We start from the raw sequence: 115,343 nt of genomic DNA, 5'->3' as shown, positions 1-115,343 counted from the left end.
ATATGCGCTGACAGCGGTGAAGAGATACGGTCCTCTTAAGGGGGGATGGATGGCTTTCAAGCGTATTCTGCGCTGCCATCCTTTTCACCCTGGTGGTATTGATGAAGTGCCTTAAATTTGTTTCTCTGGTTACCATGTCATTTCAAATACATAGTTGCAAGGAGGAATTATTCTTGCTACAACGGCGTCTAAAAACCGCTTTGCTTATTCTTGGAATCACGCTTTTAATGGCAGGGTGCAGTGCTGCGAATCCAAATCACCCGTTGCCAATTGATCCTCATGGTGGGATCTGGGATCGATTTTTCGTTTTCCCGTTATCCTGGCTGCTTCAGCGTTCTGCAGAATTTTTCGGAGGCAGTTATGGAATTGCGATTCTTATTGTAACTGTCCTGGTTCGTCTGGTGATTTTGCCACTTACTATTAAACAGACGAAAAATCAGAAACGGATGCAGGAAATTCAACCCGAGATCGTCAAAATAAGAGAAAAGTATAAGAACGATCCGCAAAAAGCGCAGCAAGAAATCATGAAGGTCTATCAAATGCATAATGCGAACCCGATTACGGGTTGCTTACCTGTTTTTATCCAGATGCCAGTCTTGCTTGCTTTCTATCATTCCATTATTCGCACAGCGCAAATTCGTTCACACGATTTTTTATGGCTGCAGCTCGGAGCGAAGGATCCGTACTATATTTTGCCAATTCTCGCCGGGTTAACTACTTTTCTGCAGCAGCTTATTATGATGCGGTACAGCCCAACCATGTCGGAAAATCCGCAAATGAAGATGATGACGTACATTATGCCTGTGATGATTTTTGTCATTGCGATATCCCTTCCGTCTGCACTTTCCTTGTACTGGGTATATGGAAACATTTTCACGACCATCCAAAACTACTTCCTTTATCGAGATAAGGGTAACGCTCCTAAAGGAGGTCTTGCAAAGTGAACAAGGTAATTGCAACAGGGAAAACCGTTGATGAAGCAGTGAATCAAGCCTTGAAGCAATTGCAGACAACCAGAGATTCTGTCACATTCCGTGTGCTGGAAGAACCAAGCAAAGGGTTTCTCGGGCTTATCGGTGTCCGGTACGCAAAAGTGGAAGTAACACATCAGGAAGAAAAGCAGGCTGCATTGATTACATCGGGGAACGCGGGAAAAGAACATGAAATCCACCCTGATAGTCCACATGAAACACAAAACAAAGCAACGGCTGAAATTCGCGAAGAAACCGAATCCATACCAGCCGTTCCTGAACCGGAAATGAAAAAAGGCAAGGAATCGGAAAAAGAAGCGATTTCTCAAGCGAAGCAATTTCTTGAAGAAGTTCTTTTCACGATGGGACTCGCTGCACAAGTTGAAGAATTATCTAAAAGTGGTGCGGTAACCTTTGTTATAAAAGGCGAGGGGCTTGGACTGATTATCGGGCGCCGCGGGCAAACCCTTGACTCTTTGCAGTATTTGGTTAACATCGTGGCAAACCGGTATGCCGATAAACGGCTCCGAATTATACTGGATGCCGAGAATTATCGCCAGAAACGCAAAGAAGCGCTGGAACAGCTTGCTTCAAGAATGGCAGACCAGGTCATCAAGACGAAAAAACCTGTCCGGCTCGAACCGATGAATTCGACCGAAAGAAAGATCATCCACAGCTTCCTGCAGGAACGGCCGGAGATTCAAACATTTAGCGAAGGAACCGACCCCAACCGCCGAATTGTTATTAGCACCAGGAAAAATTAATAGAAAGATCCTCCCTCTCTATCACTAGAGAGGTTTTTTCTTTATCAATTGTTGCATAAGTATGGTAATCTATACTTTTAGGGAAAGCTTTTAAATATATGTTTTTAATGTGTGGTGAATTTTAATTATGGATACAGATACGATCGCAGCCATAGCTACCCCGCTCGGTGAGGGTGGAATAGCCATTATTCGCGTGAGTGGACCGAGTGCGGTTGAGACTGTGGATAACATTTATAAAGGCGCTTCCCGGTTATCCACTGTGGATAGTCATACGATTCATTATGGTCACCTTGTGGATGAGCACGATGAAGTCGTTGAGGAGGTCATGGTCACCGTTATGCGGGCCCCCAGAACGTTTACGAGGGAGGACGTAGTGGAGATTAATTGCCACGGCGGGATTGTATCGGTAAATCGCGTGCTTCATTTAGTATTAGAGCAGCAGGTACGATTAGCCGAGCCAGGTGAATTCACAAAGCGTGCCTTTTTAAACGGGCGGATTGATTTGTCCCAAGCCGAAGCGGTGATCGATTTAATCCGGGCTAAAACAGACCGGGCGATGAAAGTAGCAGTGGGGCAGGTGCAGGGAAAACTGTCACAGTTGATTAAAAAACTCCGGCATCAGCTGGTTGAGCTTCTCGCCCATATTGAAGTGACGATCGATTATCCGGAACATGATGTAGATGAAGTGACACGCAGCCTTCTTTCCGATAAAAGCAGGTGGGTTCAGGATGAGATTACAAAGCTTTTGCGAACGGCCAGCCAGGGTAAAATTCTGCGGGAAGGCATCGCGACCGTTATTGTGGGGAGGCCGAATGTAGGAAAATCCTCTCTGCTAAATAGTTTGCTGCAGGAAGCAAAAGCTATTGTAACAGATGTCCCGGGAACAACCCGCGATATTATTGAAGAGTTCGTTAACATAAAAGGAATTCCGCTTCGTTTAATCGATACGGCCGGAATTCGGGAGACAGAAGATATCGTTGAGCGAATCGGAGTTGAGAAATCCCGCGAAATGCTGGGTAAAGCGGATCTGATTTTGCTCGTATTAAATTATGGGGAACCACTTACGGCGGAAGATAGAGAATTGCTAGACGTTGTGAAAACATTGAATACGATCGTCATTATAAATAAAGCTGACTTGCCTCATAAGTTAGATATAGATGAGGTAAAACGTTTAATCCCGGAAACTCGTGTCGTAACGATATCGGTTAAGATGGAAGAAGGAGTAGATAAGCTGGAAGACGCCATTGCCAGGATGTTTTTCTCAGGGTCAATTCAGAGTGAAGATTTGACGTATGTGAGCAATGCCCGTCATATTCAATTGTTACATGAAGCTTCTCAAACGATTGGGGAAGCGATTGATGCCGTCGAAAGTGGAATGCCTGTCGATATGGTTGCTTTTGATATTAGGCGAACTTGGGAACTTCTTGGGGAAGTTGTCGGTGATACCGTACGCGAAGATTTAATCGATCAGATTTTTTCACAATTCTGCTTAGGGAAATAGTGATGCGCATGGAAGGCGCAAGAGGAGGAATTACAAGTGGGATACCAAGCAGGTGAATTCGACGTCATTGTAGTAGGTGCAGGGCATGCCGGAGTGGAGGCTGCACTTGCTTCTGCCCGCATGGGTTGTTCAACGCTCTGTCTCACCATTAGTCTGGACGCCGTTGCTTTTATGCCCTGTAATCCGTCGATAGGCGGACCAGCCAAGGGACATGTTGTACGGGAAATTGATGCGCTTGGTGGAGAGATGGGGCGCAACATTGATAAAACGTATATTCAAATGCGAATGTTAAATACGGGAAAAGGACCGGCTGTCCATGCGCTGCGCGCACAAGCCGATAAGTTTGATTATCAGCATACGATGAAGCAAACAATGGAAAAAACGGAAAATCTTCTGCTTCGCCAGGGAATGGTGGAGCGATTGATTATAGAAGACGGAGAATGCCGCGGGGTCATTACAAAAACGGGTGCGGAATACAAATCAAAGGCAGTTATTCTTACGACCGGAACGTATTTGCGTGGAAAAATTATTATCGGGGATTTGCAGTATGAAAGCGGTCCGAATAATATGCAGCCATCGGTCGATTTGGCTTACCATTTAAAAGAGCTTGGCTTTGAAATCGTTCGTTTTAAAACGGGAACGCCGCCGCGTGTTTATAGCGATTCCATCGATTACAGCAAAACAGAAATTCAGCCCGGTGATGATGAACCGCGCGCTTTTTCTTATGAAACAACGGAGTTTTTCACGAATGAGCAGCTGCCGTGCTGGCTGACGTACACAAGCGAGCAGACCCAGGAGATTATCAATGGGAACCTCCATCGTGCACCGATGTTTTCCGGCGCGATTGAAGGTACAGGACCTCGTTATTGTCCGTCCATTGAAGATAAAATTGTTCGTTTCAGCGATAAACCGCGCCATCAGATTTTTCTTGAGCCGGAGGGTCGCAATACCGAAGAGGTTTATGTACAGGGACTTTCCACAAGCATGCCGGAAGAGGTGCAACTTGATATTCTGCGTTCAATCGGTGGACTCGAAAACGTACGAATGATGCGCCCCGGCTACGCGATTGAATACGATGCCCTTATTCCGAGCCAGCTGTGGCCGACTCTCGAAACGAAAAAAATTCCCGGACTTTTTTCAGCAGGTCAAATTAATGGAACATCCGGATACGAAGAAGCGGCAGGCCAGGGGATTATGGCAGGCATTAATGCGGCTCGTAAAGTGCAGGGAAAAGAACCGATTGTTCTTGATCGGTCACAGGCTTACATCGGTGTGATGATTGACGACCTTGTCACAAAGGGAACAAATGAGCCGTATCGCCTCCTCACATCGCGGGCGGAGTACCGCCTGCTTCTCCGGCATGATAACGCCGATATGAGGCTTACTGAAATCGGTCACGAAATTGGCCTGATTAGTGATGATCGTTACGGGCGTTTTCTTGAGAAAAAGCGTTTAATTGAAGCCGAGAAGGAACGGCTCCGTACGATTAAAATGGGACCGACTCCTGAAGTTCAGGAGATGCTTCGGGAAGTGGGGTCGAAAGAACTGGACAACGCGTTTGATGCGTATTCGCTTCTCAGACGTCCGGAAGTAACTTACAAGCACATTGCCAGGCTTATCCCGCCTGAATCACCTGTTCCGGAAGATGTTGCCGAACAGGTTGAAATCCAGATTAAATATGAAGGGTATATCCGCAAGCAACTGCAGGATGTGGAACGCCTGAAAAAAATGGAGAAGAAGCGGATTCCGGAAGACCTTGATTATATGGACATTCATGGGTTAGCGATGGAAGCCAGACAGAAGCTGGATAAAATCAAACCTTTATCCATTGGTCAGGCCTCCCGTGTCTCAGGAGTAACGCCGGCGGATATTTCCGTACTGCTTATATACCTGGAATCATTTCGCAAAGTGGCGAACTAGGGGAGAAACAAATGGATGCGTTAAAGCTGCAACAGCTTGCTGCAGAACATGCGGTACACCTTACCGAAGAACAGCTTCGGCAATTTGAACGCTACTATGAGTTGCTGGTAGAGTGGAACGAAAAAATGAATCTTACGGGCATAACTGAACGGGAACCGGTGTATGAGAAACATTTTTTTGATTCGATTACGCCTGCTTTCTATTACGATTTTTCACAGGTAGAAAACCTGATCGATGTGGGCTCCGGGGCAGGATTCCCCGGAATTCCCCTCAAAATTTGTTTTCCTGCTCTGAAACTAACTATTCTCGATTCGTTAAATAAACGCCTTGTTTTTTTGCAGGAAGTTGTTCGCGAACTCGGGTTAACAAATGTTTCTTTCCTACATAGCCGGGCGGAGGATGCAGGCCGGGATAAGAAGTACAGAGAAACGTTTCAGATGGTCACCGCTAGAGCAGTCGCTCGTCTTGCCGTACTTTCCGAGTTATGCTTACCGTTTGTGAAACCGTCGGGTGTGTTTCTTGCGATGAAAAGTGCCAGCACGGGAGAGGAACTCGATGAGGCCAAGAAAGCTATTAAAACACTGGGTGGAAAAACGGAAAAAGTTGAAACCTTCCATCTGCCGGAGGAAGAATCGGAGAGAAATTTAATATTTATCCGTAAACTTAAACAAACTCCATCCGCCTATCCACGCAAAGCGGGTACGCCAAACAAAAATCCAATCATATAGTTGATTGATTTTGAAGCAGCTGTTTTGGGCTGCTTTTTCTTTATGCTTGCCCTGAAACGCATGTGTATGCCAAACGTAAACCTGAGTGAGTAGTGGGCAATTGACTGAGCAATTTTATTTTTTTGCAGGAGTCTTTCCTTGCGGGGAAGTGAGACCGGCCGTGTTTTGAAAAAAGGGAGACCTTTTGAAGATGCATCTCGTCGTTGTTTCACGTGAAACAGGGAAGGAAAAAGCTATTCCTTTGGCGAATATATAATTTTGGAATGTTAGGAAGCAGGTGGTGTCATTTTCATGAAGGACCAGTTTTCTCGCTTATTTGGCCTATCTGATCAAGTCGGGCAAGAAGAAATTAAACAGCTTTTAGTTAAACAGATTGTGCCAAATCCTTACCAGCCCCGTCTCGTTTTTGATGATGATCGAATTGATGAACTGTGTGAAACAATAAAAATTCATGGGATTATCCAGCCAATCGTTGTTCGGGAACGAAACAATCAATTCGAAATTATTGCGGGGGAACGGCGTTGGCGTGCGGTTTGCAAATTAGGCATGGAAAAAATACCTGCCATTGTCAAAGAATTTAGCGATGAGCAGGCGGCGTCCATTGCCCTCATTGAGAATTTGCAGCGCGAAGGATTAACACCTATTGAAGAGGCGTTTGCTTACCAAAAATTGATTGATTTGCACGGGTTGACCCAGGAAAGCCTGGCCCTGCAATTGGGCAAAGGCCAGTCAACGATTGCTAATAAACTTAGGCTTCTTCATCTCCCGGGTGAGGTACAGGATGCTTTATTAGCGCGCAAGATTTCAGAACGGCATGCCCGGTCGATGCTTTCTTTGAAAGATGAAAAAATACAGCTTCAGGTACTGCAGGAGATTATAAAAAGACAATGGAATGTGAAGCAAACCGAGCAAAGGATTAAAAAGCTGCTGGAAAATGAACAGGTCAAACAAAAGCAAAAACGTCGTTCCTTTTCCAAAGATATGCGGCTAGCCATTAATACAGTGCGCCAATCTGTAGACATGGTTATGCAAAGTGGTTTATCCATTCAAACGGAAGAAGAGGATCAAGATGATTTTTACCAGATAGTGATCAAAATCCCTAAAAGTAAATAAATCATTGATTTACCCGGTTTAGTTAAATGAAATGAGGTGAAATGGTGGGCAAGATTATTGCAGTTGCGAACCAGAAAGGCGGCGTTGGTAAAACAACAACTTCCGTAAACTTAAGTGCGTGTCTCGCTGAGGAAGGGAAAAAGGTTCTGCTTGTTGATATCGATGCTCAAGGTAACACGACAAGCGGTATTGGCGTAGATAAATCAAGCGTTAGATACTGTATTTATGATGTTCTTATTAACGATATTCATCCCCTTGATGCCATTCTTCCGACCGATACAGAAAATCTGTTTATCCTGCCAGCAACCATCCAACTAGCCGGTGCTGAAATTGAACTAGTTCCTGCCTACTCAAGAGAGAAGAGGCTAAAAAAAGCGCTTGAACTTGTCAAAGATAAATACGACTATATTATTGTGGATTGTCCCCCATCTCTCGGTATTTTAACGATCAACGCTTTGACTGCGGCTGATTCTGTACTGATTCCGATTCAGTGCGAATATTACGCATTAGAAGGCCTAAGCCAGCTTTTAAATACAATTCGTCTTGTACAAAAGCAGTTGAATCGTCAATTATATATTGAAGGTGTTCTCCTTACCATGTTAGATGCTCGAACAAATCTGGGATTGCAAGTCATTGATGAAGTGAAAAAATATTTTCAGGAAAAGGTGTATCGGACAATAATCCCACGTAATGTGCGTTTAAGTGAAGCGCCAAGTCATGGAAAATCCATTCTTACTTACGATCGCCGATCAAAAGGAGCAGAAGTGTACACCGATCTAGCGAGAGAGGTGATTAGTATTGAATAAGCGATTAGGTCGAGGGCTTGATGCTTTGTTTTCTATAAATGTGGATGAACAGGATCAAATCATCGAAATAAGTATAAAAGAAATTCGCCCTAATCCGTATCAGCCCAGAAAAGTGTTTGAGGAACAGGCATTGAATGAGTTAACGGAGTCTATTAAAGAACATGGTATTATTCAGCCGCTTGTTGCCCGAAAAAGTGTAAAAGGGTATGAACTGGTAGCCGGGGAACGACGTCTCCGAGCGGCCCAACTGGCTGATTTAGACAAAGTACCCATCGTTATTAAAAATTTTACAGACCAGCAGGTTATGGAGATTGCACTTATTGAGAATTTGCAGCGGGAAAATTTAAACACGATGGAGATTGCCCAGGCTTATCAAAAGCTAATGAACGCCTTTTCTTTAACGCAGGAAGAATTGGCTAAAAAAGTTGGAAAGAGCCGCCCTCATGTAGCTAACTTCCTCCGGCTGCTTCAATTACCCGATGAAATTCAAAAGCAGGTGTCAAAGGGAACTCTCTCCATGGGTCACGCTCGTGCCTTGCTTGCTGTAGAAGATGACACGCGTAAAGTTGAGTTAGCGAAAGAAGTGGAGAAAAAAATTCTGAGTGTTCGTCAACTTGAGGAAATCATAAAAAAACTGGATCAAAGGAAAGATGTTTCACGTGAAACAAAACCCGTAAAAAAGACTTCTTATATAGCAGATTTCGAAGAGCGGATGAGAATGAAATTTGGCACTTCGGTAAATATTAAGCCCGTGAAAAACAAAGAAAAAGGCAAAATTGAAATTGTTTATTTTTCACAGGAGGATTTGGAGCGGATTATCGATATTATTGAGAGTAAATAGTCACGCAAAAAGGCAACCTGACTTGCATAGGTTGCCTTGCTTGACTTTTAAAGATGTACAGTGTGCAGCCGAGTTTTCCTTGCTGCTTACTAATAAAAAGGAGGTCGTCCGGACATGAATATTACGTATTTGGATAATGCAGCTTCAAGTTGGCCAAAGCCTCCTGAAGTAGCGAAAGCAATGATGGAATGTGTGCAGCAATATGGAGCCAATCCAGGACGAGGCGGTCATCAGCTTGCGATGAAAGCTAGTAAGGTCATCTATCAGACACGGGTAAAACTTGCCCAGCTATTTTCTATTAAAAATCCCAATGACATCTTTTTTATGATGAATGCTACCATGGCACTTAATCAGGCGATAAAAGGGTATGTAAAACCTGGAATGCATGTCATCACCACCTCGCTGGAACATAATTCAGTTCGTCGTCCACTTGAGTTTTTAAGAAAAACTATGGGGATTGACGTTTCCTATATTAAGCCCGAAAATTATGAGTTCTCTCTGGCGGATATACGGGAAGCCATTCGGGAGAATACGGGGTTAATTGTAGTCAGCCATGCATCAAATTTACTTGGCACTATTGCGCCAATAGAAGAAATAGGTCGGCTTGCGCGCGAGAATCATATTCCATTTCTCGTTGATGCTTCACAATCTGCCGGTATTCTTCCGATTGATGTAGAAACGATGCATATTGATATGCTGGCTTTCCCCGGACACAAGGGATTATATGGGCCGCAGGGGACAGGCGGATTGTATGTTCACCCCTCGATTGACTTGGAACCGTATTTCCATGGTGGGACAGGAAGTCATTCAGAGAATATCGACCAACCGAAAACACGTCCGGATCGGTTTGAGAGCGGGACAGTTAATACCCCGGGTATTGCCGGGCTTCGGGCAGGAGTAGAGTTTGTATTACGAACTGGTGTGAATGTTATCCGCAAAAAAGAATGGGAACTGGCGAAAGAAGCAATGGTTCAGCTTAAAGATGTGAAAGGAGTGCATGTTTTCGGACCGGATGAAAATTGCGAACGGCTTGCCGTGATCCCATTTATTATGGATGGAGTAGACGCTTCCGAACTTGCGTATATTCTTGATCAGCAATATAATATCGCTGTCCGCGCCGGATTTCATTGCTCGCCGCTTGCCCATGAAACGGCTGGGACTCTCGAGACAGGTTCTGTTCGCGTAAGCTTTGGTTATTTTAACGAAAAAGAGGATATTGATACGCTCGTATCTGCTTTAAAAGAGATTAGAGAAGCCTTTGTATAAATACAGGAAAGCCTATGTTTTCTGTCTGCAAAGGGCAACTAAGACTGCAGTCTTTGTTTTTTTATTTGGGCGGCAGTTGAGTTTTCTGAAATGAGGAGAAATAGAGACAATGGTATTGTTGGGTACAATTGTGAATGCAGCAGCAGTTATTATAGGAGGCCTTCTTGGTTCCCTGTTATCCGGAATTAAAGATAGTGTGAGAACAACAGTTATGCAGGGAATTGGGCTTGCCGTACTAATCTTAGGGATTAAAATGGGATTGCAATCCCAAAATTTTTTATTGGTGATTTTCAGTTTAGTGGTAGGAAGTATTCTCGGTGAATGGTGGGGGATTGATGATAAACTTCATAAGGTCGGAATATGGCTGGAAAACAAGGTTGGCGGCAATAAAAAGGGAAATATTGCAACTGCTTTTGTTACAGCCACCCTTGTTTATTGTATCGGTGCCATGGCTATCCTTGGCGCCATTGACAGCGGATTGAGAAACGACCATCAGATTTTATTTACCAAATCATTACTGGACGGTTTTTCTGCTATCATATTTGCTTCTGCGCTTGGGGTTGGCGTTCTTTTCTCTGCTGTGCCTGTTTTCATATATGAAGGGGCGATGGCCATTGGAGCCCACTATATTAACCAGATGATAAGCCGGGAAATGCTGATGCAAATTGTTACCGAAGTATCGGCTACCGGCGGGATTATGATTATTGCTATTGCCGTTAACCTCATGGATTTGAAAAAAATTCGCACGGCAAATATGCTGCCGGCGCTCTTGATTGTCGCGCTTGGGGTCCCTTTTCTTAAAAACTGGGGGGCTATTAAAGAATGGATGATGAGTTTATTCTAAAGAAAAATAAAAATGCATACGATCACTTCTTCTCCATGATGGAAAGGTGAATCATATGCTTTTTATTTATTCAGATAAATTACGATATACTGGATTAAGGTGGGTTGAGGAGGATACATAATGGTAAGAAGGCTCCTTTAATTGGGAGAATGCCTTGTTAAGTGAATGAGAAATGATATCCGCCATCCTCATCACAATGCTTAAACGAGTATTCTGGAGAACAAAGTATTCCATAAATCCTCCGATATTCACAATCCCGGTAATATGAAATGTTCCTACTTCAGGCAATTTCTTTTTTACACCCGCTCCCGGTTTAATCGGGCCGTGGGAGACGGTGATTTTTCCAACGCTGCTGAGCTGTCCGAGGCAGGCATCAATCGCAATAATAAGAGGGTTCTCATATCTATCTTGAATGATTGTTAATGTGTCTTCCAGGTTTACCGCATGAACGGGAGCATCTAATGTACCGTATATGATTGCGTTTCGTGGGTATAAGTTTTCCAGTTTTGAACCGACAAGCGGACCCAGAGAGTCACCGGTTGAACGATCGGTACCAATGCAGAACACGATAAGATCCGAATAGCCACGATACGATCGCAGACGGTGATGGATATTTCTACTTAATAATTCGATGGCTTCGTCCTCTGAATGGTCGATACGAAAGGGATCTGGTGGAAACATGTGTACCATTCCATCGTTATTCATACGTGCCTCCCACATAAACATAATGGTAATAGTATACGCCAAATAAAAGACAGATATACTTTTACGTTAAGTTATTCAACAAAGGGTAAGGAGGGGACTTAAGTAAGCACATTTGGAAAAACATAGGTTTATATACTTATTTACCACACGTAAACAAAAAACATGCAAAAAAAGTTAAATTGCAGTCAGCAGCTAAATTTTAATTGCTTTCTTACATGTTTAGGTGCGGAGAGGTGGAGAAAGGATGGAAAATGAATAATAAAATACTCATTGCATTTGATTCTACACAGCAGGCCTTGCGTGCCGAGATGCTGCTCGAATATGCGGATATAGAGATTGATACCAGGCCTACACCGAAAGAAATTACAGCCGGATGCGCGCTGTCCATTGATATTCCACATAAGGATTTTCAAACTGTCAGTAAAATTATCTCACATGAAAAAGTAGAAATTAAGGGGTATTATTATAAAAGAATAGATAAATATGAACTTTATACTCCCCCTATGGTTGAGGGCAATGGAGGAGAATAAGGAGGAGAAACAATTATTTGAATATGTTAGATGGATATTATGCGGAGTTTATTCACTATGTAACGAACGTAGAAAAATGGATTTTTCTTGGGAAAACGGTGTTAAAAATCATTATTATCTTGCTTGCTGCCAGAATTGTGGTTAGCATTGCGACTGTGGCAATCAACCGCATTTTTCAGCAGCGTGAGGGAGGCAAGTTTCAGCGTATTCAATTAGACGGGCGTCGAAGCGGAACGATGCGCACACTTGTCACCAATCTAATTAAATATACCGTTTATTTTATTGCTTTCTATAACGTTTTTACGTTCCTTGGGTTTGACCCGGGTCCTTTGTTGGCGAGTGCCGGCGTACTCGGTCTGGCTATCGGCTTTGGAGCGCAAAATCTTATAAGGGATATTATTACAGGCTTTTTTATTATTTTTGAGGACCAGTTTGCAGTGGGAGATGTGGTCACGATTAAGGGGGTAACCGGAACCGTTCAGGAGATTGGCCTCCGTATTACAAGAATCAAAACATGGACAGGCGAGGTGCATATTCTTCCTAACGGAAGCATTTCGGAAGTAACAAATCTTTCCGTCGAGAATTCGATGGCTGTAGTGGATGTTAGTGTGTCATATGATGCGGATATTAATTTTGTGCTTCGTACGCTCGAAGAGATGACATTAGTGTGGGAGCGGGAAATGGAGGATATCGTGAGAACGCCTACCGTTTTGGGTGTGGAAAGATTCGGTTCCTCCGACATTGTCATCCGTATTATTGCGGAATGTAAACCTCTGACACACCAATCCGTTATGCGCAAAATTCGAGCGGACATAAAAAAAGCGTTTGATGAAAAAGGGATAGAAATCCCGTATCCGCGGATGGTGATGATTCCGCAAAATGACGGAACCGGCCCTGGAGAATCAGTAGCGGCAAAGCAAAGAGATCAATAATAATAGAAAGAAGGGTGGATACCGGCTTGGAAGCAAAGCAGTTCGGATTGGGTGATATTGTACAAATGAAAAAACCGCATCCGTGCGGAACAAACCAGTGGAAAATTATCCGGATGGGAATGGATATTCGCATCAAATGCGTCGGCTGTGACCATAGCGTGCTCATTCCACGGCAGAAGTTTGAGAAACGGTTAAAGAAAGTGCTCGTTTTTGCGCAACGGCAGGAAGAATAATATGAAAAGTAAATCGTACAGCCGAAAAGCGAAGGACGTAAATGAGTCCTTCGCTTTTTGATTTTTGCTCGGCCAGGCAATGGCACTCACTCTGGGGATTTTTCAAAAGCCATAAGGAGAATCGATTTATTAAGTTCCTGGGATAATTGAGATTCAAGCCGTTGAAGCTTATTGACTTCTTCCTCTGAAAGGTTGGCAGGGGGGTATTGGTTCAAATATTTACTTTCCACTACGTTCACCTCCTGACCGTAGTATTCCCGAAGGTATAAGGGACATCCATTATGAAGAAAAGTTTTGTTATCTTCATTTAAAATTTACATCAAATTAAAGTTTTTAACGGATTTGAATGTTATGTATAAAGAGAGGGCAAAAGTAATGGATGAAACCTAAGGAGAGAAAACAAACTTATGAGTTTTTTTAAAGTCAATCATTCGATTGTACGAAAGATTTCAGCGGGATTAATTATCCCCTGTGCCATTTTTTCCATCTTATTCAGCGGGATTATTTATCAAACATCTATGTATTTGGTCAATAACCAGGTGATTCCCGGCCTTGAGAATTTATTGAAGGCACGCATGGAAGGCTTAGATCGAATCGTAGGGCCGATTATGGTAAAAGGTGCGATGGAGAACGAAGCCCAGTATGAGCAATTAGTATCAATCCTTACTAATTATCAGAAAAGAACGGGCGTAGAAAATGTCTATGTGATTGCCAGAGACAATAATAAACCATTCATTGTAGCCCTTAGCAATTCGAAAGAGCATATGACAGGGTACTCGCTTACTCCGGAAATGGCAGCAACGTTTAATGATTCTGCTCATATTAGCGGGATTTACCAGAATAGGCTGGGCATACATAAATCTATTTTTTCGCCGGTATCGGGTTGTGAGGCGATCATCGGGATCGATATTGACGCGAGTTTTGTTATGAATTTAAAGCGAATGATTTTATTGGGAAGTGTCTTGCTTATTTTGCTGACCATTTCAATTGGATGGTTTGTCGCCCATATGATTGCCAAAAAAATTACCGGTCCGCTAATATTGCTGGCGCGGCACGCAAATCAACTGGCAGCAGGCGATTTAACGAATGAAATTACAACCAATAATAAAGATGAGATTGGAATTCTCGCCGAGAGTTTTGAAGCGATGCGGCAAAAGCTGGGACGAGTGGTTCACCAACTGGTTCAGAGTTCCTCCTTGGTTGGAGAAACAAGCCATACGATATTGGACGCGTCTCAATATGTATTGGACGGATCCAGACAAATTGCCATAGCCACAAAGCAAGTGGCTGGAAGCCAGGAACATCAATTCGGTTATGTTAAAGAAGTATCTACAATGTTTACAGGAACTTCCGAAGCGATTACGCATGTAAATGAAAAAATTAATGACATGGCGGCAGGGTCACTGCAGGCGAAGAATTTGTCCCAACAGGGAAACGATCAGGTGAAAATCATTTCGCAGCAGATGGAGGAAATCATTAGGCGCGGAAAAGAGACGTCTGCAGAATTAAATCACCTTGGAATGCGCTCACAAGAAATAGCAACTGTTGTTAATATCATTAAAAAGATTGCTTCCCAGATTAATTTGCTGGCGCTTAACGCTTCGATTGAAGCTTCACGGGCGGGTGAAGCGGGCCGGGGGTTTGCGGTGGTAGCCCAGGAAATTCGCAATCTTGCTGAACAGACGAACCAATCTGTGAGCACCATTATTGAGAGTGTCGATGCCATTCGCAAAGCGTCTGACGCTGTGACGGATAAAAATAAAAAAAGTTTCTCTGAAATTTTAAAAGGTGCCGAATTAATTAAACAGAATGGAGAAATTTTTGAAGCGATTTATCTTGGAGTTTCCGGTCTGGCGGACGGAACATCCGACGTGGCTAAAGAAGCGGAGGGCATTACAGAGAGGACGAACCAGGCATTGGCGGCCATTCAGCAGATTGCTGCGATTTCACAGCAGGAGGTAGCAGCTATTCAGGAGATTTCCGCATCAGCCAGCCAGCAGGATGCGTCAGTTAACCGATTGAAAAGGTTGAGTATGGATTTAACCGGCTTATACAAGGAATTAGAGGCTACTTTTGCTATATTTAAGGTGGAAAACAATTAGGCGCGTACGTAAACACCGATTCGTTCGGTGTTTTTTCCTGTAAATGATTGTGTACCCTATCTTTAGACATGCTATAATGGTGAAAGTATTTTTGGATTAAGGAGTGTTTACATAGATGGCTAATTCCTGTGGCATTGTCGGACTTCCAAACGTAGGGAAGTCTACTCTTTTTAACGCAATTACCCAGGCAGGTGCGGAATCTGCCAATTATCCTTTTTGTACGATTGATCCTAACGTCGGTGTCGTTGAAGTTCCCGATTCGCGGTTGGATAAATTAACTGAACTGGTAGAACCGAAGAAAACGGTTCCTACAGCTTTTCAATTTGTAGACATCGCCGGCTTAGTCCGCGGTGCGAGTAAAGGTGAAGGGCTGGGCAACCAGTTTCTGTCTCATATTCGTGAAGTAGACGCGATTGCCCATGTGGTTCGCTGTTTCGAGGATGAAAATATTACACATGTAGAGGGTAGAATTGACCCGATTAATGATATTACGACGATTAACCTTGAACTTATCCTTGCAGATCTTGAATCCGTTGAACGCCGTGTAGAGCGGTTAGGGAGAAAAGTAAAATCCGGTGATAAGGAAGCAAAAGCTGAATATGATGTTCTGCTGCGTCTGAAAGAAGCTCTCGAAAATGAAAAGCCGGCCCGCAGTTTGGATTTGTCAGAAGATGAACAAAAACTCGTCAAGCATTTTCATCTGCTTACCATGAAGCCCGTCTTGTATGTGGCCAATGTAAGTGAAGATGGAATCCAGGAAGCGGAACAGGGCAAGAATCCGTATGTGGAAAAAGTCCGTGAATTTGCTTCGGCCGAAGGCTCCGGAGTGGTTGTCATCTCAGCTAAAGTTGAATCGGAAATTGCCGAGATGGAGGAAGAGGACAAAGAAATGTTTTTAGAAGAACTTGGACTTGACGAATCCGGCCTCGATAAATTAATTCGGGAAGCATATGCTCTTCTTGGCCTTATTACGTACTTTACGGCAGGAGTTCAGGAAGTTCGAGCCTGGACAATCCGCCGCGGTACGAAAGCTCCTCAGGCTGCCGCGGTGATTCACAACGATTTTGAACGCGGTTTTATCCGTGCGGAAGTTGTGGCTTACGATGACTTAGTTGAAGCCGGTTCAATGGCGCAGGCAAAAGAGAACGGCAAGTTTAGGCTGGAAGGAAAAGACTACGTCGTTGTAGACGGGGATGTTATGCATTTTCGTTTTAATGTGTAAACAGTAGACATCAATACCAATATATGGTAATATATGGGTGTACGAAGAATGGCTAAGTTCACGGGTGGCGTAATGGATAAAGCGTTACATAAGACTTGCGTAGAGCAACAGACTTTGATACAATGTTGAAATGCGAGTTTTGAACGTTTTTACATGAGAGGCTCGCCCCTTGCCCCATGTGGGGCCGTTTAGTCCAGAAGGAGGTGAAAGGTATGCGCAAGTATGAAGTGATGTACATCTTACGCCCAGACCTTCAAGAGGAGGCTACTAAAGCCACTGTTGAACGTTTTTCGGCTGTTATTACAGATAATGGCGGAGAAATGGAAAAGGTTACTGAGCAGGGTAAGAAACGTCTGGCATACGAAATTAATGATCATCGCGAAGGTTTTTATGTGTTAATGAACTTCCAATCCCAGCCAGAAGCTGTAAAAGAAATGGAACGTCTGATGAAAATCAGCGATGATGTTATTCGTTACTTAGTTGTTCGTGAAGACGAGAAATAAGTTTTGACGGGAGGGGTTATCTTGATTAATCGCGCCATATTGTTAGGCCGTTTAACAAAAGAACCGGAGCTTCGCTATACGTCCAGCGGGATTGCCGTAGCGACATTTACACTAGCAGTGGATCGCAGAACGTCCAATCAGCAGGGCGAGCGTGAAACAGACTTTATTCCTATTGTGGCATGGCGTCAATTGGCTGAACTGTGCGCCCAGTATGTGCGCCCATCCGGCACTGTTTCGATTGCCTAAGTAGGCTAGAGAAGTTGATGTCTCTATCGGTAGCCACCTTATCTGGATGGGAAACCTGAAAGGGAGTGTAGCATGGTGGAAAAGGCATAAGTCGATGCGAACCGTACGCAGAGCAACTGAATGCCAAACCGAAACGAACTGTATGGTTAAAGCTGGATTGCTTGAACTCTAATCCGAGGCGGGCAAGCGCACCCGGCATCCCACGACGGTTAAAGGGATGCAAGAGTCAATGCGTATGTGTGGGTACTGTCCATACGCTCATCAATAGTGACTCTGCTGTGTTCTATAGAACAAAAAGGATGAATGGAGAACCTAACCAGTTCAAAAACTATCGAACAGTGACTAAATGGGGATTACCTACGGTAAGACGCTCACTTGCAAAGGGAAGCTATACTGTCTAGGACAGTTGAATACTTACTATGGTAACAGAGTCTCCGTAGTAGTCCGAGTGCGGGAAAGCCGCATACATGGCGAAGGGAGACAGGTTGTTCGTATCTAAACATGAAAGGTTATGGTGTGAGACCATGAGAGAACCTAGAACTGTATTGGATACACTTCGAAAGACAGCGATTAACAATCAGTCGTACAAATTTGACAAGCTATATAGAAATCTGTACAATACAGAATTCTACTTAATGGCTTACGGAAACATTTACCCCAAACAAGGTAACATGACCAAAGGTTCGGATGGACAGACAATTGACAGCTTCGGTCTCGAAAAGATTGAAAAAGTCATTGAACTAATGAGAAAAGAGGAATATCAACCTGCTCCTGCCAGAAGGGAATATATCCCTAAAAAGCAAGGCGGAAAGAGACCTCTTGGTATTCCATCCACGTATGACAAAATCGTTCAAGAAATCGTTCGACTTATTTTAGAACACATCTATGAGGATACGTTCTCTGTACACTCACATGGCTTTAGGCCAAATCGTAGCTGTCACACAGCTATTGAAGAAGTCTATCAGAGAGCCAGAGGAACCAAATGGTGGGTTGAAGGAGATATCAAAGGGTTCTTTGACAACATAGACCATCATGTTCTTATAGATATTCTAAGAAGAAGAATAAAGGATGAAAAATTCTTACGATTAATCTGGAAATTTCTCCGCGCTGGTTTCCTAGAGGATTGGAAATACAACACAACGTATAGTGGTACACCACAAGGTGGTATCATCAGTCCACTTCTAGCGAACATCTATCTTAATGAATTTGACAAATATATGGAAAAATATATTCGTAAATTCAATAAAGGCAAAAAGCACAAGGATAATAAGGAATACAAATCCCTCTCATATCAAATTAGTCGCCGTAGGAAGAAACTACTCAACAGTGATCTTACAGGCGATGAAATGGTTAAAATTCAAAGTGAAATCAAATCCTTTGAAGAACAGAGAAGGACAATGGACGCCTCAGATCCTATGGATGAAAACTTCAAAAGATTGTCATACACACGGTACGCTGATGACTTCCTTATCGGTGTTATAGGCTCAAAAGCTGAAGCTGAAAAAGTGAAATCCGACATTAGAACTTTCCTAGCGAAAAGCTTAAAGCTGGAATTAAGCGAAGAAAAGACGCTTATCACACATGCGAGTAAGCCAGCCAGATTCTTAGGGTTTGACCTAGTCGTCAGAAACGGCAAGGAACATAACATCAGAAGAGTCAACCGAGAAGGCGGAAGTCACGTAACGTCAGGTTCAGGTATGGTCAAAGTTTCTCTACCACATGATGCTATCCGCAGTTTTATGCTGAAAAACGGATACATCATCATAGACAAGGATGGGAACTGGACGCCTAAGGAACGGGGTAAATTCAAAAATAATGACGACTTAGAAATTGTGAGCATCTACAACTCTGAAATCAGAGGATTCTATAACTATTACGCAATCACAACAAACGTTTCCAATCTGAATCACGCATACGCGTTAATCAGACAGAGCTTTCTTAAAACCTTAGCTATGAAATATAAAACCAAATCTTCCAAAATCAGCAAAAAATTCTCGCTGAATGGAGAACTAGGTGTATTTTTCAAAAATGCAGAAGGTTATACAAAGCTTAGAAAGTTCTACAATGACGGTTTTCCGATGAAAAAGGGTTTCTCACATGAACCGTCTGTAGACATTCACGTGAACACATTACTTTATTCGGCTAGAACTAGCCTCGAAGACCGAATAAAAGCAAACAAATGCGAGTGGTGTGGTACAACGGACGGGAAAATTGAGGTGCACCATGTTAGGAAACTTAAAGACCTCAAAAAGAAAACCAAATGGGAACAGTTTATGATTGCAAGAAATCGCAAAACAATGGTTATGTGCGTAGAATGTCACATTGCCTTACACCAAGGCAAATTAGATTAGTTAATCAAGTATAACGAAGTGGAATGACTGGCGAGCCGTATATACCGAAAGGTATACGTACGGTTCTGAGAGAGGTTCTTGGAAACCTGTCACAGAAATGTGATAAGGCGCTGGGTTCCTACTCTATTTAAAAAAGGGTCAGCAGGCAGCGGTTGAGGGCCGTATTCAAGTGAGAAACTACGAGAATAAAGAAGGTCGCAAAGTATATGTCACCGAGATTGTTGCAGATAATGTTCAATTCTTGGGCGGTGGCGGACAAGGACACGCTTCAGGATTGTCATCCGGCGGCGGGTTTGAGTCCGACTTTGGCGGCCCGCGCAGCAATAGCAAACGAGATTCCTTTGATGATAACCCCTTCGCTAATGATCAAAAACCCATTGACATTTCGGATGATGATTTACCGTTCTGATTGTACGCTTATAGTCTAATAAAGGAGGGAATTAATGATGGCACAACGCCGTGGTCGTGGTAAACGTCGTAAAGTTTGTTACTTTACTTCAAATAACATCACTCACATCGATTATAAAGATATTGAATTACTGAAGAAATTTGTGAGCGAGCGTGGAAAGATTCTTCCCCGTCGTGTAACAGGTACTTCTGCAAAATATCAACGCATGCTGACAGTAGCTATCAAGCGTGCACGCCAAATCGCTTTGTTACCGTATGTAACAGAGTAATTAACTCACATAAAAAAGAGCAGTGGGATATAAGCCTGCTGCTCTTTTTGGTGCACCCGGCATGGGCATTATCTATAGGGTTCAAGTCTCGAATGGTGAAGGCAGTAGTAACCATTAGCTTATGACAAGGGTATCGACCGTGAGGTCGAATCTGAAGGAAGCTGGCGGCAAACCTCCGGTCTGAGGAACACGAACCTCATATAAGGCTAGCATTCGTTGGATGAGTCTGCGAAACAAGACAAAGTCCATACTGCCGAAGGGGAATGAGAGTAAATGAGGCAAATAGATGGAGGGGAAGATAATGTTCTTACTCGGGGAGATCTGTCTGGTACGCCGCAAGGCGGTCCATTAAGTCCACTTCTGTCTAATATTGTGCTGGATGAACTAGATAAGGAATTGGAAAAGCGAGGACATAAATTTGTCCGCTATGCAGACGATTGTAATATCTACGTTCGTACCCGCAAAGCAGGAGAACGGGTAAAAGCATCGGTTACCATCTTTATTGAAGAAACGTTGAAACTAAAAGTGAATCAAGAAAAGAGTGCGATAGACCGTCCGTGGAAACGAAAGTTTCTTGGCTTTAGCTTTTCCTTTCATCTCAAACCGAAAGTCCGTATCGCAACGCAATCCATACAGCGAATCAAACAGAAAATCCGCCAGATTACATCTCGGAAGAGACCGGTTTTTCTCGGTGACAGAATCGAGGAACTGAACGAGTATTTGATGGGATGGCTGGGATACTTTGCGCTGGCAGATACGCCAAGTATTTTCAAACGACTAGATGAATGGGTTCGCAGGCGACTGAGAATGTGCTTATGGAAACAATGAAAACTTCCCCGCACAAAAGTAAAAAGGCTCATCGCTTTAGGAGTGCCTAAAGGAAAAGCCTACGAATGGGGAAGCTCCCGCAAGGGATACTGGCGTATTTCGAAAAGTCCTGTACTGCACAGAACGTTGGACAATCGATTCTTCGAATCGTATCAACTTAAGAGTCTGGCAAAACGATATGACTCCTTACGGAGTACGTAATGAATCGCCGTATACCAAACGGTACGTACGGTGGTGTGAGAAGTCGGGGGTTCATCGCCCCCTCCTACTCGATTATGCGCCCGATACAGGCAGCATAGTAACAAGATTCGGTTGTCTTGCCTGCCTTAAGATTGAGTTTGGGATGCAGCTTTTTTTGCTTGATGCTTGGCTTTCCATTGAGCTTTAAGCTGATCTACAGTGATCCCTTGTTTCTTGGCGATTTCTTCTAATTTGGCTTCGCCTTTTGCTTTAAGCTGCGCCTTTAATTGATCTACAGTGATTCCCTGGGCTTTTGCTTGTTGTTCCAGCTTTGCCTCACGTGCAGCTTTATTCTTTGCTCGCAATTGCGTTTTTAATTGATCTACTGTAATACCCTGGGCTTTTGCCTCTTGTTCCAGTTTAGCTTCAAATTTTGCTTTAAGCTGTGCTTTTAACTGTTGTACGGTAATGCCTTGTGCTTTTGCTTGCTGAGCAAGCTTAGCCTCGTATTGAGCGTTATGAGCATGGGCGGACGGGGCAGCACTGGTTGCAGGTGTCGCAGCAAATACGGAACCAACGGAAGCCAGGGCAAACATCGCACCTAAAGATACGCCAACTACTTTCTTTTTCATGTTCATTAGAAAGTCCTCCTTTATATTATGGTTTAGCGTATAAGAAAGTAGAACTTTCTTATACGCATATGTGCAGCTAAGTCTATCGCCTGCGCCTTTAGCTTGGCGTTAGCCTGCTGACCAACTTTTCTTTGACGGGATAAGCATACCTTTTTATTGTGTCAGGCATATGTCATATTTTAAAAAAATGAAAAACTAATTTTTATTTATCGTTTTTCATATATAATTCAATTATTATAGTGATTTAACAGGAGGAAAAGAAGTTGGGGTCCATTTCAGATATTGCTGCATATCTTATTGAAAACGCAAAATCACTCGCTATTGAAATCGTTGAGCAAATCACTCAACAAATGAAATTGGAACTTGCCAAAGAACAAAAAGCAACGGGAACCGTGTTTTATGTCGAATTCATTAAATTTTTAGGAGAGTCTCTAATCTGCGAGGATGGGGAGGTACCGCCGGATTTTATTGCATGGAACAGGATGCATGGAGAACGTGAAGCGAATATGGGAAAAAAATCTTCCGATGTTCTTGTGTTTTATCCGACGGTTCGGGGAATTTTCATTCAGTCTATCGCTAAAATTTGCCTGGATCATGGGCTTTCTACGGAAGAACTCATCTTTGTTAATAAGCGAATCAACTTCACTCTTGATATTGGCGTCAATGAAATAATTCGCTCGTTTGATCATTTTAAAGAAAAAATTATGAAAGCAGTACAAGAAGAAATGAACGAATTATCAGCGCCAATTGTGCCGGTTCATGAGGGGGTCGCGATACTTCCGCTCATCGGGACGATAGATACTTACAGGGCAAAATATATTCTGGAGAAGGTCATTCCAAAGGTTGCCCAGTTAAAAATAGAAAATCTGATCATTGATTTTTCCGGAATTCATACAATTGATACAATGGTGACAAAGCATATATTTAAAATGCACGATGTTCTCCGGCTGCTGGGGATTCATGCGACCCTGACGGGAATACGCCCAGAACTGGCCCGGACAGTGACTGAAATCGGGATGGATTTACCGTCGATTACATCGTATACTACCGTTCAGAAAGCATTGGAAATCATAAAGAAAAAATAAAACAAATGTATGGGTTTGCTGTTGAAACCGTCTTTTATTTTTCTTCAAGTCTTTTTGCTGACTGTTTGATTTTGCCGATTTCAGCTTTCATTTCAGTAATATGGTTTATGAGCGTAAAAAATATGTGGAATATTATAGTTAAAATAAAATAGACCAATACTATAATAGGACAGTGGGATCATTCTTACTGTTTTTTTCGGTGTATAGGATAGTATAAATATTCTTTGATGTTTAAGGATCTGCCGGGAGGTGTATACATAAAAATGCGGAATAACGTAAGAGAACTGCTGGAGGGTGCATTCATGAGCGCCGTCTTTCTTATCCTCTTTTTACTTACATTCTATACTCCGCTGGGAATCGCTTCAGTCTTTGTTTTACCGGTTCCCTTAACGCTGTATGCGTATCGTCACAGCGGGAAAGGCAGATTGGTAACCTTTCTTGCCGTGATGTTCTTATCGTTTATTTTTACCAGCTTTTCCGGTGTCACATTGGCTTTGCCGGCTGCTGTACTCGGTTTAGTCATGGGAGGGGCTTACCGAAATAGGAAACCAAGTGGACAGGTTATCATTCTGGGAACCATTGTATCTCTCGCCCTCTTCTTTATAAGCCTGACTATTTCCATCTGGATTTTCCACGTGAACCCAATCGAACTTGCCGTAAATGCATCCAAGGAAGCGATTAAACAAATTCAAGCACAGATGGGGGCTGTTGTGGATGGTCAAAGGGCGGCCCAGCCGGGCCAACAGCAATCCTTGCAGCAGTTGCTGCAAACGGTGCCGGGTCTCATGAGGATGATTATTCCTTCTTCTGCCATTCTTTATTCACTTTTAAGCGCTGTGGCGAATCATGCGATTTCCCGCCGTGTTTTAAAGCGAATGGGGACGCTCATTCAGCCTCTGCCTCCGCTACGGGATTTGCGCTTTCCGCGTTCTATTCTGTATTATTATTTTATTGTACTGCTTATGCTTGCCGTTCCCGCGATCTCCCAATACGGTTTTCTTCATGCGGTTGCCGTAAATGTTAACTTGTTAATGATATTTGCCTTTTTACTTCAGGCATTGTCCCTGGTTGCTGCACTTTTTTACCGGAAGGGATGGAGCAAAGCTTTACTGGTTGTGGTTGTCTTGATATTCCTTCTTTCACCGTTTGCCTATATACTAATACTAGTAGGGATGATAGATGTAGGGTTTAATCTCCGCAACCGACTTTTTCTAAAATAGGAGCTGAGTGTATGCCGAAGTTCCTGTCAAAACGCTGGTACGGATTCCATATCATATTGGCTTTTGCTTATGGTTTATTGGCAGCCGGCCTGCTTGCTTTCTTTATTCGTTGGTATGCAGGGCTTGCCGGCCTTCTTGTATTGCTTATCATGTTGTTTTTCACCGTTCGAAATCAGCGGGCTGCTGAAGACGAACTGGAATCTTATATTCAAACACTTACCCATCGGATCAAAAAGGCAAGTGATGAAGTCATTAATCGAATGCCAATCGGTATTCTGCTCCTGGACCAGGAAAGGAAAATCGAGTGGTATAACCCGCTTATTCAGCAAATGACTGAAGACAATGAGCTGATAGGAAAGCACTTGCTTGATGTGTTTCCTCCGCTTGCCGATGTGACGGAAGAGACGCAAAAAGCTGAAATTACGTATAAAAACCGGATTTACCAAGTGCTGTTTCGCCCGGAAGAACGTCTGCTTTATTTTACGGATATTACCGATTACAAAGAATTGCTTATGCATTACAATGAAGGGAAGCTGGTCTTGGCGATCGTATATCTTGATAACCTGGATGAGGTAGCTCAGGGGTTGGATGAGCAGGTACGCAGTATGCTTCTCACCAATGTAACAGGCCTTATTACGAAGTGGGCGCACAAGTACGACATTTATTTAAAAAGGATGTCATCCGATAAATTTATCGCTGTCCTGGATGAGGGAACGCTGCATCAACTAGAGGAGACCCGATTTGACATTCTGGATCAGGTACGGGAAATGACCGGGAAAAATAAGGTTCCGCTTACATTAAGCATCGGTGTCGGTGCCGGAAGGGATATGTTTATCGAACTTGGCGAAATGGCTCAATCAAGCCTTGATGTCGCGTTAGGACGCGGCGGGGACCAGGCGGCCATTAAGAATGGCGATAAACTTACGTTTTATGGCGGGAAATCCAATGCGGTTGAGAAGCGGAACAGGGTTCGTGCGCGCGTGATTTCTCACGCGCTGCGCGATTTAATCCTGGAAAGCGACCATATTTTAATCATGGGCCATAGAATGCCTGATATGGATGCTATCGGTGCGGCAATCGGCGTGTTGAAGGCTGTCCACGCCAATGAAAAAGAAGGATATATCTTGCTGGATGAGAGCAATCCGGCAATCGAGCGTTTAATACAGGAAGTAGAAGAGCATGAAATGCTTGGCCATTACTTTATAACAAGTGAACAGGCTGTGCAGATGGTTACCCGGCGAACGCTTGTTGTAGTCGTTGATACCCATCGTCCTTCGATGGTGATTGAGCCCCGTTTGCTTACATCTACCAGCAAGGTGGTGTTAATTGACCACCATAGAAGATCGGCTGATGAATTTATTTCGGACCCTGTGCTCATCTATTTGGAGCCCTATGCATCATCAACGAGTGAGCTTGTCACCGAACTTTTGCAGTATCAGAATGAGAAATTATCGATGGATGTGCTGGAAGCGACCGCCCTGCTGGCGGGGATTGTCGTTGATACGAAAAGTTTTGCGTTTCGGACGGGCTCCCGGACATTTGAAGCGGCTTCTTTTCTACGCCGCAAAGGGGCCGATACAAACCTGCTTCAGACGCTGCTAAAGGAAGATTTGGATCAATATATCCGCCGCTCGGAGATTTTGCAGAATACGCAAGTGTACCAATCGATAGCCATTGCCCGCGGAAAAGACGGGCAAACGTATGGCCAGCTCCTGATTGCTCAGGCGGCGGATACACTATTGACGATGGCGGGCATTGAAGCGGCTTTTGTTGTATGTAAACGGCCGGATGAAATGATTGGGATTAGTGCCAGGTCGCTTGGTGATTTTAACGTCCAGTTAATCATGGAGAAGCTGGGAGGTGGCGGCCATATTAACAATGCCGCAACCCAGATAAAAAATAGTACGGTCGATGAAGCTGTCGCCCAATTAAAAGAGATTATCTTCAATAATCAGGGGGGAAAACAAAAATGAAAGTCATCTTTACACAGGATGTGAAAGGCCAGGGTAAAAAAGGAGAAATTAAGGAAGTTTCCGAAGGGTATGCCCGCAATTTTTTATTGAAGCAAGGCCTTGCTAAGGTAGCGACAGAGGGTAACGTGAAAATGCAGGAAGCTCATCAAAAGAGCGAAATAAAGCGCAAGGAACAGGAGTTAGAAGACGCAAAAGAACTGGCGAAAATCGTAGCGGAAACGACCATCACTATTAAAGCAAAGTCAGGGGAAGGCGGGCGCTTGTTTGGTGCGGTCAGCACCAAACAAATCGCGGATGAATTGAAAAAAACGAAGTTGAATATCGATAAACGCAAGCTGATGCTTGATGAACCGATTCGTACGTTAGGCTATACGGATGTCCCTGTGAAATTGCACCACGAAGTTACAGCGACACTGAAGGTTCACGTCGTTGAAGAGTAGAATTGAGGGATAGACAATGAGCGATCTCTTTCAAGATCGTATTCCGCCCCAGAACATAGAGGCGGAACAGGCTGTTTTAGGGGCTATTTTTTTGGAGCACGAGGCACTGATTACCGCACAGGATATATTGATGCCAGAGGATTTTTACCGGACCGCTCACCAGCGTATTTTTCATGTGATGGTGAGTCTCGCGGAGCGGTCGGAACCGATTGACCTCGTAACAGTGACGGCTGAGCTTGAGAATCAGAAGCAGCTGGATGAAGTAGGCGGGGTCTCCTATTTGACTGACCTGGCGACTTCGGTTCCAACCGCCTCCAATGTAGAGTACTATGCCCGCATTGTTGAAGAGAAGGCCCTCTTGCGGCGTCTCATTCGTGCCGCCACGAAAATTGCGGCGGACGGATACACGTCAGGCGACGATATTCCATCCATGCTTCATGATGCCGAAAGAAGTATTATGCAGATTGCGCAGCGGCGCCGTGCATCGAGCTTCATACATATCAAGGATGTGTTAACCGAAACATATGAGCAGATCGAGGCGCTTGCCTCCAGCAAAGGCGATATTACCGGAGTGCCGACAGGGTATCCTGACCTTGATAAAATGACCTCCGGGTTGAAACCAGCCGAATTGATTATTCTCGCGGCCCGCCCCAGTGTAGGGAAAACGGCGTTTGCACTCAATGTTGCGCAAAATGTGGCTGCCCGGGCAGGTGCGACTGTTGCGATTTTTAGCCTGGAGATGGCGGCGACCCAGCTTGTGCAGCGGATGATTTGTGCGGAAGGCAATATTGACGCTCAACGTATGCGTACAGGGTACTTTTCAGATGATGACTGGCATAAGCTCACGATGGCTATTGGTACCCTGTCGAATGCACCGATTTATATTGATGACACGCCAGGGATTACAGTGAGTGAAATCAGGGCCAAGTGCCGGCGCTTAAAAACAGAAGTCGGGCTCGGGCTCATTCTTATTGATTACCTGCAGTTAATTACCGGTCGCCGCGGCGGGGATAACCGGCAGCAGGAGATATCCGAGATTTCCCGTACATTAAAGCTGATTGCCCGGGAACTTGAGTGCCCGGTTATCGCTCTGTCACAGCTGAGCCGGGCCGTTGAACAGCGCCAGGACAAGCGCCCGATGTTGTCGGACATCAGGGAAAGTGGAAGCATCGAGCAGGACGCTGACGTGGTAGCGTTCCTCTACCGGGACGATTACTATGATAAAGAAACCGAGAAGAAAAACATCATTGAAGTGATTATAGGCAAGCAGCGGAGCGGGCCAACCGGTACCGTTGAACTGGCTTTTCTTAAGGAGTACAACAAGTTTGTCAGCTTGAGCCATCAATCGGAAAGCTAGGCTGAATATTTTTAAGCAAAATCCTCATGTGAATCATGGGGATTTTTTTATAAATTTATCGAACGAAAAGCAATCATTTTTGTATATTGTTCGTGTTTTTGTTGACAGAGGGGGGGCCGGTTGCTACACTTAATTTGTTAAAAAAGTAGGAGGTGCTCAGCCGATGTCAACCGTAGTAGTGGTAGGATCCCAGTGGGGAGATGAAGGAAAAGGTAAAGTAACCGATTTTCTTGCAGAAAAGGCTGAAGTGGTAGCCCGCTATCAAGGCGGAAATAATGCCGGCCACACCATTGTATTAGATGGCGTGCGATATAAATTAAATACGATTCCATCCGGAATTTTTTACAAAGATAAAATTTGTGTGATCGGAAATGGTATGGTTGTCAATCCGAAAGCGCTTGTGGATGAGTTGGATTACTTACACAGCTACAATGTAGCGGCGGATAACCTTCGAATTAGCGATCGCTGCCATGTGATTATGCCGTACCATCTTAAGCTTGACGGCATAGAGGAAAGCACTAAAGGAGCCAATAAGATTGGGACGACGCTTAAAGGCATTGGACCGGCGTATATGGACAAGGCGGCACGGATTGGAATTCGCATGGCTGACCTGATGGATAAAGCTGAATTCGAGAAAAAGCTCCGCCGCAACCTTGAAGAAAAAAACCGTTTGTTCGAAAAAGTTTATGAAACAGAAGGATTTAAAGCCGAAGATATCCTGGAAGAGTATCTCGGATATGCTGAACGTCTGCGTCAATACGTAACGGATACGTCTGTTGTGCTTAATGACGCAATTGACAGCGGCCGCCGTGTGCTTTTTGAAGGCGCACAGGGTGTTATGCTCGATATTGACCAAGGGACGTATCCGTTTGTCACCTCATCCAATCCTGTTGCGGGTGGCGTTTGTATCGGTTCCGGCGTAGGGCCGACGAAAATCCGCCATGTTGTTGGTGTGGCTAAATCATATACTACCCGTGTTGGAGATGGCCCGTTCCCGACTGAACTTCATGATGAAATCGGTCATCACATCCGTGAGACGGGCAAAGAATACGGCACAGTAACCGGCCGTCCCCGCCGTGTAGGCTGGTTTGACAGCGTGGTTGTTCGCCATGCCCGCCGCGTTAGCGGGATTACCGCCCTGTCTTTAAATTCTCTCGACGTTCTGACCGGAATTGAAACGATTAAAATTTGTGCGGCTTACCGGTTTAAAGGGGAAGTCCTGGAGCACTACCCGGCCAATCTGAATGTACTTGCTGAATGCGAGCCTATTTACGAAGAACTGCCGGGCTGGAAAGAAGATATCACAGGGGTTCGTTCATTAGATGAGCTCCCGGAAAATGCCCGTCACTATGTAGAGCGTGTGACCCAGTTAACGGGTATTCCGCTTTCCATGTTCTCCGTAGGACCTGAACGTGAACAAACGAATGTTGTACGCAGTGTGTATGCATTATAAAATAGAGGTAAAGAACAGCCCGGCTTATTGAAAAGCCGGGTTTTTTTGAGGGTGAGGTAACGCCAGGATGAATCAGAAAATACTTGTGGTTGACGATGAGCGGCCGATTGCCGATATTTTGCAGTTTACGCTGGAAAAAGAGGGCTATGAAGTGGTCTGTGCGTATGATGGCGATGAAGCGATAACTCTGGCAGAAAAAGAGAATCCTGATTTAATTTTGCTCGATATCATGCTGCCCGGTAAAGACGGTATGGAAGTCTGCCGTACGATTCGTCGTACCGCGAATATGCCGATTATTATGCTGACGGCCAAAGACAGCGAGCTTGATAAAGTGATTGGGCTTGAACTTGGGGCGGATGATTATGTAACCAAGCCGTTTGGCAGCCGTGAATTAATGGCCAGGGTGCGGGCTAATCTGCGGCGTCATAAATCCAATGAAGAAACAAATCAAGCCGATCTTTCTTCCCTCCTTACGATTGGACAGCTTACGATTGATACAAAATCATACATCGTACAAAAAAAAGGGCAGCCAATCGAGGTGACCCACCGAGAATTCGCTCTGCTTCACTATCTCGCAAAGAATTGTGGACAGGTCCTTACCCGGGACCATCTCCTGCAGTCTGTATGGGGCTTTGATTATTTTGGTGATGCCCGGACGGTTGACGTGACGATACGAAGACTGCGCGAAAAAATAGAAGACAATCCAGGGTCTCCCCAGTATATTATTACACGCCGGGGGTTGGGCTACGCGATGCGCAGCCCGCAGGAGGAATAGACAATGGGCAGGGTACGTTTTTTTCAAACCGTCCAGTGGAAAGTAGTCGTCCTGTATCTTCTCCTGATTTTAATTGCGATGCAGGTTATCGGAGCGTATTTTATCCGGACGGCCGAAGCGTACTATGTCAACAACTTTAACGATACGCTTAACACGCAGGCGAATCTGCTCGCAGTCAATATTGAGCGTTATCTTGACGGGGAATCGCGGCAGTCGTTTCCCAAAGAAGACATTGATAACCTGATCCATAATCTGTTTGCTCTGCGTGGGGCAGACGTGCAGCTTATCGATCAGAACGGCGTGGTTCTGACGACCACGGAGGAAAATAAAGCATTTGTCGGCCAGAAGAGCACCCGTGCTGAGGTGAACATGGCACTGCTCGGAACGAGAAGTGAATCCGTCCAGTATAATCCGGAGACCGGCCAGCGCGTTAAGGTATTGGCTCTGCCGGTGAAAAAAGGCACAAAGATTCTTGGAGTGCTGTATATGGTCGCCTCCATGGAAGAAATGTACAGTACGATGCGCAAAATCAACAGCATCTTTGCTACCGGAACTGGCCTGGCGCTCCTTTTGACGGCAGGGCTGGGGATTATCCTTGCGCGGACGATAACAACGCCGGTAAAGGAAATTACCCGGCAGGCGAATGCGATGGCTAATGGGGATTTTAACCGGCGTGTGCGCATTTATTCAGGTGATGAAATCGGCCAGCTCGGTGAAACGTTTAACGACTTGGCGAGGCGTTTGAAAAAGGCACTTGCACAGACAGAGGAAGAAAAAGAAAAGCTTTCTTCCATTCTCGCGAATATGAGTGACGGCGTGATTGCTACGGATGGAGACAACAATATCATCTTGATTAATGCGCCTGCTCAGCGGATGATTAATGTACCTTATCAGCAGGCTCTCGGGAAAAATCTGTATCAATTGTTTAATATCCCAACCGATGGTGATGAAGCGGACCTCTTATTTGAAGGAACCGGAACACTTGTAATGGATATGGAAATTGAAGGGGAAGAGCGGCTGATCAGCCTTACTTTTACATCCCTTAAAGGCAGGCATGACGAAGAAAAGGAAACCGGGATTATCGCGGTTATCCAGGATGTAACAGAGCAGGAATCCCTGAACCGGGAGCGGAAGGAATTTGTCGCCAATGTTTCCCATGAACTCCGCACGCCACTTACCACGCTAAAAAGCTATCTCGAAGCTCTCGAGGAAGGAGTGGTGGATGACCCGGATATTTCCCGCAGATTCTTGCGCGTCCTTTTGAATGAAACGGACCGGATGACCCGCCTTGTCAATGATTTGCTGCAGCTTTCCCGCTTTGACGCCGGCCAGAATCTCATTGACCAGCGGGCCATTAATGTGCAGCGTCTCTTTATTGATTTAATGGAACGTTTCGCTGTAAAGAGCCAGCAGGAAGATATTCAGATAGAGGTTGAATATCCGGATGGTGAAGACCTGCCGCTCATATGGGCAGACAGGGACGGTGTCATTCAGGTTCTTGATAACTTGCTGTCCAACGCCATGAAATATTCTAATAAAGGAACACGTATTACCCTGCGGGCATGCAGGCGGGGGGAATGGCTGGCGATTGAAGTTATTGATGAAGGCATAGGGATTCCCCGCCGCGATCTCGAGAGAATTTTTGAGCGGTTTTACCGGGTGGATAAAGCGCGAAGCCGCAGCATGGGGGGAACGGGGCTCGGCCTGTCGATTGCCCGGCAAATCGTGCTGGCGCACGGTGGAACGATTGAAATCGAAAGTGAATGGCAAAAAGGTACCAAGGTGAGGTTTACACTTCCGGTTTGTGAGGAGGTGGAGGTCGATGATTGAACAGGTTAAAACAGTTCTTCTCATTCTGCTTATTGGTTTGAGCTTTGTGCTTTCCGGGTTAATCTGGAATGACCAACCGCGCCTTGATAATCTGGGTCCATCAAGGTATATAGCACCGCAGCCTATCGGGCATACGGAACAAATGACTGATTTTGTACAGCCGTCGGCGCTTATTTTTCATAGCGGGGACGGTCACCACAAAAAAGCGCTCCCTACTACGCTGCCCTATAAAAAATTTCACGAGGAAATGAGCAAATGGTATTTCTATGATGTAGCGGAGGTGAAATTCAGCGGGGAGGAATGGGATCATCTCCTGACAAAGCAGAAAGGGATTGAAGTAATTTACCGGGACTCGATTCCCATGGATATCTTCGGTCAACTTTTTACGATTAGAGGCCGGCTTGACAGTAATTTTCACGGGATTACGCGGGTTTGGCTCTACAGCAGCAAAGAGGAAAATATGTCCTATGCGCTGTTTATTTCCGATTTGGACAGGCGGATGCTGCGGGCACGAATCACTATCTCCCCTTCTGATATGGATGGAATGTATTCAAAATGGGGGGGGCGTAATCTTCCTGAACAGCTGGTCTATCGTGCCCCGTCGGAAGCGCCGGGCGAACCGTCCACTCGCGCTTTTTTGCACCCGATCTACTTGCCGAAAGATCAGGCAAACATGTACCGTTTTCGGTATTTCTATCAGCCATTAACGATTCGCCAGGTGATTGAAACTTTTTTTGTTGATCCGAATCTGACGAGGGAAGTAACGGAGCGTGACGGGACAATGATCTATACCGACGGGAGCAAGGTTGTATCGATTCCACCGCACCAGAAGTATCTGCTCTACCGGGATCCGGCGCAAGAAGGGAGTAATCAAAATGAAGGGCCCAGTGTTGATTCGCTGAATGCGGCTATTATGTTTGTGAATCAGCATGGAGGTTGGACAGGCAGCTACTGTCTTGAATCGACCGAAAGCCGCCAGCGCAAGCAGGGGGCTGTCACCTATCAATTCCGCCCACAGATTGATTCATATCCTCTATACGGGGATCAATTCGGAGAGAATACGGTGCTTCTTCAAACAAGCGGAACCGCGGTGGTTGGATTTCAGCGGCCGATGCTGCAGCTGGATACGTATTTTGAGCGGGTACCGGTTACGGTTATGTCCGGCTCTGAGCTTATTCATTTGATAAATAAATCCCATGTGAATCAGCAGCAAATTACCGGAATTGAGCTTGGATTTAAAATGCATATTGTGTATGATTTTATGGAAATTCGCCCGGTGTGGGTTATTCAACGTTTAAGTGACAGCCCGTTGTTTATTAATGCGGCGGTATCCGGGAAAACGAGAGGAGGCGGCGGCAATGGATTGGAGTAGGGCAAAAACCATCCTGATTCTGTCCTTTCTCCTGTTGGATATTTTTCTTGCGTATCAGATTATCAGTGCCCAGAACCGCTGGATTGAAACGGAACCGCAAAGCGAGTTGATTCCTTCGAGCTTTGATGAATTGTTAAAAACGCGCCATATCACGCTCAAAGCCGATATTTCAAAAGATACGCCGGAGATGCATTATATTAACATACGATTTACTTCCTTATCCGAATATGTGCAGATGCTTCCCGATCAGCGCATTGAATCGAACGGAAACGGTGTGATTTCGGTTTTCCCAAACCCGGTACCGGTGTCTGATTCCATCAATCAGGAAGATTGGTTGAAGAACACGCAGCCATACATCGCTTTTTTGCCGGGTTATGTGTACGATAAAGAGAGGAGTACGCCAACTGTCCGCCGGTATCTGCAGCTCAATCAGGTTTACCCTATGTTTAGCGCTCCGCTTGAAATTGTGGTAGACCACAAAAAAGCCCTCGGCTACCGTCAGATTCATATGCAGGTGATTAATCAGGGAATGGGGCGGAAAGTCATTTCGGCTTATACTGCTCTGCGTACCCTGCTTGATAACGGATATATCCGGTACGGTGAGGAAATTACCGGGATTTCTATCGGGTATTACGGGCATACGTATGATGCCGATATTCAAGTGCTGGCACCGGTTTGGCGCGTGATTCATAACGGTGAAGTACATTATGTGAACGGCATTACCGGAGCCGTCGAACAGGCTCCTCCCCTTGAAAAAAATATTAATATCTCCAATAATAATGATATGACAAAGTAAGAGGAGCAACCATCTTCATGAAATTTAGCGTGCTTGCCAGTGGTAGTACTGGCAATTCATTTTTTATTGAATCGAAAGACAGTAAGTTGTTAGTAGATGCCGGGTTAAGTGGTAAACAAATAGAAGGTTTGCTGGCCGAAGTGGACCGAAATGCCGCAGATTTGGACGCGATTCTTATCACCCATGAACACAAGGACCACATTAAAGGGGTAGGCGTGTTGGCCAGACGCTACCAGCTGCCCATATACGCGAACAGCAAGACATGGGCGGAATTAGATGAGCAGTTGGGGACGATTAGTGAAAACCAGCGCATGATTATGGAAATAGGGGAGGTGCTGCAGTTCGCGGATATGACCGTTGAATCATATGGAACGTCGCATGACGCGGCTGAGCCAATGGGCTTTTGTTTCTATGAAGAAGATAATAAAGTAAGCCTGACAACGGATTTGGGTTATGTCAGCCAGCGGATTAAGGATACAATTCGGGATTCAGACGCCTATATTTTCGAATCAAATCACGATGTGGAGATGCTTCGAATGGGCGGTTATCCCTGGCATTTAAAACGGCGTATTTTAAGCGATGTAGGGCACCTTTCCAATGAAACAGCAGGAGAAGCACTGTGTGATATTCTTGCGGGTAAGGGCGAAACGATTTACCTTGCTCATTTGAGCAAAGAAAATAATATGACGGAGCTGGCCCGTCTCACTGTCAACAATATTTTACAGGAAAGCGGGTTTAGCGTAGGAGATGATGTGCATCTTGTCGATACATCTCCTGTGCGTCCAACGGTAATGAGAGAAATTACACGTAAGTAGGTTTGCATCTGCTGTTGTGGACGTAATTATTTTCAAAGAATCATAGGTCATACTTTACGATGCAACAAACAAAGCTGAATGAACAAAACGAACAAAAAGAAAGGAGTCATGACCATGGGTTATTATGATGACGATTTCGATTCGCAAAGAAAAAAGCGCGGAGGAGGGACATCAACCTTCTTGACCGCGCTGATTGGAGCCATTATTGGTGGACTCATTGTCCTTATGCTAGTCCCTACCATGATTAAATCGGGCTATCTCTCCGGAGTGCAGAACGCGCTGCCGGGAAATCAGGCGCTGCCAAATGAAAATACAAACACCCCTAATGTTCCCGGTGCCCATTATAACGTGGATGTTAATTCCGGTGTAGTAAATGCGGTGAGCAAAGTTGAAAACGCCGTTGTCGGGGTAATCAACATGCAGTCGAGCAGTGATTTCTGGGGCCAGAATACGGGAAATGTTGAAAAGGGAGTCGGTTCCGGCATTGTGTTCCGTAAGGTAAACGGCAAAGCCTATATCGTGACAAACAATCATGTGATTGAAGGAGCCAATCAGGTTGAAGTATCCCTATCGAACGGCCAGCCCCGCGTCAAAGCGCGAGTGGTTGGGTTTGACCCATTAACGGATTTGGCTGTATTAGAGATTGACAGCAGTAAAGTAACGCAAATAGCTGAGTTTGGCGATTCTTCGAAACTTAAAGTCGGTGAACCTGCGATTGCGATTGGGAACCCGCTCGGAATGGAATTTTCCCGTTCGGTGACGGAAGGGATTATCAGTTCCACGGAGCGGACGATGCCGGTTGACTTAAATGGTGATGGGCAAACAGATTATGAGGTCAACGTTCTGCAGACGGATGCCGCTATTAACCCGGGGAACAGCGGTGGTGCCCTAATTAATATCGCGGGTCAGGTCATTGGGATTAACAGTATGAAAATCTCTGAAACAGGCGTTGAGGGATTGGGCTTTGCGATTCCGATCGATGATGCAAGCCGCATCATTGATGATTTGATTCGCTATCATTCCGTACAGCGTCCGTATATGGGGATTTCACCGGTTGATTTGCAGGAAATTTCACCGGATGAGTGGACCAGTACTCTGAAGCTGCCTTCCGGTGTTCAGAGCGGTGTCGTTATTAAGGATACTACCCAATTCGGCCCTGCTGAAAAAGCCGGCCTTAAGCAGTATGATGTTATTGTCAAGTTGGATAACCAGCCGATCCAAAATTCGGCCGAGCTTCGTAAATATTTGTATACAAAGCGCGCAGGCGATACGATTCAGGTTACCTTCTACCGCGGTGCACAGGAAAAAACAGTGAGTGTTGTCTTGGCAAAAGAGCCGAGGAATGTGAATAAGTAAGAGAACGGATAGGAAAAAGTTCGTTAAGAAAGATGCTTAAAGCAATCGCAACAGTAGCCGCAAAGCAATAGAGTGGAAGCAAATAGGGCAATTGCGGCTAAAATACGGAGTAAATGAAAAGGCTTGTGTGGAATTCCATCCTCGTTTAAGAAGGAGGGAATCGGATTCCATACAGGCCTTTTTATTTGCAGGATATGGTATGATAGCAGAGAAAAAAGAGACAAGATAAAGGTGAGGAAACAGGTACAAACATTCTTATTGTGGATAAAATTGTGGATAATTGTTTATAAAAGAAGGTTGTCAACATGTTAACATATATTTTTGTGCGTTAAGATCCTAATTTATCAGCATTTTTACGCATGTATACAATTCTATGTATTCACAGAGAGTTTATGCACAATTTGTGGATAACTGTGTGAAAACGGGGGATAAGTAGACAAAAAAGTAAGAAAAATTCAAGGAGATTATGAAGTTATGCACATTTCAATTGTGGCTGTCGGTAAACTGAAGGAAAAGTATTTGAAGATGGGGATTGAGGAGTATTCCAAGCGATTGTCGGCTTATGCCAAGGTCGATATGATCGAGGTAACAGACGAGAAGGCACCAGAAAACTTAAGCCTGGCAGATATGGAAAGGGTGAAGGAGAAAGAAGGCGTGCGCATTTTGTCTGCTTTAAAGCCTGATCAGCATGTCGTCGCCCTGGCGATTCAAGCTGACATGTGGTCCTCCGAGAAGCTGGCCAGGCAGCTCGACCAGTGGGCCACTTATGGAAAAAGTTCTATCGCTTTCGTCATCGGCGGTTCTCTCGGTCTCTCGGAAGCTGTGATGAAGCGGGCCAATGAATACCTGTCGTTTTCAAGAATGACGTTTCCGCATCAGTTGGTACGGTTAATTTTGCTTGAACAGGTGTATCGGGGGTTTAAGATAAACCGGGGAGAACCGTATCACAAGTAGCCTCAAACACTTTTTGTTTTGAAAGAGCCTCAACTTCTTGAGGCTCAAAGAATAATGTGATTTTGTCTATTGTGCGTTCGCTTGTGGTATCACCTTTATTAACAGTAATTTTATCTATCAAAGAATGTAGCAATTGTTTTTTCTGTTTAGTATCAGCGTTTGCGAACAGTTGCATGAAGTTTTGAAGAACATCATTTATGAAGTCTGAATCCAATAGACTTTGGGATTCGATGTTGTGGATTTCGCTCTCCATTCTAAATATTTTTTCCTTCGCTTCCTTTTCTTGCGATTCCAAAAACTCCATTCTTTGTGTTAAAATATTTATACTGATTTTGTTCTCAAGTTCTAACAATAGATTTTGTTCTTTCTTGGCTTGAATATTTTCAAGCTCTTTTTTTATCTTTTGTAATTCTTTTAGCATGGGTTTCGTATCAATTTCAGTGTTTTTCTTCAATTTTTTCACAATAGAATTTACAATTTCGGGGTTATGCACCAATTTTTCAATTTCTTTAAGAATATACTCTTCGGCATAGTCCGCATGAACAAGATTCGTTCTGCAAGTTGTTAATCCTTTGTTTGTGTAATTACCACACGCATAGTAACGGTGGTATTCTCCAGGTTTATTGCGTTTTTTCACTCTATGAGCAACCATAGAGGCTCCGCACGTAGGGCATTTTAAAAGACCAGTTAATAGGAAATGCCCATCGTATACCTTCTCTGGCTTTCTCCCCCTAATATTCCTTACCTGTTTAGTTTTTCCCCAAGTTTCTTCTGTGATTATCGGAATATGTGTACCTTTAACGAATATGAAATCTTCTGTTTTTCCTGCTCTTCGTTTTTTATTCCAAAATTCATATCTTCCCCATCGTACATAGCCAGCATAAATGGGATTGTCGATAATTTGTTTTATAGAATTTATAGACCAATCTCTTGCTTTAATCGTTGCGAAACCTTGATAGTTTAGATACATAGCAATTTTCTTATAACCCCAACCTTCTTCTGTAAATAGTCGAAAAACTTCCCTCACAATTCTTGCTTCTTCTTCAACGATTTCCAGTTCTTTATTGCTATTAGTCTTGTAACCAAGCACTCTACCACCGTTCCATTTTCCTTGTCTTGCCCTCTGTTTCATACCTAAACGACATTGGTTTACGATATTTTCTCGTTCCATCTCAGCCATTATCCCAGACATCATAATAAAACTTTTTCCAGCGGATGTAGATGTGTCAATTAATTCAGAAATTGTTTTCAAATATACATTATGTACCTCGAAATAATCGAGGGTATTCACCAAGTCTTTCATGTTGCGGGAGAGCCGACTTAATTTCCACACAAGTACATAATTTACTTCTGTACCATAGACTTCTTTTGCATTTGCAATTACCTTTAATAATTTTTGGAAATCTTTACGCTCTTTTATACTTGTTCCTGTGATTCCAGCATCACAGAAGATGCCGAGCAAGTTTAGATTGTTTTGCTCACAGTATCTTCTAATTTCTGCTCCTTGTGCTTCTAAAGAAAAGCCTTCCTCCGCTTGTTCGTGTGTACTTACACGGATATACCCTACGACATTAATCACTTTTTTCACAATAAATCTCCTCTCTTGTTTACTATTGTCAACACCATTATTTAACCTCTCTTAATCGGAAACTTTTGATAATAAACTAAGCCGTTTTTCCAACGGACTGACTGTAGCTTAAAATCATAGAGGTCAAAATGTTTAAAAATTCTTTTGCCTTTAGACTTTTTTCGTCTACCTTTAAAATCTCACTATTTTCAATCTCTTCAAATAAAACATCGTTTTGTGTTCCCATATAATCATAATCCTCTCATTCATCGTTGTAAATATTCTACAAATATATTAAAATATATGTTGAATATAGTCAACACTTTATTTTATGTTGACCATAATGATAAAATGAAAGCGAAAATGAGGTGATATATTGGAGGAAACATTTGCTCAATTAGTCCAAACGAAGAGAAATCTACTCGGAATGAGTATGCGTGAATTAGCCAGAAGGACATCTGTAGATGTAGCCTATATCAGTAAGATAGAAAAAGGACAGGCATTAAACCCGAATTTTAGTGTAGTCATACGAATTGCCAAAGAACTTGGAATCAATATGGATACGCTACAAAAGGTTTTCCAGCTTGATGAAGACATAAATAGCATAATTCATACCTCTATACAAAAAAGCGTTCCAGAAGTGGAAAAAGAAGCAATACAAGGGATTGTGGAAGGGCTTGTTCAAGTAACGGATAATCCAAAGTTTGATATTGAAGGCGTAGGAGCGTTGTTGCAAAAGGTCTACAGCCTTCATCAGCAAAAGTATAAAATAGATGATACGTATTACGTAATTACATTAGAAGATAAGGACTGGGTTCATGTTTTAGAAACTCCTGTTGTAGATAGTCAACTTTTATCCTTATATCATCAAGCTATGGAGACGAGTGAGGAAAACAGCTTCGTCATCAAAGGGGAAATTCTTCAATATCCTGATTATTTTAACGAAAGTCGAGTTATTACTCTTCACGGTCTATTAGACAAGTGCAATTCAATCGAAGAAGATGATGATATGTATATCTATTTTTCTAATCTAAAGGACTATTCTGAACGATTATTAAACAAAATAAAACGCCTATAAAGGCGTTCTTATATACTAAATAGGAAATAAATTCTAAAGGAATAAGAGTATATACACAAAAATTCATACTTATTCTTAACACAAAACACTTTTTGAGAAAAATAGATTCGGAATCGCTCGTATCTTTTCTGTATAAAATACGAAACAAGTAAGAACTCTTTCATACCTTCTCATATCGAGGAGGTTTTTTTGTGTGCTTTTTAAACTACGAAGAATCACTCATTAAAACCATATAATACGCAAAAAAACGATATGGGTTCAGTTATAGAATCAACAACATTTTAGTGGATTGGGGTAACAGGTCAATGTATGTCCTGTCAGTACGAGGATTTATGGACAATAGGTATTTCAGAAGCGGACTTAGGGGCAACAGGGCAATTAATGTCCTGTCAGAACGGAGATTTAGGGACAGCAAGCAAGGTTCGCCTATATAACCGTCCTGTCAGTACGAGGATTTATGGACAATAGGTATTTCAGAAGCGGACTTGGGGGCAACAGGGCAATTAATGTCCTGTCAGAACGAAGATTCGTTGACAGTAATTCTAAAGACATTTGAAAACGGGAATCTGGAATGATGAATCAGATAGTATTCAGGACGTTACGAAACTCATTTTATCCAGATTGTGGTTTATCTTAATTAGGAATTCTGCAATTTGTGGATTTTCTCAAATCATAACTTTGTAGAATTGGGTAATGTCAGAGTCAGAGAATATCTTTTCTTCTGAAATCTATAATTATAGAAATATGAAGGAGGTATGATGATTTTGAATATAACGATGGAAAATATAGATGTTGATATAGATGGAATAAGCCTACCAAAAGTAATTAAACGAAGCCTTGAAAAACGTGGAAAAAAGGGAATCAATCATAGATATGTCGAAAGCATAAAGGAAATTCAAATCTTATGTTCAAATTGTAAAAAATGGAACCCAGTATATCGGCTGGAAAACGGTGAATGGGTAGACGTTAATAAAACTTATTGGACAAGTAAGACAAAGGATACAAAGGAAAATTATTTTGGAGCCTATTGTAACGAATGTCGCAGGATTATCAAACATATAAATGATAATGTGAATCTTTCAGCAAATACAAATGTAAAACAAGAAGACACAAATTCTACAAAGCCATTGGAAACTTACGTAGCGTGGAGTGAAAAAGCAGGAGGTGTACCACAAAATATATCTTTGACAAAAGAAAACGATATTTACTTGAAACTCTACGGGGTTTTGAACAACATGAAAAAGAATCAACTCATAAACCAGATAATCGCTAAGTATAGAGAAGAAAATCCTGTAAGACCGATTAACTGACAAATGGAAAATTAGGAGAAAGTAGTATACTAAGTTAAATGAATCTTCTTGAATAAAGCTTTGGCTCTGCGATAAAAAAAAGCCCCAAAATTTATCGCTTATGGTCAAAGTTTTTTTGCGTTCGCCTAAAGGTTAACTATGGAGAAAGGAATGATACTGTATGAATTTAAAGAAAACAAAATCGAGAGAGAGCAATCAGTCCGATGTTGATATTTACGGTTCTGTATTTCACAGTATTCTATATAAAATAGATACTTTAATTAAAATGATAAAAATGAAAAGGAAAGATGCCAAAGAAAAAAAAGAGGTTAAAAGAATGCTCACGAAGCTTGGACAACAAAGCAAAATTAAAACGAAAAGGGTACGCCACTTATAATTAAAGTGAATAATATAATGTAGTAAAATATGGGTGATTACACATGAAGAGGTGGGTAGAAATCCTCACCTTCTTCTTTTTTGTTGATACAACAAGTAGGCGTTCAAATCCTTTTCCATCTCTTTTATTTCAAAGGGAGATGCCCGTTTGCTTACCATATCGGGAGTTATCTCCAAGATTGAAATAAATTCATTCTTTAACTCGCTCTTTTCACTGAACAATGCAGATATGATTTGGTTGAACAAATCATCTAATCCCAGCTCAAGCCGTTGCTTATAGTACAGGTCAAAGATTTCCTTGCTTTGCATCACATACATAGCAAGAAACCGTCTTTTACGATGGCTGTTTGAAATCCCTTCTACAATCTGTTCCATCGAACCATCTCTGAATAGATGCTCACGGAGCTCCTGAATATAGGCTTTATAAATAGATAAATTTAGCATGTCTACCACCTTTCATTAATTTATGTACGGCATGATTCTGCTCCAACTTATTTAATAACCTGTTTGTCTTCTTGTTTTTTATTTTATTGCTCTGTAAGCTTCATCAGCTTGTTCTATGGAAATTTGTATTTCATAAGTAAATTTTGAACTAACACCATTAAACCTCATTGAGTATTTCTACATTCTGACATTATCATACGACTTGGTAAAGTGATTAGTCAGCTTATAAGACATGATTGCCATACAACAAGTTATAGTCAGTTAATTGATTTTGTTATATGATTAATTTGAAAATTTATCCATACTGGAGGTGAATTCATGGGGATGATGAAAGATTTAAAAGAGGTAAATACTCTCGCATCGGAAGTTGTAAAAGAGGTTCTTGCTACCGATGATAAAGAAGTTATTTATAACTTAATTGTTAAATTGGCAAATGATGCCTATATTAAAGGCACACAAGTTGATGGCGAAAGATAAATACAACTGAAAAGACCCCTTGCTTTATAGCAGGGGGTCTTTTTCTTTGTGGTTTGTTTCAGAACTTGTTTTCTCTCAGTTATATCTTGTCTCGAAAAATCTATGATATAGCACTTGAGTCAAAAACTATTTCCATAGTTTTCCGTACGGTTGGTTGAAGTTGCTTCACATCAATATCGGGAGCGTACAGGCGGGAACGCAGACCTCACTTCATCACCCTTCACCAACTTGCTGTCGCAACTTGGTTTGGGACGCTCGAAAAATCGACTTTGCCGACCGCAACGAGTTGCTTTTTTCCAGCTTGATTCCGTTCGGTCTGCTTCCCTTTGGGAAGCTGTTGTTGTTCCTCATCATGTATAAATTGGCCGTAAGCCAATTTTTACATGAATCGTTTCAACAAAGCACCTCCTGCAGTTTTAGCTGTAAGTCTTTTTCAGCGGATCCGACTTCAGTCGGATTTGCTGAAAAGACCATCGTAGGTTGGTTGTGGGGGTGCTAAAAGACAAAAACCTAAAAACCAAAATCAAAGGAGGTGTGACACTCATGGGTAGGGGTAGAAAATCTAATTACATTAACAAGCTCACCAATAAGGACCAAAATTTCTTGAAGGCTCTTCGGAACGTTGGCTATCTCAATCAAAACCACATCAAGGAACATATCGGATTAACAGATAAGCGAGTCGTCAATTACGAACGGGACGGTCTTATCGAACGCTGTGCCTATCTCAATCGAGAAACTAAAGAAATGGAACACATCTGGAGACTGACGGACAAAGGAAGGGACTTGACTTCTACTCAGATGAACTTAGATAACTTCTACAAGTCTTCTTCCGCACGACATGACCTGGGATTAGCAGATAAGTATTTTTCTTTATCTCAATCAGATAGAGACCATTGGCTCACCGAAGCTGACCTTCGAGATAGGCTCTATGAACAGATTGAGAACCTTCAAGAACAAAGGGAAATCGCCAGAGCCGAAGAGCTACGAGAAATGCTACAAGAACGAATGATAAGCCCCCCCGATGGGGGCTGTATGAGGGGAGAACACATGGTTACTTTTGAAATTATCACCAGTTCGTATGGACCAGCAGAGCTGGCCGCAAAAGATGAATACGTCCAAGAAATGGGCGTTCAATATGAAACTATCAAAATATGAAAGGAGCCACTAATATGACAACCAGAGATAAGAAAGCACACCTTTGTAGGACGCACAGAACGCTGTTGAAGCTTGTTTTTCATATGGGGAAAGGTGTTATGTATAAACAGCATATTTTGCGTTATATGAGCCTATTTGAAGGCTCACATGAGATAGATACTTCCAAGGCTTTAGGGGAACTGAAAGATAATGAAATTCTTGATTATCATAGCTTCTTCGGGGCAAAAGTCATCAAACTCAATAAGTATGCGGTCTATTTTTTATTACAGAAAGAACGTGAGGACGTATCTTCGATATCACTCACGGCAGGAAAGGTGAAAAAATCGGCATTCTTAAATCAAATCATTCTACAAAATGCAGATAGGCTAAAAAAGAAATCCCCATCTTTACAGCAATTGATTCCGAGATATCTCAACGATACAACTTACTTTACTAAAGACAAGGAATCCTTTGTTTACTTACAAAGGCAGTACGAACAAGGATGGTGTTCATCCTATGCGGAACATGAAATTCAACGGCTGATTCTTGCAAAGCAACAAGGGCATCAGTTCGAGAACACAAGTGCAGATAAGATTCAAAATGATTACAACCTAAACAGTATTCAAGCCAGTAATATCTATTTGGGACTCAAGCGAAAATTAAAAACTGGGGAGACGTTTCTTTTGGTCGATGTTTTAGATATTAACGGTCTTATTACAGCAAAGAAGTTCGCTGAAAAAGTAAATTTAACAACAGACCATTTGAAGCTATTATTTGACCAAGATAAATTGAACTTTGAGTTTAGGCTTTATGTACAGAGCCCAGAACGACAGGAATTTCTATTAAAGCACGCACGCCAAATTTCAGTTTCTATTCAGGACCACTGCAAAGAGGAAATTAGATGGATTGTGAAAAACTTAGATTTAGAAGCTACACTATTCAGGAATCAGAAGATTCTATTGAATGTGTAAAAGTGCAAACAGCGAATTTTTATTTGTTTTGACAGGAAAAATGTGGAACATTGTCGAATGTATAATTATGATAATTTAGGGGGGGTCTCAATGACAACGGCAATGTATTTCCTGTCTGAGTGGGCAGGTAAAGAAGCATGGAAAGTACACGTTGTTAATGAAGTGAGAACGAGAAGTGAAATTGATTCAAGTAAACTTCTTGATGAAGTCCTTGGTTTAATGCAAAGTGAACAGACGCTTGATTTACTTGCTGATATAGATAGTGAGCGTGCAGATGAAGGGGTATTGGTGATAAATAATATTAAGGCTCCGAACAACATCAGTGCGTTATCAAGGGATGTTCATTTCGCATTGGGAGGAAAACTTAATGTTTTTTATGGCGAAAATGGTTCAGGAAAATCATCATATGTACGTATGTTTCGTAAACTGGCTAATAACTATTACACTTCGGAAAAGCATCTGAAAATTATCCCAAACGTTTATGAAGACAAAGCTTCGGTGAAGTCACCGATGCAAACAATTGAAGTTACATATACAGTGATGCATGAGAAAGTAAACGAGGTAGTGGATATTAACCTACCACACCCCATGTTAAGCAAAATGAATGTCTTTGACAGTGATTCTGTTTTGCCTCTGATTAATAGCGACCTTTCATTCACTGTACTTCCTAACGGATTTGAACTATTTCAAAAGGTGTCACATCAGTTGGATGTCCTCCGTGATGAACTTTCTCAAGTTATAGAACGTGATAAATTGAAACAGGACACCTTATTTGTTGATTCTTCTTATGATTTTATTCGGGCGGAACTCAATACAATTATGAGAGAAATAGGCAACTTTAAAGATGTCAAACCATTTCTTGATAGTAACCATCCCCGTAGTGAATCATATGAAGATGCTATTACAGAAATTGACGTTCAAATCAAAGAACTCGAATCTTCCAACCCCAAGGACAAAATCACTATATTGTCGACACAGAGGACAAAACTTGTGTCTATCAAAGAGTCCATTCAAAAATTGGCGGTTACTTTAAGCACAGAAAATATTAAAAAAATCAATAAACTCATAAAAGACTATGAACTCAAGGTTCAAGAAGAACGTGAGTTTAATGAATTGTTTCAAAAAAGTGTATCTTTTCTTGACGTAGTAAACAACGAGTGGTTGCTTTTCATCAAAGCAGGTAAGAAGTATTACGATTCCGTTAATAGGGCTCAAATCAAGGAAGGTGAACCCTGTATATTTTGTAGTAATCCTCTTACCTCAACAAGCGTGAATTTGGTTGAGAGCCATTTTAAGCATGTCAATAATAGGCATAAGGAGGTTCACGATTCCCTCGAAAAGCAATTATTTTCACATGATTTAACAAAGATAGTAATTTCATGGGCAGACGAAGACTCAGCTTTGTTTGAAAGTGAAAAGTTTCTGGAACGAATAAAATCGGCAATTCAATTGGTGAACCGTAACAAAGAATTATTCAGTATGTTCCTTAACGCCAAACAGGTTATGGATAATTCAGTGATATTAGATGTCTCAGATGTGATTGAAGAAATTACTCAGGAGATATCAGCCTTAAGCGACCGAATTGATAATCTGACGAAAAACAAAGCTGAAATAAATGAATTGATTGCTTCCCGTAAGAGTCTCAAGGATACGTTACAAAAAAATGAAAAATTGCATTTATCATTGGATTATTTAGCAGAATGGTTTCAGATTCGGGAATCTGTTGAAAATCACAATAAAGCGAAGAGGAAATTTTCTACAAATACATTAACCCAAAAACAAGCAGATGCCTTCAAAAAATTAGTCCAAGGCGAGTATCTTGAAACGTTTGAACGGTTCGCACAAGAACTTCAGGTATCAAACGTAAATCTAAAAATGTCTCCACAAAAAGGACAAACTCTCCGAAAGAAGTTTGTTGCCTCTGAGGAATACAAAGTATCCGAAATTATGAGTGAAGGTGAACAAAAAGCAGTCGCCATGGTGGAGTTCGCTACTGATTTAACAATGAGAAACAATTTTCATACTGTGCTCTTTGATGACCCTGTGACTTCATTAGATTATAAACGGTCAGAATTAATTGCAAACTTGATTTATCAATTATCATTAAGTAGGCAGGTTGTTGTTTTTACACACAACATTATGTTTTATTACTATCTGTACAACGCATGTGCAAACGAGAAAAACAATGAGAACAAATTTTTTAAAGTGGATGAATTTGACAAACTAAACAAAGGAATTGTGTCAGAAACCTTTAGTGGTAGGTTGGAAACATTGAAGGAGATAACGAATAAACTAAAAGCTCAAGAGCAAACGATTAATTCAAGAACATGTATTGGAGATGTTTTAGAGGAAGCGTTGAAGAAAGCTTATGCCGACATCCGTACTTGGTGTGAATTAATGGTTGAAGAGGGCTTCTTTAACTCCGTTGTACGTAGGTATGAACCTAACATCAGGTTCACCAAGGTTAAGGATATTAAAGGTGATTTCGTAGAGGAATTACTTTCAGTCAACGAATTGTTTGAAAAGTCATGTCGTTGGATGGCTGGTCACAGTCAACCTACTGAAACTTAACATGTTCGAGCCACTAAAGAGGCATTTAATGATGATATGAAATACATACATCGACTTTATCACCAATATAAGTAAATCAGGTTATCAAAATTAAACATATAAATCATATTTGTTGAAAAATAAAAAAATTCTGATGAATAATGCGGAATACTTGCAAAAAATGAAGGACATAATGAATGACTTCAGAACGGGTTCATCTGGTATAAGTTACCCTTCAAATATCAAGAAGAATTTCAATGCTCAAGCATTCTATGGTGTTGTTGTAGAAGTGCTGAGTGCTATGAATAATTTAACTCACAAAGATGAACTATTGGGTGAATTGGCACTACTGTTAATGACATACTATATTGTCCATAACTTGACGGCATTTGTTGTCCGAGCTTTGACGGAAATCTTGTCCAAATCTTATTTGAAAGAAAGGGAGAATCATGACAATTCTCCCTCAACCACCCGTTTGACCATATGGTCATCTATGATGCGATGCCCGTTCTGTGCTCCATAAAGTAAACAGTGCGTGCACAGCTTGTTAATCAGCCTTGCGGCTCCTCCAGAAAAACGATGTATTTCATCGATCGCTCCATCAGAGAATATTTGCTGACTAACTCCGGCATATTGAAGATGCTTTGTTACATACTCGCCTACCTGCGCACGATCAAAGTGGCCCAGCCTGCATTGGATATCGATCCTCTGCCGAATTGCGGTAAAAGACTGTAAACGAAGGCGATCCCACAATTCGCTCTGTCCCACTAAAATGAGAGCCATCGGGCTTTGGGCATCCATTTTGAAATTAAGCAGGAACCTCACTTCTTCAAGCATCTCACGATCCAACAGGTGGGCTTCATCCACCACTACGATAGGCTGGATACCGTGGATTCCTCTCATTAATTCAATTTCCCGATGCAGCTGCCGTTTGGCATCTCCTCTGTAAAATTTCGCTTCTGAACCCAACTGTTCCAACATTCCTTTATAAAAATGGCGTGGAGTCAGTTTCGAATCGGACAAATAAAGCACCTTAAATTTTCCACCGTCCAGGCGATCCACAAATCGACGAATCGTGGTTGTTTTGCCTGTACCACAATCACCTGTTAATACCGCAAACAGTTGACGTTCAGCAGCGTATTTAAGCCTTCCAAGAATTTCACGCACAGGAGGGGAATCATACAGCTTTTCTGGTGGTATATCCCGTGAAAAAGGAGTGGCTTCCATTCCGTAAAACGTCTCAAACATTGTCTCCTTCCTCCTTCCATATTGCACGGAAGGCAACCGCAGGTACTTGTTCTTTCCTACGTTCCTGGTGCTTCTGCTCTGCTGCGTGTAACAGCCTGGATCTGTCAGCTTGCTGTGCCTGAAGATGCGAAGGCATAGCTGGCCGTTGGCCAGCTCTTTCACCAATGACTAATTTACGGGCTTTCCATGGAGAATGCCCTTCATACTCGATGGTAAGTTCTTCTAGATCCGCAGGATCGTACACCACATCCACTTTACAGCCGATAAAAGATAACCCAACCTCGTATTTTTGATCCATGAAACTGATACATCCTGATTTATCTACTTTCCTGGTCTCGCAATGTAGAAAGGCGTTAGCTAACGTATCAGGGTCAACAAAACGAAGGGCTTTTCGGTCACTCCGGAAGGCAGATTCAGGGCTTGTTTTTTTTCCAAGGGCAGAGTGTGGCTTTGTCTGATAACACTCGCTTAGCCATACTTGAAACAGTTCGTTCAATCGCTCCAGTGTATTCGGTTTTTCTAGTGCCACTTCACTCAGAAAGGAATCCACCAAACGGTTAAAACGCTCTACCTTACCTTTTGATTCAGGGGAGTAGGGTCTTGCATAAAGAAGACGGGTCTCAAGCTTGGAACACGTTCGTGCCATCCACTTTGTCCGGTATTGCTTCCCGTTATCAAAATAAACGGATTCAGGTACGCCATATTTTTGGATAGCCTGGCGGAAAGCATCTTCCACAATTCTTTGGTCAAGAGTCGGGTAAAAGGCGCCATGAAGCACATACCGGGTGGCATCATCCAAAATCGCTACTAGATATACTTGCTTTTTTGTCCCATTGGGACCAATCGGCAGATAGGGACCATATTTAATATCTGAATGCCACAGCTGATTTCGATGTTTTCTCTGAAAGCGTCTGGCTGCCACTCCTGAATCGGCGTACAACCTCATCTGACGTGAACTATATCCCCGTTCTGCTAATTTCTCCTGAAGGGTGGATCGTTTTATCTGCCCAGGTTCTGCTAATCCCTCCCATTCTAGAATCTGAATGATCTGGGACACGCTTCGGTTTGGGGCTTCCCTCCGCAGAAGAATGGCTTGTTCCAATAAATGAGCCGGAATTGCTTCTCTCTGTTTTTGAATCTTTTTACCTTTGGGTTTCAACCCGGAAAAACCTTTGGTTCTGTGCTGTGCAAGGTAGCGTCGGATGGTTCTTTCAGATAAACCACTTGCTTTACATATCTGTTCTTTGAGTTGTTTAGCTTTTCCAGCATCCAGCCCCTCTTCCAAAAGAGGAGCAATCATTTGGAAACGTTGTGCTGCTACTTCTTCTGCTTTCTTCTGATCTCTCATGAGCATCCCTCCTAATCGATGTGTTCCTCACGAGTGTAAATCAGTTCCCTTCGGACAAGAATGCAAAACGGGTATGTAGCCATAAATTATCATTTACGATGGGCCGGACAATTCTGGCCAGCCATCGGGGGGCATTGCCCACCAATCGTCCTATACGCTGGAGTGCGGACAGCGAACCTTCGGACGACAAATTCACTGGGTTCTTCCCCTGACTGGTACGAAGCATAATGGACCTGAGACAACCAAGCCAGTAATCTACGAAACTTGTAAACCAATTTAGCCAACGAAATAAAGTAGAGTCATCAGCTGCAACATCATGGTGAAGAGAGTCCGTTAGGACTTTCTCAATGCATTCAGCCTCATAACGTTATAAGGCACTAGAAAATCTGGCAACTCATGATGAATCCTTCCACAATTCACACAACCGAGTCGACGGATATTATATACCTTGGTTTCTCCAGAACTATCTTTGGATTTTCGGTCTCTTGTTCCCATCACTTTCATGCTCGTTCCGCAACAGGGAGAAGGAATCCTCTCCGCCCCCCTAACTAAAAACTCCGGTAAGGGAGTTTTCAATCAATTTATAATCTGATACAATAACCATATGTTTTTTTGGGTGGGACATCTTCCGTGTAACTGTTGGCGCAGTTGCACAAAAAGGGAGATGTCCTTTTTCTTTCTTCAGAATAGTAACGAGGACATTATACTCGTCAGTTTCTGGACAGGCAATACCGTCAACTTTTGGCTGTTTTGGGGTATCAATAACAATTGATAGGATTGAAGTACAGGCGGATGGCTCGATAAACATTCATTATAAGTTTACCGCTACCGCCCTTCTTACGGCTTAAATTACAGTGACCGACACTCAAGTCATGTGGAGTGTATAGTATCAACACGCTTAGTAAATAATAGGAACTACCAAACTACTTAATGGGGGCTGTCCCATAAGTCATGCAAGATTGACTTAGGGCTAGCCCCGTATTACCTGAGACTACAAGTTTAGACTTTGTGGCAAATGCTTAAAAAGTACTTCCCTTTACAAAAGTTTTCATGTTCCCCGCTACATTTTATTTTTAAGCTTCTGATAGAGGGAACGATTAAAGACATCTGTTGGTATTCATTTATCGTTTTCTCAATGACTGTCTTTTTGGGGTAATCCAAACCTATAAATATTGTCATTTTACAGTCTGAATTATTCTGAATTCTTAATACGCTAGTGGAGGTTCGTACCCCTATAGATCGAAAGTAGAGGATCTTTTCAGGAGAATTGCATTTTTGAAAAATATTCCCACATACTTTTTTACATGTATATCGCTGTTCCTTTTTTTTATATATTCTATTCCTAGATGGGCATTTCAAACGGACAATCGTTGTTTGTTGGTTGTAGTTCTTTTGAATATTACTCTTACTCACTTTCAATTTTATGCGCCTCCTCATGTTTTATAGCTTTGAAGAAACAGATAAAAATCCTGATGCCAGACTACCGAAGTGCGACAATAAAAGCATTGATAATTGAGGTGTCCAACATGACGAAAAAGTAGGATATGGAATTCAACTTCAAACCGTTCAATACATTCAAGAAGAAGGAAAATCGGTGACGCAGGTAGCCCGGTAAACGGGATTGAATGAATATACGCGCTACCGGTGGGTCGCGGAATTCAATCAAGACGGCAATCAAGCGGTTTAAATATCGGCGTTTTGATCAGTTGCGTTTCGTTCTTGAAGTATGACTGTCATATGTTCATTAGTTAACTTAATCATTATCATTATTACGAAGTTGTTGTTTTAGCTTTCAAGAACGGTTCATCCCAGTATTCCTTATCCAAAACTTAGCTTTATTTTTCCTCAAGAAGTGTGCCGTTGGGATAATTCATCAAAATTCGTAAGCAGCAGCATCCTCTCCTTTAGGGGTGTACTTTACTATACTTATTGTACTTTACTCTAAACAAACTGTACTGAGGCAAACATCCATTTTAAATAAAAACTAGGTCAGTGTCATTAAACCTTTGATATTTGGTTTTTTTAATCAGTTCAATGGCGGATACAATCAGGTTTTAAGCAAAGTAAAATATAGCGTAAGGAAAAATTAACCTAGGAGGTATTAAGGATGGGAAATTGTAATGAGCAGGTCGGCGGTAATTTTACATGTTGTGAACCGGATGTGTATGTCCAAGATAAGGTTTGTAATGATTTCACTATCATAGCGGCTACACCAGTAGTTGTGTATATTACAAACGTTAATACCAATGAGTTATTTGCAACAGGGAGCATTACTTTCAGTAGTGGTACAGGCGTACTGTTGGTAAATTTTCTACTGGGAACTACAATTTTAGGACCAACACTCACCCTAACACCAGGATCAAGCGCTAGTTTTACAGTCACTAACTTTAGTGCAGTCCAATTGACAGCCGCAGGCGCTACGGCATTAACACCTGTAATTGGTGAGTTTTGTATCACACCCCGGTATGAATTAAATTAAATTATGAAACGTCAAATGCACCCTTAATGTCCTTCTAACTTAACCACTACGGCAGTGTTATTGAGTGCAATGGGTTAAGAGTAAAAAAAGATAAGAAAATCTGATTTTATTGAAAATTTTATCATCTCCTATGGTTGTCATAGTGAAAATACCATTTTTAAAATGGATTTACACTCTGCTACTTAGGGGACTCTTTTTGTGGCTAAATAGCTACCCCTGAAAAAGTTTGGGATGTACTGGCTAGACAAAAGGAATTTGTGACCTCAAAATGGAAAGAGTTATTGTCAAGATAACCCATCCAACCAAGAGCGAACTCCTTTGTCATAGAAGTTGATCGACAATGTCGCTAATCAATCGAACCAAATGATCATTTGGAATCCATTTGCTCAAGTACATCGGAATGAGTTCCCCTTGTTCCGTGGAGTAATCTTTGAATTTTGCCATAACCATACACCCTTTGCTCGTTTACTAAGATTTACTATACGAATTCGCGACGGAAAGGGCATATCCCTGTTTCGTCGGACAGACTCCTAGAAAGCGGTACGAGCTTGGCAATACAATCATTGGCATCAGATCCAGAATGACCAAACCAACCCTTCTTAGAAAAGCTGTCAGGTGTAATCTGAATAAGTTTCTCAGCATGGTGAATCATATTCTTTTCCGGGATGGACAACTGAGACATAAATGAAATTGTCTCATACTGCTCCTTAATGCGCTGGGCTATGCGAGGATGGCCGTATCCGGTACTTGCTACAGCCCAGCCAGCTGTTAAGTCAAGATACGATTTCCCTTTTTTGTCTATCACCCAGGTTCCTTTCGCAGCTTGAACTGCCATGGGATAAAAACGGATTTTTAAAGCATCTGCAATGACTTGTTCATCAAGGTGTAACAGGGAGTCATTTATCAATGTAAGTTCCTCCTTACCTTAGATAAGCGAATGATACTTTCTCAGTTTATAATTTAAATTTTGCCGGGAGATACCCAATTGTTCACTGGCCTTAGTGATATTACCTTTTGCCTGTTTTAAAGCTTGTTGAATCATCGCTCGTTCCAGTTTTTCCACCTGCTCTGGCATGTTTCCGGTGTACAGCAAGGGGATATCAAAGGAAGCTGTCTGTTGCGCGTGCTGCATCATTTTGCTTTTGATAGCCGGCGGCAAATGCTCCGCCGTAATATGTGTTTCCTCATAAATTAGATTCAGAGCTCCTTCAATCGTATGTTCCAACTGGCGAACATTTCCTGGCCAATGATAATTCATAAAGAAAAGCAGGACATCCTCATCTATCCCGGTTACCTGAACCCCTAATGAACTGGCATGCTTGTTGATGAAATAGTCAATAAGAATAGGGATATCTTCTTTTCGTCTTCGAAGCGGTGAAATAATGAGATTCACTACACCAAGGCGATAATACAAATCCTCTCTTAATTTGTTATTTTGTATAGCTTCTAAAGGATCTTCGTTCATACTGGCAATCACACGCACATCAATATTGATTAACTTTGATGATCCAAGCCGTTGCACTTCCTTTTCTTGGAGTACACGTAACAACTTTGCCTGCAAGTCAATACTCATCGAATTTATTTCATCCAGCAGCAGAGTTCCCCCATGAGCCTGCTCAAACAACCCAGCTTTGTTGACGGCACCTGTAAAGCTGCCGACGGTTGTTCCGAACAAAATACCTTCCAACAGGGATTCGGGGAGAGCGGCGCAGTTTTGAGCAATAAATGGACTATGTTTTCTTGGACTTTCATTATGAATACTTTGGGCAAACAGTTCCTTCCCTGTTCCGGTTTCTCCTACGATGAGAACACTTGAGTTTGAGCGAGCTGCTCTGCGCGCTTGCTCTATTGTTTGCTTCATAATTGCACTTGTGTAAATAATGTGTTCAAATGAAAATCGAGTATTATTCTGACGGGTTGTCTGAGAAACGGACGAAGTATCCTGCGGGTGCTGGTTCTGCAGGAGGTGAATCGTTTCTGTAAGCTGTTTCTGCTCCGTAATATCCTTAGAAATTTCAAGCGCCCCTGCTTTTTTTGTACCTAGCGTTAATGGAATTGTCCTGGTTAGTGTGGTGACGGCTTTCCCATTGGTAATAAAATGGGTTTCCCGCTGGTTGAGAGTCCTTCCTGTTTTTAGAGCGGTTAACAGGGTGCTGGTTCCTTCGTCGACCGACCAAACATCTTCAACACGTTTGTCTCGGACAGCCTCAGGTTCCAGGGTATGAATTTCCCCCATTTTACGATTATAGAAGATTACTTTCCCCTGCTGGTCAACCATACAGATCCCTTCTTCGATGTGATCGAGTATGATGTCATAAAGTTGCCTGGTCTCATTCATTTGTTGCAGCTGCTGCTGCAGCTGTTGGATATGTGTAATATTTTTCAATGTTAAGAGATAGCCTTCTAGGCCGCGCCCTGCTGGAAGAGATGTAAGATTGGAAATGAAATGCTGGGTCCCTAAAGAAATGGACAACCCGGTTTGATCTTTTCCGGATTGAAAAGCTTTTTGGAATTCTTCGGAGGGAATGACTTCAAAAATAGATATCCCCACTAGGCTGCTTGGACTGGAAGAAAACAATCGTGATGCAGAACGATTGAGGGATTTAATTTCTCCGAACTCATTCAACAGCACCATACCGTCGAAACTGGTATTCCATACTTCTGTTAACGGCAAAGTAGTTGTAATAAACAAATTAGTCACATCCGATCGAAAAAAATTTTTCGGTCATTATTTTTCGTTACTGTATGATAAGACAGATATTTTTATATTATACCAAAAAAAACGATATAAAATAAAAATAAATTTAAAAGTACATAAATTGCAAAATTTGATATTATAACCGAAAAAAATATTTCGCAAAAAAATGGTCGTAAGAAAAATATTTTTCATTAATTGTAAGAATATTAGGCATTTTTATGGATTTTTATGTTGGCATGCTTGTTGCTTAAAAGATAAATAAATTACAAAGGGGGCATAATATGAAAATTTCACTTAACCATGTACCGGCAGTTGATGTGCATTGTCATCCTTACGAAGCTAACCAGGAACCATACACGAATGATGAGTTTGTTCGAAAGCTGTCTTTGGCGGTGATTCCAAACAAAACTCCTGAAGATTATGTCCGAAAAGAGAAAGACCCGTTTCAAGGCACAAATATGTGGATGCAAATCTTGATTAAAAGATTAGCGAACTATTATTCTTGTGAGCCTACATTAGAAGCAGTTGTTGCGGAACGAAATGTACGGGCGAGAAATTTCAGACAGTATACCCGTGAGTTGTTTCAAGATGCAAATTTGACCGGACTGATTGCAGACTTTGGATATCCGACACCAATGCTAGACAGAGAAGCCTATGTAGATTTATGCGGTGCACGTATTTGGGAGATTCACCGAATTGAACCGCTAATGGTACGCCTTCGCCAGGAGTGTGACACATTCGGTGAATTTGCAGAACGATTTCGTGCGGAACTTAATGAAGCGCTAAAGCGGCACGAGGTAGTCGGTTTGAAATCAATTATTGCCTACCGCAGTGGGCTAGAGATTGCAGGAAAGAATGAAACGGCAGCGTTGCATCAATACGCTGAATTTCAGGACAATGAGCGTGCAGAAGTAAAGGCGCTTCGGGATTTTTGTCTTCATATCGCCATGGAAGAATGCACACGATCGGAAAAGGTAATGCATATCCATACCGGAATTGGGGATGGAGAGGTTGTTCTTCCAAAAGCGAGCCCAAGCTTTTTGATAGATATGCTAAGGGATAAGAGTTATCAGGATACAAAAGTTCACTTAGTGCACGGCGGCTACCCCTGGGTTGAAGAGGCTGCTTTTATTGTTAGTATTCTGCCCAATGTATACATGGACATTTCGCTGCAAAATCCATTTGCCGGACACGGAGTAGAGAGAATCCTCTCCCAAGTTTTTGAATTTGCTCCCTTTGATAAGGTGATGTATGGTTCTGATGCGTTTACAGTTCCGGAAATGAATTGGATGGGAGTCCACCTATTCAAGGAATGTTTTGAGAAAGTACTTCATGGTTGGGTGGATGCAGATTATATGGACGTAGATACAGCACTAGCCATCGGTGAGATGGTCCTGTACAGAAACTTTGAGAACGTCTACCGAAAGCATATTGAATAGTTTTAAAGTTCACTAAAGGGGTGGAACGAATGTCGGTTGAACAGTTTGGGTATAAGCAGGAATTGAAGAGGACGCTATCGTATTGGGATTTGCTAATTTATGGATTGATTTTCTTAGTTCCAATTGCTCCGTTTGGTGTGTATGGCTATGTTTCAGACGCATCTCATGGAATGGTAGCCCTGGCCTACATGATTGGAATGGTAGGTATGATTTTCACTGCATTGAGCTACGCCAAGATGTCCGAAGCTTTTCCGATTGCAGGTTCTGTTTATGCCTATGCGCAGCATGGCATCAATCAATACGTCGGATTTATCGCAGGGTGGGCTATTCTTCTGGATTACATTCTCATACCGGCTCTAACGTATGCTGTTAGCGCGGTATCATTACATGCCTTCATCCCCGCTCTTCCGATTTGGTTCTGGCTGGCTGCATTCATCGTGTTCAACACGGTGATTAACATTTGTGGGATAGAATTTACTGCAAAAGCGAACAAGATTATTCTCGTTTTAGAATTCGGTGTCATTGTTATTTTTGTAATTGCTGGTATTATTGCTCTGAGCAAAGGAGTAAACCATACCAGCTTAACGATTAAACCACTTTATGATTCGAGTAAGTTTAACCTGCAGATGGTGATGGGGGCAGTTTCTATCGCAGTTCTATCTTTCTTAGGTTTTGATGCTATCTCAACCCTTTCCGAGGAAGTGAAGGGAGGAAGAAAGGTTGTTGGAAAGGCGACGGTGAGCGCACTTCTCGTAGCAGGATTCTTATTCATCATTCAAACCTGGATCGCCAGCGATCTTGGCAGGGGATTAAAGCTGGATAACCTGGATACTGCTTTCTATCAAGTAGCGGAACTTGCCGGAGGCAGCTGGTTAATGAATTTGACTATTCTTGCTACGGCTTTTTCTTGGGGAATTGCTAGTGCGCTGGCTTCGCAAGCAGCTATATCACGCCTTCTCTATTCGATGGGGCGTGACCGTAAGCTGCCCGTGGCACTGGCGAAAGTCCATCCCAAGTTCCGGACACCTTATGTGAGCACAATTGTAGTTGCTGTCATTTCGTTTATCGTAGGCTTAGCCTTCGAAAATAACATTGCAACGTTAACGAATATTGTAAATTTCGGAGCTTTGACCGGATTTCTTCTCCTGCATTTATCTGTTATTAATCACTATATCGTTCGCCAAAAATCTAAGCAGTACATTAAGTATCTTCTTTTTCCGATTTTAGGATTGTTAGTTATCGTTTATGTACTTTATGGCATGGACCGTCTGGCATTAAAGGTAGGATTTTTATGGACAGCTGTAGGGGTTGTCTACCATTTTGTTTTGGCGAGAGTTTTTAAGGTGAAACTGTAGTTGCCCAAAATAACTAACATAAATTTACAATTTGATTCGATGTGGTGAAAAAGTCTTCTCCTATGCGTTTAGTCGATATGAGTCGAATCGTATTTCCGTACGATGAAAAGCAACTTTTCCTTTGACGGATATCAAATACGGAGTGCCGTTGCGATTGATCGGTTTTGGATACTGCTTTCGTTTACCGCTATGCTCTGCACTTTGACAGGACATGCCGATTTACTGGCAGGGTTACATAGATGGCAAAACAAAAAGACAGAGAGTTGGATCGATTTGTTTACTATCAAACGAAAGCAGGATCAGCACTCGATTTTATTAAAAATCAGTTGCAGGCTGCCTAGGAGAACCTTCGTTTTTTGCTATGGAAAATTCTGTATCAGTTTTTGGGCAAGTCTAGGTGAAAGAAACATCACTCGACTTGTAAGCCGGAGGGGAGAGAAACGTTGAATAACTTTGGGAAAGAAACGGTTAAAGTAAGTCAGGAACTTTCTAATGAATTAATACAAATTCGCAGGCACCTCCACCAGCATCCAGAGTTGTCCTTTCTGGAACATGAGACTGCTGGCTATATACAGAGTTGTCTCGAGAAGTGGGAAATTCCCTATCAACAGGTTGGGGACACAGGTATTGTTGTAGATATCATTGGAGGAAAAGGGGAAGGGACACACATTGCAGTGCGGGCAGATATTGATGCGCTCCCTATTGAAGAGAAGACCGGCCTGCCCTTCGCCTCAGTAAATTCAGGAGTGATGCATGCCTGTGGGCATGATGGACATACAGCCATTCTGTTAGGGACAGTTTATCAGTTGGATAAATTGAAAGAGCAATTGACTGGCAGAGTTCGCTGTATTTTCCAGCCTGGGGAAGAGGCGGACGGCGCGGCGGAACAGATGATTCAGCAGGGAGTCCTTGAAAATCCAGGAGTTGATGAAATGTATGCGCTGCACCTTTGGCCGCATCTTCCGCATGGTACCATTGGGGTTAAGTATGGAGGAATAACAGCCTCTTGCGACAATTTTCACATAATAGTAGAAGGAAAAGGGGGGCATAGTGCGCGCCCACATCAAGCGATTGATGCGATAGCCATTAGCGCTCAGCTAATACAGACCTTTTCGTTTCTGGCAAACAAAGAAACAAATCCAGTTGATCCTGTAGTTATCCATGTAGGGAAAATTCAGGGTGGAGTGGCCAGCAATGTCGTAGCTGATAAGGTCACTCTAGAGGGAACTACACGGGCTGTTTCACCGGATACTCGCAGAAGAATCAAAGACCGTTTGATTCAACTTACTGAGAGTGTTGTTGCGTCTTTTGGAGCCAAGGCTAAGGTAATCTACACGGACGGACATCCCCCGGTAATCAATAATGATGAGACAACTAAGGCTGTGGAGGAAGCAGCCAGAGAATTATACGGAGAGCAAGTGGTTTGCCAATTAAAGGACCCTTCAATGGGGGCGGATGATTTTGGTGCATTTGCCGAGAAAGTGCCCAGTTCGTATTTTCGATTGGGGATCAGACAAGAGGAAACTGCATGTTATGATTTGCATCACCCGCAGTTTCAATTCGACGAACGGATTATACCAATCGGGGTAGAAGTTTTCACCTGGATCGTACTAAGGAGATTACAAAAGGGAGTGTAGAAACAGCATGATGACAATTGAAAAAATCCTAGAAACAGTAGAGAAAGAAAAGATTGAGTTTATTCGCTTTGAATTTCTGGATTATGCGGGCGTAACAAGAGGCCGTACGGTTCGTCCCGCTCAACTGGAAAGCGCCATGGAAAAAGGGATTAATTTCAGTTCGGCTATTATGAGTTTTGACTGCTTTGATGAATACATTCCAAATCCAACATACGGGCAAAATGATGGAGACTTTTTCGCTATCCCAGATCCGAGTACATTTGCGATTATACCGCACCGGAAGAATACAGCCAGAATGCTCTGTGATTTAGTGGACGTAAATGGCGATCCGTGGCATGGGTGCCCGAGAGGTGCTCTAAAGCGCTTGCTTACTGAAGTGGAGTCCCTTCTCGGTGGAAAAATGCACATGGCATTTGAACAGGAAGCTTATTTGTTAAAGGAAGAGAATGGGAAATTGGTCCCTGCTGATATGAGTCACTGCTTCTCCATAGATGGAACAGATATCCAGGAGGATTTTGTGCAGGATTTCGTTTATTCACTTGAGGCAATGGGGGTAGAAACCGAGCAGATCTCTAGTGAATATGGACCTGGCCAATTGGAAATTAATCTAAAATACACAACAGCTTTAAAGGCCGCAGATGATCATGTTACTTTTAAGCATCTATTTAAGCAGATTGCCAGAGATAAAGGAATGGTCGGGACGTTAATGCCTAAACCTTTTCAGAACTTGGCGGGAAGCGGACTTCATGTCCATATTAGTATTTTTGATCACACAGGTGAAAATGTATTTGAAGATATTAGCGATTCATATGGATTGGATTTGTCTGAGAAGGCGTACCATTTTATAGGAGGACTTCTCAAGCATGGATCTTCTCTCGTAGCAATCGGAGCACCAAGCATAAATTCATATAAGCGTATGCAGCCAGGGACTTGGGCTCCAGCACATATTTGTTATGGGGCAGGAAACCGCTCTGTAATGGTTCGAATTCCGGAAAAGAGAAGAACAAGACGTTTTGAATTCCGGGGTGCAGACGGTACGTGTAACCCATATTTGCTAGCTGCTTGCCTAGTAGCTGCAGGGCTTCATGGTATTCAAAACCGTATTAATCCAGGAGAACCGATTACGAAGGATGTAACTCAATTAAGTGAAATTGAACTGAAAGAAAGAGGGATTGGATGGGTACCAAGAACCTTAAACCAGGCAATGGATTGCCTTGCAGAAGATACAATTCTTGCCGAAACAATCGGTCGTTCTATTTGGGAAGAATTCATCAAGATTAAACGGACAGAATGGGATAAGTATTGTCGACATGTAAGTGACTGGGAATTAGGAATAATTTCGGATCGCTTCTAAATAAAATAAGATAAATTTTTAAATTAAAAAAGTCATCCAGCTGGATGACTTTTTTATCGTTAAGGAAAGTATATGTTGCTTTACAGTGTTAAAGCAACATATACTTTCTTCCATTGGTCACCTGAGAAAAACTCGCGGGGGTGTGCCGAACGTTTCTTTTTCGATGTGGAGCGTGTGGCCGGAAGGTCGATCAGACCGACAATTGTCCATCCTTGAGATACCCGGATGTTTTGTCGGTCCGACCTTCCGGTCACTAAGCGGCCGTTTCGCTACCCTGCAGAAAAAGGACGAGCGGCAACGCCCGCGAGTTTTTCTCAACGCACTGCGATTACTAATAATAGGAAAAACACAAATACTTTCTACAAAATGTTGTAGCTAGCCCTAAAACCACAAAAAAATTAAAAAAAACAAAAAGAAACAACAATCGAGAAAAATCTGAGGGGACTTTAAGGCTTTTTCTGTGTCTTAATTTTTAAGATAATTTCAAAGCGAATCATTAATGAATGTAATGAATAAGAAGAATTAAATTCATTGAGATAGCCTTTTTTACCGTATTAGGGAAATATCTTTGCATAAAACAGTTTTTAGGAAGTCGCAAAGTTTAAATAATAACTAGTTAAAATTCAAACAATCAGTGTATTTTAAATTAAAAAAATATATTGACAACTCACTAAACCAGGCTTAATATTGCAATAAATACACAATAAAATTCAAAAAACCAAAAAAAACCACAATTAGTGCTAGGCGTTGATGTGATAAGTAAATTTCAACAAAATAGAGATCTTCAAGAGCGTCTATATCTAAAAATATTTGAAAATAAAGGGAGGTTATCATGCAACGTTTAAATGAACACTCGGAAGAAGAACGTTTATCATTGATGAACAGACTAGCTAAACGAGCTTTAAAACTTTATGATCTATCTCCTTCTTCCTATTGTAGACTGCTGAATTATTCGGAGAATACTACTTATTTGGTTGAGGATCCGGTGAAAAATATACGCATGGTGTTGCGTCTTAATCGACCAGGTTATCATACAAAGAGGGATCTGGAGAGCGAATTAATCTGGATGCAGGAGATTGCGAACAACTCTTCAATAATCGTACCAAAACCAATAGAGGGTAAGAATGGTGAATTTGTCCAAACATTAAAAAGCGAACGAAATAGTGAAACCCAACATTGTGTGATGTTTAACTTTTTAAGCGGAAAGGCTCCTGATGAAAACGGAAAAGAAAATTTAATCGCACAATTTGAACAACTCGGGGAAGTAACGGCTCTTTTACATGAACACGTCAGAAAGTGGGAGAATTCCATTCACCTGAGTCGGTTCACTTGGGACTTTGATACCATGTTGGGGGAAAACCCACGGTGGGGTAGATGGCAAGATGGACCAGAAGTTTCTAATGAAAGGGCAGAATTGTTTCAACAAGTTTCAGATATTATCAGTTTAAGGCTTCAACGGTTCGGTAAGACACGAGACCGTTTCGGGTTAATTCATGCTGATTTACGATTAGCCAATTTGCTAATTGAGGGTAACCAAATCAAAGTGATTGATTTTGATGATTGTGGCTATAGCTGGTTTCTATATGATTTAGCATCCGGATTAAGTTTCATTGAACACGAGAAATTTGTACCTGAATTAGTGAAATCATGGCTTAAAGGCTATAGAAAGATATGCAATGTATCTGACGAAGAAGAAGCCGAGATTCCAACGTTTATTATGCTTCGCCGATTAATGCTATTAGCTTGGTTAAGAACCCATTCAGATAGTGATACAGCAAGGAATTTGGGGATGGGGTTTGCAGAGAAAACTGAGGAACTGGCAAAGAAATATTTACTTATACATCGCTAGAAATTACATTAAAATAACAATTTTTTAAGTTGTTTGTTCTTATTAAAAAATAATATGCTTAAGGGGTTGTTGGACATGTCGAATACAATCAAAGATAAATCAGTCTTAATCACTGGAGCGAGTAAGGGTATCGGAAAGGGTATCGCTCGAATATTCGCGAATCACGGGGCACAAGTAGCTGTCGTGGCACGTCATATGGAATCTGCTGAAGAGTGTGCGGCAGAAATAAGAAATTCTGGATGGAACGCGAAGGCATTTGTTGGCGATGTGTCTGACCGTACCTCAATGATGAACCTGGCACAAGAAGTAGCTCAAACTTTTGGAGGAATTGATGTATTGTGCGCCAACGCAGGGATTTTTCCAAGCGCTTCACTGGAAGAAATGACCGGAGATCATTGGGACCAAGTGATCAATACTAACGCGCGAGGTACATTATTCGCTTTGCAGGCTTGCCTACCGTATTTAAAGTCAGCTCATTATGGTCGTGTCATTATTACTTCTTCAATAACAGGTCCTGTTACCGGGTATGCTGGATGGTCCCACTACGGCGCTAGCAAAGCAGCTCAGTTGGGTTTTATGCGGAGTGCAGCATTGGAACTAGCTCATTACAATATAACGATCAATGCCGTGATGCCCGGTAATATTCTGACCGAGGGATTACAAGGGTTGGGGAATGATTATTTAGAGAGAATGGCGTCATCCATTCCACTAAAGAGACTTGGTAGCGTAGAGGACATTGCTCATGCGGCACTTTTCCTTGCATCAAAGGAAGCGGGCTTCATCACGGGTCAAACGCTTATCGTGGATGGTGGTCAAACGATCCCAGAGAATGTAGAGGCTATGGGTTCATTGACAACATGTTGATATCTGACTGGCACTGTCCAGATGAGTGGCAGCAAATTCTAAGTCATACAGAAATCCAATTATTATTCGCAGACGAGGAAAAAGGTTGATTCATACTTTTAGTTATTTTGAAAAGGTTAAATAAAATACTTTAAATTGGAGAGAAGATAATGGATAAACTTAGGACGAATAGCAAGGATACCGTTATTGAACAATCAATCAAATGGTGGAATCCAGGAAAAACAAACCAATGGCAAAAAGACGGCATTGATTTAGTGATAGGAAAACGAGAAGGTTACTATTTTTACGATATGAGTGGAAAAAAACTAATGGATGTACATTTAAATGGAGGAACATATAATCTAGGTCACCGAAATCCTGAAATTATTTCCACGTTGAAAAGGGCTTTAGATGAATTTGATATTGGAAATCATCATTTTCCATCCATAACCCGTGCACAGCTCGCGGAAGAACTTTCAATATGCACGCCAAGTAGTTTGACGTATTCGATCTTCTCGAGTGGTGGAAGTGAAGCAATCGATGTTGCCATAAAATGTGCAAGGTATGCAACGAAACGAAAAAAAATAGTTTCCATTCAATATGGTTATCATGGCCATACGGGATTAGCAGTATCGTTAGGTAATGAGCGTTACTCTCGTCCGTTTCTAAGTGAAGGAGATCCTAGAGAATTTATTCATGTGCCATTTAATGATTTAGCGGCGATGGAGAAGGCACTTTCCGCTGAAGATGTTGCCTGCGTCGTTATTGAAACGATTCCGGCAACATATGGATTCCCCCTTCCGGAAAAAGGATACCTTTCTTCAGTAAAAAAAATGTGCAAATTGTATGGTTCCTTATACATAGCTGATGAAGTGCAAACTGGTTTGATGCGTACAGGGAACCTATGGGGGATTGAGCACTTTGGAGTGGAACCTGATATTTTAGTTACCTCAAAAGGATTTGGTGGGGGAATTTACCCAATAGCAGCCACGATTGTAAGTCAAAAGGCGGGTCAATGGATGAATGAGGATGGTTTTGCTCATATATCTACATTCGGAGGTTCGGAATTAGGCTGTATTGTTGCGATGAAAGTATTAGAGATATCCCAACGTAAAGAAGTGAGACAAAACGTTGATTTTGTCGCTCGCTATTTGCGTACAGGACTTGAAACCATAAAGAAGAACAACCCTGAATTTTTTACTGGTATTCGTCAATTGGGCGTTGTTATGGGATTGGAATTTAGTCATCCCGAAGGGGCTAAATATGTGATGCGCTGTCTTTATAAAAATGGGGTATGGGCGATTTATTCTATGCTTGACCCTAAGGTACTTCAATTTAAACCTGGTCTGCTTTGTGATCAAAAATATTGTGATGAATTACTTTCACGATGTGAGCTCAGTATTAAACAAGCAGCTGAAATGGTTTACTAAGTTTTGACTACAACTTTAACGTATACAAAGAAGTAATCAAAAAGAAGAAATCATTAGTGTTAGAATGGCAGCGAATCAGAATAATACAGGAGGTGTTAAAATGGATCAGACCTTAGTAGAAAAGATCACTAGATTAGTACTCTCAAAGTTAGAGGAGTATTCTGAATACCCTCCCCTTACTGAGGAAGAGATGAAAATTTGGAGCGACATAACTTGTTCTATGGAGGTAACAAAGATGGCAAAGCCCACTTTAGAAGAGTACTCTGAATACCTTCCTCTTACTCAGGAAGATTTAAAAATTTGGAATGATATAACTTCTTCCATGGAAGTAACAAAGATTACAAAGCACTCTTCTCCAGAAGAAGAACGAGGAAATGGCCAGGTTAAATTTTATCGAAACTATCAATAAAATAGGTTGAACTCGTCCTACAATCACTATTATTAAAGTTTTTAAGAAAGGAGTGATTCAATTTATGGAGCTTGATTATGACCTGAAGTCGATACAAGAGATGAGAGAAGCTGTTAAACGATCAAAAGAAGCTCAGTTGAAGTTTGTGGAGTTCTCACAGGAACAAGTCGATCGTATTGTTAAAAGCGTCGCAGATTCCGCATATAGACAATCTGAATCTTTAGCCCGATTGGCAGTTGAAGAAACTGGAATGGGAGTTGTGGAACATAAAAAGATCAAAAACGAATTATGCTCTAGGGACGTTTACCAGTCTATTAAGGATGAAAAAACAGTTGGAGTTATTAGGAAAGACCATGAAAAGAAGGTAATTGAAATTGCATATCCTTTTGGAGTCATTGCAGGTATTATTCCGACCACAAACCCTACTTCAACGGCAATTTTTAAAACACTCATTTCATTGAAATCAAGAAATGCGATTGTAGTAAGCCCCCATCCTTCTGCTGTAAAGTGTACCGTGGAGGCCTTGAAAATTTGCAGCAAAGCTGCTGTTGAAGCTGGAGCTCCAGAAGGATTAATCGGTTGGATTACTAAACCGACAATGGAAACAACCATCGAACTAATGAAACATAAAGACGTTCATTTAATTTTGGCAACGGGAGGAGGGGGATTAGTACGAGCGGCTTATAGTTCTGGGAAACCAGCATACGGTGTAGGGCCTGGAAATGTACCAGTCTATATTGAGAAAACAGCCAATGTGAAGAATGCAGTGAAAATGATTGTGGACAGTAAAACCTTTGATAATGGTACAATTTGTGCTTCGGAACAAGCTATTGTGGTCGACCAGAATATCAAGACAATGACGATTAGAGAGCTGAAAAATAACGGTGCCTACTTCCTAAATGAAGTTGAAAAAACCAAGTTGGAAAATGTTATTTCCCCAATAAAAGGAAGATTAAACCCGGCTATCGTTGGACGTTCGACTAAGACAATCGCAAAAATGGCTGGTTTTGATATTCCGGAAGGGACACGATTATTAATAGCAGAGGAAGATCGCATTGGTAAGGATACTCCATTTTCAATTGAAAAGCTCGCTCCTATTTTTGCTTTGTATACAGCAAATAGTGTACAGGAAGCAAAAAAAATTTGTATTGAATTATTGGATCTCGGAGGAAGAGGACACAGTTTTGCGATTCACACAACCGATGAAAGAGTTGTTCAAACGTTTGGGATTGAAATGCCAGTTTCTCGTATATTGGTGAATACGCTTTCTTCCATAGGAGCGGCAGGAGCAACGACAGGCTTAACGCCATCCATGACATTAGGATGCGGATCATATGGCGGGAATATAACTTCTGATAACATTACAGCTCGCCACTTGATAAATGTAAAGCGAGTAGCTTACGGGATCAGAGATGTTTCTATACCCAATCCATCTCAGCATGGCGAAGATAAATCGGAAAAGTATTCGAATATTGAAAGCGTTGAAATCATTATTGAACAAGTATTAAAAGAAGTAGAAATGAAGGCCCGGTCGATTGATCCTGACGTGGTATCCAAAATGGTCAAAAACGTAGTTGAACAATACCAAAAACAATAATGAGGGGGAATAGTAAATGGCTAGAGAAATAAACGGTGCACTTGGAATGATCGAAACCAGAGGATTAGTGGCTTCATTGGAAGCGGCAGATGCTATGGTAAAGGCGGCAAACGTTAACATAGTAGGAAAAGTTCATGTAGGTGGAGGGATTGTCACAGTGCTAGTAACTGGTGATGTTGGAGCTGTAAAAGCAGCTACTGAAGCAGGAAGTACAGCCGCACAACGTGTGGGTGAAATTATCTCTGTTCACGTAATTCCACGTCCTCATCACGAATTGGGGAGCATTTTACCGAAATTAGAGGAGTATTAGTGCGAGTTGGCACGATCATTGGAAGCACTTAGTTAATGCGCAAAGAGAAGAGGTAAGGAAGGTGAATAAAGCATTAGGGATGATTGAAACGTGGGGGTTAGCCGTTTCCATTGAAGTAGCAGATGCTATGTTAAAGTCAGCAAATATTAATCTCTTAATTCAGGAGAAAAAAGACATAGCACTCGTTACAATTTTAGTGGAAGGCGATGTCAGTGCTGTACAAATCGCAGTTGATGCTGGAACACAAGTAGCTCAACATGTCGGAGCACTTATATCCTTTTGTGTGATGCCTAACCCCGGCCTAAGTACCAGAAAATTGCTAATAAGAAAAGAATGAACAATGATGAAAAGTCTCTTGGGATTCTATAATTAACGAACATTAAATTAAACGCCGTTAGTTGAAAGGAGGCTGGAGCGTGTCTTTTAAACGTAAAAAAATTGCAGTGATTGGAGCTGGTTATACAGGAACCACGACAGCTTTAATGATTGCGCAAAAAGAACTTGGAGATATTGTACTAGTTGATATCCCTTCTATGAGGAATCCTACAATGGGGAAAGCATTAGATCTGCTGGAAGCAAGTCCGGTACAAGGATTCGATTCTAATATTATTGGAACCTGTCATTATGAAGCGATACAAGACGCGGATTTGATTATTATTACTGCCGGGATTGCCAGAAAGCCAGGAATGAGCAGAGACGATTTAGTCACAACAAACGCAAAAATATTAACAGAGATATCTGAAAAAATAGTTTATTACGCTCCTAACAGCTATTTATTAGTATTGAGCAACCCGGTAGATGCCATGACTTATGTCTGTTATAAAACTACAGGCTTTTTAAAAAACCGTGTAATAGGGCAATCAGGAGTACTGGATACAGCTCGATTTAATACATTTGTTGCTCAAGAGTTAAATGTTTCGGTTGAAGATGTATCAGGATTTGTTTTAGGAGGGCATGGGGACGCCATGGTTCCTTTAATTCGCTTTTCGCATGTGGGGGGTATTCCTCTAGAAAGAATTCTTTCAGAAGAAAAAATTGAAGCTATTGTTGAACGTACACGAAAAGGAGGAGGGGAAATCGTTAATCTCCTTGGTCAAGGCAGCGCTTATTATGCTCCTGCCGCTTCAATCGTTCAAATGGCAGAAGCTATTGTGAAAGACAAAAAAAGAATTCTTCCTGCCATCGCGTATTTAGATGGGGAATATGGTTATGACAATATATGCTTAGGAGTACCTACTATTCTAGGTGGAAACGGAATTGAAAGCATCCTAGAATTGCCTTTAACATCAGAAGAAAAACAAGCCTTAGACACCTCAGCTCAATCGGTGAAGAATGTTTTAAATCTTCTTCCTTATAGTAGCAGTCAAGTACTGAACCATAATCAAACCTTCAGTTGATGCACATTTACTATCTTAAATGGTGAATCAAGTTATAAAAAATCATTAAATGAACGAACTAGGAGGATTTTAAAATGACTGGTGAACTTACTGCATTAGGAATGATTGAAACGAAAGGTTTAGTTGCTTCTGTTGAGGCAGCAGACGCAATGGTGAAAGCTGCAAATGTACATGTAATTGGAAAGGTTCATGTCGGTGGAGGAATTGTTACTATTTTGGTTCGAGGTGATGTAGGAGCGGTAAAAGCAGCAACAGAGTCTGGAGCAGCTGCAGCTCAGCGTGTCGGGGAACTTATTTCTGTTCACGTAATTCCACGTCCGCACAATGAATTAGAAAGTATTTTACCAAAAATCAATGTGGAAAATTAAAATACAGTGAAAAAGTAAGGAGCAATAAGAAATGAACCAACAAGCGATTGAATCGATCGTTGAAGAGGTGGTCAATCAACTTATGAAAAACCATTCTTCTCAAAAGTCTATCCCAATAGCTGTTTCTGCAAGGCATTGTCATTTAAGTAAAACCGACTTGGAAGCGCTGTTTGGTGAACGATTTGAATTAACGAAGAAAGCAGATTTATATCAACTAGGCCAATTTGCCGCAAACGAAACGGTTACTATCATAGGAACAAGGGGAAGCATTCCAAACGTGCGGATTCTTGGGCCTACAAGAAATCTAACACAAGTAGAGATAAGCAAAACAGATGCAATCAAATTAGGATTAAATCCTCCTATACGAGAATCGGGCGACATTAAAGGCTCCTCTCCTATTACAATATTAGGCCCAAAAGGGAGTATCTATTTAAAAGAAGGGTTAATTATTGCACAAGCTCATATTCATATGAACCCCCAAGATGCTGACTATTATAATGTAAAAAATGGCGAGTATGTTCGTATTTCGACAGAGAATGAGCGCCCCATTACTTTTGAAAAAATTCTTATTCGTGTTTCTCCTAAATATCGCCTGGAAATGCACATTGATACGGATGAAGCAAACGCTTGTCTAATTACAACAGGTGAAAAAGGAAATTTAATAAAGTATGAAGGTTCGTATGATTAATCGTGAAATCGTAGAGGAGATCGTTATAGAAGTCCTTAAAAAGATGGGTGTCTCATTTGTCAAGAGTGAAGTAGAAAACAAACCGAATCTCTTGGTTATTAACGCTGTAGAAGATTTTAAACATGATGAATTAGAAAAATACTGGAATGTTATAAGGATGTCATCGGCATCTGAAGACTTTCCGACGAATGTTCGGGATATTATATTTTTAGACGTTTCTCAAGATTTACTAGTAAAAGGGGCATTGGGAATTACTGATACTCCCGACAGCAAAATGTTGGCTAATGTCATGAGGAGAGGATTAAATGTAAATTTAATTCCTTCTTCAGAGTTGGAATGGATATTGAAAACCGATGAAAAAAACGTACCCAATAAGGAGTATATCAATCATCTTTTGAAATATAAAGAAGTGTTAGAACGATTTGGTGTGCGTATTCATTCATTAGCGAATCTTTCCTCAGCTATTTTCAGGATGGAGGATGAAATCATAGGTTCGTGTGTGGGTGAGCAAGTCACATTCCACGGAAAATTGTTAACACAAAGGGAAGTAGAAAGTATGAAAGAAAAGCAAATTATCGTTCGTAAATCAACTATCGTTACTCCCTTAGCTCGTGATGCATTACGAAAATTGGGAAAAAACATCTGTGTACTTGATTCAAAAGGGGCGGATCTCTGATGCAAATAGGCACAGTGATTGGGAACGTTTGGGCAACGAGAAAAGAAGAGGAATTGCGAGGATTGAAATTCTTAATCATTCAACCAAAACTCCCTAACGGATCAGAGGTTGACTCTGCTTATATTGCAGTTGACCGTATTGGCGCAGGTATTGGAGATAAAGTGATGGTTACGAAAGGAAGCTCGGCTGCTAATATTGTGTCCGATATTCGTTTGCCAATTGATGCTTTAATTATTGGAATTATTGATTCGATTGATGTGGAAAGGGTTGATGAGCTTGCCTAAGGCATTGGGGATGATTGAAACAAGGGGACTAGTCGGCTCCATCGAAGCAGCAGATGCGATGATTAAAGCCGCGGATGTTCGATTAGTTAAGCAAGAAAAAGTAGATGGTGCCATAGTAACGGTATTAGTGGAAGGTGACGTTAGCGCTGTATACGCAGCAATTGAAGCCGGAAAAGAAGCGGCAGCAAAAGTCGGAGAGCTGCTTGCATCTCATGTCATTCCACATCCTGATAAAGAAATACAGGGTATTTTGCAAAAGGAAGAGAAGAAAAATATGGGTATTAAGAATATGCCTAAAACAGAGGAAGAAAAGGATAAATACTCTATTGAAGAAAAATTATCTAAACCTAAACGTAGAAATGAACCTCCTATTGAGAAGAAGGGTGAGGAGCCACCATCAACAAAAAATGATGAGCATCAGTAAGACAGTAAATGGCTTTTGTTTTGTAGCGTACGGAATGCGAATCAAAACTAAACTTTCTAAAGGAAAAGAGCACGTTACCCTTGTAAATTAACAGAATAATTTGACTAATGAGTGATTAGAGGGCGTTTGCGACAAGATAGGCAATACTCTTTTCGAAGCTGTGGATGGACGCGAGTTATAAAGATTACAACATATTGAAAGCGCTTAAATAAATGAGAATTATAGAAATTTAATGATTGCTTAAAAACGGAATAATTTATTTTTGGGAGGGGTCATACGATGGTTGAGAATAATGTGAGTTTGGCTTCGAACGAATCGAGCTTGTCGAATTCCACTATAGATATTTCCCAATTTGGCTATCAGCAGGAATTAAAGAGAACTATGAACGTCTGGCATCTAACTGCCTTTGGCCTAAACTACATGGTTCCTATCGCCCCGGCTATCATTTTTGGTTTTTTGCTGCAGACTTCAGGAGGAACGGTTGCGCTTCCTTATTTATTGGCAGGGCTTGCGATGTTTCTTACAGCTCTCAGTTATGGTGTAATGGTAAGGAATTTTCCGTTAGCAGGATCTGTGTATAATTATGTAGGAAGGGGATGGAGCCCACACCTTGGATTTATTGCAGGCTGGACTTTAACGTTAGACTATATTTTAATCCCGACAGTAACCGCTGCGAGTTCAGCCATTTATGCCCAACAGTTGTTTCCGGGTATCCCTTATTGGGCATTATTGGCCTTTTTCTCGATTGGAATGGGAATTTTAAATTTGTTTGGCGTGGAGCTTCTTTCAAAAATGGGGCTTTGGCTATTAGTGATTGGGGAGTTTGTGGTTTGGGTTTCCTTCATCGTGTGGGGAAAAGCGGTCTACAATGGAATGGGAACGGGTACATTAATCAGCTCAGAACCATTTCATTTTAAAGACCTTTCCAGCCTCACTGCAGCCACATCATTAGCTGTTTTTAGCTATTTGGGGTTTGACGCCATAACCACTTTGGCAGAAGAAACGAATCATCCCAAGCGGGACATTCCAAAGGCTATCTATTGGTCGGTCGGTGTAGGGGCATTGACAATGTTTCTGAGCGGGTACTTCGGCATGCTTGTCATTCCTGATTGGGAGAAGTATATCAGTGACAACAATTGGGTAAACACAACTCTTTTTCAAGTTTCCAAGAAGACAGGCGGTGATTTGTTCAGCGTCTTCTTCACTGCAGGATATTTAACGGAATTGGGAGTTTTCAATCTTGTGGCGACCGCTGCCGGTGCTCGTCTCTTATATGGAATGGGACGGGATACCTTACTGCCGAAATCCATTTTCGCCAAAATTAATAAGCGTTGGCATACCCCTCATTGGAATATTATCATCATCGTTGCCATTGAATTTATCCTAGGGTTTTCTCAAAGCATTGATACATTGTCCAATCTAGTTAACTATGGGGCACTTTTTGGATTTGGTACACTGAATTTAGCTGTTATATGGCTTTATTACGTGAAGAAGAAAGGGCGTTCACCTTTAAGCGAGGGGGACCAAGCGAATTGGAAACCTACTGGATGGCGAAATATCCGCTATTTACTCATACCAATTCTTGGTTTTGTAACCATTGTCTATGTATGGTTAAGCATGGATCATTTGGCCCTGATTATCGGTACAATCTGGCTGATTCTTGGCACCGTATTCCTGGCCATAAAAACCAAGGGTTTCAGGAAGCTCCCACCACATCTTGATTTGTAATCTTGTGAAGGATGAAAACAAAATACGGGTCATTTTCAATAGAAATCTCTCAATGGATTGATTGGCCCGTATTTAGTTTTCTTTTTTACTTGAGCGTTTTGTATAAATTTTGCTCTTAGACCCGCAAGACTCTTTTGATCATAAAAAGTCGTATATTTTATTTCTGAAGAAGTAACACCTGTTTCTAATCACATCCATCGATACCACAAGCCATTCCTTCAACAAAGCTATTCTTTTGTTTTTCAATCTCCTCATTAATTACTTGCTTCAATGTCTCTTCGCTATATAAACCAGGTAATACCCTGTCGCCAATAATAAAGGTAGGAACAGCCGTAATCTTTGCTCCCTCATAGGCGTGATGTAATGCTTTCTGGTGAACCTCTTTGTATTTCCGAGTTTCCAATGTTTTCCTAAATCCTTCCCCGTTTAAACCAACTTCTATTGCAAGTTCAGTAAGAACATCAATATCTCCGATATCCTTTTCTTCTTGAAAAAATGCCTTCATGATTCGATGATTATAAGCATTTGCTTTACCGTGTTCTTTAGCAAATTGAAATCCTTCAAAAGCCAAGTGCGTGTAAGGTTGAGGTGATACTCTTGGCAATACCATGTTTACTCCAAAGCGTTTTGCTGTTGGGTAAACATTATTTATCCAAGCGTTTTGTAAATAATCCTCTTCTAGTTTTAACGTTGGATTAGGATATGGACGTAATTCAAAAGGCATCCATTCGACTTCCACATCTTTTCCTTTAATCGCTTCTTGAAGCGGAACCTCCGCTATAAAACAATAGGGTCAAACATAATCAGAATAAACACGAATTTTTAAGCTCATTTATTTTTTCCTCCAATAGAAAAGTCATATACTTTAATATAGCATATCCAATAAAAGAAGAGCGTGATTTAAGAAAATTATGTAAATAAATGTTGGATGCAAGAAAGCGAATCTTATGGTTAAATAATGGTGATTAAGCTTAAAATGATAATATATGTTATGGGAAACATTAGAATGTAGATTGTAAAAGGAGGTTCTTTTTTATCAATTGGACGCTTCTATCCATATGAGTATAATGATAAAGGATAAATTAGTAAGCGGGAGGAATCATTTTGACAATTAAAGCTATCATTTTTGATGCTTACGGAACATTATTTGATGTACATACTGTGGTAGATAAATGTGAACAGTTTTTCCCTGGTAAGGGGAGGAAAATTAGTGAGATATGGAGGCAAAAACAATTAGAGTATACTTGGCTTCGCTCATTAATGGGGCGTTATGAAGACTTTTGGAGCGTGACCCATGATGCGTTAATATTTGCACTTAAGGAATTAAAAGTAGATTTGAATGAACAAATACACATGACCCTCCTAGACCAATATTTACGATTAAACCCTTATCCTGAAGTCCCAAACGCTTTAGAAAAACTTAAAAATAGAAAGTTGGCTATTCTCTCCAATGGTTCAACTGACATGCTAAACACCGTAGTTGAAAATGCAGGCCTCTCCCATGTTTTCACTCATGTGATTAGTGTGGATGAATTAAAAATTTATAAGCCTTTTATGGGGGTGTATCAATTAGGTGTGGCAAAATTATGGGTCAATAAAGAAGAAACATTATTTATAACTTCAAACCCCTGGGATGCATCTGGAGCTAAAACATTCGGTTTTCAAGTTTGTTGGATAAATCGCTTTAATAAACAATTTGATGAGTTAGGCGTGCAACCAAACATGATATTAAAAAATTTGGATCAATTAGTGGATAGGCTTTAATTTAAATAAAAACCAGGATTTCTCATGAATTAGAAATGTACCAGGCAGTTTTACAACTTGAATATCCATGGTATGTCATTCGTTTATTTATTTGGATTTTGACCGCAAGAGTACATTTACATGTGGAACATGTGGTTCGAAGAACCAGCCCTTTCATGACATTGTTGTGAAAGAACGCTTATGGCGACATCTTGATTTTTGGCAATATAAATCATTTATTCATGCTCCACTCCCACGCGTGAAATGTGGAAAGTGTGAAAAACAAGACCTTTCTAATGTAAAGAAAGTAGCCATTGATGAAACATCATCCAAACGTGGTCATCAATATGTTAGTCTTGTTGTCGATATTGAGAAACGAAACGTCATTTATGTAATCGAGTAGGTGTAACGCCAGCGGGTTTAACAACTTTTAAAAACAATGGATATGAAGTATGGATTGAAACAGGTGCTGGTTTAGGTAGTGGGTTTACAGATTATATAGCTGCCGGAGCAAAGATTGTTTCTTCAGCGAAAGAAGCATGGTCCGCTGAGATGGTAATAAAGGTTAAAGAGCCTATTTCTGAAGAATATGAATATTTTCGTGAAGGTTTAATTCTTTATACCTATCTACACCTTGCTCCAAAGCCTGAACTCACCGAGGCTCTTGTAAATGAAAAGGTCATTGCAATTGCTTATGAAACCATTCAATTAGATAATAGATCCCTTCCTTTGTTGACTCCGATGAGTGAAGTTGCTGGTCGTAAACTTAGTTCAAGCGATGTTAGCCACATTAATTATTTTATTGAACAAAAAATATCGTTGGTCACCGAATTAATTGACAAACATAATGAATTTAAAACAGGTAATTTGGAGCAAATCAAGAAGACCATGAAGCAATTTGCTGAAGTCGACAAAGATGTAGAAAATTACTCGTATACCGATAAGAATGGAATTAATACTAGCGTTGAAGGTGTAAGCAACAATGTTTCGAACCGGGAATATTTTGTTCAGACCAGAGATACCAAAAAACCTTTTATCAGCGATAGGCTCGTTAATGTAAAAACTGACAAAAACATCATTGTGATTGCAGTCCCTATATTGGATGAGGTGAATGATTATATTGGTGAGATAAGAGAGGAGTTGGAGGTAGCCAACAACATTTTTGAGTTTGAAAAAGCATCCGATCTTAAAGCAGAAATCAGGATGATTCTTGAGAAATTATCGAGTAGAAAGACAAAAAAACAGATCAGTTAATTCATTTAAAAATGCAATTAGGTTTAGTACATCATGTACTAAGCCTTTTTGTTTTGATCTTACATACACTAGAAACATTAACCACTATGATATTTCGAATAAATCTGTCATAATAAAAAATTGTCCGTTGAAGGAAGGGGATATGGATAACACTCGCGAAAAAATCATGTCGTACAATGCAGGTTGTTCGACATAATTTCCTATTATTCATCGACTTTTTACAAATATATATTATTTTATCACATAGTTGGTAAAGTTACAATAATTCCTTTATTCTACTGTTTCATAATTTCTTTTAAGCAGTCTTCGACATAATCGGGGGCTGCTTTTTTCATCTGCTCTACCGTATGAAGATAGCGTTGGGTGGTATTAATTTGAGAATGTCCCAGATTCTCCTGGACCTGTTGTAATGAAGCGCCATAAAGCAAAGCGAGTGTGGCGTTGGTGTGTCTAAGCCAATGCGGAGTCACTTTTTTACCCAATTTGCTGTGTTCACGCGCTTCCTGAATAATTCGCTCGACTTGCCTGGTTGTCAGAGGAAATAGTCGTTGATTTATTCGAGCCTTTTTTTGCTGGGAAAATAACCTATATTCATTAACCATACTCCATAATGTTTCCGGCACCTTGACTTCACGTTGTTTTCCTCCTTTTCCATCCACTATAGTCAACCAGATGGATCTTTCGGAAGGATCTGTATGAAAATCTTCCCAACGAATTGAAGTCAGTTCCGATACTCTTAGTCCTAATAAAATCAATGTTAATCCGATAAGATAGTCGCGGATTCCCTGAGTTCTTAGCTGATTTAACAAACTAATTACTTCGCTTTTGGTTAGATAATTTTTTTTGCTGTTGACTGATATTTTAGGAGTCCGCACAGATGTTGTAGGATTTTTGTCAAAAATGCCGATATTAGGATCACTCCCCCATTTATATAGGGAACGTAATGGAGCGATAAGACTCGCCACGGTGGCGGGAGCTTGAGGTTTGGAATTTTTGCTGCAAAATCCTTGGACTAAGCCAATCTTATACACTTCTAACTCTCTCCAAGTAACTTCTCGCAGAGATTTTAAGCCAATAAAACTTCTAAATTGATCAATAGCCCTTTTATAATTCCGTAATGTATATTTCGAACCATCGCATGTTGCCAGAAACATGTTGATAATTTGTTCATCGGTATAATCCCTATTTGTTTCAACAGGATTAGAAAGCTCAATTTCCATAGTTTTTAGGTGCATAGGTTAATTTTCCTCCCTTTTTTACGAACAACCTGCATTGTACGAAATATGTTTGGTTTTCAATAAGCCATTTCAACCATAGTCCAAAATTCACAAGAGAAAAAGGCACACCTATTGAAAAATAGGGTCGCAAAGCCATAGGGGATACAATGTTTTCTGAACAGAAATGTTATGCAAGCCGCCGGTTGCCGAAATTAAGAAGGATATTCTCCTATTTCGGGAGGATTTTTTATTTATTCCACACAAACAGAGGTGGTTTCGAATGAAACTCATGTATATAAACCCATTTCTAGAATCTACAAGTTATATTTTTGGACAATTTCAGTTGTCTTGTCAAGTTGGAAATCCTATCCTTCAAGAAACCCCTTTTTCCGGTAAAGAAATTTTAACGGTGGTTGGTGTGACGGGGGAAATACGGGGGCAAATCGATTTGGGAATACCCATGGCCAGTGCTTTAAAAATTGTTTCGAAGATGATGGGAGGGGTCGATGTTCCAAGTTTTGATTCTATGGCTCAAAGTGCGATATGTGAGCTGAGCAACATGATTTGCGGTAATGCCATAACCCGTTTTTCAAAAGAAGGGATCTTATTGGACATTACTCCGCCCACTTTGATTTTAGGGAATAAGATGGAAGTGGCTGCGGTTAAAATGCGAGTACTATCGATTCCGGTTTTGATCGAGGGGATGGAATCTTTGGAAATGAATATTGTACTAGAAGAAAAGAAATGAAATGAATATCACAAGTATAGTTTGCAGAAAGGAGGTGGTGTAATGAGCCAGACGAATGAACAATACATTGTGTTTGTTGTCAATAACAGTTTATATGGAATTCCTATTCATGAAGTTTCAGAAATCATCCGAATACAGACGGTGAATTGGATTCCGAATTCACGCGAGGAGTTTTTAGGAATTTTTCATCTTCGGGATAAAGTGATTCCTGTGATTAGTCTTCGTAGGATCTTATCGGAGACCGAGAAAGAACTGGATTCCAAAACCCGCATCATTGTCATACATAGCGGCGGCAAACAGATCGGGATTGCGGTCGATGAAGTGGACCAGGTAATGTTCTTGCCGCAGCAGCATATCAGTCCTCCGCCCCACTCCCGGAATGGATGGATGACAGGAGTGTATCATCATCAAGAAACGATTATCGCTCTGCTAAATTTGGATTCATTGCTTGGGAATATCGATGTGAATCAAGTTTTGGTGTAATCTTTTTCACGAAAAAGTGATTTTAGATTTGCAAAAACTAAAGAATGAGGTGTCTGATTGTGAAATGGTTTTATAATTTAAAAACGGCTGTGAAACTAATATCTGCATTCGTCATTATGGCGATCATTATGGCTTTTGTCGGATTCTACGGACTATCAAATATGGGAAAATTGAATGCCAGTCTGGATGATATGTATAATAAGAGGCTTACACCCATAAGCAATATCAAAGATATACAAAGTTTGTACGAACAAATGAGAGTAAACATATTGAGTATGCATTATGTTTATACAACCAAAAAAGAAAAAGATGATGTATTGGCAAAAACGGAAGGACTTAAAAAAGAGATTGACGATAAAATAGCTGCTTACGGAAATCAAACCTTCGCACATAAAGAACATGAAGAATTATATAAAAAGATTGAAACTTCGTGGCAAGCATATATGAAATCTTTTAATCAGGCGACTCAATTAAGTTTGGAAGGTAAAGATACAGAATTTTCAGCTTTTCTCCTAAATGGAGATTACGTAAAGGCCAGGGATGAATTGAACAAGGCTTTACAGGATTTAATCGATTTCAATACCAAGAGTGCAGAACAGGCAGAGATTGACGGAAAAGCCCAATATTCTTCCAACTTTACCATCACCATTGTGATCGTCATCGTTTCATTGCTGCTCAGCATTGGTTTCGGCTACTTTATCTCCCAAATCATTGCACGCCCATTGAATCGTGTGGTTGGATTGGTTGGCAAGGTGGCTAACGGGGATTTAAGAGAAACAACGGATATCAATACAAAAGACGAAATTGGTCAGTTGGCCAAATCAATCAACGACATGGTGCTGAGTTTGCGCAAAACCGTCGGCGGAATCCTGGCTTCAGCTGAAAGCGTCTCTGCCGCATCGCAGCAAATTTCGGCCAGCACCGAGGAGATTGCCAGCGGCAGCACAAGCCAGGCCAATGCCGCTCAAACGATGAACGAGTTGTTTAAAGAATTATCTACCGCTATTAATTCAGTTGCCCGGAGTGCGGAGCAGGCGTCGGAATTGTCCAATAAAACCATGACGATTGCGCAAGATGGCGGTAAGGTGGTCCGTTCCTCCATTGACGGTATGAATCTGGTCAATCAACAGATGTCCCGGTTGGAAGAAGATTCGAACAAAATCGGGGAAATTATTGAAGTCATTGACGATATCGCCGATCAGACGAATCTGCTCGCCTTGAATGCGGCTATTGAAGCGGCGCGGGCCGGGGGTCAAGGCCGCGGGTTTGCGGTCGTTGCGGATGAAGTGCGCAAGCTGGCCGAACGCAGCAGCGAAGCGACCAAGCAAATCACCTCCATTATCAAAGGGATGCAGGAGAATACCCAGCAAAGCGTAAAAGCGGTGGGAGAAGGCGTCGCATCGTCGCAAAAAACCGGAGAAGCGTTTGAGAATATCATTATGATGGTCAATGAATCTGCCCGAAAGGTAACCGAAATCGCCGCCGCCAGCGAGGAACAAGCCGCTCAATCCTCCGAGGTGATGGCTTCGATCGAAAGCATCTCGGCGGTTACGGAAGAAGCGGCGGCCAGCAGCGAGGAAACCGCATCAACGGCCCAGTCGCTGGCCCAACTGGCCGAGGAACTGAACAACGCTGTATCCACCTTTAAAATTAACTAGCTTTATCAGGATAATATAACCCCATTCTAAGCAGATTGGGGTTTCCCTATAGAACAGGAAAGAAGGTGAACATATGGAAGCAACGCAGCAGGATCAATACATTGAGGTCGGTATTGGAAAAGAAAGATACGCGCTGAGGATTTACGACATTCATGAAATTATCAAGATGCAGGACATAACCGAGATCCCGAACAGCAAGCCTTATGTGAAAGGAGTCATTAACTTGCGTGGCAAAATTGTGCCGATTATCAGTCTGCGAAATCGATTCGGCTTGGCGGAAGAATCCTATACGAAGTCGACCCGCATCGTGGTGGTGAATCATTCGGATGAAATGGTAGGCATTGTGGTCGATCGGGTGAATCAAGTGACGACCTTTTCGGACATCCAGCCCCCTCCGGAGCGTATTGGCAGCGTACGCGGTTCCTATTTCACAGGCATCGGACGCACCGAAACCGGCTTGGTCAGCGTATTGAAGCTGGATCAGGTACTTCATGAATAGGGGGTGAAAACGATGGATTCATCATATTTATCCGAGTTGACAGGGGTATTTATAGACGAAGTGGAAGATCAGCTGCAAACCATGGATCAGGAAATATTGAAGCTGGAGCAAGCCGGAGAGTCGGAAGAAACGATTCAGAGCCTGTTCCGGGCAGTTCATACGCTGAAAGGCTCTTCCGCAGCGATGGGCTTTGAAGAGATGAAGCAGTTGACGCATGAAATGGAGCATATTTTGGATCAGGTGCGCAACCATCGTTTGCGGGTGACGAAAACGATGATCAATCTATTATTTAAATGTTTGGATCATCTGCGGATGTTGAAAGAAGAGTTTGTGGCAGGTGCATGCATATCCTCCACCGAGATCAGCCCGTTAGTGAACGAACTGCAGCGCTTTGCTGTCGATTCGGAAGATCATCCGGCGGAACGAAAAGAAGCCGTTCATGAGTCCCGTTCTCTTTCCATAGGGAGTTTAGAAGTATTATTAAAAGTTCAAGAAGCGCAAGAACAAGGTTTGCGCGTTCTCGACATTCATGTTTGGCTTGTTCCGGATTGCCCGATGAAATCGGCCCGTGCTTGGATTATCCTTAATCAGCTGGATTCATGGGGAGACGTCCTGCAAACCGTCCCTTCCCTCGAAGATCTCGGAGAGGAGGAAGCCTCATCTTTGGAAGAACTTCAATTTCTGCTGGCTTGCCGGGCTGAGACATCGCTGGTGAAGGGTGCCTTGCTTTCCATAATGGATATTGCCGATGCAGAGATTGCACTCTTTACGCCTAAAGAGGAAAGCCAATCCGAGACGGCTGCTGCCGCATCCGTCATGCCTAAGCGAACGGAGAAACAGACGGCTATCGAAGAAGGGAAACGGAAAACACAGACGATCCGGGTGGACGTGGAACGGTTGGAGCTTCTGATGAATTTGGTGGGAGAACTGGTTATTGACCAAACCCGGATCAGTCAGGTCGGGAATGTTTTGCATCACCGCTATACGTCCGATGAAAATGTGGATGAACTTGGACAAATTTCCGATCATGTTTCCCGGGTCATCGGTGAACTGCAGGAGAGCGTCATGAAAGTGCGAATGCTTCCGATCGAGCAGTTGTTCAACCGTTTTCCCCGGATGATCCGGGATTTGGCCCAATCGTTAAACAAAGAAATCGATCTGAGCATTGAAGGGCGTGAAACCGAACTGGATCGTACGGTCATTGAAGAAATTGGCGATCCGCTTATTCATTTAATTCGCAATGCGGTCGACCACGGCATCGAGCCTATGGAGGAACGAAAGCGTACAGGGAAACCTCCCAAAGGCCAACTGCGGATTACCGCCGCACACGAAGAAAACCTGGTGGTCATCACGGTAGAAGACGATGGCGCCGGCATCGATCCCGACAAAATAAGGAGATCGGCCCTTAGTAAAGGAATCATTTCGGAAGAAGAATACAAGAAACTATCCGATCAAGAAGCGATCTACTTGATTTTCCGTCCTGGTTTCTCTACTGCGTCATCCGTAAGCGACGTTTCCGGCCGGGGAGTCGGAATGGATATCGTGCGCAATCATATCGAGAAACTGAACGGTGTGATCGACATTGAGACCAAGCTGGGAGAAGGAACCCGATTTAAGATTAAACTACCGTTAACATTAGCGATTATTACCGGACTTTTAATCAAGTTAAACGGAAGAACATTCATCCTGCCGATGAGCAGTGTAGTGGAGATTGTTCGTATGCCGCCGGAGGCCATCCAAACGATAAAGGGAGATTCGGTGGTTGTGATCCGGGAACGGGTGCTGCCGGTTGTTTGGCTGCATGATTATTTCCATATTCCCCGGATGCGGCAGAAAAAGAAACAGCAGCCGATTGTCGTTGTAGGCACGGCAGAAAAGCGAATCGCTTTGGTCGTCGATGAACTGATGGGCAATCAGGAAATCGTCGTGAAATCGTTGGGAGCATATGTATGCAAAATTGACTGCATATCGGGAGCTACGATTCTGGGAGACGGCCGGGTTGCGTTAATCTTGGAAGTGGCGGGGATCGGCAAAATGACCCACCGTGTGTAACATCATACAAAAATACAGGACGGTAGTGAACATGTTTGATTTAACTTGCGAGTGATTTTTGTAAGAGTGATGAAAGGCGGTTCATCAGATGGTTCATGCTACTTTCGAAATTTCGGATTTTGATGCCGTACATTTACAAAGCCCTGTTCATCCCAGTACGCTGCGCCAGACAGCTTGGATTACGTTTATACTGATGGCGGGCATTCTGCTGGTCTACATCATGCAACCTCCGTTAACTTTATTAGAAGGTTCACCCATCGCCGTTTTTTTGCATAATTCGATGGAGGGAATTGGCATTGTCGTGGCTTTCATGGTGTACGGCATCGGCTGGCATGCCTATAGCGGGAAGCGGACAGGCAATACGGTTCTGCTCGCCTGTGCCTTCTTGGGCGTAGGGCTGATTGACTTTGCCCATATATTATCGTATCCGGGCACGCCGGATTTTGTTACGCCAAGCAGTCCTGAAAAAGCAATCGATTTTTGGTTGGCGGCGCGATTTCTTGCAAGTGCGGCACTGCTAAGCATCGTGCTGCTGCACGGGAAACCTTTTAATTCAGCGTATACCCGATATGTACACCTGCTTGGCAGTTTCACTTTTACCGCACTTGTCTATTGGGTCGTATTGTTTCATGATGACATAGTACCAGAAACCTTCGTCGCGGGTAAAGGACTTACCCCGTTTAAAATGAGTGCAGAGTACTTTATTATCGCTATCCACGGGGTGACGGCCCTTCTTCTTATGACGAAATCACGCAAGTCGCAGTCCTTTCATGCAAGCCATTTGCTGACTGCTGTCACCATCATGATGCTTAGTGAACTTTGTTTTACGCTGTTTGCCAGTGTGACTGACGTTTTCTTTTTTCTTGGTCACGCTTATAAAATTTTGGCTTATATGTTCATTTATCGGGCGGTGTTTGTAGAACATGTGCATAAGCCCTTTGTGTTATTGTATAAGTCTGAACAAACACTGCTTAAAAACAGAGAGTGGCTTACCACAACGCTGACAAGTGTAAGCGATGCCGTGATTTCGACAGATGTGAACGGGATTGTTACATTCATGAATCCTGCTGCGGAAAAGTTAACTCAGTGTAAATTGGCGGATGCGGCAGGGAAAGAGGTTAGAGAAGTGTTCCAAATTACCAGTGAACCGCATTCCGTATTTGAGGTTCTATGTGAAGGGGCCGAAAGCCTTCAAATGGTTGATACGGTTTTGATCACCCGAAGTGGAGTGGAAATCCCCATAGAAACGAGTGCTGCGCCTATTCAACATGGAAAAGGGAACAGACTGGGTGTTGTTCTGGTTTTCCGTGATGTTACTGCCCGCAAACAAGCAGAGGATGTCCAAAACAGATTGATTGCCATCCTGGAAAAAATACCGGATTTCGTAGCTACTGCCGATATAGAAGGACGTGCCCTTTACTACAACGATGCGGCCAGGGAAATGCTCGGCATCGACAAGTGCGAAGATATTTCCAGTATTACGATTCCCGATACCCACCCTGAGTGGGCAGGCAGACTCGTCCTGAGCGAAGGGCTGCCTACTGCGGCAAGAGACGGGGTATGGTCCGGTGAAACAGCTTTTTTAAGCCGCGACGGAAGAGAAATTCCCGTTTCCCAGATCGTCCTTTCGCATAAGAAGGCAGACGGAACTATTGAGTATTTTTCCACGATTGCACGCGATTTGACGGAGATGAAACAATTTGAAAACAAGCAGCGTCTTGCATCCCAAGTGTTTGACAATATTACCGAAGGGATCATGGTCACGGATCGGGAAGGTACGATCCTATTCGTTAACCCTGCTTTCAGTGTAGTGACGGGATACAGTGAGGAGGAAGTGATCGGCAATAACCCGCGCATCTTAAGTTCCGGATTGCATCAAACTGAATTTTACAAAGAGATGTGGGCGGCGTTACATGAAACTGGACGATGGAAGGGAGAAATCTGGAATCGCAACAAAAAGCAGGAGATATATTTGGTAGAGATCAGCATCACTACTGTAAAAGATGATCTGGGAGAAGCGATGCATTACGTCGGTGTGTTCGAAGACATCACCTTGCGAAAGCAGATGGAGTCGAAAATTCAATATCAGGCGTACCATGATATGCTGACCGGCCTGCCTAACCGAGTCCTCTTCAATGATCGGCTCGATCAGGCGATTGACCACTCCAGCTGCAACAACAAGAAGTTAGCGGTGATGTTTATCGATTTGGACCAGTTTAAACGGATCAATGCCATGTTTGGACACTGTATCGGCGATGACTTGTTGCAGGCTGTTGCGGAGTGTTTGAAACGTTGTATTCGCGAAAGCGATACGATAGCCCGTTTTGGCGGGGACGAATTCATGATTCTTCTTCCGGAGGTCTTTCATGAGCAGGATGCCGTTACCGTTGCGGAAAAAATAATTGAAGCGCTGAGGCAACCTTTGATGCTGGGGGATCGTGAACTTTTTATTTCTTCAAGCATTGGAATCAGCGTATATCCTGCAGACGGCAACGATTCGAAAACGTTGATCAAAAATGCCGATACAGCGATGTACCACGCCAAGAAACAGGGCAGAAACAACTACCAGTTGTACCGTTCACTCATGAATGATGATGAAGCATTCGAACGTCTAACGCTGGAAAACAGTTTACGTAAAGCCCTTCAAAAAGATGAATTTCTCGTCTACTACCAGCCGCAGATTAACCTCCATACAGGGGAAATCATCGGCATGGAAGCTTTGGTACGTTGGCAGAACCCTGAACTGGGCATGGTGCCTCCGGTAAAATTCATCCCCCTCGCGGAAGATACGGGCCTTATTATCCCTCTTGGCGAGTGGGTGTTGAGGGCAGCATGCACTCAAAATAAAGCATGGCAGCTTGCAGGATATCCGCCCATTCGCGTCGCGGTAAATCTCTCCATGTTGCAGTTTAAACAGTCGGATATGGTGGGAACGATTGTTCGTGTGCTGCAGGAGACAGGACTTGACCCCCGCTATCTGGAAGTGGAAATTACAGAAAGTATGTTAATGGAAAATCCTGATGCTACTCTAGGTACGCTTAAGCAATTGAAAGCGATCGGAATTCGTATCTCGCTTGACGATTTCGGCACAGGTTATTCTTCGTTAAACTATTTAAAACGCCTCTCGATTGATACGTTGAAAATTGACCAATCATTTGTACGTGACATTGCAACCGATGCGGATGACAGAGCGATTGTGAACTCCATCATTCATCTGGCGCACAGCATGAATCTGAGGGTAATTGCCGAAGGTGTGGAAACGACGGAACAGTTGAACTTTTTACGCTCCCATCAGTGTGATGAAATACAGGGTTATTTAATTGGTTATCCTTTACCGGCTGGAGAGTTTGTCCATCTGATGAGAACCGGATTCCAGTATAGCGGTTAAAAAGAAGTGGTTTTTATGTACAGAAGACCTAAGGAATGCTATGATTATTGTCCAATTGTCCATGAGCAGCTAAGATGAGGGATTCAACAATCATAACCTTGTTTGTGAGCCGTGGTTAGAAAACTGTGTATGCTTGCGAAACTGCAGCGGGTTCGGTAAAATGACAACCCGTGTATAACGTCATACAAAAACACAGGACGGGAGTGAAAGTATAAGAATGAGGGTTCTGATTGTGGATGATGCCGCTTTTATGCTGATATGATGCTTCGCAAAATATTGGAATTGGCGGGACATGAAGTGGTGGGTGAAGCGGTAGACGGCAACGATGCCGTTTCCAAATATAACGAACTCAAACCGGAACTGGTGACGATGGATATAACGATGCCGAATAAAGATGGAATTGAGGCAACAAAAGACATACGGGCCATCGATCCCAAAGCGAAGATCCTGATGACGTCAGCCATGGGGCAGGAAGCGATGGTGAAAGAGGCTTTTCTCTCCGGCGCCTTTGATTTTATAGTCAAGCCGGTAGACGAGCCCCGATTTTTGACCGCTGTTGCGAAGGCATCAGGATAGAACAGGATGGGTTGGATTTAGGGGCAGAGAAGATTGGCTTCGCTCTTGAACAAAACAGTATGGAGCTTCGCCATATTTCACAGGATATTTACAAGATTCTGGATTTGGTGGAGCTGACATCGGAGTGGAAGAAGAACTTATACATAACGTTACAATGAATGATTGAAAGGCGGTACCATCCTATGATTACCTCCATAGATTTGGATCAGGACTTCACGCAATTTATCCAAAGATTAAAATCCAAAACAGAAATTGATTTGGCTTTATATAAAGAGGGTCAGATGCGGCGTAGGTTGAACAGCTTGAAAGAGAAGAGGGGCTTTCGGTCGTTTCTCGACTTTTTTCAGGCGATGATCAAAAATCCGGAATTGTTCGATGATTTTTTGGATCGGATGCTCATCAATGTGTCGGAATTTTTTCGGAACCCCAAAAGGTGGGAAGTCCTTGAAAAACAAGTCATTCCGGGAATTCTTGCCAGAAACGGACGGATCAAATGCTGGAGCGCGGCTTGTTCGACGGGGGAAGAGCCGTACAGTTTGGTCATGGCGCTCTCCTCCTTCCTGAATTTGCGGGAAATCCAGGTACTTGCCACGGATATTGACCAAAATGCGATTGAGAAGGCGAAAGGAGGAAAATACCAGGCGCAGTCCGTGAAAGATTTGCCGAAACCATATCTCAACAAATTTTTTGCAGTTCGTGACCAGCAATACGTGATTTCGGACGAAGTAAAAAGATGCGTTAATTCAAACGTCATAATCTATTGGCCGACTCGTTCGAACAATACTTCGATCTGATTATTTGCCGCAATGTCCTCATTTATTTTACTGATGAAGCGAAGGAAGCTCTGTTCGCGAAATTCAGCAAGTCCTTAAAAAAGGCGGTTATTTTTTTTATCAGGGGAACGGAACAAATCTTTCATCCGCAAAAATATCAGTTGGAACCGGTAGACACCTTTTTTTACAGAAAAGTATAGAGGAAGCGATGCGGTGTTGAAAACAAAAGTGCTCGTGGTGGACGATACCGTTTTTATGCGGAAACTTATTTCTCGATTGATCGAAGAAGATGCATCATTACAGGTGATAGGTACAGCCCGAAACGGTTTGGAAGCGATAAAAATGGTCAAGGAACTTCATCCTCATGTCGTGACTTTGGATATTGAAATGCCGGAAATGAACGGACTGGAAGCATTGAAGAAGCGCAAACGCCACTAGCCACTTTGTTGCCTTTGAGTAGAAACAAAACCGCAAACAAAACGAGACCGAAGTTCGGATTAGAACATATACATATCGCAAAAGATGGGCTCAAGACAAAGGTATTTGATCAATTTCAAGTGCTGCAACTTTTAAGAATAGGGAAAAGAATGATTGGTGAATAGAGCAGCTAACTGAATTACCGACCTTTCGTATTCTAGAGTCGCTGTTTTGGTTAATATATCTTGGCCAAATAAAAGTATACGTTATTGTCCTTATCATAAACATATGTATACATGAACTGTCCTTTATCTTTGGAGACAAGCTTCCCTAACTTTCCATAGAACACATCATCCCCTTGGGTCGGAGTTTGATAACCCAGCCCGACTACAATGTCATTCTGTTTTTTGTCTATATATAATAAGTCTTCGCCATTCTGCCAGGTACCGCCGTAAAGTTTGAAAAATTCAGCATACGTAAGCGGCTTTGATACCTGTGGTTTACTAGTTGATGCTTTCTTTTTCACGACGTGGCTGGATGCTGTTACAAAGCTGGTTGAAGAAGAAGCCAAAATCATGGTCCCGATAATGCTGTTGTTACAAATCCTCTCCTTTTTATTACTATCCCTACAAGATGTCTATTAATATAGTGATTGCAGACATTTTGATATGTCCAAAGGCCTGCCATTCACAAAAGGCATTTCAATTTTTCTAGGTGTTATTGCTTACTAGTTTTCGCAGGCTGCCTAGGAGAACCTTCAGTTATTTATTAATAGAAAATTTCGTATTTTATTCTGTGAAAATTTAATATATAAGTGTGAAGGGATATCTTGGCAACTGTGTAGCTAGTGCTAAATTGTTATGATATTTATATACAAATCTAAGGGTTCATATTTCGGATGGTAATGTTTATAATCGTTACTGTATTTTTTATAATATAGTCCCCGAACAAAATGTGGTATTATTTTTCTATACTTAAATTTAATGAATCGTGAAATTGAAAAATCGTTAAGACGAGTTAAATGTTTGAAGGAAGCGTTGTGCTATTTTCACATGGGAATAGCTACGCTGTTGAGTTTCAGAACGAAAAAATGCAAATGAAAGCATAGTTCGGGCTTAAATAAGGGGGGGCTAGCCATGAGTGAAGATGTACTACAGCGGTTATTTAAAATGGTTGGCAAGCATAATGAGATGATGCAAAAAAATAATGAGATGGTGCAAGCTGTTTTGGTTAAGGTTGACAAATTAGCAGAAGATGTAAGCGAGTTAAAAGGACAAGTCAGTCGCATAGAAGGGCGATTCGATAAGTTAGAAAACAATATGCTTTCTTTAGACGCGAAAGTACGTGTTGTAAATCGTTATGTTAGCGAGTTGAACTTAGAAGTAGATGTATTAAAGGAAACTAAACAATAGGAGGGACAGCTTAAGTTCCTAAACATTCCAACGTCTCAGGGCTTGCTCTGAACGTTTTTTTATATTGAAGGGGAGACCCGCATGGGTTTGTATTATATCATGTCAGAGACATGACCTATGCAGTTCGAGTAATTAACTGGTAATTAATCACCGATCCTGGAATTGTCCATAATATTTCAAAAAATATCAGAAAAACCACTTGACTTTTCGGGATGACCCCCCTCTGTTAGGATAGATGTCGTACGATACTTTAGTGTTATAGTTAAGTAAATAACACGGAGGTCGATCAATATGACAGGGAAAAATAGAGTACGATATTCGCAGGAACAAAAAGAATCCATTGTTAAACGCATGATGCCACCAAATAATGAATCGGTGACGCAAATTATGAAAGAAGAAGGCATCTCAGATGTGACGTTGTATAAGTGGCGTAAGGAAGCACGCGCAGCGGGTGTGGCAACACCAGGCAATGGTCAAACAAGCGATAAATGGAGCAGTTAAGATAAGTTTTTAATTGTGATGGAGACGTTCGCAATGAATGAGTTGGAGCTAGCAGAGTATTGTCGCAAGAAAGGTCTGTATCGTGAACAGATTGAAGCATGGAAAAGTGTATGCCTTCAGGCAAATGGTCAGGCATTCGATCAAGCAAAGCAGTTGAATGGTGCATTGAATGAAGAACAGAAGCGTGCTAAACAATTAGAAAAAGAGCTACAAAAGAAAGAAAAGGCACTAGCCGAAGCCGCAGCGTTATTACTGTTCGAACATATGAGCGTTGGGTGGCAGAGGGTGATGTAAAGGTCGATCAGCGTCCACTTGTGAAAAGACCCGTGCCGAAAAATAAGTTGTCTGAAGAAGAAAAAGAGGAAATATTGACGGTTGTCAAAAAAGAAGAGTACATCGATTTACCGCCGACACAAATTGTACCAAAGCTTGCGGATAAAGGAACTTACATTGCGTCAGAATCCACATTTTATCGTGTGTTACGTGAAGAAAAAATGCAACATCACCGCGGTCGTAGCCAAAAGCCCGAGCGAAGAATCCCTGAGAGTCATCTGGCAACGGGGCCAAACGAAGTTTGGACATGGGATATTACTTGGCTTGGAGGACCTGTGAAAGGTTTGTATTATCGACTCTATTTAATTCTCGATTTATTTAGTAGAAAAGTAGTTGGCTGGGAAGTTTGGGAAACAGAAGAGGCAAAACACGCCAAAACGCTCGTGAAAAAAGCCGTCATCAATGAAAAAATCCAAGGGGCACCACTCGTATTGCATTCAGATAATGGTAGCCCGATGAAAGCAGAGACATTCTTAAGTTTACTAGAGAAATTGGGCATTCAAAGCTCCTTTTCAAGACCACGCGTGAGTAATGACAATCCTTATTCAGAGGCGATGTTTCGAACACTCAAATATCGACCAGATTTCCCGCACAAGGGTTTTGCATCGCTCGAGGAAGCAAGACAATGGGCACAGCAATTTGTCCATTGGTACAATGAAATTCACCTGCATAGTGGGTTGAATTTTGTGACGCCTGTACAGTGTCATACGGGAGAACACGTATCCATATTGGAAAAGCGAAAAGACGTATACGAAGCAGCGAAGGCAAAGCATCCAGAGCGTTGGGCGCGTGGTACAAGAAATTGGAAACCGAATAAACAAGTAGCACTCAATCCAATGGGAGATGAGGGACAAGCCGAAGCATTGAGGAAACCAAATTTTTGACGATTTGTTGAAAGCGCTGGATCAAGGAAGGTCTCCGATTTTGTTAACGGATCGGACTTCTCACTTGGAATATTTTGAAAACCGGCTGAAAAACTTCGCCAAAAACGTCATCGTTCTGCGCGGTGGAATGGGGAAAAGAAAGTGGAAGGAGATTCAAGATCAAATTCGTTCTATACCGGCTGATCAGGAGCGGGTGTTTCTCGCCACCGGAAGGTTTGCAGGAGAGGGATTTGACGATGCACGTCTCGATACATTGTTTCTGGTAACGCCAATTTCCTGGAAGGGAAAGCTGCAGCAATGTGCAGGCAGGCTTCACCGCTTATATGAACCAAAGCGTGAAGTTCAGATTTACGATTATGTCGACATGGAAGTGTCAATGCTTATGCGCATGTATAAGAAAAGGCTGAGAGGCTATATTTCCATTGGGTACAGCGAACAAACTTTGACTTGATGACGTGTTCAAAATATCAATTGACGGTATTACCGAACATTTCGTGTGAAGGGAATTGAAACAGCGTATGAACGAAAGCATTCGTTTTTTTTCAAGCCGCACAGCATTTTGCGAATAAGGCGAAAAATCTGGTGTCGGTTCAAGAGGTTGTTTTATGCGGCTCCATGGCCGCCGGCGACCCCTATCCGGGTGATCTCGATCTGGCCGTTGTTCTGTCTCATCCGGACGAACTGCCCGGGCTTGCCCGGTTTTGCCGGCAAATGTCTTCCACCACTCATGCGTGGGAAGTATTTGTATTTAACACAGGCAGAAAGTATTTGGGACGCATTTGCCACAAACGCGAATGCCCAGGCCGCTTTCATTGCGATGCAAAGGACTGCGGCAAGACGCCTCATTTGCGCAATATTCACGGGGTCCGTTTCGATCCGGCCCTATTTCTCGCTCCTGATTTGAAAGTGCTGTGGAACCGGCATGAAGAAAGCATTTTGCTCGGTTGGCGTAAAGATATGAACCTGATAGCACCAAGGCTTAAAACGTATGAACCCATTCGTATCAAATGTCTGGACGGAATTTTCGAATAGGAAAGTTCAATTCCTTATGAACGAACCGGTAATGCTCAAACTTTTCAAAGAAATAAAGAAGCATGATCCGGTCCGATTGATTCCGTTGTACCGGGATCTGGTATTGAAGCATATCGGTGATCGCAATCGGACGGGATATGCCAGAGCGGCCCGGTGGATGAAGGATTTGAAGGAAGTATGCGCGCGGAGCGGTAAGGAAGACGTATGGAACGGTTTTTACCGTCAAATCATGACCGAATATCGCCGGTTTCGATCGTTGATGGAGGAGATCCGAACCGCAGGATTGTAAATCAATAATGGAGGAGAGTCACCCATGTCAAAATACCTGGAGCAATTAAATCCAGAAGAAGTGAAAACCATTTTACGACTTCTTTCGAAGGAAAGCCGTGAATTAGCGAATCGAATTGAGGAGCTGGCAAAGGCTTAAATAAGCGATGTGAATGAGGACAACGTTGCGGACGATGTTTATCGGGCGCTTATCAGCATAGGCGTTGAAGGTCTGTGGAATCGCCCTTCCGGATCTAAGTGTTTCTGTTATGTGGAACTGGTTGAAGCTACGTATGAAATGGTGGAGGAAGCGCTCGAACCTTTTGCGGAACAATTATGGAAGTATCGGAAGCTTGCTATGTTTTCAGAGATGAAAAAGGCAGGACCGGGATTGGCTAAAGGAATTCTCAAGTTCACGAGTGAAGGCCAGACTGAATTCAAAGAATGGGCACCCGATGATGCATTGGAATGGTTAGGCGGATTGTTAATGGAGTGGGAAAAGGAATGCAAGGATGTAAGCGAGAAAGAATGTATTCGTGAAATTAACCAATTTCTGGAGGGGTAGTTTCGGTCAGGGCTTAAAAGGAAAGGGGCGAGATTATGGACATAAGAGGAATCCGGAACATTTATGAAATGGAAATGTGGGACGAAGATTATATGAATATGGAAGTCCAGGCCTTTATACATATAAATGAAAATGGCAGAGGTAATTTTCAATTTGGTCTGGTTACTGGCCAAATGGACGGCAGAATTGTAGACGGTAATAATGGGATTTGGTATGAGTTCACTTGGGATGGTCTTGATGAAGGCGATCACAATAGCGGATTGGATGGGTAAATATGCTATTTATTCAGGACAAGCTTACGTATGAAGAAGTAAGGTGCAGATTTGAAAGAGAAGGCTATACGCTATTATCGACGGAATATAGAAATGCGAAGAGCAATTTGAACGTACGATGTCCCCATGGTCATGAGTGGACAACGAATATGAGCAATTTTGCATCCGGCCGCAGGTGCAGCGTTTGTTCCAGAAGGAAGAAGTACACCTTGGAGGAAGTACAACGTATATTTGCCAAGGAAGGCTACGGGGTTCTGGATTCCTCTATATAAATGGAAAAACATCGATGAAGGTTACTTGCCCCAATGGGCATGAGACCGAAATGAATCTGAATAATTTTAGAAACGGAAGGCATTGCAAAATCGACAAACATCGAAGTACAGGATCGGCAAAGGAGACGGAAGAAAATCCAAGAGTCCCTAAAGGAACTGGAAAAACGCAAGCCCGAAGCTGAATCGAAGACGGCAGCAAAAGATCTGATCAACTTTACGGATTCCGAGTCCCGCATCATGGAAACGAAGACTCAAGGCGTGATTCAAGGATACAATCCGCAAATCGCTGTGGACTCCGACCACGGCATCATCATAGGGCTTCAAATGAGCAACAGTAGCAGTGACCAACAACAATTTCAGGGTTCCGTAGAAGCAAACACAGGAAGGATGCCAAAGAAGGCCAGCGCAGATGCTGGCAACTTCAGTGCAGACAACATTAAAGCAGCGGATAAAGCCAAGGTTACGTTTGCCCTGCCGGAAAAATCCTGACCCTCAAGCAAACCGTTCATGATCATAACGCCGACAAAGCAACTGAATGGATTTATGAGTGCGATCATAGAAAGCTTCATTCGGCCAAATATCCCAAACCATCCACTTTGTATAAACGGGAGAAGTCTGCCCGAAAACGGAAAACGGAAAAACGTTGCGTAAGACAAAGAAAACGGGTGAAAATTGAGGTTGTTCAATCTGAAATCATATTAATAGGTGTAGCAAATTACAAAAAATTGGTGAATGTAAGAGTTGACCGCGGGTAAGGACCTTCAAAAAACTCAAACTGTCGGACAGACTCCAAGCGCGTAGAAAGAATCAGCTAATCGGCTGGTTGAGCCGACGTTTTCACAATGGCTTCAGGACGACACCATTAGGAAGTTCCACTTAAATGGATTTCCCTTTGAACCAAAGGGTATAATGAAGGTAGCTTGAGTTTACCTAAATTATCCACGAAAGGGTGTTTCCTGATGAAAGAATTCCTTGATAACCGGGATCGGAAAGCGAACCGCTTGATAAACGAAAAATCTCCTTACCTTTTGCAGCATGCGTACAATCCTGTCGATTGGTTCCCGTGGGGAGAAGAAGCCTTCTCCAAAGCGGCAAGGGAGAGCAAGCCGGTATTCCTGTCCATCGGCTATTCCTAGCCTTCGGGCTAAAATATAGAAAGGATTTTACGTATGTCAACATGTCATTGGTGTCACGTGATGGAGCGCGAATCGTTTGAAGACGAAGAAGTGGCCGCACTTCTCAATGAACATTATGTAGCCATAAAAGTGGACCGGGAAGAACGCCCGGATATCGACAGTATTTATATGACGGTTTGCCAGGCGATGACCGGGCAAGGCGGATGGCCGCTGACGATTATTATGACCCCCGAAAAGGAGCCATTCTTCGCCGGGACGTATTTTCCAAAAGAAAGCCGGTACGGCCGGCCGGGAATGATGGATCTTCTCCGGCAAATCAACGATAAATGGTATGAAGACCGTGACCGGGTTATGCAGACGGGAAAACAAATCACCGAAGCCATTAAAGAACAGACCGGCCTTACAAGAGGCGGGAGCGGCGAAATTTCCCGGGAGATATTATCTCAGGCGTATGAGCAGTTTAAAAGTTCATTTGACAGCGTATACGGCGGATTCGGCAATGCTCCCAAGTTTCCCTCTCCCCATAATTTAAGCTTTCTCTTGCGACACTGGAAGCTTACCGGAGAGAAGCATGCGCTTGAGATGGTTAAAACAACGCTTAGCCATATGAACCAGGGGGGGATCTATGACCATATTGGTTTTGGTTTTGCCCGTTATTCTGTCGATCGTCAATGGCTTGTGCCCCATTTTGAAAAAATGTTGTATGATAATGCGCTGCTCGCTCTGATTTATCTTGATACGTACCAAGCAACAGGCGAAGAGAGCTATGTCGAGGCAGCGGGGCAAATTTTTACATATGTCCTGCGTGACATGACCGATAAGGAAGGCGGTTTCTACTCGGCTGAGGATGCCGACTCCGAAGGGGAAGAGGGGAAATTTTACGTTTGGCGGCCCGAGGAGATTATCGATATCCTTGGCCGGGAGGACGGAGAACGGTTCTGTGACCTGTACGACATCACGGAGGAAGGCAATTTTGAAGAGCATACAAGCATTCCCAATCTTATCAACTCGCCGTTTGCCGGGAAAGACAGGGGTTTTGTGGAAGCGTGCCGGAAGAAACTGTTTGAGGTGCGCGAAAAACGCGTTCACCCGGGCAAGGACGATAAAATTTTAACGGCCTGGAACGGCTTGATGATCGCCGCGCTGTCCCGTGGAGCGGTTGTGTTAAACGAGCCGGATTATGCGAAAAAAGCGGCCGAAGCAGTGGCTTTTATTCGCGAGCAATTAACGAATGAAACGGGCAGACTTTTAGCCCGGTACCGCGATGGACACGCCGCATTTCCCGCCTATGTCGATGATTATGCCTTCCTCATTTGGGGGCTGATTGAACTATACCAGGCAACATTTGAAGAAAAATATTTATGGTATGCGCTTGACCTGCAGGAGCAACAATTTGAGCTGTTCTGGGACAGGGAAGCTGGCGGCTTTTATTTCTATGGCAATGATTCGGAAGAGCTGTTAATGCGTCCAAAAGAGATTTACGATGGAGCGATGCCATCCGGCAATTCGGTGTCCGCCGTTAACTTACTTCGCTTATCCCGGCTGACCGGACGAGAGGATTTACAGAAGCTTGCGGACCAGCAAATCGAGGCGTTCGCCGGCGAAGTTTCCCACTACCCGGGAGCACACAGTCATTTCTTAATGGCGGTTCAATTCGCGTTTGGCCCTTCAAAAGAAATTGTAGTTACTGCACCAAATGTGGAGGCAGCGCAGGAAATGATAAAGGTCATACAAGCTGAATTCCTGCCGAACAGTGTGGTAAGTCTGGTCACAGAAGACAAACGCGCGGAGGTTGCTGAACTGGCACCTATATTAGCGGACAAAACGATGCAGGACGGAAAAGTTACCGTTTATGTATGTGAGAATTTTTCGTGCCATGCACCTGTAACCGATGTGGAACAACTCAAACAGCAGTTAATGTAAGAGGCATTAAAATGAAGATATAGGGAGAATTTTAGTTATAATGCGCTGCATTTGCAACAGGTTGATTCTGGCAGACGTTTTCCGAAAAAAACGTCTGTTTATTTTATAATAAGACCCGTATTCATTTGATTTTGATGATAACTGAAAAACAATAAAAATTTTCCGTTTATTAATTTAATAGAAATCTCTAATTACATTCACAAATAATAATAGAATAATGTACGGGGAAAGGGAGCTCTTTTTATTTTTCTGGATAAGGAGCATGTTTTTCAATCGAAGGAGACAGCTGTTTCCCACCAGGTTCTTGCTGGAGATAACCCGCCTTAAGCAGGAGGTCAAGCCATCCGTCCTGTGATATAATCGGGTGGAAACAATCTTGGTTGATTTTGGAGAGGAGAAATGTTAGTGCGAAAGTTATTGCTGATCGTGATCATGATGCTTCTGTCCATGACGGGTGCCGTTTATGCGGACGCTACAACGGGAGACTCCATCGTTATCACATTGGGGAATGATTTGAAGCCGGTACAAAGAGAGCAGATACTTGGCGGCTTTAAGGCGCCAAACGCAAAAATTATAACGGTGACGAATGAAGAGGAACATAAGTATTTGGATGGATTGTTAAGCAAGAGCGTAATCGGGTCCCGGGCGATTTCATCGGCGATGATTCAGCTTTCCAGCCCCGGCTCGGGAATTCATGTGGAAACGAATAATATTACATGGGTAAGCAAGGCGATGTATGAGAATGCGTTGGCTACCGCGGGTGTAAAAGATGCAAACGTCAAGGTAGATGCCCCGTTTCAGGTATCAGGTACGGCGGCGTTAACCGGGGTGATGAAAGCTTTCGAAACGGCAACCGGCCAGAGGCTTGATGAAAACCGGAAGCGGGTAGCGAATGAAGAAATGGTAACAACGGCTCAAATTGGCCAGCAAATTGGCGACAAAGAGAAAGCGGCAGAACTCCTGACACGGCTTAAGGCGGAACTTGCTAAACAGACGTCGAAGCTATCCGATGACCAGCTGCGCACGATTATCAACAATGTCGCTTCTCAGATGGGGTTGAATTTAACGAACCAGGAAGTGGATTCACTTGTCAGCATCCTGAGAAAAATTCAAAATTTAAACATTGACTGGAATAAGGTGTTAGACCAGGTTTCGAGTTATAAAGGCCAGATTCAGGATTTCTTAAACAATAATCCGGAAGCCAAGTCGCTTGTGCAGCAGATTTTAACGTTTTTAAAGCAGCTTATCGATAAGGCACTGGCGTGGTTCCATTAAACGAAAACCGACAAACCGAATCAAAGTTGGTAACCATGCGAAAAACCCACCGCTAAAACGGTGGGTTTTTTCTATAGTTCTTTAACGCGCTACCGCAGGCATTCCGCTCTTATTTAATGAAAAGAAAGGATACAGCTTAGACAGTCAGTGCGTTGGCGGACACTGCTTTTTGCGGCAGCGATTCATCGAGCACTGGGCGGATGGTCAGTGAAGCTCCGAGTTGCTCGGCATACGCTTCGATTTTGTCTAACTGGCCTGATGTAAGGATGGCGCCCACGTGCGTTTTACTGCCGGTATGGACAGCGTCCACAGAATGAAGATAGCCCGCTTCTGTTGACAGAAAAGACAGCAAACGCGTTTTAGCCAGCGAGTAGGTTTCCTGGTCAATCGCAAACACCACAGCGATAGCGTCCGCGCTGGAATCCGTGTCAGACTCCTTTTCCGGAAGTGCCGGTTCAAACGGGTGAGCCGTAAAACGAAGCCCCTGTACGGCGTTAATCATATCTTCCACAATTGCGCTTCCTGTTGGCAGCGATCCGGCTCCTTTTCCGGTAAAAAATAAATCGCCTACAATATCACCATTCACAAAAATTCCATTGTATTCATTTTTGACGCCTGCAAGAGAGTGTGTATGTGGCAAGAGGACCGGCCGCACCTGGTGGCGGCTTCCGGAAACTGTCCGTTCTGCCATTGCAATGAGCTTAAGGCGGTAGCCTATTTTTTTATAGAGGGCAATTTCTTCACTCGTCACTTTTGTAATTCCTTCATGGTATACGTGTTCCTTCGTTCCTTCAGATCCGAAACACAGGTGTGAGATAATCGTAATTTTGTTTAACGCATCGAATCCCTCCACATCGGAAGTGGGGTCTGCTTCTGCGAATCCAAACTGTTGTGCTTGCTGCAGAACCGCTTCGTAGGGAAGATTTTCTTCCTCCATTTTTGTCAGAATATAATTGGTGGTTCCGTTCAGAATTCCATGCACGCGGGTAATCCGATTCGCTTTGAGCAGGTGATTGAGCGTATTGAGAATTGGAATACCACCGCCTACGCTTGCTTCGTATAACAATGAAACGTTGTAATGTTCGGCAAGCGTGTGTAAGTGCGGTCCGTGCAATGCCAACAGCTCTTTATTGGCGGAGATAACGTGGCAGCCGTTTTTAATGGCCAGCTCAATATACGAAAGAGTGGGGTCTACTCCCCCCATCGCGTCGATCACAATATCTATGCCCTGTGAAAGGAGCGCATGATAATCTGTTGTTAAAAGTGACGGCTCAACGGACACGGAACGCTTTTTGTTGAGTCTGCGCACGAGAATTCCTGCGATTTCGAAGGTGGCGTTCGCCTGCTGTGTAATGCGTTCACTATGGCTCTGCAGGATGCGTATGACACCTGAACCGACTGTTCCCAAACCAAGTAAAGCAACTCTGTATTTCTTCATTGTTATCCTCCTTTGAATGGCTATAGTAATCGCTATATATGTAAACAAAAAGCCCTTCTTCCTAAGAAGAAGGGCGCATGCGCTAATTCCTTCTTCTTATCTGCACGAATCGCGGATTCGTCAGGAATTAGCACCTTCCCACGTATGGGGGGTTGCCGGGCGTCATCGGGCCAGTCCCTCAGCCTCTCTGGATAAGAAGAGTCCAAATATTTACTTGTTTTCAAGTATAGCGAATAGATGATGAAATTGTCAACGCATGGCATGATAGGAGCAGGAGGAAGAAAACAGCTTTTTTTCTCCGGGTACAAACTTAATTTTTTATAATATAACGTAACAGGGTAAGAATCAATCGCTCTTTTGCTTGTTTAGAATTAAAATTCGACCTCTAGCTCCGTTTTTCTGTGGTATAAGCAATTGGATATGAGTTAGGGATTTTCGTTATAATAGAAACAGCAGTAAAAAAATTATGGGAGAGATTTGTATGGCTCAACGAGTAGCCACCGAATACAAAAACATTGTCCTGAAGCTGAGCACGGCGGAATTACAATCTTTTGTTCATTTATTTCAAGCGGCGGAATTCCAAACGGAGATACGGGTATATGAGAACGGGGAAACAGAAGTGGTGCTGTTCGATAAGGAAGAGCAGGTTCCATTACCATTTAAGCGGGTCGGAAATACGTATACATTCAAAGGTGAATGCATCATTACCGACGTGAAATTGGCTAATCAAATGCGTATGGCTGTAAAGAAATTCAAAGGCACCGGCATTGTTCATCGCATATATCCTACATATACGATGATTTATCATTATGGTGACGGTAATGTAATTAAGATCGTAGAGTGCAGAAACCATCAGGAATCGATTGTGTACGAATGGAAGGATACGCTTGGCGAATTGCAGCGGCTGTTTGAAGCTCGCGCTGTGGAAGACGAGATTTCCTGGTTGCGCATGAATGCAGATCAACTTCTTGACCTGCGGAATACCAGACGTTCACTCCAGTTATCAACCGAACAGATTGACCGCCAGCTTACTGAACTCTCTCATCAACTTTTTATTCTGGAAGCATAGAAGTTTACGATATAACGTATCCCCTGTTCAATTAAAAAGAACGTTCCTAGTTTAAACATGAAAAAATGGTTGCATCTTTTGTCGAAACATGATATTTTCTTTTTTGTGATGTAAATTAGGAACCAGGATTCACTCAAGGAAGTTTCTCCTCTGAATAAAGTGAATGACGTAGGTCCTAGCGATATCTTTTATACAAAATTTGCTAGGAGGGGGGGCCGAAAGAATGGAATATTCAACTTTCGGAAGACATGTAGCGATTGATACTTGGGGTGTAGATTTCGAAAAATTAAACAATGCTGAATTTTTGCAGCAGCATATGGTTGAAGCTGCAGAGGCATGTGGTGCAACAGTGTTATCTGTTCAATCCAAACAGTTTGAACCGCAGGGTGCTACCGTACTGGTTCTGCTGTCAGAGAGCCATATTTCGATTCATACGTACCCTGAGAAAGGTTTTGCTGCACTTGATTGCTACACATGCGGTGAAACGGTGGATCCTGAAGCGGCTATTGAATATATGGTGAACGTACTTCAGCCGAAAACAGTATACGCGCGAAAAATGATTCGGGGTTTAGGCGAAATTGAAGTCGTTGAATCCGAAGTTACCAAAGTGAAACAAAACGCATAGTATTACCATCGAAGAAAAATCCATCCTTCACATATGAAGGGTGGATTTTTAACGTTTTCGCCATAAAATATATCTTGTATTTAACAAAGCTGGCATTTATGATGAAAGCGTTAAATGGTTTCAATTTTCTTTCATTGGGAGAAGGTATAAAGACAGATAACACAAATGTGGAGGTTTAGAATGAACATACTGCAGGAAAGTACAAGTAAGAAAAAATCACCGGAAGATGTACTGAATTTTATTAATGACGGCGACGACGTAATCGTCCCTCTGGCCAACGGAGAGCCGGTTGTCTTACTCGACACAATTGAAGCCAATGCCGCACGTTTTAAAAGTGTACGCATTCATCAAATGCATGCGCTAAAAGAGCGCCGCTATATTTGGGGGGAATATGGCGACCATTTGCGGCATGTGGCCTATTTTTTAAGTGGTGCTTCACGCAAAGCGTTTTTGGCGGGGAAATGTGACCTAGTACCTAACCATTTTCATGAAGTGCCGCGTCTCTTGCGGGAAACGACGAAAATGTCAATGATTTTGGCGAGTGCTTCACCGATTGATGAGCATGGCTATTTTTCTCTTGGCACGGAAGCGGATTATGTTGCCTCTTTTATTGGCAAAGTTCCGTTCTTCCTGGAGGTAAACCCAAACATGCCTCGCACATTTGGCTCCAATCAGGTGCATATCAGCCAGATTGTCGGTTACATCGAAGTAGACTATCCGCTTCATGAGCAGAGCCCGCCTGTCATCACAGATATTGACCGCCAGATTGCCATGTACGTGGCCGAACGCATTCCGGACAGCGCTACGCTGCAGACGGGTATTGGCGCCATTCCGAACGCCATTATCGGCTTTTTAGATAACCATAAAAATCTGGGCATTCATACGGAGCTTCTCACAGACGGTGTCGTTGAGCTTGTAGAAAAAGGTATTGTCAACGGTGTGGATAAAAAACTTCATCCGGGAAAAATTGTCTCAACATTTGCTCTGGGAACAAAAAAACTGTACGACTTTATGTTTGAAAACACTGGCGTAGAGATGATGCCGGTTGATTATGTGAACGACCCGCGCGTTATCGGCCAGGAAGACAACATGATTTCGATTAATGCCACGACAGAAGTGGATTTCCTTGGCCAATGCGCATCGGAGACCGTTGCCGGCAGGTACTATAGCTCGACCGGGGGGCAAGCAGACTTTGCTCGGGGTGCCCGTTTTGCTAAAAACGGAAAAGGTTTTATCTGCCTTCATTCTACGGCACACGACGGCACCATTTCCCGAATTCGTCCACAGCTAACCCTCGGTTCCGCGGTTACAACGTCAAAAAATGACGTCGACCACATTGTAACGGAGTACGGCGTTGCTTGCCTGCGGGGAAAGAGCATTTCACAGCGCACGCGTGAATTGCTGAACATTGCCCATCCGAAATTCAGGGACGAATTGGAATTCGAAGCTAAAAAAATTGGCTTGCTGTAAGGCAAGCAGAAACGAAACTTATAGGGAGTAAATAAAAAACGAGGAGATGATCCTCGTTTTTATCGTCTTTATCTTGTTTAACGTATTTCTATTTTAAACCATGCTTTACGATACGTTACACCGGACTGTTCACTCGCATATGAGCGGCATAATGGCCGTCGCCTGTGGGTTGAATATAAAGGCAGGCATCGTGCTCATGGCTCATCGTCCGGATAAGATGGTGTAGTTCTTCTTCATTTAACTTTTTATACGCCTCATCGCTTAAGGGGATAAAAACATTGCCGTCCGTTTCCTCTGGTTTGTGAAGGCATGTGCAGTAATATACATAGACACCACAGTCATCGCAAAAAAATCGCTTGGTCATTTTGGATAACCCCTTTCTATGTTAAGTTCGCCTTACTTGTTCCACTACGATTATAGCACACGATACGGATTACTTATATAATACTTATATAATACTTGTGAAAATTTCGTTAATTTAATAAGGGTGGAAATCCGGTTTAAAAACGGGAGAGGTTGTAAAGAAATGAAAACCCTCACAATTGAGGACAAAAATGACTACAATAGAAGTAATAATACGAAAAGGGGTAGGAGAATGTCTGAAACCGAAGATTTATACACACGCTATAATCGTATGCCAACGAATGAACTGGAGGACATTTTGTATGACATTGAAGTATCTGCCGCTTTGACTCTGGGGATGAATACGTATCTTGAAATGAAGCACAAACAGGTTTTGCGACAGATTTTAAAAGAGCGAGGGGTTGACGTTAACAAGCTGCTTAGCGAATGACTCCGGACCGAAGGAGGGTAATTTAGCGTGACTGATTATCGAATTACACACGACACGTTAGGTGAAGTAAAAGTGCCGAAAGATGCCTATTATGGCGCACAGACGCAGCGTGCGGTCGAAAATTTTCCGATTAGCGGGCTGCACCTTCCACCTGCATTTATCCGGGCGCAGGGAATTATCAAATGGGCAGCCGCCAAAGCAAATATGGAACTGGGTCAACTTTCAGAGGAAGTAGGCCAAGCCATTATGCAGGCTGCTGATGAAGTGATCGAAGGAAAACTAAACGGCGAATTTGTGGTGGACGCCTTTCAGGCCGGAGCAGGAACATCGCAGAATATGAATGCGAACGAGGTTATCGCCACGAGGGCTGTCGAAATATTGGGCAAGGAAAAAGGTGACTACAGCCTGGTCCATCCGAATGACCATGTGAATATGGCACAATCGACGAACGATACGATTCACGTCGCGATTAACATTGCCGCAGCCGAACTGCTGGATGAACTCCTCATGCCAAATTTTGAACAGTTATGTCAGACGTTTGAGAAAAAAGCGGAAGAATTCCACGGGATTATTAAATCAGGACGTACCCATCTTCAAGATGCTGTTCCGATGAGGCTCGGCCAGGAATTCGGCGGCTATGCCGCTACCTTGCGGGAAAAATATAATCACTTGTTGCGGACCCGCGAAAGCTTGCTTGAAATCGGCCTTGGCGGCAATGCTGTCGGAACCGGTATTAACGCGCACCCGGAATACGCGCAGCGGGCGATACGCTACATAGCGGAACGGACAGGCCGCGAATTCAAGCCTGCCACTCATCGTTTTATGTTTATGCAGAATACGCAAGCCGCGATTCGCGTCAGTGAAGCGTTAAAAGAGGTCGCCATCCATCTTATTAAAATCACAAGCGATTTGCGCCTGTTAAGTTCCGGGCCGCGCACGGGCCTGGCAGAAATTGTTCTTCCTGCCGTTCAACCCGGTTCTTCCATCATGCCTGGCAAGGTTAATCCGGTGATGCTTGAAATGATGTATATGATCTGTGCCCAGGTGATTGGAAATAGCGAAACGATCACTATCGCCGGGCTCGGCAGCCAGCTTGAAATTAACGTGATGATGCCCGTTATTGCCCACAACCTTTTGCAATCAATACAGATTCTTGCTAACGGTATGCGTACGATGGATGAGAGGAATATTCGCGGAATTACAGCGGATGAAGGCCGCTGCCGTGAATTAATGGAGCGCAGCCTTGCGCTGGCTACATCGCTCAATCCCCTGATCGGCTATGAAAAAGCCGCAGCCATAGCAAAAGAGGCGCACCGCACGAATAAATCGATTGCCGAGGTGGCCAGGGAACAGGGCGGAATTTCAGAGCAGGAGCTGGCTGATGCGCTGAACCCGGAACGACTGGTATAACGGTTGTTTTCTTCCTGCCGTAATTTTGTGGTAAGATATAGAGCGAGAGGAATTTAAACTGTTCTATAAAGGAGAACATGCCATGTATCATCGCACACAGACCAGACCGGTTAAGGTGGGCAATCTTACCATCGGGGGAAACAATCAGGTCATTGTCCAGAGCATGACGACCACAAAAACGGCGGATGTGAAATCGACCGTTGAGCAAATTCACCGGCTGGAAGAAGCCGGTTGCCAGATCGTACGCGTAACCGTAAACAATATGGAAGCAGCGGAAGCCATTAAAGACATTAAAAAACAAATTTCCATTCCGCTTGTGTCCGATATTCATTTTGATTATAAACTGGCGTTGAAAGCCATCGAGAATGGTATTGATAAAGTGCGCATTAATCCAGGCAACATCGGCCGCAGGGAAAAGGTGGAGGAGGTCGTTCAGGCTTGCAAAGCCAATGGTGTTCCGATTCGGATCGGAGTGAATGCGGGATCGCTTGAAAAGCACCTGCTCGAAAAATACGGCTACCCCACAGCCGACGCCATGGTGGAAAGCGCCATCCATCACATCAGAATTCTGGAAGAACTCGATTTTCACGATATTATCGTTTCGCTGAAAGCGTCGAATGTGCCGCTGGCGATTGAAGCTTATCAAAAAGCCGCCGAGGCGTTTAACTATCCTCTTCATCTGGGAATTACAGAGGCAGGGACGCTGTTCTCCGGTACGGTAAAAAGCGCGGCCGGGCTTGGGGCGCTGCTTGCCCAGGGAATTGGTTCGACGATCCGGATTTCCCTCAGCGCCGATCCGGTGGAGGAAATTAAAGTGTGCCGCGAACTGCTCAAGACGTTTGGGCTATCATCCGATGCAGCCACGCTTATTTCCTGCCCGACATGCGGCCGCATTGAAATTGACCTCATTTCCGTAGCCAACGAAATTGAAGATTACATTGCGAAAGTGAAAGCGCCGATTAAAGTGGCCGTTCTCGGTTGTGCCGTCAACGGCCCCGGAGAGGCGCGAGAAGCCGATATCGGGATTGCCGGAGCGCGTGGCGAAGGGTTGCTGTTTAAGCACGGGGAAATTGTCCGTAAAATACCGGAAGCCGAACTTGTGGCCGAATTGAAAAAAGAGATTGATGAACTGGCGGAGACTTTCCGCAGGACAGGTGAACTCCCCGGCCGTCATGCTCACGTATAATGTACGGGATTTTCAGAAGACGGTTGATTTATGACCGGTCTTCAAACAGCTATAAGATAAATATAGCTGCCAAGCAATGGCAGATTTTTGGTACCCGGCAACGGGTTTTATTTTTTTATCTGAAATGGTAGGCTAATACTGTCCCGTATGTTGTTACTATGCATGTCTCGTCTTCAGCGGACATATAGCTTTTACATAGAAAGGACAGGGGGAAGTTCTCGTTGAATGTGGTCTTTTTTTTCATCTATTTAATTATTATTGTCTTGATTATTGAGATTTCCACCATGTTGCTGGAGGCGACGGGTCTGCGACGTGAGGTGGCGAAATTTCAGGCGATTTCTCTGCTGACTGGCACCGGGTATACGACATCGGAATCGGAAATGGTGATCAATCATCCCGTCAGGCGTAAAATTGCTTCCTTTCTTATCATCTTCGGCACGATTTCTTTTGCGGTCATCCTGTCTTTTGTGATCAGTTTCTTTGTCAGCAATGTGATTCATATTTCTGATCTGGGCATTGGGATGGTTATTCTTGTAGTCGCGCTGCTGTTTATGCGGAGCCCGGTGGTCAAACTCTTTCTCTCACGCAACGTCGGTTCGCGGTTTGATAAATATTATGTGCACCATAAATCGGTAGAGGAAGTGTTTCATGTCGACAGTGATTATGTGATGAGAGAATTCCGCTTAACCGAATCGCACGTCCGTTTAATTAATCAGCCTCTAAAGCAGTTGCGGCTGGCGAATGAGGATGTAAAAATTCTCAATATTAAACGTAATGACCATGTTATCAAAAATCCGACCGGCAGCACGATGTTGTTGCCAGGAGATATTATCCTTGTCTATGGAAATTTGGAAAACATCCGTAAATATTTTATTATAAGCAACAACAGGTAAGCTTTTTAATCCCGGGGAAATGAAAGATGTCAAAAGGGGTTCGATAAAGAAATGTTGAAAAAAGGTTTGTATGAACGGTATGTTCCGGATACGCTTCTCGCTGAAAATGAGGCAGGCAGGCTTTTAAAAGGGCACGATGACATCTTGAAACGCGATGTTTTGCTTTATGTATGGAAGGAGCAGGAGAAGAAGCCGTTTATTCATTCCACCTCTGTCCTGCAGATTATGGACAGCGGCAGGACAAATGATGAGCAGTATGTTGTCCTGGAATATGTTCGGGGTGTTCTGCTGGGACAGGTCGTTGCTGAACGCAGATTCTCCTTGAAGGAAGCGCTGGGAATTATACTTCAGGTGGTAACGATTCTGCTTCAGCTAACGCAGAACAATGTGCGTGGAATAGCCCTTTCTTCCGATAATTTTTGGCTGACTCAGGCGGGACAGCTTAAGCTTATTAATACATGGGACAGATACAGCGAATCTGGAAACGAGATAAACGCTTTATTCAGACTGATGCACGAACTTGTATTCGGACGGGTGGAACTCGACCTGCCTATTCCCCATATGATCGAAGAGATTTCTCTTTCATACCCGGGCGATCCGTTTGTACTGCGCAAGTCATTGTCTGCCATCTGGAAGCGGGCAGACAAGAGAGTGCAATCTGATTTCGAAAGCTATTTGAGAAAGACGAAGCAGGATTTAACGTCCCTCTATCAATATATAAAAAAAACACAGGTGGAAAACAGCCAGCCGGTGTCCCGGAAGCTGATTAAAGAGGGCATCAACACTGAAAGAACATCGATCGAAGGAAACAGGCGCCGCTGGTGGGCGTTGCCTGAAAAAAAACGTTCGCGCCTGATCTTGACTTTGCTTGCATTCCTTTGTATTGGAGGCTTCATTATTTTCCAAAATCGCGCGGCGCAATCGAAAATACCGGAAAAACAGGGGGCTAATGCGCCTGCACAGGCAGGGCAGCCATTGAGCAAAACGGTACCCGATGTAACGGGAATGACGCTGGAAGAGGCGCAGAACGAACTCGATAAGCAGGGGATCCGCTATCAATACTTTTTGGAAAGCTCGTTCCGCGCGAAAGGAACGGTTATTAGACAAAGTCCTGAAGCGAATACGAGTATTACGGTTACAGACATGGTGACACTGTGGGTCAGCGGATAAAATCTCATTTATAAAAAAAAACACGGCTGGCATCCCACCGAGATGAGGGGGTCAGCCGTATTATATTGGCAGTAGAGGGAGTTTTGTTTATCGCATGATTTACTGTGAAGAAGACGATGACTCTTCGATGATTTCACTTTCGTCGCTATTGAGCAGGGAATGTTTGAAATGATCGAGAACGTAAAGAAAATGCTCCGACTCCCGATACATGTGATCCGCCAACATCGGATGGATAATGCTGCGAATTTTGCGTGACGTAATCGCTTCTCGTAAATCTTTTTTAAAGTTACGGAAGGTGACCACATAGGATTTGTTTTCATCGAGTAGCTGTACAAGCATCGGAACATTTTGTGAATGCGGCCGCATCGATTCGAGATCGACGGTCTGATATAAAAGTTGGTCAAATTGGTAGCTAAATTCTCCTGCCTGGATGACTAAATCGCGTTCCGACGGATCGAGCAGGTGGCTGATGAATTTGGCATGGTCAGCCATAAGGCGAAGGAAAAAAATATTTTCATTAATGATGGCATCCGGTAAAGGGGCAAATGTTCCCTTGTTCAGCTGTTCTAACCGGTTCATAAAATAAGCAGCTTCCCGGCTGAAATGGTCAATGACAAGCGGGTACGTATGGCAGATGATTTTGCCGGACAGGATAAGCCCTAAGATTTCTCTATTAAATTCCCACATTTGTGAGGTTGTGTGATAAACTTCCATGTTCGTGCGAATCATTAACTCTGGTTTGCACCGGTCATTCAGTTGCTCCGTCCGGTCTTCAAATTTCTGAAACAAATAATAATAGCGATCCACTTCCTGAACCAATTTTACCTGGTCAACGGTAAACCCGAGACGCAGAAAAAAGGCATGCTCTTTTATCGTGCGGCTCCAGAATCTCACTTCATCGAGTGAACGCTTGACAAACAGGTTCGACATAAACCTTCTCCTCCCGTTCTTCGTGCGTAGTATAATAGGTATGAGAAGAGTTTGCGGATTAGACATCCGCTTGCTACAATATTAATCTAATGAGTGGTGAAGGAGGATTTCCCATGAGAGAAATATCTGCACAGGAAGCTTTTACCGAAGCTATCAAGACGGATGACCTTGTGATTGCCAAATTTTACGCGGATTGGTGCCCGGACTGCCACCGCATCGACCCGTTTATGCCGGACGTTGAAGAGGCGTATAAAAATAAGCTTACGCTGATTAGTGTCAATCGAGATAAATTTCCTGAGCTGTCTGAGGAACTGAACATCTTTGGCATCCCTAGTTTTGTTGCTTTTCATAACGGGAAAGAACTGATCCGGTTTGTCAGCCGCCAGGGAAAAACGCGCGAAGAGATTGAAGCTTTTTTTAACCGGGCCATCCAGGTGGCCAATGAATTAGGAAAAGCTGAGTAATCAATGAGCAGTTTGATGCTGTTGGCATTAACGTGCCCAGGTTTTTATTTACAACTTACAATTAATAGTTTCCCAATTCATATTTTACCGTAACATCATTATGTTAAGTAAAAGGAAAAAAGGTGGCTACATGTCAGTTATCGAGCATAAAAAAGAAGCGCCCAAAAATATCGCTGTTATGATTATCACGGTTAGCGATACGAGAAATGCGGAAACGGACAAAAGCGGGCAGCTTATTCGCGAACTGCTTACGGAAGCAGGGCATTCTGTCATCCGGTATACCATTGTGAAAGATGAACGGGAGCCAATCTCCCGGGCCATTGAAGAAGGGGCCGGCGATCCGGCTGTCCAGGCCATTCTTTTAAATGGCGGTACGGGAATTGCGAGGCGTGACGTTACATATGAGGTAGTGGAATCGCTGCTTGATAAACAACTGCCGGGGTTCGGAGAAATCTTCCGCATGCTGAGCTATACGGAAGATATCGGCCCGGCAGCGATGTTAAGCCGGGCGATTGCCGGTGTTTATCGTGACAGAGCGTTGTTTTCTATGCCGGGTTCATCGGGCGCCGTACGGCTTGCGATGAACAAATTAATTCTCCCTGAAATCGCCCATGTTGTACGGGAGATTCATAAGTAGGCACACCCGAAACATCCGGGTATGCGTCCCCGCAAGGGAAAACCTCGCAAAAAATAAAACGGACCGTTCCATTCACAGACCCTCGAATTTTAGGACAGGGTTCCCTTTTTGTTCGAACACGGACAGTTTACGCTTTCTTGCTTTGTTAAACGATTGTTTAATAAAATAATGGCGATTGATCGTTGTGTATACAACGATGGGGCATACATCGATTTAATATATGTTGAGTATGTATTAGAAACGTCTAATCAAAGTTTTCCTATTTTTTTAGTAAAATGTAAGGAGAAATATGGTTACAAGAGGATAAAGGGGGCAATAAAATGAACTGGACAAACAAAATAGTTATGGTAACCGGAGCAGGAAGTGGAATCGGCCGGGCAGTGGCTCTCCACTATGGAGCCAATGGGGCGAATGTAGTCGTCGCGGAAAGAAATGAGGAGGCCGGACAGGACACGGCCCGATTTATACGGGAAGCAGGCGGTGAAGCTTTGTTTCGCCCGACGGATGTACGCAGCCCGGAAGACATTGTAAAACTCATGCGCCATGTTGATGAGAAATACGGGCGGTTGGACGTTCTGATTAATAACGCAGGGGTTTCCCGCTGGAAGTCTCCGTATGAAATAACGGTCGAAGAATGGGAGGAAATTATCCATATCAATTTGCGCGGAACGTTCCTCTGTTCAAGGGAAGCAGCCAAAATTATGAAAAGAACTGGGGGTGGAAGCATTGTTAATATAGCTTCAACCCGTGCATTCATGTCCGAGCAGAACACGGAAGCATACGCGGCGTCAAAAGGCGGGATTGCTGCCCTCACGCACGCCATGGCCATTTCTTTCGGACCTGACCGCATTCGAGTGAATTGCATTAGCCCTGGATGGATAGAAACAGGAGATTATAACCAGCTTCGTGATATGGACCACGAGCAGCACCCGGCAGGCCGCGTTGGAAAACCGGACGACATTGCCAGAGCGTGCCTTTTCCTGACGGATGAATACAATGACTTTATTACCGGAGCGAACCTCATCATTGACGGTGGGATGACCCGTAAAATGATCTATGAAGAATAGACGATAAAAGCACCGCTTATTCTTAAGCGTATTCCCAACTACTCTACATTATAATTTATATGGAGATTTACTTTTTCAATTTTAAAATAAGAAAGTGTTTTTTCTAATGCTTTCGTCATTGTCTTCTTTTGAGCTTCTTTAACATCCTGCTCTAGTTTTATATACACGTTTGCTGTATTACCCTCAAAGGTAAGGCTGTCCAAGACGGTGTTGAGTGGAAATACGTTTTCGTAGCCTTCCTTTTGCGTTTTAAGCAATAAGGTAATAGCAGTAATACGAGGCGCCTTGACAGACGTTGGATTGGTAAATTCGATATACACCGGAGACAGCACATCGCCTTGTAAGAGGTAGAGTGTATATTTTTCTTGAGAAGCTTGGTTTTTCTCATACAGGGTGTCTGTCTGAAGTTCATTTTGCTCAATTCGCTGCGTTGTTTGAACCACTTCAGCTGTTTCTTTGAAGCCATCAAAGCGATATAATTCATGCCCCTGCAAATTTATAAATAAAGTCGTTGGGTTGGTTTTAATACGATAATAATTCGTTATTTCCGGTTCGATATCTGTATAAATCGTTTCGAACGCGAGGTCGGGAAGATAGGTTTTTGCTTCCTTTAGTACGGTTCCCATGCTTCTGCCGGTAGGGCAGGCACTTAGTGTAAATAACATAATTTTAGCTACTTGATTGTTCATAAGTTCTCTCCTGTTCATTTTGTAATAGAGGAATGCTAAACCAAAACGAATGGATGGAGCCGGTGGAATAATAGCCGACAGATCCTTTATGCTGACTAATAATTTCTTTTACAATAGTAAGCCCTAACCCGCTACCGCCTAACAGCCGATTGCGTGATTCATCGACCCGGTAAAAACGTTCAAAAAGTTTACTTGCCTTTTGCTCTGGAATCGGGTAACTCTCGTTTGTTATAACTAGGCGGTAGTATCTATCTTCCTGAACTCCCTCCACTTTAATCCAATCGCTTGTATTGTACTGTATTGCATTGCTGAGCAGGTTAGATAGCACCTGTTTGATCCCATCTTCACTGCCGGCTACCTTTGCTTGCTGCAGATCGGTTGCAATCTCAATGTTCTTTTTTTCTGCTTGGAGGCTAAACGACTTGGCAACCATTTCAATTAGATCTTTGATTTCAAACGAAGAATAAGGGGCGGGGTCTTCCTGATGAACTTCCCACGTATGGAGCTGATGAATTTGCTCGACAAGGCGGATAAGATGAAGCGATTCTTCATGAAGAGAGTGATACATCTCTTTTGTTCCGGTAATAACCTCGCTGCTTAGTGCCTCAAGATAGCCATTCAAATTGGTCAGAGGGGTACGCAGGTCATGGGCGATTTCTGCCATCATTGTTTTACGTTGATTATCTTTATTTTTAAGCTGCCTGATAAGGTGATTAAAGTCTTTTGTAAGCTGCCCAATTTCGTCATCAGATGTTACACGCAGCGCTTCGGGGTAATGGCCGTCTGCCATCATCCGCATAGAAGCCGTGAGTCGTTTTAGAGGGACCAGTAATCTCCAAATAAAGTAAAAGTGAAGGATGGCTGCGATAATTAGGGATAAAAGGCTGGCTCGAATCAAATAAAACTGCATCGTTTCATTAAAAAAATGATTTTTTTCTGTTCCAACAAGCTGAAATGAATTAACAAGCAGACAAGCAAAGTCTTTGACGGACACCCCCGTAAAAACAATGACGATACCCACCAAGAGGCTGTTAAGTAGAGTTAGTTTCAAACTAAGGCTTTTGAGAAAGGGAATTTTAAAATGCAGCAAACCGATACCCCATTCCACGAATTGTTTCGATAAACGAGGTGCTGCTTGCTGCTTTCCCAAGCTTAGCTCTCACATTCCCTACATGGACATCGATCGACCGTTTGCTTGAAACCTTCTCCATAAGGGGATCGATTTCTTCAAGGATCTGTTCTCTGGTCAGAATTTGATTAGGATGGCGCATGAGGAAGTAAAGAATACAAAACTCATTGTGGGTCAGTGGAATGACTGTCCCATTATAGTGCACTTCTCCACGCATCGGCTTTATCGTTAACCCGCGGTAGCTGATCTTGCTGCAGCGGTGAACGGTCCTCCGTAGAACCGTCTCGACCCGGACCACTAATTCCTGCGGACTAAACGGCTTGATTATGTAATCATCCGCCCCCATTTGCAGCCCCTTAATCCGGTCTTCTTCACTAACCTTAGCAGTAACCATGATAATTGGAACATCGCTTTTCATTTCGTTTCGAATCCAGCAGCAGAGACTTTCTCCGCTTAGGCGAGGCAGCATAAGATCGATAATAACAAAACAAGGGTCGTATTGTCGAAAACTCTCCTGACCTTCAACACCATCCGCTGCTTCGCATACGTCATACCCTGCTTTGTCCAGGTAAATATGAATAAGTTGCCTTATTTTTGCATCATCTTCAACAATTAGTATGGTTTTTCCTTTCGTATTCATGGTTCCTCCTTATTGATTTGTTGATTAGTGAAGGGACGAAACCATCTGGACCATGTTGTCATAGCTCATCGGACCGGTCACTTTCTGCTGAATCACGCCTTTGGTATCGATTATGTAACTTGTCGGGATCGCGTCGGCTTGATACGTTGATGCGACCTTGCCATCTTCATCAAGCAAAACAGGGTAGGTAATGCCGAACATCTTGATAAATTCAGGTATGGTTTTTTTGTCTTTTTCGGACTGGGTCAAGTTAACCCCGAGAATGACCACTCCTTTATCCTTGTTTGCCTTATAGAACTTTTCCATATCGGGTATTTCGGCCCGGCACGGTGGACACCAGGTTGCCCACATATTTAAGATCACTTTTTTTCCGCGAAAATCTGAAAGTTTTTTCGTTTCTCCCTGAAGGGTTTTCAATGTAAAATCAGGAGCTGCATTACCTTGTTCAATTCCGATTTTTGCTGCTGCCGTTGCGTTTTGAGTTGTATTATTGGCTTCCTGATGCCGGCGTTTATTGGCCTGATCATAAATCCCCCAACCGATCAAGCCAAGCAAAAGAACAATCGCTATATATTTTTTCATCGAGTTCACCCTTTCTAATAAGTAAGCGCTGAAAGCCAGGCGCTAATTTTCTGTATTTGGCCAGTAAAGAGGAGGATTCCCATTCCGATTAAAACCCACCCATTAAGGAGGGAAAGAGTGGGGAGTAATCGATTCAGCTTTTTGACGGCTTTCATCGAATAGGTAATAGCCAGGGAGATAACCAGAAAAGGAATGCCGAGTCCGAGTGAATAGATCCAGAGCATCAACACCCCATTATACATCGTTTCAGATGAACCGGCCAGCAAAAGGATCGAAGATAAAGCCAGCCCCACACAAGGTGTCCATCCTGAACCAAATGCAAGGCCCAGCAGGAAGGAGCTTCCGATCGTTTTTTGTTTTGCCTCTTTTGTTTCCCAGCGCTTTTCGAACATTAAAAAACGAAGCTGTAAAATGTTCGCCATCTGTAAACCAAAAACAATAATTAAAATCCCACTGATTTTTTCAATCAAGTCTCTGTTATCCCGAAAAATCTGGCCAATCATACTTGCTGATGCTCCCATTAGAACGAAGACAACGCTAAATCCGAGAATAAAGCTCATGGAGCGGATCATCAGCACTTTCTTTTGGACATCGATGCGGCCTTCTTTCAGATACTCTCCCGTCAGATGGGCTACATAGGCTGGGATCAAGGGAAAGATGCATGGCGAAAAAAACGAAAATAGGCCGGCTGTAAAGGAAAAGATAAGAGACACATTGGCCAAGGTTTCATTCCTCCTTTTTGCTTTCTTCTTTGCAGGATATTGCAGATCTTTTTTTAATCGATCTTATCCAGTCGCCAGCAATGGCAGAAACGGCAGAGAGGATAAGTGAAATCTGAACAAACGAAAATCCATGCCACAAAGGAATTGAATCCGTTTGAAAAAAGGAAAAAATAATTCGCCCAAGCTAAACCCCAAATTTAATTGTATGCATAGAAGACCACCTCTACTTTGTTTTAAGTATAAGGAGGATTTGTTAAGAAACGTTAAAGAAAAAAATGCAAAAGTACCGTGTTGACAAAAGGACTTCTGTGTATCACAATATACCCCGTAATGTATATACCGCGTATGGTATTTGGGAGATGATAGTAAAAAGGGGAGAAAACGTCATGGATTAGATTAATTATATATTGCTTGCTCGTGTTTTATCTAAGCCGGGGTAACAGGGTAGGATGGAACATTTCTTAAAGGAGTCAAATAAAAAAGCTTTTTATTAAATTATCAATCACTATATGGGGTAAAATATAACGGGGTGATAAAAATGGCAAAAGTCGTGGATATATTCCCGCAACAAGTAAAAGAAAGACTTGAGGCCGGTGAAAAACTTAACATTATCGATGTCCGTGAACAAGAGGAAGTAGCGACTGGTAAAATTCCTGGCGCTAAACATATCCGTCTTTCGGAAATTCCAGATCGTCTCAAGGAAATAGATCCAAATACAGAAACTATCTTCGTTTGTCGCAGTGGAGGTAGAAGTGGTAAAGTTTGTGAATTTTTGAGCAGCATGGGATATAACAAAATTAGAAATATGGTGGGCGGGATGACCGCCTGGACCGGTAATGTTGAAAAATAAGTACTCGATGCAGACATTATATTTAACATGAAATCGGAATGTGGATAACTCAAACCTGTGGATAATCTGTCTTAGCTACTGAGTTCCCGTTTCTAATCCGTATGTTGTGGT

The 115,343-nt window shown here is 42.7% G+C and carries 114 protein-coding genes, 10 pseudogenes and 2 riboswitches (1 of these 126 running past the window's edge); of the genes and pseudogenes, 97 read left to right on the top strand and 27 right to left on the bottom strand.

Annotated features, from left to right (window positions below):
* From yidD to H525_RS0103615, 11 genes are all read left to right on the top strand, one after another.
* Nucleotides 1–115, top strand: the 3' portion of a protein-coding gene (gene yidD, locus H525_RS0103665) for a membrane protein insertion efficiency factor YidD (RefSeq protein ID WP_027415073.1). The gene continues 104 nt to the left of window position 1, outside the view; the window shows 115 of its 219 coding nt (coding positions 105–219); the start codon falls outside the window, past its left edge; its stop codon occupies nucleotides 113–115.
* Between the two features lie 112 nt (nucleotides 116–227).
* A complete protein-coding gene (yidC, locus tag H525_RS0103660; RefSeq protein ID WP_051330780.1) occupies nucleotides 228–944 on the top strand; it encodes a membrane protein insertase YidC in 717 nt (238 codons plus the stop codon).
* Nucleotides 941–1,735 carry an RNA-binding cell elongation regulator Jag/EloR gene (gene jag, locus H525_RS0103655; RefSeq protein ID WP_027415071.1) on the top strand — a complete coding sequence of 265 codons (795 nt, stop codon included), beginning with the start codon at nucleotides 941–943 and terminating at the stop codon, nucleotides 1,733–1,735. Before yidC ends, jag begins: the two co-directional genes overlap by 4 nt.
* Nucleotides 1,736–1,862: 127 nt before the next feature.
* Nucleotides 1,863–3,236 (top strand): tRNA uridine-5-carboxymethylaminomethyl(34) synthesis GTPase MnmE, encoded by a 1,374-nt coding sequence (gene mnmE, locus H525_RS0103650; RefSeq protein WP_027415070.1) that lies wholly within the window; start codon nucleotides 1,863–1,865, stop codon nucleotides 3,234–3,236.
* A 36-nt stretch (nucleotides 3,237–3,272) separates the two neighbouring features.
* Entirely contained in the window at nucleotides 3,273–5,156 is a 1,884-nt protein-coding gene (gene mnmG, locus H525_RS0103645) for a tRNA uridine-5-carboxymethylaminomethyl(34) synthesis enzyme MnmG (protein ID WP_027415069.1), read from the top strand.
* Nucleotides 5,157–5,167: 11 nt separating this feature from the next.
* Nucleotides 5,168–5,884 carry a 16S rRNA (guanine(527)-N(7))-methyltransferase RsmG gene (gene rsmG / locus H525_RS0103640; RefSeq protein WP_027415068.1) on the top strand — a complete coding sequence of 239 codons (717 nt, stop codon included), beginning with the start codon at nucleotides 5,168–5,170 and terminating at the stop codon, nucleotides 5,882–5,884.
* A 291-nt stretch (nucleotides 5,885–6,175) separates the two neighbouring features.
* A complete protein-coding gene (noc, locus tag H525_RS0103635; protein WP_027415067.1) occupies nucleotides 6,176–6,997 on the top strand; it encodes a nucleoid occlusion protein in 822 nt (273 codons plus the stop codon).
* A 44-nt stretch (nucleotides 6,998–7,041) separates the two neighbouring features.
* A complete protein-coding gene (locus H525_RS0103630) occupies nucleotides 7,042–7,803 on the top strand; it encodes a ParA family protein (protein ID WP_027415066.1) in 762 nt (253 codons plus the stop codon).
* Nucleotides 7,796–8,644, top strand: coding sequence for a ParB/RepB/Spo0J family partition protein (locus H525_RS0103625; RefSeq protein WP_027415065.1), 849 nt, complete (start codon nucleotides 7,796–7,798; stop codon nucleotides 8,642–8,644). The genes H525_RS0103630 and H525_RS0103625 overlap by 8 nt, the downstream gene beginning before the upstream one ends.
* A 114-nt stretch (nucleotides 8,645–8,758) precedes the next feature.
* Complete coding sequence (locus H525_RS0103620; protein ID WP_027415064.1) at nucleotides 8,759–9,910, top strand: aminotransferase class V-fold PLP-dependent enzyme; 1,152 nt, start codon at nucleotides 8,759–8,761, stop codon at nucleotides 9,908–9,910.
* A 109-nt stretch (nucleotides 9,911–10,019) separates the two neighbouring features.
* Entirely contained in the window at nucleotides 10,020–10,754 is a 735-nt protein-coding gene (locus tag H525_RS0103615) for a DUF554 domain-containing protein (protein ID WP_027415063.1), read from the top strand.
* Nucleotides 10,755–10,820: 66 nt separating this feature from the next.
* Here the strand turns inward: H525_RS0103615 and yyaC are convergent, their stop codons facing one another.
* Nucleotides 10,821–11,459 (bottom strand): spore protease YyaC, encoded by a 639-nt coding sequence (yyaC, locus tag H525_RS22700; protein WP_051330775.1) that lies wholly within the window; start codon nucleotides 11,457–11,459, stop codon nucleotides 10,821–10,823.
* Between the two features lie 251 nt (nucleotides 11,460–11,710).
* Between yyaC and H525_RS22695 the strand changes: the two genes are divergently transcribed.
* From H525_RS22695 to H525_RS0103595, 3 genes are read left to right on the top strand one after another with little or no spacing between them, the layout of a single operon-like run.
* Entirely contained in the window at nucleotides 11,711–11,989 is a 279-nt protein-coding gene (locus tag H525_RS22695; protein ID WP_051330774.1) for a putative Se/S carrier protein, read from the top strand.
* Between the two features lie 23 nt (nucleotides 11,990–12,012).
* Nucleotides 12,013–12,921 carry a mechanosensitive ion channel family protein gene (locus H525_RS22690; RefSeq protein WP_051330779.1) on the top strand — a complete coding sequence of 303 codons (909 nt, stop codon included), beginning with the start codon at nucleotides 12,013–12,015 and terminating at the stop codon, nucleotides 12,919–12,921.
* Nucleotides 12,922–12,947: 26 nt separating this feature from the next.
* A complete protein-coding gene (locus tag H525_RS0103595) occupies nucleotides 12,948–13,154 on the top strand; it encodes a DUF951 domain-containing protein (RefSeq protein WP_027415062.1) in 207 nt (68 codons plus the stop codon).
* Between the two features lie 86 nt (nucleotides 13,155–13,240).
* Here H525_RS0103595 and H525_RS26930 read toward each other — a convergent pair whose 3' ends face one another.
* The gene (locus tag H525_RS26930) at nucleotides 13,241–13,384 is read right to left on the bottom strand and encodes a hypothetical protein (RefSeq protein WP_155837114.1); all 144 of its coding nucleotides are present in this window, start codon (nucleotides 13,382–13,384) and stop codon (nucleotides 13,241–13,243) included.
* Between the two features lie 177 nt (nucleotides 13,385–13,561).
* On the opposite strand from H525_RS26930, the gene H525_RS0103585 reads away from it, so the two are divergent.
* The 8 genes and pseudogenes from H525_RS0103585 to H525_RS22675 all read left to right on the top strand — a co-directional run.
* A complete protein-coding gene (locus H525_RS0103585) occupies nucleotides 13,562–15,256 on the top strand; it encodes a methyl-accepting chemotaxis protein (protein ID WP_027415061.1) in 1,695 nt (564 codons plus the stop codon).
* 115 nt (nucleotides 15,257–15,371) lie between these two features.
* Entirely contained in the window at nucleotides 15,372–16,478 is a 1,107-nt protein-coding gene (gene ychF, locus H525_RS0103580; protein ID WP_027415060.1) for a redox-regulated ATPase YchF, read from the top strand.
* Nucleotides 16,479–16,690: 212 nt separating this feature from the next.
* Nucleotides 16,691–16,981: a 30S ribosomal protein S6 gene (rpsF, locus tag H525_RS0103575; RefSeq protein ID WP_027415059.1), complete on the top strand. Its 291-nt coding sequence runs from the start codon at nucleotides 16,691–16,693 to the stop codon at nucleotides 16,979–16,981.
* A 21-nt stretch (nucleotides 16,982–17,002) separates the two neighbouring features.
* A pseudogene (locus H525_RS22685) lies at nucleotides 17,003–17,221 on the top strand (single-stranded DNA-binding protein); the annotation flags it as partial.
* A gap of 530 nt (nucleotides 17,222–17,751) precedes the next feature.
* Nucleotides 17,752–19,578: a reverse transcriptase/maturase family protein gene (locus tag H525_RS0103565; protein ID WP_027415058.1), complete on the top strand. Its 1,827-nt coding sequence runs from the start codon at nucleotides 17,752–17,754 to the stop codon at nucleotides 19,576–19,578.
* Nucleotides 19,579–19,702: 124 nt separating this feature from the next.
* Nucleotides 19,703–19,987 (top strand): annotated as a pseudogene (gene ssb / locus H525_RS22680) (single-stranded DNA-binding protein); the annotation flags it as partial.
* A 37-nt stretch (nucleotides 19,988–20,024) separates the two neighbouring features.
* Entirely contained in the window at nucleotides 20,025–20,255 is a 231-nt protein-coding gene (gene rpsR, locus H525_RS0103555) for a 30S ribosomal protein S18 (protein ID WP_027415057.1), read from the top strand.
* 327 nt (nucleotides 20,256–20,582) lie between these two features.
* Nucleotides 20,583–21,284: pseudogene (locus H525_RS22675) on the top strand (group II intron maturase-specific domain-containing protein); the annotation flags it as partial.
* Between the two features lie 125 nt (nucleotides 21,285–21,409).
* Here the strand turns inward: H525_RS22675 and H525_RS22670 are convergent.
* Nucleotides 21,410–21,901 carry a hypothetical protein gene (locus H525_RS22670; RefSeq protein ID WP_051330772.1) on the bottom strand — a complete coding sequence of 164 codons (492 nt, stop codon included), beginning with the start codon at nucleotides 21,899–21,901 and terminating at the stop codon, nucleotides 21,410–21,412.
* Nucleotides 21,902–22,158: 257 nt separating this feature from the next.
* Here H525_RS22670 and H525_RS0103540 point away from each other — a divergent pair, with 257 nt between their 5' ends.
* The 14 genes and pseudogenes from H525_RS0103540 to rlmH all read left to right on the top strand — a co-directional run bounded on the left by H525_RS0103540 (nucleotide 22,159) and on the right by rlmH (nucleotide 37,321).
* Nucleotides 22,159–22,980 (top strand): STAS domain-containing protein, encoded by an 822-nt coding sequence (locus H525_RS0103540; RefSeq protein ID WP_027415056.1) that lies wholly within the window; start codon nucleotides 22,159–22,161, stop codon nucleotides 22,978–22,980.
* A gap of 263 nt (nucleotides 22,981–23,243) precedes the next feature.
* Nucleotides 23,244–24,200, top strand: coding sequence for a YybS family protein (locus H525_RS0103535; RefSeq protein ID WP_027415055.1), 957 nt, complete (start codon nucleotides 23,244–23,246; stop codon nucleotides 24,198–24,200).
* A gap of 11 nt (nucleotides 24,201–24,211) precedes the next feature.
* Nucleotides 24,212–26,173 (top strand): DHH family phosphoesterase, encoded by a 1,962-nt coding sequence (locus tag H525_RS0103530; protein ID WP_027415054.1) that lies wholly within the window; start codon nucleotides 24,212–24,214, stop codon nucleotides 26,171–26,173.
* On the top strand, nucleotides 26,170–26,613 hold the full coding sequence (gene rplI / locus H525_RS0103525; protein WP_027415053.1) for a 50S ribosomal protein L9: 444 nt from the start codon (nucleotides 26,170–26,172) through the stop codon (nucleotides 26,611–26,613). Before H525_RS0103530 ends, rplI begins: the two co-directional genes overlap by 4 nt.
* A 16-nt stretch (nucleotides 26,614–26,629) precedes the next feature.
* The gene (dnaB, locus tag H525_RS0103520) at nucleotides 26,630–27,970 is read left to right on the top strand and encodes a replicative DNA helicase (RefSeq protein ID WP_027415052.1); all 1,341 of its coding nucleotides are present in this window, start codon (nucleotides 26,630–26,632) and stop codon (nucleotides 27,968–27,970) included.
* Between the two features lie 163 nt (nucleotides 27,971–28,133).
* Nucleotides 28,134–29,423, top strand: coding sequence for an adenylosuccinate synthase (locus H525_RS0103515; protein WP_027415051.1), 1,290 nt, complete (start codon nucleotides 28,134–28,136; stop codon nucleotides 29,421–29,423).
* A gap of 67 nt (nucleotides 29,424–29,490) precedes the next feature.
* A complete protein-coding gene (gene yycF, locus H525_RS0103510; RefSeq protein WP_027415050.1) occupies nucleotides 29,491–30,198 on the top strand; it encodes a response regulator YycF in 708 nt (235 codons plus the stop codon).
* 3 nt (nucleotides 30,199–30,201) lie between these two features.
* Nucleotides 30,202–31,515 (top strand): annotated as a pseudogene (locus H525_RS0103505) (histidine kinase dimerization/phospho-acceptor domain-containing protein); the annotation flags it as partial.
* Nucleotides 31,516–31,581: 66 nt separating this feature from the next.
* Entirely contained in the window at nucleotides 31,582–32,028 is a 447-nt protein-coding gene (locus H525_RS29285) for a sensor histidine kinase (protein ID WP_425387643.1), read from the top strand.
* Nucleotides 32,021–33,400 carry a YycH family regulatory protein gene (locus tag H525_RS0103500; RefSeq protein WP_027415048.1) on the top strand — a complete coding sequence of 460 codons (1,380 nt, stop codon included), beginning with the start codon at nucleotides 32,021–32,023 and terminating at the stop codon, nucleotides 33,398–33,400. The genes H525_RS29285 and H525_RS0103500 overlap by 8 nt, the downstream gene beginning before the upstream one ends.
* Nucleotides 33,387–34,196: a two-component system regulatory protein YycI gene (locus tag H525_RS22665; RefSeq protein ID WP_051330771.1), complete on the top strand. Its 810-nt coding sequence runs from the start codon at nucleotides 33,387–33,389 to the stop codon at nucleotides 34,194–34,196. The genes H525_RS0103500 and H525_RS22665 overlap by 14 nt, the downstream gene beginning before the upstream one ends.
* Nucleotides 34,197–34,213: 17 nt before the next feature.
* Entirely contained in the window at nucleotides 34,214–35,011 is a 798-nt protein-coding gene (locus H525_RS0103490; RefSeq protein WP_027415047.1) for an MBL fold metallo-hydrolase, read from the top strand.
* A gap of 114 nt (nucleotides 35,012–35,125) precedes the next feature.
* Complete coding sequence (locus tag H525_RS0103485) at nucleotides 35,126–36,367, top strand: S1C family serine protease (protein ID WP_027415046.1); 1,242 nt, start codon at nucleotides 35,126–35,128, stop codon at nucleotides 36,365–36,367.
* Nucleotides 36,368–36,841: 474 nt separating this feature from the next.
* The gene (rlmH, locus tag H525_RS0103480) at nucleotides 36,842–37,321 is read left to right on the top strand and encodes a 23S rRNA (pseudouridine(1915)-N(3))-methyltransferase RlmH (RefSeq protein ID WP_027415045.1); all 480 of its coding nucleotides are present in this window, start codon (nucleotides 36,842–36,844) and stop codon (nucleotides 37,319–37,321) included.
* Here the strand turns inward: rlmH and H525_RS22660 are convergent.
* Both H525_RS22660 and H525_RS26925 read right to left on the bottom strand, forming a co-directional pair.
* Nucleotides 37,287–38,909 carry a recombinase family protein gene (locus tag H525_RS22660; protein ID WP_051330770.1) on the bottom strand — a complete coding sequence of 541 codons (1,623 nt, stop codon included), beginning with the start codon at nucleotides 38,907–38,909 and terminating at the stop codon, nucleotides 37,287–37,289. The two genes, rlmH and H525_RS22660, sit on opposite strands and share 35 nt — an antisense overlap.
* Before the next feature lie 76 nt (nucleotides 38,910–38,985).
* Complete coding sequence (locus H525_RS26925) at nucleotides 38,986–39,135, bottom strand: hypothetical protein (protein ID WP_155837110.1); 150 nt, start codon at nucleotides 39,133–39,135, stop codon at nucleotides 38,986–38,988.
* A gap of 129 nt (nucleotides 39,136–39,264) precedes the next feature.
* Here H525_RS26925 and H525_RS0103465 point away from each other — a divergent pair, with 129 nt between their 5' ends.
* From H525_RS0103465 to H525_RS0103455, 3 genes are all read left to right on the top strand, one after another.
* Nucleotides 39,265–39,966, top strand: a complete 702-nt coding sequence (locus H525_RS0103465) for a helix-turn-helix domain-containing protein (protein ID WP_027415044.1) — start codon at nucleotides 39,265–39,267, stop codon at nucleotides 39,964–39,966.
* A 755-nt stretch (nucleotides 39,967–40,721) separates the two neighbouring features.
* Nucleotides 40,722–41,276, top strand: a complete 555-nt coding sequence (locus H525_RS0103460; protein WP_155837108.1) for a hypothetical protein — start codon at nucleotides 40,722–40,724, stop codon at nucleotides 41,274–41,276.
* A 160-nt stretch (nucleotides 41,277–41,436) separates the two neighbouring features.
* Nucleotides 41,437–41,652 carry a hypothetical protein gene (locus H525_RS0103455; RefSeq protein WP_027415042.1) on the top strand — a complete coding sequence of 72 codons (216 nt, stop codon included), beginning with the start codon at nucleotides 41,437–41,439 and terminating at the stop codon, nucleotides 41,650–41,652.
* 65 nt (nucleotides 41,653–41,717) lie between these two features.
* On the opposite strand, the gene H525_RS0103450 is transcribed toward H525_RS0103455, so the two are convergent.
* Nucleotides 41,718–42,095, bottom strand: coding sequence for a hypothetical protein (locus H525_RS0103450; RefSeq protein ID WP_027415041.1), 378 nt, complete (start codon nucleotides 42,093–42,095; stop codon nucleotides 41,718–41,720).
* Between the two features lie 318 nt (nucleotides 42,096–42,413).
* On the opposite strand from H525_RS0103450, the gene H525_RS26920 reads away from it, so the two are divergent.
* From H525_RS26920 to H525_RS0103425, 5 genes are all read left to right on the top strand, one after another.
* Nucleotides 42,414–42,572: a hypothetical protein gene (locus H525_RS26920; RefSeq protein ID WP_155837105.1), complete on the top strand. Its 159-nt coding sequence runs from the start codon at nucleotides 42,414–42,416 to the stop codon at nucleotides 42,570–42,572.
* A gap of 160 nt (nucleotides 42,573–42,732) precedes the next feature.
* Entirely contained in the window at nucleotides 42,733–43,071 is a 339-nt protein-coding gene (locus H525_RS27765; protein WP_162142465.1) for a hypothetical protein, read from the top strand.
* A complete protein-coding gene (locus tag H525_RS0103435; RefSeq protein WP_155837101.1) occupies nucleotides 43,065–43,727 on the top strand; it encodes a hypothetical protein in 663 nt (220 codons plus the stop codon). The genes H525_RS27765 and H525_RS0103435 overlap by 7 nt, the downstream gene beginning before the upstream one ends.
* 14 nt (nucleotides 43,728–43,741) lie before the next feature.
* On the top strand, nucleotides 43,742–44,677 hold the full coding sequence (locus H525_RS0103430; protein WP_027415039.1) for a hypothetical protein: 936 nt from the start codon (nucleotides 43,742–43,744) through the stop codon (nucleotides 44,675–44,677).
* Between the two features lie 90 nt (nucleotides 44,678–44,767).
* Nucleotides 44,768–47,248 (top strand): AAA family ATPase, encoded by a 2,481-nt coding sequence (locus H525_RS0103425; protein ID WP_027415038.1) that lies wholly within the window; start codon nucleotides 44,768–44,770, stop codon nucleotides 47,246–47,248.
* A 426-nt stretch (nucleotides 47,249–47,674) separates the two neighbouring features.
* Here the strand turns inward: H525_RS0103425 and H525_RS0103420 are convergent, their stop codons facing one another.
* From H525_RS0103420 to H525_RS29270, 6 genes are all read right to left on the bottom strand, one after another.
* Nucleotides 47,675–48,475, bottom strand: a complete 801-nt coding sequence (locus H525_RS0103420; protein WP_027415037.1) for an ExeA family protein — start codon at nucleotides 48,473–48,475, stop codon at nucleotides 47,675–47,677.
* Nucleotides 48,468–49,823, bottom strand: coding sequence for a DDE-type integrase/transposase/recombinase (locus H525_RS0103415; protein ID WP_027415036.1), 1,356 nt, complete (start codon nucleotides 49,821–49,823; stop codon nucleotides 48,468–48,470). The genes H525_RS0103420 and H525_RS0103415 overlap by 8 nt, the downstream gene beginning before the upstream one ends.
* Nucleotides 49,824–49,863: 40 nt before the next feature.
* On the bottom strand, nucleotides 49,864–50,019 hold the full coding sequence (locus tag H525_RS29280) for a hypothetical protein (protein WP_425387641.1): 156 nt from the start codon (nucleotides 50,017–50,019) through the stop codon (nucleotides 49,864–49,866).
* A 137-nt stretch (nucleotides 50,020–50,156) separates the two neighbouring features.
* Nucleotides 50,157–50,318 carry a DUF6431 domain-containing protein gene (locus tag H525_RS28400; protein ID WP_245590390.1) on the bottom strand — a complete coding sequence of 54 codons (162 nt, stop codon included), beginning with the start codon at nucleotides 50,316–50,318 and terminating at the stop codon, nucleotides 50,157–50,159.
* Between the two features lie 49 nt (nucleotides 50,319–50,367).
* On the bottom strand, nucleotides 50,368–50,631 hold the full coding sequence (locus H525_RS29275) for a hypothetical protein (RefSeq protein ID WP_027415035.1): 264 nt from the start codon (nucleotides 50,629–50,631) through the stop codon (nucleotides 50,368–50,370).
* Nucleotides 50,632–50,822: 191 nt separating this feature from the next.
* A complete protein-coding gene (locus H525_RS29270) occupies nucleotides 50,823–51,260 on the bottom strand; it encodes an S-Ena type endospore appendage (RefSeq protein ID WP_425387640.1) in 438 nt (145 codons plus the stop codon).
* Between the two features lie 670 nt (nucleotides 51,261–51,930).
* Here H525_RS29270 and H525_RS22655 point away from each other — a divergent pair.
* The gene (locus H525_RS22655; RefSeq protein ID WP_051330769.1) at nucleotides 51,931–52,302 is read left to right on the top strand and encodes a DUF3992 domain-containing protein; all 372 of its coding nucleotides are present in this window, start codon (nucleotides 51,931–51,933) and stop codon (nucleotides 52,300–52,302) included.
* 321 nt (nucleotides 52,303–52,623) lie between these two features.
* On the opposite strand, the gene H525_RS28895 is transcribed toward H525_RS22655, so the two are convergent.
* The 3 genes from H525_RS28895 to H525_RS0103385 are packed head-to-tail and all read right to left on the bottom strand — an operon-like array spanning nucleotide 52,624 to nucleotide 55,003.
* A complete protein-coding gene (locus tag H525_RS28895; RefSeq protein ID WP_281172570.1) occupies nucleotides 52,624–52,746 on the bottom strand; it encodes a hypothetical protein in 123 nt (40 codons plus the stop codon).
* Between the two features lie 34 nt (nucleotides 52,747–52,780).
* Nucleotides 52,781–53,209, bottom strand: coding sequence for an aminotransferase class III-fold pyridoxal phosphate-dependent enzyme (locus tag H525_RS0103390; RefSeq protein WP_027415033.1), 429 nt, complete (start codon nucleotides 53,207–53,209; stop codon nucleotides 52,781–52,783).
* An 18-nt stretch (nucleotides 53,210–53,227) separates the two neighbouring features.
* On the bottom strand, nucleotides 53,228–55,003 hold the full coding sequence (locus tag H525_RS0103385; protein ID WP_425387639.1) for a sigma-54 interaction domain-containing protein: 1,776 nt from the start codon (nucleotides 55,001–55,003) through the stop codon (nucleotides 53,228–53,230).
* 278 nt (nucleotides 55,004–55,281) lie between these two features.
* Between H525_RS0103385 and H525_RS0103380 the strand changes: the two genes are divergently transcribed.
* The 4 genes from H525_RS0103380 (at nucleotide 55,282) to H525_RS0103360 (ending at nucleotide 60,785) form a co-directional block, all read left to right on the top strand.
* Complete coding sequence (locus tag H525_RS0103380) at nucleotides 55,282–56,439, top strand: amidohydrolase family protein (RefSeq protein ID WP_027415031.1); 1,158 nt, start codon at nucleotides 55,282–55,284, stop codon at nucleotides 56,437–56,439.
* Between the two features lie 29 nt (nucleotides 56,440–56,468).
* On the top strand, nucleotides 56,469–57,794 hold the full coding sequence (locus H525_RS0103375) for an APC family permease (RefSeq protein WP_027415030.1): 1,326 nt from the start codon (nucleotides 56,469–56,471) through the stop codon (nucleotides 57,792–57,794).
* 443 nt (nucleotides 57,795–58,237) lie between these two features.
* Nucleotides 58,238–59,431 carry a M20 metallopeptidase family protein gene (locus H525_RS0103365; protein WP_027415029.1) on the top strand — a complete coding sequence of 398 codons (1,194 nt, stop codon included), beginning with the start codon at nucleotides 58,238–58,240 and terminating at the stop codon, nucleotides 59,429–59,431.
* Nucleotides 59,432–59,438: 7 nt separating this feature from the next.
* Complete coding sequence (locus tag H525_RS0103360) at nucleotides 59,439–60,785, top strand: glutamine synthetase family protein (protein WP_027415028.1); 1,347 nt, start codon at nucleotides 59,439–59,441, stop codon at nucleotides 60,783–60,785.
* Nucleotides 60,786–60,865: 80 nt separating this feature from the next.
* On the opposite strand, the gene H525_RS26910 is transcribed toward H525_RS0103360, so the two are convergent.
* The gene (locus H525_RS26910; RefSeq protein ID WP_155837099.1) at nucleotides 60,866–61,039 is read right to left on the bottom strand and encodes a hypothetical protein; all 174 of its coding nucleotides are present in this window, start codon (nucleotides 61,037–61,039) and stop codon (nucleotides 60,866–60,868) included.
* Nucleotides 61,040–61,617: 578 nt separating this feature from the next.
* Between H525_RS26910 and H525_RS0103355 the strand changes: the two genes are divergently transcribed.
* The 14 genes from H525_RS0103355 to H525_RS0103290 all read left to right on the top strand — a co-directional run bounded on the left by H525_RS0103355 (nucleotide 61,618) and on the right by H525_RS0103290 (nucleotide 72,788).
* Nucleotides 61,618–62,634: a phosphotransferase enzyme family protein gene (locus H525_RS0103355; protein ID WP_027415027.1), complete on the top strand. Its 1,017-nt coding sequence runs from the start codon at nucleotides 61,618–61,620 to the stop codon at nucleotides 62,632–62,634.
* A gap of 75 nt (nucleotides 62,635–62,709) precedes the next feature.
* Complete coding sequence (gene fabG / locus H525_RS0103350) at nucleotides 62,710–63,498, top strand: 3-oxoacyl-ACP reductase FabG (protein WP_027415026.1); 789 nt, start codon at nucleotides 62,710–62,712, stop codon at nucleotides 63,496–63,498.
* A 149-nt stretch (nucleotides 63,499–63,647) separates the two neighbouring features.
* Complete coding sequence (locus H525_RS0103345) at nucleotides 63,648–64,907, top strand: class-III pyridoxal-phosphate-dependent aminotransferase (protein WP_027415025.1); 1,260 nt, start codon at nucleotides 63,648–63,650, stop codon at nucleotides 64,905–64,907.
* 64 nt (nucleotides 64,908–64,971) lie between these two features.
* Nucleotides 64,972–65,316, top strand: a complete 345-nt coding sequence (locus tag H525_RS22650; protein WP_211236965.1) for a hypothetical protein — start codon at nucleotides 64,972–64,974, stop codon at nucleotides 65,314–65,316.
* Nucleotides 65,317–65,380: 64 nt separating this feature from the next.
* On the top strand, nucleotides 65,381–66,913 hold the full coding sequence (locus H525_RS0103335; RefSeq protein WP_027415024.1) for an acetaldehyde dehydrogenase (acetylating): 1,533 nt from the start codon (nucleotides 65,381–65,383) through the stop codon (nucleotides 66,911–66,913).
* Nucleotides 66,914–66,929: 16 nt separating this feature from the next.
* A complete protein-coding gene (locus H525_RS0103330) occupies nucleotides 66,930–67,223 on the top strand; it encodes a BMC domain-containing protein (RefSeq protein ID WP_027415023.1) in 294 nt (97 codons plus the stop codon).
* Between the two features lie 61 nt (nucleotides 67,224–67,284).
* Nucleotides 67,285–67,560, top strand: a complete 276-nt coding sequence (locus H525_RS22645; RefSeq protein WP_051330768.1) for a BMC domain-containing protein — start codon at nucleotides 67,285–67,287, stop codon at nucleotides 67,558–67,560.
* Between the two features lie 79 nt (nucleotides 67,561–67,639).
* Entirely contained in the window at nucleotides 67,640–68,620 is a 981-nt protein-coding gene (gene mdh, locus H525_RS0103320; RefSeq protein ID WP_027415022.1) for a malate dehydrogenase, read from the top strand.
* Between the two features lie 74 nt (nucleotides 68,621–68,694).
* The gene (locus H525_RS0103315) at nucleotides 68,695–68,988 is read left to right on the top strand and encodes a BMC domain-containing protein (RefSeq protein ID WP_027415021.1); all 294 of its coding nucleotides are present in this window, start codon (nucleotides 68,695–68,697) and stop codon (nucleotides 68,986–68,988) included.
* A gap of 31 nt (nucleotides 68,989–69,019) precedes the next feature.
* Nucleotides 69,020–69,676: a phosphate propanoyltransferase gene (gene pduL, locus H525_RS0103310; RefSeq protein ID WP_027415020.1), complete on the top strand. Its 657-nt coding sequence runs from the start codon at nucleotides 69,020–69,022 to the stop codon at nucleotides 69,674–69,676.
* On the top strand, nucleotides 69,669–70,352 hold the full coding sequence (locus tag H525_RS0103305) for a hypothetical protein (RefSeq protein ID WP_027415019.1): 684 nt from the start codon (nucleotides 69,669–69,671) through the stop codon (nucleotides 70,350–70,352). The genes pduL and H525_RS0103305 overlap by 8 nt, the downstream gene beginning before the upstream one ends.
* Complete coding sequence (locus tag H525_RS0103300) at nucleotides 70,352–70,636, top strand: EutN/CcmL family microcompartment protein (RefSeq protein ID WP_027415018.1); 285 nt, start codon at nucleotides 70,352–70,354, stop codon at nucleotides 70,634–70,636. The genes H525_RS0103305 and H525_RS0103300 overlap by 1 nt, the downstream gene beginning before the upstream one ends.
* Entirely contained in the window at nucleotides 70,629–71,060 is a 432-nt protein-coding gene (locus tag H525_RS25325) for a BMC domain-containing protein (RefSeq protein ID WP_051330777.1), read from the top strand. Before H525_RS0103300 ends, H525_RS25325 begins: the two co-directional genes overlap by 8 nt.
* Before the next feature lie 279 nt (nucleotides 71,061–71,339).
* The gene (locus tag H525_RS0103290) at nucleotides 71,340–72,788 is read left to right on the top strand and encodes an APC family permease (protein ID WP_027415017.1); all 1,449 of its coding nucleotides are present in this window, start codon (nucleotides 71,340–71,342) and stop codon (nucleotides 72,786–72,788) included.
* A 184-nt stretch (nucleotides 72,789–72,972) separates the two neighbouring features.
* On the opposite strand, the gene H525_RS22635 is transcribed toward H525_RS0103290, so the two are convergent.
* Nucleotides 72,973–73,620, bottom strand: coding sequence for a DsbA family oxidoreductase (locus tag H525_RS22635; RefSeq protein ID WP_081413202.1), 648 nt, complete (start codon nucleotides 73,618–73,620; stop codon nucleotides 72,973–72,975).
* A gap of 272 nt (nucleotides 73,621–73,892) precedes the next feature.
* Between H525_RS22635 and H525_RS0103280 the strand changes: the two genes are divergently transcribed.
* The 3 genes and pseudogenes from H525_RS0103280 to H525_RS28395 all read left to right on the top strand — a co-directional run.
* On the top strand, nucleotides 73,893–74,552 hold the full coding sequence (locus H525_RS0103280; protein WP_211236964.1) for a haloacid dehalogenase type II: 660 nt from the start codon (nucleotides 73,893–73,895) through the stop codon (nucleotides 74,550–74,552).
* A 67-nt stretch (nucleotides 74,553–74,619) separates the two neighbouring features.
* Nucleotides 74,620–74,934 (top strand): transposase family protein, encoded by a 315-nt coding sequence (locus H525_RS29265; protein ID WP_081413201.1) that lies wholly within the window; start codon nucleotides 74,620–74,622, stop codon nucleotides 74,932–74,934.
* Nucleotides 74,925–75,293 (top strand): annotated as a pseudogene (locus tag H525_RS28395) (alanine dehydrogenase); the annotation flags it as partial. The gene H525_RS29265 and the pseudogene H525_RS28395, both read left to right, overlap by 10 nt.
* A 767-nt stretch (nucleotides 75,294–76,060) precedes the next feature.
* On the opposite strand, the gene H525_RS0103270 reads toward H525_RS28395, so the two are convergent.
* Nucleotides 76,061–77,005 carry a tyrosine-type recombinase/integrase gene (locus H525_RS0103270; RefSeq protein ID WP_425387638.1) on the bottom strand — a complete coding sequence of 315 codons (945 nt, stop codon included), beginning with the start codon at nucleotides 77,003–77,005 and terminating at the stop codon, nucleotides 76,061–76,063.
* Nucleotides 77,006–77,114: 109 nt separating this feature from the next.
* A riboswitch (cyclic di-GMP riboswitch) is annotated at nucleotides 77,115–77,213 on the top strand.
* Nucleotides 77,214–77,282: 69 nt separating this feature from the next.
* Between H525_RS0103270 and H525_RS0103265 the strand changes: the two genes are divergently transcribed.
* The 9 genes and pseudogenes from H525_RS0103265 to H525_RS0103220 all read left to right on the top strand — a co-directional run.
* Nucleotides 77,283–77,750: a chemotaxis protein CheX gene (locus H525_RS0103265; RefSeq protein ID WP_081413210.1), complete on the top strand. Its 468-nt coding sequence runs from the start codon at nucleotides 77,283–77,285 to the stop codon at nucleotides 77,748–77,750.
* A 42-nt stretch (nucleotides 77,751–77,792) separates the two neighbouring features.
* Entirely contained in the window at nucleotides 77,793–78,233 is a 441-nt protein-coding gene (locus H525_RS0103260; protein ID WP_027415012.1) for a chemotaxis protein CheW, read from the top strand.
* Between the two features lie 59 nt (nucleotides 78,234–78,292).
* The gene (locus tag H525_RS0103255) at nucleotides 78,293–79,891 is read left to right on the top strand and encodes a methyl-accepting chemotaxis protein (RefSeq protein WP_027415011.1); all 1,599 of its coding nucleotides are present in this window, start codon (nucleotides 78,293–78,295) and stop codon (nucleotides 79,889–79,891) included.
* A 73-nt stretch (nucleotides 79,892–79,964) separates the two neighbouring features.
* A complete protein-coding gene (locus H525_RS0103250; protein WP_027415010.1) occupies nucleotides 79,965–80,390 on the top strand; it encodes a chemotaxis protein CheW in 426 nt (141 codons plus the stop codon).
* A gap of 12 nt (nucleotides 80,391–80,402) precedes the next feature.
* On the top strand, nucleotides 80,403–82,442 hold the full coding sequence (locus tag H525_RS0103245; RefSeq protein WP_027415009.1) for a chemotaxis protein CheA: 2,040 nt from the start codon (nucleotides 80,403–80,405) through the stop codon (nucleotides 82,440–82,442).
* 88 nt (nucleotides 82,443–82,530) lie between these two features.
* Entirely contained in the window at nucleotides 82,531–85,830 is a 3,300-nt protein-coding gene (locus tag H525_RS22630) for a bifunctional diguanylate cyclase/phosphodiesterase (protein WP_051330767.1), read from the top strand.
* Nucleotides 85,831–86,047: 217 nt separating this feature from the next.
* Nucleotides 86,048–86,406 (top strand): annotated as a pseudogene (locus tag H525_RS22625) (response regulator).
* A 182-nt stretch (nucleotides 86,407–86,588) separates the two neighbouring features.
* Nucleotides 86,589–87,379: pseudogene (locus tag H525_RS22620) on the top strand (CheR family methyltransferase).
* A gap of 13 nt (nucleotides 87,380–87,392) precedes the next feature.
* A pseudogene (locus H525_RS0103220) lies at nucleotides 87,393–87,599 on the top strand (response regulator); the annotation flags it as partial.
* 232 nt (nucleotides 87,600–87,831) lie between these two features.
* On the opposite strand, the gene H525_RS0103215 reads toward H525_RS0103220, so the two are convergent.
* On the bottom strand, nucleotides 87,832–88,173 hold the full coding sequence (locus tag H525_RS0103215) for a hypothetical protein (RefSeq protein ID WP_027415007.1): 342 nt from the start codon (nucleotides 88,171–88,173) through the stop codon (nucleotides 87,832–87,834).
* A 559-nt stretch (nucleotides 88,174–88,732) separates the two neighbouring features.
* Between H525_RS0103215 and H525_RS0103210 the strand changes: the two genes are divergently transcribed.
* The 10 genes and pseudogenes from H525_RS0103210 to H525_RS0103155 all read left to right on the top strand — a co-directional run bounded on the left by H525_RS0103210 (nucleotide 88,733) and on the right by H525_RS0103155 (nucleotide 97,468).
* Nucleotides 88,733–89,008 (top strand): hypothetical protein, encoded by a 276-nt coding sequence (locus H525_RS0103210; protein WP_027415006.1) that lies wholly within the window; start codon nucleotides 88,733–88,735, stop codon nucleotides 89,006–89,008.
* 351 nt (nucleotides 89,009–89,359) lie between these two features.
* Nucleotides 89,360–90,726, top strand: a pseudogene (locus tag H525_RS0103200) (IS3 family transposase).
* Between the two features lie 4 nt (nucleotides 90,727–90,730).
* The gene (locus H525_RS0103195; RefSeq protein WP_342664264.1) at nucleotides 90,731–91,177 is read left to right on the top strand and encodes a DEAD/DEAH box helicase; all 447 of its coding nucleotides are present in this window, start codon (nucleotides 90,731–90,733) and stop codon (nucleotides 91,175–91,177) included.
* Nucleotides 91,178–91,308: 131 nt separating this feature from the next.
* On the top strand, nucleotides 91,309–91,758 hold the full coding sequence (locus tag H525_RS0103190) for a hypothetical protein (RefSeq protein ID WP_027415003.1): 450 nt from the start codon (nucleotides 91,309–91,311) through the stop codon (nucleotides 91,756–91,758).
* 16 nt (nucleotides 91,759–91,774) lie between these two features.
* Nucleotides 91,775–92,047, top strand: a complete 273-nt coding sequence (locus H525_RS0103185; RefSeq protein ID WP_027415002.1) for a hypothetical protein — start codon at nucleotides 91,775–91,777, stop codon at nucleotides 92,045–92,047.
* A 147-nt stretch (nucleotides 92,048–92,194) separates the two neighbouring features.
* Nucleotides 92,195–92,590, top strand: a complete 396-nt coding sequence (locus H525_RS0103175) for a hypothetical protein (protein ID WP_027415001.1) — start codon at nucleotides 92,195–92,197, stop codon at nucleotides 92,588–92,590.
* Nucleotides 92,591–92,625: 35 nt separating this feature from the next.
* Entirely contained in the window at nucleotides 92,626–92,862 is a 237-nt protein-coding gene (locus H525_RS22610) for a hypothetical protein (protein WP_051330765.1), read from the top strand.
* 509 nt (nucleotides 92,863–93,371) lie between these two features.
* A complete protein-coding gene (locus H525_RS0103165; RefSeq protein WP_027415000.1) occupies nucleotides 93,372–93,623 on the top strand; it encodes a transposase in 252 nt (83 codons plus the stop codon).
* Nucleotides 93,624–94,093: 470 nt separating this feature from the next.
* Nucleotides 94,094–96,193, top strand: a pseudogene (locus tag H525_RS22605) (thioredoxin domain-containing protein).
* A 405-nt stretch (nucleotides 96,194–96,598) separates the two neighbouring features.
* Nucleotides 96,599–97,468: a DUF1002 domain-containing protein gene (locus H525_RS0103155; RefSeq protein WP_211236960.1), complete on the top strand. Its 870-nt coding sequence runs from the start codon at nucleotides 96,599–96,601 to the stop codon at nucleotides 97,466–97,468.
* Nucleotides 97,469–97,604: 136 nt separating this feature from the next.
* Here the strand turns inward: H525_RS0103155 and H525_RS22600 are convergent, their stop codons facing one another.
* Entirely contained in the window at nucleotides 97,605–98,906 is a 1,302-nt protein-coding gene (locus tag H525_RS22600; protein WP_051330764.1) for a homoserine dehydrogenase, read from the bottom strand.
* 93 nt (nucleotides 98,907–98,999) lie between these two features.
* Nucleotides 99,000–99,104, bottom strand: a riboswitch (SAM riboswitch).
* A 283-nt stretch (nucleotides 99,105–99,387) separates the two neighbouring features.
* Between H525_RS22600 and H525_RS0103145 the strand changes: the two genes are divergently transcribed.
* The 3 genes from H525_RS0103145 (at nucleotide 99,388) to H525_RS0103135 (ending at nucleotide 102,070) form a co-directional block, all read left to right on the top strand.
* Nucleotides 99,388–99,975, top strand: coding sequence for a hypothetical protein (locus H525_RS0103145; RefSeq protein ID WP_027414998.1), 588 nt, complete (start codon nucleotides 99,388–99,390; stop codon nucleotides 99,973–99,975).
* Nucleotides 99,976–100,198: 223 nt separating this feature from the next.
* Complete coding sequence (gene speD / locus H525_RS0103140) at nucleotides 100,199–100,600, top strand: adenosylmethionine decarboxylase (RefSeq protein ID WP_027414997.1); 402 nt, start codon at nucleotides 100,199–100,201, stop codon at nucleotides 100,598–100,600.
* Nucleotides 100,601–100,780: 180 nt separating this feature from the next.
* The gene (locus H525_RS0103135; protein WP_035099794.1) at nucleotides 100,781–102,070 is read left to right on the top strand and encodes an acetyl-CoA hydrolase/transferase family protein; all 1,290 of its coding nucleotides are present in this window, start codon (nucleotides 100,781–100,783) and stop codon (nucleotides 102,068–102,070) included.
* Nucleotides 102,071–102,185: 115 nt separating this feature from the next.
* On the opposite strand, the gene H525_RS0103130 is transcribed toward H525_RS0103135, so the two are convergent.
* Complete coding sequence (locus H525_RS0103130; protein WP_027414995.1) at nucleotides 102,186–102,434, bottom strand: hypothetical protein; 249 nt, start codon at nucleotides 102,432–102,434, stop codon at nucleotides 102,186–102,188.
* A 231-nt stretch (nucleotides 102,435–102,665) separates the two neighbouring features.
* On the opposite strand from H525_RS0103130, the gene H525_RS0103125 reads away from it, so the two are divergent.
* From H525_RS0103125 to H525_RS0103105, 5 genes are all read left to right on the top strand, one after another.
* Nucleotides 102,666–102,863, top strand: coding sequence for a hypothetical protein (locus H525_RS0103125; RefSeq protein WP_027414994.1), 198 nt, complete (start codon nucleotides 102,666–102,668; stop codon nucleotides 102,861–102,863).
* Between the two features lie 27 nt (nucleotides 102,864–102,890).
* Nucleotides 102,891–104,273: a class II fumarate hydratase gene (locus tag H525_RS0103120; RefSeq protein ID WP_027414993.1), complete on the top strand. Its 1,383-nt coding sequence runs from the start codon at nucleotides 102,891–102,893 to the stop codon at nucleotides 104,271–104,273.
* Between the two features lie 82 nt (nucleotides 104,274–104,355).
* Nucleotides 104,356–105,459, top strand: coding sequence for a flavodoxin-dependent (E)-4-hydroxy-3-methylbut-2-enyl-diphosphate synthase (gene ispG, locus H525_RS0103115; RefSeq protein WP_027414992.1), 1,104 nt, complete (start codon nucleotides 104,356–104,358; stop codon nucleotides 105,457–105,459).
* A gap of 227 nt (nucleotides 105,460–105,686) precedes the next feature.
* Nucleotides 105,687–106,352, top strand: a complete 666-nt coding sequence (locus H525_RS0103110) for a TrkA C-terminal domain-containing protein (RefSeq protein WP_245590388.1) — start codon at nucleotides 105,687–105,689, stop codon at nucleotides 106,350–106,352.
* A 51-nt stretch (nucleotides 106,353–106,403) separates the two neighbouring features.
* Nucleotides 106,404–107,522, top strand: coding sequence for a Stk1 family PASTA domain-containing Ser/Thr kinase (locus tag H525_RS0103105; RefSeq protein ID WP_027414990.1), 1,119 nt, complete (start codon nucleotides 106,404–106,406; stop codon nucleotides 107,520–107,522).
* Between the two features lie 99 nt (nucleotides 107,523–107,621).
* On the opposite strand, the gene H525_RS0103100 is transcribed toward H525_RS0103105, so the two are convergent.
* Complete coding sequence (locus tag H525_RS0103100; RefSeq protein WP_035099790.1) at nucleotides 107,622–108,452, bottom strand: DUF2935 domain-containing protein; 831 nt, start codon at nucleotides 108,450–108,452, stop codon at nucleotides 107,622–107,624.
* Between the two features lie 113 nt (nucleotides 108,453–108,565).
* Here H525_RS0103100 and H525_RS0103095 point away from each other — a divergent pair, with 113 nt between their 5' ends.
* The 3 genes from H525_RS0103095 to H525_RS0103080 all read left to right on the top strand — a co-directional run bounded on the left by H525_RS0103095 (nucleotide 108,566) and on the right by H525_RS0103080 (nucleotide 110,620).
* Nucleotides 108,566–108,916, top strand: a complete 351-nt coding sequence (locus tag H525_RS0103095; RefSeq protein WP_027414988.1) for a thioredoxin family protein — start codon at nucleotides 108,566–108,568, stop codon at nucleotides 108,914–108,916.
* A gap of 130 nt (nucleotides 108,917–109,046) precedes the next feature.
* The gene (locus H525_RS0103090; protein ID WP_027414987.1) at nucleotides 109,047–109,553 is read left to right on the top strand and encodes a MogA/MoaB family molybdenum cofactor biosynthesis protein; all 507 of its coding nucleotides are present in this window, start codon (nucleotides 109,047–109,049) and stop codon (nucleotides 109,551–109,553) included.
* A 320-nt stretch (nucleotides 109,554–109,873) separates the two neighbouring features.
* Nucleotides 109,874–110,620 (top strand): SDR family NAD(P)-dependent oxidoreductase, encoded by a 747-nt coding sequence (locus tag H525_RS0103080; RefSeq protein ID WP_027414985.1) that lies wholly within the window; start codon nucleotides 109,874–109,876, stop codon nucleotides 110,618–110,620.
* Between the two features lie 38 nt (nucleotides 110,621–110,658).
* Here the strand turns inward: H525_RS0103080 and H525_RS0103075 are convergent, their stop codons facing one another.
* The 5 genes from H525_RS0103075 to H525_RS0103055 are packed head-to-tail and all read right to left on the bottom strand — an operon-like array spanning nucleotide 110,659 to nucleotide 114,373.
* Nucleotides 110,659–111,309 carry a thioredoxin family protein gene (locus H525_RS0103075; protein ID WP_027414984.1) on the bottom strand — a complete coding sequence of 217 codons (651 nt, stop codon included), beginning with the start codon at nucleotides 111,307–111,309 and terminating at the stop codon, nucleotides 110,659–110,661.
* Nucleotides 111,290–112,330, bottom strand: a complete 1,041-nt coding sequence (locus H525_RS0103070) for a sensor histidine kinase (RefSeq protein WP_425387642.1) — start codon at nucleotides 112,328–112,330, stop codon at nucleotides 111,290–111,292. Before H525_RS0103070 ends, H525_RS0103075 begins: the two co-directional genes overlap by 20 nt.
* Nucleotides 112,331–112,385: 55 nt before the next feature.
* Nucleotides 112,386–113,078, bottom strand: coding sequence for a response regulator transcription factor (locus H525_RS0103065; protein ID WP_027414982.1), 693 nt, complete (start codon nucleotides 113,076–113,078; stop codon nucleotides 112,386–112,388).
* Between the two features lie 24 nt (nucleotides 113,079–113,102).
* A complete protein-coding gene (locus H525_RS0103060; RefSeq protein ID WP_027414981.1) occupies nucleotides 113,103–113,660 on the bottom strand; it encodes a TlpA disulfide reductase family protein in 558 nt (185 codons plus the stop codon).
* Nucleotides 113,661–113,674: 14 nt separating this feature from the next.
* A complete protein-coding gene (locus tag H525_RS0103055; protein ID WP_035099822.1) occupies nucleotides 113,675–114,373 on the bottom strand; it encodes a cytochrome c biogenesis protein CcdA in 699 nt (232 codons plus the stop codon).
* Nucleotides 114,374–114,920: 547 nt separating this feature from the next.
* Between H525_RS0103055 and H525_RS0103045 the strand changes: the two genes are divergently transcribed.
* Entirely contained in the window at nucleotides 114,921–115,232 is a 312-nt protein-coding gene (locus H525_RS0103045) for a rhodanese-like domain-containing protein (protein ID WP_027414979.1), read from the top strand.
* The last annotated feature ends 111 nt before the right edge of the window (nucleotides 115,233–115,343 follow it).

It is taken from the genome of Aneurinibacillus terranovensis DSM 18919 (genome assembly GCF_000430625.1).
Taxonomy (GTDB): Bacteria; Bacillota; Bacilli; order Aneurinibacillales; family Aneurinibacillaceae; genus Aneurinibacillus_B; species Aneurinibacillus_B terranovensis.
The sequence above is the reverse complement of the archived record's forward strand: the minus strand, read 5'-3'. Positions and strand labels throughout refer to the sequence as shown.

Bases quoted from the DNA above. Each gene is read 5' to 3' on its own strand.
- yidC (WP_051330780.1), top strand. From the start codon at position 228: ATGGCAGGGTGCAGTGCTGCGAATCCAAATCACCCGTTGCCAATTGAT.
- mnmE (WP_027415070.1), top strand. From the start codon at position 1,863: ATGGATACAGATACGATCGCAGCCATAGCTACCCCGCTCGGTGAGGGT.
- rsmG (WP_027415068.1), top strand. From the start codon at position 5,168: ATGGATGCGTTAAAGCTGCAACAGCTTGCTGCAGAACATGCGGTACAC.
- noc (WP_027415067.1), top strand. From the start codon at position 6,176: ATGAAGGACCAGTTTTCTCGCTTATTTGGCCTATCTGATCAAGTCGGG.
- H525_RS0103620 (WP_027415064.1), top strand. From the start codon at position 8,759: ATGAATATTACGTATTTGGATAATGCAGCTTCAAGTTGGCCAAAGCCT.
- H525_RS0103615 (WP_027415063.1), top strand. From the start codon at position 10,020: ATGGTATTGTTGGGTACAATTGTGAATGCAGCAGCAGTTATTATAGGA.
- yyaC (WP_051330775.1), bottom strand. From the start codon at position 11,459: ATGAATAACGATGGAATGGTACACATGTTTCCACCAGATCCCTTTCGT.
- H525_RS22695 (WP_051330774.1), top strand. From the start codon at position 11,711: ATGAATAATAAAATACTCATTGCATTTGATTCTACACAGCAGGCCTTG.
- H525_RS22690 (WP_051330779.1), top strand. From the start codon at position 12,013: ATGTTAGATGGATATTATGCGGAGTTTATTCACTATGTAACGAACGTA.
- H525_RS0103585 (WP_027415061.1), top strand. From the start codon at position 13,562: ATGAGTTTTTTTAAAGTCAATCATTCGATTGTACGAAAGATTTCAGCG.
- ychF (WP_027415060.1), top strand. From the start codon at position 15,372: ATGGCTAATTCCTGTGGCATTGTCGGACTTCCAAACGTAGGGAAGTCT.
- rpsF (WP_027415059.1), top strand. From the start codon at position 16,691: ATGCGCAAGTATGAAGTGATGTACATCTTACGCCCAGACCTTCAAGAG.
- H525_RS0103565 (WP_027415058.1), top strand. From the start codon at position 17,752: ATGAGAGAACCTAGAACTGTATTGGATACACTTCGAAAGACAGCGATT.
- rpsR (WP_027415057.1), top strand. From the start codon at position 20,025: ATGGCACAACGCCGTGGTCGTGGTAAACGTCGTAAAGTTTGTTACTTT.
- H525_RS22670 (WP_051330772.1), bottom strand. From the start codon at position 21,901: ATGAACATGAAAAAGAAAGTAGTTGGCGTATCTTTAGGTGCGATGTTT.
- H525_RS0103535 (WP_027415055.1), top strand. From the start codon at position 23,244: ATGCGGAATAACGTAAGAGAACTGCTGGAGGGTGCATTCATGAGCGCC.
- H525_RS0103530 (WP_027415054.1), top strand. From the start codon at position 24,212: ATGCCGAAGTTCCTGTCAAAACGCTGGTACGGATTCCATATCATATTG.
- rplI (WP_027415053.1), top strand. From the start codon at position 26,170: ATGAAAGTCATCTTTACACAGGATGTGAAAGGCCAGGGTAAAAAAGGA.
- dnaB (WP_027415052.1), top strand. From the start codon at position 26,630: ATGAGCGATCTCTTTCAAGATCGTATTCCGCCCCAGAACATAGAGGCG.
- H525_RS0103515 (WP_027415051.1), top strand. From the start codon at position 28,134: ATGTCAACCGTAGTAGTGGTAGGATCCCAGTGGGGAGATGAAGGAAAA.
- yycF (WP_027415050.1), top strand. From the start codon at position 29,491: ATGAATCAGAAAATACTTGTGGTTGACGATGAGCGGCCGATTGCCGAT.
- H525_RS29285 (WP_425387643.1), top strand. From the start codon at position 31,582: ATGGAACGTTTCGCTGTAAAGAGCCAGCAGGAAGATATTCAGATAGAG.
- H525_RS0103500 (WP_027415048.1), top strand. From the start codon at position 32,021: ATGATTGAACAGGTTAAAACAGTTCTTCTCATTCTGCTTATTGGTTTG.
- H525_RS22665 (WP_051330771.1), top strand. From the start codon at position 33,387: ATGGATTGGAGTAGGGCAAAAACCATCCTGATTCTGTCCTTTCTCCTG.
- H525_RS0103490 (WP_027415047.1), top strand. From the start codon at position 34,214: ATGAAATTTAGCGTGCTTGCCAGTGGTAGTACTGGCAATTCATTTTTT.
- H525_RS0103485 (WP_027415046.1), top strand. From the start codon at position 35,126: ATGGGTTATTATGATGACGATTTCGATTCGCAAAGAAAAAAGCGCGGA.
- rlmH (WP_027415045.1), top strand. From the start codon at position 36,842: ATGCACATTTCAATTGTGGCTGTCGGTAAACTGAAGGAAAAGTATTTG.
- H525_RS26925 (WP_155837110.1), bottom strand. From the start codon at position 39,135: ATGGGAACACAAAACGATGTTTTATTTGAAGAGATTGAAAATAGTGAG.
- H525_RS0103460 (WP_155837108.1), top strand. From the start codon at position 40,722: ATGATGATTTTGAATATAACGATGGAAAATATAGATGTTGATATAGAT.
- H525_RS0103455 (WP_027415042.1), top strand. From the start codon at position 41,437: ATGAATTTAAAGAAAACAAAATCGAGAGAGAGCAATCAGTCCGATGTT.
- H525_RS0103450 (WP_027415041.1), bottom strand. From the start codon at position 42,095: ATGCTAAATTTATCTATTTATAAAGCCTATATTCAGGAGCTCCGTGAG.
- H525_RS26920 (WP_155837105.1), top strand. From the start codon at position 42,414: ATGGGGATGATGAAAGATTTAAAAGAGGTAAATACTCTCGCATCGGAA.
- H525_RS0103430 (WP_027415039.1), top strand. From the start codon at position 43,742: ATGACAACCAGAGATAAGAAAGCACACCTTTGTAGGACGCACAGAACG.
- H525_RS0103425 (WP_027415038.1), top strand. From the start codon at position 44,768: ATGACAACGGCAATGTATTTCCTGTCTGAGTGGGCAGGTAAAGAAGCA.
- H525_RS0103420 (WP_027415037.1), bottom strand. From the start codon at position 48,475: ATGTTTGAGACGTTTTACGGAATGGAAGCCACTCCTTTTTCACGGGAT.
- H525_RS0103415 (WP_027415036.1), bottom strand. From the start codon at position 49,823: ATGAGAGATCAGAAGAAAGCAGAAGAAGTAGCAGCACAACGTTTCCAA.
- H525_RS28400 (WP_245590390.1), bottom strand. From the start codon at position 50,318: ATGGGAACAAGAGACCGAAAATCCAAAGATAGTTCTGGAGAAACCAAG.
- H525_RS29275 (WP_027415035.1), bottom strand. From the start codon at position 50,631: ATGTTTATCGAGCCATCCGCCTGTACTTCAATCCTATCAATTGTTATT.
- H525_RS29270 (WP_425387640.1), bottom strand. From the start codon at position 51,260: ATGAGGAGGCGCATAAAATTGAAAGTGAGTAAGAGTAATATTCAAAAG.
- H525_RS22655 (WP_051330769.1), top strand. From the start codon at position 51,931: ATGGGAAATTGTAATGAGCAGGTCGGCGGTAATTTTACATGTTGTGAA.
- H525_RS28895 (WP_281172570.1), bottom strand. From the start codon at position 52,746: ATGGCAAAATTCAAAGATTACTCCACGGAACAAGGGGAACTCATTCCG.
- H525_RS0103380 (WP_027415031.1), top strand. From the start codon at position 55,282: ATGAAAATTTCACTTAACCATGTACCGGCAGTTGATGTGCATTGTCAT.
- H525_RS0103375 (WP_027415030.1), top strand. From the start codon at position 56,469: ATGTCGGTTGAACAGTTTGGGTATAAGCAGGAATTGAAGAGGACGCTA.
- H525_RS0103360 (WP_027415028.1), top strand. From the start codon at position 59,439: ATGATGACAATTGAAAAAATCCTAGAAACAGTAGAGAAAGAAAAGATT.
- H525_RS0103355 (WP_027415027.1), top strand. From the start codon at position 61,618: ATGCAACGTTTAAATGAACACTCGGAAGAAGAACGTTTATCATTGATG.
- fabG (WP_027415026.1), top strand. From the start codon at position 62,710: ATGTCGAATACAATCAAAGATAAATCAGTCTTAATCACTGGAGCGAGT.
- H525_RS0103345 (WP_027415025.1), top strand. From the start codon at position 63,648: ATGGATAAACTTAGGACGAATAGCAAGGATACCGTTATTGAACAATCA.
- H525_RS22650 (WP_211236965.1), top strand. From the start codon at position 64,972: ATGGCAGCGAATCAGAATAATACAGGAGGTGTTAAAATGGATCAGACC.
- H525_RS0103335 (WP_027415024.1), top strand. From the start codon at position 65,381: ATGGAGCTTGATTATGACCTGAAGTCGATACAAGAGATGAGAGAAGCT.
- H525_RS0103330 (WP_027415023.1), top strand. From the start codon at position 66,930: ATGGCTAGAGAAATAAACGGTGCACTTGGAATGATCGAAACCAGAGGA.
- H525_RS0103315 (WP_027415021.1), top strand. From the start codon at position 68,695: ATGACTGGTGAACTTACTGCATTAGGAATGATTGAAACGAAAGGTTTA.
- pduL (WP_027415020.1), top strand. From the start codon at position 69,020: ATGAACCAACAAGCGATTGAATCGATCGTTGAAGAGGTGGTCAATCAA.
- H525_RS0103305 (WP_027415019.1), top strand. From the start codon at position 69,669: ATGATTAATCGTGAAATCGTAGAGGAGATCGTTATAGAAGTCCTTAAA.
- H525_RS0103300 (WP_027415018.1), top strand. From the start codon at position 70,352: ATGCAAATAGGCACAGTGATTGGGAACGTTTGGGCAACGAGAAAAGAA.
- H525_RS0103290 (WP_027415017.1), top strand. From the start codon at position 71,340: ATGGTTGAGAATAATGTGAGTTTGGCTTCGAACGAATCGAGCTTGTCG.
- H525_RS29265 (WP_081413201.1), top strand. From the start codon at position 74,620: ATGGTATGTCATTCGTTTATTTATTTGGATTTTGACCGCAAGAGTACA.
- H525_RS0103270 (WP_425387638.1), bottom strand. From the start codon at position 77,005: ATGGAAATTGAGCTTTCTAATCCTGTTGAAACAAATAGGGATTATACC.
- H525_RS0103265 (WP_081413210.1), top strand. From the start codon at position 77,283: ATGAAACTCATGTATATAAACCCATTTCTAGAATCTACAAGTTATATT.
- H525_RS0103260 (WP_027415012.1), top strand. From the start codon at position 77,793: ATGAGCCAGACGAATGAACAATACATTGTGTTTGTTGTCAATAACAGT.
- H525_RS0103250 (WP_027415010.1), top strand. From the start codon at position 79,965: ATGGAAGCAACGCAGCAGGATCAATACATTGAGGTCGGTATTGGAAAA.
- H525_RS0103245 (WP_027415009.1), top strand. From the start codon at position 80,403: ATGGATTCATCATATTTATCCGAGTTGACAGGGGTATTTATAGACGAA.
- H525_RS22630 (WP_051330767.1), top strand. From the start codon at position 82,531: ATGGTTCATGCTACTTTCGAAATTTCGGATTTTGATGCCGTACATTTA.
- H525_RS0103215 (WP_027415007.1), bottom strand. From the start codon at position 88,173: ATGATTTTGGCTTCTTCTTCAACCAGCTTTGTAACAGCATCCAGCCAC.
- H525_RS0103210 (WP_027415006.1), top strand. From the start codon at position 88,733: ATGAGTGAAGATGTACTACAGCGGTTATTTAAAATGGTTGGCAAGCAT.
- H525_RS0103185 (WP_027415002.1), top strand. From the start codon at position 91,775: ATGAACGAACCGGTAATGCTCAAACTTTTCAAAGAAATAAAGAAGCAT.
- H525_RS22610 (WP_051330765.1), top strand. From the start codon at position 92,626: ATGGACATAAGAGGAATCCGGAACATTTATGAAATGGAAATGTGGGAC.
- H525_RS0103165 (WP_027415000.1), top strand. From the start codon at position 93,372: ATGGAAACGAAGACTCAAGGCGTGATTCAAGGATACAATCCGCAAATC.
- H525_RS22600 (WP_051330764.1), bottom strand. From the start codon at position 98,906: ATGAAGAAATACAGAGTTGCTTTACTTGGTTTGGGAACAGTCGGTTCA.
- H525_RS0103145 (WP_027414998.1), top strand. From the start codon at position 99,388: ATGGCTCAACGAGTAGCCACCGAATACAAAAACATTGTCCTGAAGCTG.
- speD (WP_027414997.1), top strand. From the start codon at position 100,199: ATGGAATATTCAACTTTCGGAAGACATGTAGCGATTGATACTTGGGGT.
- H525_RS0103135 (WP_035099794.1), top strand. From the start codon at position 100,781: ATGAACATACTGCAGGAAAGTACAAGTAAGAAAAAATCACCGGAAGAT.
- H525_RS0103130 (WP_027414995.1), bottom strand. From the start codon at position 102,434: ATGACCAAGCGATTTTTTTGCGATGACTGTGGTGTCTATGTATATTAC.
- H525_RS0103125 (WP_027414994.1), top strand. From the start codon at position 102,666: ATGTCTGAAACCGAAGATTTATACACACGCTATAATCGTATGCCAACG.
- ispG (WP_027414992.1), top strand. From the start codon at position 104,356: ATGTATCATCGCACACAGACCAGACCGGTTAAGGTGGGCAATCTTACC.
- H525_RS0103105 (WP_027414990.1), top strand. From the start codon at position 106,404: ATGTTGAAAAAAGGTTTGTATGAACGGTATGTTCCGGATACGCTTCTC.
- H525_RS0103100 (WP_035099790.1), bottom strand. From the start codon at position 108,452: ATGTCGAACCTGTTTGTCAAGCGTTCACTCGATGAAGTGAGATTCTGG.
- H525_RS0103095 (WP_027414988.1), top strand. From the start codon at position 108,566: ATGAGAGAAATATCTGCACAGGAAGCTTTTACCGAAGCTATCAAGACG.
- H525_RS0103090 (WP_027414987.1), top strand. From the start codon at position 109,047: ATGTCAGTTATCGAGCATAAAAAAGAAGCGCCCAAAAATATCGCTGTT.
- H525_RS0103080 (WP_027414985.1), top strand. From the start codon at position 109,874: ATGAACTGGACAAACAAAATAGTTATGGTAACCGGAGCAGGAAGTGGA.
- H525_RS0103075 (WP_027414984.1), bottom strand. From the start codon at position 111,309: ATGAACAATCAAGTAGCTAAAATTATGTTATTTACACTAAGTGCCTGC.
- H525_RS0103065 (WP_027414982.1), bottom strand. From the start codon at position 113,078: ATGAATACGAAAGGAAAAACCATACTAATTGTTGAAGATGATGCAAAA.
- H525_RS0103060 (WP_027414981.1), bottom strand. From the start codon at position 113,660: ATGAAAAAATATATAGCGATTGTTCTTTTGCTTGGCTTGATCGGTTGG.
- H525_RS0103045 (WP_027414979.1), top strand. From the start codon at position 114,921: ATGGCAAAAGTCGTGGATATATTCCCGCAACAAGTAAAAGAAAGACTT.